Raw genomic sequence first — 115343 nt, forward strand, 5'->3', positions numbered from 1 at the left:
GATTTTTAATATGGAAATAAGACTGATTAGGTCTCGACTGCGCTCGACCTGACAAACCTCGACTGCGCTCGACCTGATAAACCTTGCCCTCTTTTGGATTATAATCGGTAACATTTGAGCCCTAAAAACCTCATGTGCCATACTGGCCTTATTTTGTAAAATTATGATGTTGTGTAGCCGTAAAGTAGTCCCGGAATATTTGGTTCAAAGGATGGTTATCCCTGCTGGCATTTACACCTAAGAAAGGAAATATCCCAATAATATGCCTTGATAACGTCTTTATTGATTCGGAAGCTATATGATGTACTTCCTGAATGATTCGGTCATCCAGGGACTTATGGGTCAAAATACCGTTTTCCACTTGTTCTGCATACCTGAAAATTTTAAGATCGCCATCTTTGATCGTATGTTCCAGATCATCCAAAAGCCCTTTATCGATACTGCGGAAAGCCTCTTCATATAAATGTTGGGCCATTCCAATATAATTTATCCAAAGCGTTAAATCGGCAAAAACGGAAAATGGGATTTTAAATATGGGATCGGGAAGATGGTGATCATTATACAAAAAACCGTTGCTTTTATGAACCAGCACATCATTCACCTCAAAGGAAAAGGTAGCCGTGGCCTTTAATCCCATGGTATTCCAATCTTCGATAATACGTACTTTTTCCTTCGAAATAACAAATGACAGTACTTTTGGTGACCCATCCCCGTTTCTTACTACATTCCCATTTTCACGTAGTTCCGCATTCAAGGTGAAATGTGTAAGATAAGGTGCCCCTGTGGCATACCGCCACTTGCCAGAGATCTTATAATGATCATCTACTAATTCGGCGGTACCCAAAACACCCCCACTTCCCCCAAAACAAACGGTTTCCCCGGAATCGATAAAAATTTCCTGAGCTTTATCTTGCTGTAGGTTTCCGATAAAATAGTTGGCCCCACTGCACAAAGTAACCGTCCACCCCAAGCTTCCATCGATCCTGGCCAATTCCTTCAATTTGGCCAAACCGCCGGTGAGGGGCAACCCCAATCCCCCATAAGTTTCAGGGACCCATAAATTCCATAGGTTTTCTTCCTGAATCCAATTTAATACCTCAGTAGGAAAGACTTCCGCCCCTGTACACTGCCTTCTAAGCTCCTGCTGTTTCCCTGTTTGTATCATGCAAAAGTATTTTTCTCCATTTAAAATATCCCGATGTCCCCATAATAAACAAGAAAACCGTCAACCCAACATATATGTACAGCCCTTTATAAAAGAGCAATGGTATAGCTATGCTATTGCTGATATTCAAGTAAATCCAATTCTCCATTTTCCTTTTGGCCATAAGCCACATGCCGGCCCAAGCAAATGCGTTTACCGCGGCGTCCCAAATGGGCACATCGGAATCGGTATGAAATTTTAGCCAATAGGCCATTATTGCGAAACAAAACAGTACAATGATTATGGCTTTTTTCCGTTCTGCCTTATTGGAATAAGAAATAGGGGATTGTTGTTTTCTGTGGCCGAATTTCCAATACAACCAACCATAGATACTCATCACTAGATAATATAGGTTAAGTAGAATATCGGCATAAAGTTGTGAACGGTAGAGTACCCAAATGCTAATTAGAATGGCAACGATCCCAAATAAATAGTTGTGAACATTGTTATTCCGTGCCAAAAGCACCTGAAATACCCCCAGCAATGTTCCCAAAGCCTGCAACCACGTAAGATGTGTAAAAATAGTCTCCATCAAATTTCCTATTGCTATTTATAAAATGGGAAGATGAAGCCAGTATCGATGGTAGAATCACCATGTCGATTTTACATCCCTACGCCGGCATTATCCGGATCAGGTCCAGAGTAAATTACTCTTGGGTATCATCTCAGCCTACCTTTATGGCAAGCACCCCTATTCAAAAACAAAACTAAAATTATTTCCCGATCTATCGATCCAATTTGCCCATTGAAAAACCCTAAATTCAAAAAAACACCTACATAAACCCATTAAAACGGAAAACTTCTTCTTTTTCAAGATCGGATTTCTTTGGGAAATCATTGGCGCATGGATCGGTTGCGAAAAAACCCCTTGTGTTTAAAAAAACACAAGGGGTTTTTAAAATTATTGATACGGTAGCACTTGTCCTGGACCATTTCAATGTCCCTAAACGGTAAGGACCCTTTTCCCGATCGGATTACATCTTCAATTTAATGAACACCTCATGTGTACCGTTGGATTGTGATGCGATCTCATTATCGAACGGTGCCTCATAAGCATAGCCCATATCGATCCAATTGGCGGCATTGAAGATGAAAAGTCCCCCGATACCTTCCCGAATCCTGTACGATGGTCCTATCTCAACCCTATCATTAAAGCTAAAGGCGGCCGTAAGGTCCACTGAAAGTGGTGTAGCCTCTACATACCTGAATATTGTGGAAGGCTTGAACTTGAGGGTACCCGAAAGTTCAAAATCATAACCACCCGCCAAGTACACATGTGCCTTACTGGCGGCATAGGTGGCCCGACCGTCTTCTTGCTCCAAACGCTCGGTATTCAAGATCCTGGGTACCGACAGGGAGGTGAAAAAATGCTCCCCTTTCACTAGTGCCCCGGCACCTATATTGGGATTGAAGCCCCCATCGATATCATTTAGACTGGGATCCGAACCGATACCGTAGGTAGTAAGTCCAGATAGGTTGGCATTGTACGAATTGGCGCCGGCCTTTATACCGAAATACAACACTGTTACCTCCGAAAGTTGTACTTTATAGGATACATCGACATTTATTGAGGTACTGTTCTCGATAAAGGTTTGGTCATTGACTATGGTGACTCCCAGTCCCAGGTTCTTGCCCATTGGGGTACCGTAAAATACACTCTGGCTTTCAGGTGCACCTTCTATATTTGCCCATTGACTCCTTAAATTCATCCCCACTTCGGAGCCCGTACGCACCCCACGGCCCTCAATGCCCATATCGGCCCCTGCATAGGCAGGGTTCACCAAGTTCATGGTATAACGGTAAAAGGCACGGTTGGGATCCTGCTGCCCCATTACACTGAAAAGTGTTAAAAATCCCAGTAAACATAGAACGGTTGTTTTGATCGATTTTTTTCTCATGGTATATTTTTTAGTTGTTCCGAGGGGCCAGGGTGCTTTCTTTTGAACAAGCCTTGCCCCGACCTCCTTCGGTACAACGGTGTTGGTTTTTTGTTTTTTCTTAGTAGTTAATGAATATCCAGCCCTCCTGTGGTGCAGTACCATTGTTCAGGTCGATGATGTAATAGTAGGATCCCGTTGGTACCTTCTCACTGTTGTTCCTGTAAATGGCACTCCAGTCGTTCTGGTAACCTTTCTCCGAGAATACCTCGTGGCCCCATCGGTTAAAGACTTTTACAATGGCATTGGAATAATTTTCAATACCCTCGATATACCAGGTATCGTTGATTCCGTCACCGTTGGGGGTGAATGCCTGGGATATTTTCACCGCATTTACTTCAACCTCATCAATATCGCCTCCAGAGGTATCACCATCCGTAGACCCATCTCCGTCAACTTCTTTTTGACTATCGGAACAACCGTTGGCATCCACGGTTTCTCCGGCAGGGGTATCGGCACATTGATCCACATCGTTCGTAACACCGTCAGCATCGTCATCTTTCTGACTGGCCGCACAGCCTTCTTCATCTACAGCTTCATCTTCTGGGGAATCCGGGCATTGGTCTTCGGCATCGTTTACTCCGTCGAAATCCGAATCTTTTTGACTCTCAGAGCAGCCTTCTGCATCTACCGTTTCCCCTGTTGGGGTAGCTGGACACATATCCATTGCATCGCTCACACCATCACCATCATCATCGGTATCGGCATTATCCCCCGTACCGTCACCATCGGTATCGGTATCCTCGTTTGCATCCAATGGGAAGGCATCTTCGGTATCCAAGGTGCCGTCATTATCGTCATCGGTGTCGGCATTGTTTCCTGTACCATCATTATCGGTGTCGGTATCTTCGTTTTCATCCAATGGGAAAGCATCTTCCGAATCCGGGGTGCCATCACCATCACTATCTTTCTGGCTATCGGAACAGCCTTCTGCATCTACCGTTTCGCCAGCTGGGGTATCTGGACACATATCCAGGGTATCGCTGATACCATCACCATCGGTATCGGCATCTTTTTGGCTATCGGAACAACCATTGGCATCTACGGTTTCCCCAGCAGGGGTATCTGCACAGTTGTCCAAATCATCTGACACACCGTCTTCATCTGAATCAACATTGTCGCAATTTAGACCGAAATCGTCAATGGTCCAACCGTAGGTATCGATAATTTTTTGGCGAGCAGTTGCTCCTTCACAATAACTGTTAGAAGCAATAAAGGTTACATCATTTTGCAGGGTCAAATCACTCCAACCAATTAAGATCTTATCGTAATTGGCGGTCGAAATACCTGAAAGTCTTAACATAGAGGTCATATCGGTCACATTACTTACATTCCATTTACTTAGATCATTATTAAAAACCAAAGCACCATCGAACATATAGTACATATTAGTAACATTGCTCACATCCCAATCGCTAATATCTTGGTTAAATGCCGATGCCCCGGCAAACATTAGAGTCATATCGGTCACACTGCTTACATTCCAATTACTTAAATCATTATTAAAAACCCTAGCCCAATAGAACATATCGTGCATACTAGTAACATTGCCCACATCCCAATCGCTAATATCTTGATTAAAAGCTGTGGCACCACTAAACATCCCCGTCATGTCAGTCACATTGCTCACATTCCACTTCCCGATATCTTGGTTAAAAGCTATGGCAAGAGCAAACATCCCCGTCATGTCAGTCACATTGTTCACATCCCAGTCCCCGATATCTTGGTTAAAATTTGAATTATAGAACATATACGACATGTCGGTTACATTGCTCACATCCCAACCACTGATATCTTGGTTAAATGCAGTTGTATTAGAAAACATGTTGCTCATATTCGTTACCTCAGAAAGATTAGGTACATCAACCGCATTGATTACCACATTATTGCAACTTTCAAAACTTTTTTCCATAGATTGCCATACTTGGTCTCCCCATTGCTCAACGGATAATAATTTAGCCCTATAAAAAGTAGTCAATTGAAAATGCGGAAAAACCCCGCTGATACGTACGGTATAGGTACCTGCTGTACTATATTGATGCCTGGCATAGTCGGTATAAACGGTATTATCAGTTGATCCGTCTCCCCAGTCTACCGTATAACTATAGGTATAATCTGAATTTGTAGGGATGGTTATTGATTCATTTGCAGCATCGGTTTTCCAAGTGGTAATAAAGGGTATGCTGGGGCAATCCTCACCAGCATCGGTAATCGTCCAACCATAGGTGTCGATTAAATCTTGCCGTGCTGTTGCTCCTTCACAATAGGTACTATTACCACCATGAAAATTAATGTTTGATGGTATTTGGATTTCCCCTGCAACTGTATCCAAAGTGTTCCAGCCAATTAAAGTATTATCATAATTCTCTTGCGATAACGCGACTCCATACAACATAGCAGACATATCGGTTACATTGCTTACATCCCAACTACCTATATCTTGGTTAAATGCAGTTGAATAAACGAACATTTCCGACATGTCGGTCACATTGCTTACATCCCAATCCCCGATATCTTGGTTAAATGCAGTTGCATTGTAAAACATATAGGACATAGTGGTTACGCTACTTACGTTCCAACTTCTGATGTCTTGATTAAAAGCTGTTGCATTATTAAACATCGATGACATATCGGTTACATTGCCTACATCCCAACTACCTATATCTTGGTTAAATGCAGTTTCATTAACGAACATTTTCGACATATTAGTCACATTGCTTACATCCCAATCACCGATATAGAAATTAAATTCTCTAGCGGAGAAGAACATCAACTCCATATTGTTCACATTACTTACATCCCAACCACTAATATCTTGGTTAAAAGACACAGCAGCATAGAACATACCTGCCATATTACTAACTGCGGCAACATTCCAATTGCTTATATCTTGGTTAAAGGAATATGCCCTTCCGAATATATAACTCATGTCCGTAACGTTACTCACATTCCAATTACCAATATCTGAGTTGAAGTCATAAACTTCGTAGAACATAAAAGACATATCGGTAACCAAAGAAAGATCTGGTACATCGGTAGCATTGATAACAAGATTCTCACATCCGTAAAATGCTCTCTCCATAGAACCCCATTGTTGGGAGCCCCATTGTTCTACGGTAAATATTTTTTTATTATCACCTGAATCTGGAAATTTTAAATGCGGAAAATCCCCGCTGATGCTTACCGTATAGGTGCCTGCTGTTGTATAGGTATGGGTGGCATGGCCTGTATAGATTGTGTTGTCTGTTATACCATCGCCCCAATCTACTGTGTAGGCAAAGGTGCCATCACCGGTGGGTATGGTAATTTGATTGTCGTTTGATGACCCTTCATTATCCGTTTTCCAAGTGGTGATAAAAGGCAAGAAGGGGCAATCCTCTCCGTCATCGGTAATAGACCACCCATAGGTGTCAATTAAATCTTGCCGTGCTGTTGCTGCTTCACAATAATTGCTTTGTCTTGCCGTAAATACGATGCCTGTTGGTATTTGTGTTTCCCCGGCAGCTGTATCCAAAGTATTCCAGCCTATTAAGGTGTTGTCATAATTTGCCATTGACATACTTGTATCGTCGAAGAAATACTCCATATCCGTTACATTACTTATATCCCAACTTCCTAAATTTTGGTCGAAATTCGATGCTGCTTCGAATATGCTGTACATGTTACTCACATTACTCACATCCCAATTACTGATGTCTTGATTAAAAGATGATGCCCGAAAAAACATTAGATTCATATCGGTCACACTGCTCACATTCCAACTGCTGATATCTTGATTAAACGATGTGGCAAAATAGAACATATGCCCCATTTTGGTCACATTGCTAACATTCCAGTTGCTTATATCACTATTAAAAGAACCGGCATAAGCAAACATTCTTCCCATATCTGTCACCAAAGATAAATCTGGGGTGTCTTCTGCATTAATGGTTAGGTTAGTACACCCGCTAAAGCTATAATACATACTCAACCATGTCTGGTCTCCCCATTGTTCTACGGTAAGTATTTTTTTATTATCCCCTGAATCTGGAAATTTTAAATGCGGAAAATCCCCGCTGATGCTTACCGTGTAGGTGCCTTCAGCTGCATAGGTATGGGTGGCATCACCCGTATATACTGCAGTATCGGTTGTCCCATCGCCCCAATCCACCGTATAGGCAAAGGTGCCATCACCGGTGGGTATGGTAATTTGATCGTCGTTTGATGACCCTTCATTATTGGTTTTCCAAGTGGTGACGAAGGCAGTTTCAGAACAATCCTTGCCCCCATCGGTAATCGTCCACCCATAGGTGTCAATTAAAGATTGTCTTGCTGATGCTCCAGCACAATAAGTGCTATTACCGCCATTGAATGTAATATTTGGTGGTATTTGTGTTTCCCCTGCAGCGGTATCCAAAGTACTCCAGCCAATTAGGGTGTTGTCGTAATTTGCCGTGGAAAGCTGGGAGTCAGAAAACATATCAAACATTTCGGTTGTGTTACTTATATCCCAACTGCCTAGGTTTTGGTCAAAATTAGTTGCTAAGGCGAACATAGCACTCATATTAGTAACATTTGCTACCTTATTTCCCCAATTTCCAATGGGTTGGTTAAATTTTCCTGCATATGCGAACATACCATACATATTAGTAACACTGCTCACATCCCAGGCACTTATGTCTTGGTTGAAATTACTTCCAAGTAAGAACATAGCACTCATATCAGTAACGTTTGCTACCTTATCTCCCCAATTTCCTATAGGTTGGTTAAAATTTTCTGCTCCTATGAACATACCATACATATTAGTAACACTGCTCACATCCCAAGAGCCAATATCCTTATTAAATGCTGTTGCGCCCAAAAACATTTCGGACATATCAGTAACATTTCCTACTTTATTGCCCCAATTTCCAATAGGTTGGTTAAAGTTTTCTGCTTCTCTAAACATAAGATTCATATTGGTAACATTACTTACATCCCAACTGCTTATGTCGCCGTTAAAAAGGGTTGCGTCAGAAAACATATTAGACATATTCGTAACACTGCTCACATCCCAAGAGTTAATATCTTGATTAAAGGACGAAGCGATAAAAAACATCCCGTACATGTTAGTAACATTTCCTACTTTATTGCCCCAATTTCCGATCGGTTGATTAAAATTAGTTGCATTTCTAAACATTTCTTGCATATTAGTAACACTACTTACATCCCAACCACTGATATCGCCATTAAAAATAGATGCACCTTGGAACATTTTTTCCATATTTGTTACATTGCCTACATCCCAACTGCTTATGTCGGCGTTAAAGGATCGTGCCGATCGAAATGCCGAAGACATATCTGTAACACCCGAAATATTGGGTGTATCTGTAGCATTAATAGTTAAATTAGTACAACCGAAAAAACTAGATTTCATACTTTCCCATTCTTGCGATCCCCACTGATTAACAGTTATTATTTTTCCAATATCATAGGAGTTGTTAAAATAAATTTGTGGAAAAGCACCGGTAATAGCTACTTCATAAGTGCCAGCTACCTCATAATTGTGAGTAATATTTCCAGAGATATTGGTGTCATCTATTATACCATCGTTTTCCCAATCTATATTGTAGCTGTAAGTATATTCACTATTTGTAGGTATCATTATTGAAGTATCGGATGAGGTTCCATAATTATCCGTTTTCCAAGTGGTGATAAAAGGTTTAGAACAATCCTTGCCCATATCGTTAAACGTCCACCTATATTGGTCCATTAATTCTTGTCTTGCCTCTTCTCCTCCGCAATACGTACTAGTGGAGGCTTCAAAACCAATATCTGTTGGTATTTTTGTTTCCCCGGCGGCGGTATCCAAAGTACTCCACCCAATTAGGGTGTCATCGTAATTGGCCGTGGAAAGTTTGGCGCCGTTAAACATACCGTACATAAGAGTAGCACTACTTATGTCCCAGCCGCCTAGATTTTGATCAAAAGCTGTTGCATGAAAAAACATAACCTGAAATTGGGATACCTTACCTACATTCCAATTACCGATATCCTGGTTAAAAGCCGCAGCCTCTTGGAACATATACCTCATATTCGTAACATTGCCCACATCCCAGGAACCAATATCCTGATTGAAATTTTCTGCACCATAAAACATTGCCGACATATTGGTTACATTAGAAACATCCCAACCACTTATGTCTCCATTAATTGCAGTTACATTATAGAACATTCCAGACATATTGGTAACCAAAGAAAGATCCGGCGCATCTGTGGCATTATATTCCAAATTATCACAGTCTTTAAAAATTTCCTCCATACTCTTCCATTGCTGGGTGCCCCATTGTTCCACAGATACCAATTCATTTTCAGACATCAACTTAATATGTGGAAAAGTACCGGAAATGGTTACGGTAAATTCCCCGTGGTTATCATAACTATGAAATGCATCACCGGTGTACTCCGTATTATCTATAGAACCATCTCCCCAATCTACCGTATAGGCATAAGTATAATCAGAAGGACTGGTACCGATTTCTATTGACATGTCATCTTCACTCGTTTCCAAATTGAAAATAAATTCATCTTGTGCCTGTGAAATTCCGAAGCTCAATAAAGCTATAAGGAAAAGTAGGGGGTGTGTAAATTTCTTTTTCATAAATGATTTAATTGGTTGTTTTGTTATTGGTGTATGGCGCCCATAATTTAAGTAGGAAAACGCTGATACTTTTTTGATGTGTAAAGAACGGAGCATAAAAGAGAATAATATATATGGGAGTTGGCCAATATGTGCCTACATCCGATTCGGACCCAAAAACCAACCTATAAAAGAAAAGTAAAGAAAGAGGTTTCTTACAATTCAAAACATTGTAAACAAGTAATTTAAATGCTATTATAACCACTTGTAAAAAGAGTTTTACTTTAATAAGGCCTAGTGTTAAATAGTAATCCGTAAATAGGTGTCCAAATCGTATTTGGACACATAAATGGGGGCATGAGCGTCAAAAACGGACAGGTTAACAGGTTTTTTACACTCAAGAGTCCGTAGGTCTTGGTGATAATTTTATTAATTGGACTATGAGGTCTCGACTGCGCTCGACCTGACATACCCCAACTGCGCTCGACCTGACATACCTCCTCGATTGCAATCGACCGGACATACCTCGACTGGGATACTTGATTAGCAGTATTCCTAAAAAATATTGATTGGTGACCCTGTACGGTCAAGAGAAATGGATATCATACCGATGAGGTCTCGACTGCGCTCGACCTGACATACCGCGACTGCGATCGACCTGACATACCTTGACTGCGCTCGACCTGACATACCGCGACTGCGATCGACCGGACAATCCTCGAGTGCGCTCGACCAGACAAACCCCAACTGGAATATTTGATTAGCAGAATTCCTGAAAAATATTGATTGGTGACCCGGCCCGGTCAGTAGAAATGAATATTATACTATTGAGGTCTCGACTGCGCTCGACCTGACATACCCCAACTGCGCTCGACCTGACAAACCTCGACTGCGCTCGACCTGAAAAACCCCGACTGGGATACTTGATTAACAGAATTCCTATAAAATATTGATTGGTGACCCTGTACGGTCAGTAGAAATGAATATCATACCGATGAGGTCTCGACTGCGCTCGACCTGACAAACCTCGACTGCGCTCGACCTGACATACCATGACTGCGCTCGACCTGAAAAACCCCGACTGGGATACTTGATTAGCAGTATTCCGGAAAAATATTGATTGGTGACCCGGCCCGGTCAAGAGAAATGAATATCATACCGATGAGGTCTCGACTGCGCTCGACCAGACAGACCCAAAGCAAGCGCACCTTGACAAACAGCAACCTCTTTTAAATTACAATCGCTATATCAGCTTTGGTTTTTATGCTTTAAAAGTCTTATTATTTCTATAAATGATTAAATTACATCCATGTCCGGTCGAGCGCAGTCGAGACCTCCTTTTGATTACCTAAAGCCAGAAACTTGGACTGCATTCATAGTCCTAAAAGTACCATTTTCACACCCCTGTCCGGTCGAGCGCAGTCGAGACCTCCTCTTTGGTTTGCCTTAACCAAAAAAACCTCGATTACCATTCGTTCACAGTCCATAATTATTGGTATATGATTAATAATCATTAACTAATAAATCTGTCCGGTCGAACGCAGTCGAGACCTTTTCACGGCCAACCTTATGAAACGCTATTACGTATACATACTTCTTTGTTCCGACGGGTTAACCTATACCGGTATCACGAATGATGTGGCAAGAAGATTCCACGAACACCAAATGGGATTGAACAAAAATTGTTTTACATTTAAAAGGAGACCAGTGGAATTGATCTTTGAACAAGAATTCAATGACGTTGTACAAGCCATTTACTTTGAAAAAAAGTTGAAAAAATGGAGTGGAAAAAAGAAATTGGCCCTTGCTAACGGCCAATTCGACCTTCTCCAAATCTTAGCGGAATGCAGGAATGCCTCACATTCCGATTATAATCCGGAGAAAGGCAATTGAGGTCTCGACTGCGCTCGACCTGACAAACATCGACTGGGATACTTGATTAACAGAATTCCTAAAAAAATATTAATTGGTGACCCTGTACGGTCAGTAGAAATGAATATCATACCGATGAGGTCTCGACTGCGCTCGACCTGACATACCTCGACTGCGCTCGACCTGACATACCCCGAATAAGATACTTGATTAGCAGTATTCCTATAAAATATTGATTGGTGACCCGGCCCGGTCAGTAGAAATGGATATTATACTATTGAGGTCTCGACTGCGCTCGACCTGACAAACATCGACTGCGCTCGACCGGACAATCCTCGAGTGCGCTCGACCTGACAAACATCGACTGGGATACTTGATTAACAGAATTCCTAAAAAAATATTAATTGGTGACCCTGTACGGTCAGTAGAAATGGATATCATACCGATGAGGTCTCGACTGCGCTCGACCTGACAAACCTCGACTGCGCTCGAACTGACAAACCCCGACTGCGCTCGACCTGACATACCTCGACTGCATTTATTACCTAAAGGAAAAGAAAGGGCTTTTACCGACTATTAGAACTAAATTCGGTAACGTTCATAGAGGTAATCTTTTTAAACGTCTTACTGAAAGAACTTCTATTGGCAAAACCACATTGCTGTGCAAGGGCCTCCATCGTATTCCTATCCAAATATCCAAGGGCAATTAGTGTCTTTCCTTTTTCGATACGCACATTGTTCCTATAGGCCGAAAAACTGAGCCCTAATTGCTGATTAAGGAAATAGGATAAATGATGTGTGGGAATTTCCAATGCCTTGGCACAACTGGTCAAATCAAAATCCTGTTCAAAAAACGAACCTCTTTCTTTTATTGTATCCAACTGGTTCATTAATCCGCCAACATCCAACCCAAACTTCAATTCTTCTTCTTCCTTCGTAGGAGTTGTTAGCGTTGTATTGCTTTTTTTGCTCCTAGGATACCCATACAAAATTGAAGGAAAATATATGGGCATAACCCCTATGGCAAATAGCACCAAATAGAAGACAAAATTAACCTTATGTAGAATTGGTGCCGTCGAACGCAAGAAATCAACTTCCAACAATTTTTCGAATGCGAAGATCGATGCCAATATCGACATTAAAACAAATAGGACATATAAAGAAACCACCCATGTAATCAACTTACGATCCTTTTCCTTGATTAGGCTTCGAAGAAAATCCAACAATAAGGGTAAAAGGCTGATCAATGCTAAAAACTGCCACAGAAAGCGCATTGCATAATGTTGGTTTATATTTAAAAACCCGTATCTCACCTTTAATCTATCCGCCGGTTTTAAGTATGCGTTTGAGACAATGGCATCATACACCTCTTGCGGTTTGGCATAAACATTCAAAACATCAACAAAACCGATTATAAAGGGCACAAATACCAGTAAATACCTCCAACGCCAAACAAATTCATCTTTGATCAAGGTTAGAAAATAAAAAAATATAGGTACGGATATTAAATTATACAAGGGCAATGGCCATACATAAAACCAACTGTATTCTACAAGTAAACCGCTTTCAATAACGTAGGTTTGAAGGGCATATATGGAAAATATGGCGTAAAAAGACCCTAAGAAAATGGTAGAATATCTGTTCGCGGATCTTCTTGCAAACAATGAAATTGCCAATACCATTCCGAAAACAGCAATAATTAAGAAAAGGTTTTGCAAAGTGTAGGATATTACATGTTCGTAGAATTATCGGTAAAATTAATTTTTTTTCAATGCAAACAAACTACCCCTAACATTTTCTTTCCGTTTTTTTAATTTTAGCGGATTCGGTTTACTAAATCCCCAATCGTATAAAATACCCTCTATATAAATACCAAGACGCGCCTATGTATGCTGTTTCTTTTCCCTTGAATTCTACAAACTGCATAATCGACAAACCATTTTACGCAATGAAGTGCTACCCGTTGAACAAACACGTTTACGCTATTGCTTAATTCGAAAGTTAGCTTCCATATGGGTACGCATATAGCCATCCGAACTGTGAATTCCCATTAATTGATTGAATATGTATTGATTACGGCGACCTGGGATTTTAAACCAACACCTTCATGATTATCTTCTTACTTTTCAATTTCAACAGCATATATTAAACCGGCCTTCATATCGGGCAATAACAATCGACCTTTATCCTCTTCCAGATAAAAATCGGCGGCGGACTGAAGTCCTTCCACCAACACCTCGGCCTCTTCCGTTTCTCCATTGATTTTCCAGACCTTACCTTGCACCCAACTACTTATATAATAGTTCCCCTTACTATCCTGTTCAACTGCATCACCTCCTCGAAAAGTTCCTTTTAACGCTCTGAATCCCCCATCTTTATGTACCAAGAAATTACCCAGAAAAAAAGCACTCACCATAATATCACCTTTGTTGTCAACCCCCACTCCATTGGGGTTCAACATTAATGGGGAGGTATTTTTTTCAATAGTAATTTTACCGTCCAAGGTGACGTGGAAGATACGTCCTCGTTGAGGAATTTTTTTGGCTTGTTCACTTTCTAAAGGCCAAAGATCACCGTTCGCATCACGCATATAATTTGAAGCCCCCATGTCCGCCACATAAATGCCTTTTTTTTCAGCATCCAACGAGACATCATTAAGATATAAGGCTTCTACGGGAAATTGATCTTTTGATATAAAAATAGTCGCCTTACCGTTTTCATCAACCTTCCAAATACGATTGATATCCGAAAAATATAAATGGCCCTCTAAATATACGATTCCCTTTGGCTCATCAAACCCTGTTGAAAACACCTTTACACCTTCTTCGGAAATCTCCACTAATTCACCATCCCCCTCCTCTTTTCCGTTCATTAACGTGACATAATAGTTATCATTGAATCCTTTGGTGATACTTTCAGGGTTTACACCGACTTCTACAGGGAAGGTAATTTGAGGTCCTTGCCCATAGGTCAATCCACAGCTGAGTAGTAAAAAAATAAGGTTTAGCTGAATTGCTTTCCTCGTACCTCGCAAATTTGAATTCTTCATCATTTATATCTATTTAATAGTAATGGACAATTGATTCCTGGGGACTTTCACCGTTTTATATCAATTTCGGCCACCCCGAATTACTTTCCTTAAAAAAACGTCCCAAGTAGTTTTTCCCAACATTCCTATAATACACCGGAAGGCTATCATCCGTACTCCCCTATGTCCTATCCTTGAATTTCAATGAATCATCCGCCATGAAGTACCCAATTACCCATAACCTAGAACAATTCAAAAGTAGGAATCATTTCATTTCAACACGAATGTCATTGTTTTTTCCACTCCTATCCGCAATAAGAATAACCTCGCGACTTACATATTTCGTCCTGAAAAAACAGGTCCGGTATATCCTATACCAAAAAAACCGTTGATGAACACGAGTTGGAAAAAAGGGTTCCGTTGTATTGTATATACAAGAAATCCAATCTTTTTAAAGATTGGATTTCTTTGGGATTACCGTTATAATAGCCATCCGTTTTAAGATCAGTCATTAACTTATACTCCTGACACCACCTTACAACTTACTGACTTTTAAAGGATTATTTATTTTTGTCGCAAAATCCTTTAGATACCCATTCCAATCTTCCTGGGTATTGAATTGTCCGCTTTTCTTCCAACCGAAACCGGCATAGTAGGTTACTTTGCCCGCTTCAAGTCCGAAATGGGCATAAAGGTTACTTTCATCGGTTTTGTTGGTCAAGTAATTTTCATACCCGATCATGGCTCCTTTAGGGGCAACGATACCCGTACCTATTTCAGAATCGCCATGGGGTTCCCAATAACTTACCCAACCTTGATCGACCTGGGTACTTATTTCCCCATCTTTTTCGTGGGAGGTTAGCCCTACTGATACCGTATCGGTTCCCGTGACCTCAACAACGAATTTGGATAGGTTGCTCCCATAATCGAGCGAAATATACTTTCTTTCGGATATCGTTTGATCACCGGCTGTCCATGGGGCATAATCCAACCAAAAACTTGTACGTATGGGGCCGGTTTCCAACGTCTTCCACTTAGTGAAATTCTTTGAGAAGCTGTAGGTAGTATCAACCTTTACCGCTATACCGCCTACCCCTCTACTGGAACCGACATGAAAATTATCCAAGCCCTCGCCAGTATCCTCATGGTAAGTACCTTCGGTTTCCAACTCCTTTTTATACCATCGGTTGATAATGGGGTAATCTACCCTTTTCAACCAGGCATCAATACCACTGGACAGGGTACCTCCCGGAACATTCTCCTCGATCATCTTTTGGGCTACGGGACCGTAGGTCCTAAAGGCTACCCGATTATTTTCCCAAGCATAATCATCGGTTCTTTCAGGAACAAAACGGGAATAACAACTTGGGATCGTATCTTTATGAAACTGGTCTTCCTTTGGCACCACTTCATACGTTTTGGTCGAATTCGCTTTTATTTCCGGCTGAAACAACAATACATCGGGGGTACCGTCCCCATCGGTATCGCTTACCTGTGAAACTTGTTCCTCCTTTGTTTCCACATCGATAATGGTGTAGGTTTTTGAAGTGTCAAGAGTTTCACCTTCAGGAGTTATATCCTTTAGTTCAATTTCCACGGTTTCGAACGAACGATCCATATTAAGATCATTCGTTACCATGAACTTTGGCAATGCCTCAGGTTTTTGGGTACAAGCAGCTGCAACCAAACAAGCCAGGGTTAAATAAAGAAAATGTTTGTTACGGGTTACTGTCATCGTATTATTCATTTGATGGTTTACCAATAGTGGCCAATATACCGCCATCTACATATAAGACGTGGCCATTAACGAAATCACTGGCCTTGGAGGCCAAGAAAATAGCAGCCCCTGCCAAGTCTTCGGGTTCCCCCCATCTTGCGGCAGGAGTTCTACTGATGATAAAATCATTGAAGGGATGCCCATCCACACGAATCGGTGCCGTCTGTGAAGTGGCAAAATATCCCGGTCCGATTCCATTGGTCTGAACATTGAATTTGGCCCATTCGGTCGCCATGTTCTTCGTCAACATTTTGAGTCCGCCCTTTGCAGCGGCATAGGCACTGACGGAATCCCGACCCAATTCGCTCATCATAGAGCAGATATTGATGATCTTTCCGCCTCCTCTTTCGATCATTCCTTTTACCACATACTTTGACATGATAAACGGACTGACCAGATCGACCTTTATGACTGCTTCAAAATCCGCAACCTCCATATCGACCATGGGGATCCTTTTGATGATGCCCGCATTATTGACCAAGATATCGATCGGTCCTACTTCCGCTTCAATTTTCTTAAGGTTTTCGATTACGGCAGCTTCATCGGTGACATCAAAAATATAACCATGGGCCTCAATCCCTTCAGAGCGATATTCCTCTACAGCACTGTTCACTTTTTCCAAGGAATTAAGATCATTGACCACGATTTTCGCGCCAGCATGGCCCAAACCTTTGGCCATTGCCATTCCCAAACCGTGTACAGCCCCGGTTACCAAGGCTACCTTCCCTGTTAAATCAAATAAATTAATCGACATTATTGTGTATTTTATATATTATCTTAATTCCGTTATTTTTGCGACATCCATATCCCCATAATCCAGGTTTTCACCGGCCATACCCCAAATAAAGGTATAGTTGGATGTTCCCGAACCACAGTGGATAGACCATGGCGGAGAAATGACCGCTTGGTTGTTTTGCATCCAAATATGTCGTGTTTCCTGGGGTTGCCCCATAAAATGGCATACGGATTGTCCTTCAGGGATATCCATATAAAAATAAATTTCCATCCTACGATCATGGACATGTGCCGGCATGGTATTCCATACACTACCGGTTTTGAGTTCCGTCATTCCCATTTGTAATTGACAGGTTTTTACGATTCCCCCGATGATCATCTGGTTGACGGTTCTGTGGTTCGCCGTTTCCAAAGACCCCAACTCCAGTTTATTTGCCTCTTCCAAGCTCACTTTCTTCGTTGGAAAACTACTATGTGCGGGTGCGGAATTCAAATAGAACATGGCAGGCTTTTTAGGGTCATCGCTCTTAAATACGACCTCCTTGGCGCCCATTCCTATGTACAAGGCATCTTTATGCCCCATCGGATAGGTTTCCCCATCAATTTCCACGCTTCCGTTATCGCCTACATTGATGATTCCCATTTCCCGACGTTCCAAGAAGTATTCGGCCTTTAATGGGTCGATGGTCTCCAACTTCAATGGTTTTTCAGGAACTGCCGATCCCGCGATATAACGATCATAATGGGAATACGTAAAGGTAATGACTCCTTTGGTCATTAGATCATCTATCAAAAACTCTTCCCTTAAAGCCGTGGTATCATATTTTTTTACCGCTTCCGGACTGGAAGCATAACGTGTTTGATATGTCGTGGACATAGTATTTAGATTATTTATTAATATTAATTTTCCTCGATTAACTTATATACTTTGAAATTGTCTATGGTCATATGGTTATTGACCGTCCTTAAACCGAAATATCCCGATAAATAAGGATTCGCATCATAAAAATCGACCATTAGAACATCATCCCTATAATATCTAATGAAGTTCTTATGTGCTATGATCTTGATATGGTAAACTTGATTGGGGGCCAATAAAAAATCAGGTCTTGTAAAGTCATATTCCGGTAGTAAAGGTCGCTCCCCGTTACCTACATACCGCCTAAAACGGGTTTTTGAATTGTCGTGACCGCCCACGCCCATATAATACAGCCTAAGGCTATCATAATTTGTGAATTTACCGCCCCGTTCCTCCGATTTTTCAAATAGGTTTTCAGGATGTTCCATATCTTTTGCCATCCAAAAACAGTTCATGTCCGAAACGCGGTCATTTGGTCCTCCGTTATCGATTATATAGGTGTCGTATTCAATTAGGACAGATCCTTCCAATTCTTTTTTAAACCAAATGGTGCAACCGGCAACATCGTTGATTTCCAATTTACCGTTCTTGATTTCAGCCTTGCCCCCCTCCATTTGTTCAACGACCCAATTGTCCATTCCCGTATCAAAGTCTTCTTCATAGAGTAATGTAGGGGTTACTTTGACCGTATCATTCAAAACAATGTACTTGCCCTGTGCACATGAAACAAGGCCGACAAATAGTGTCAACATCAACATCGGAATTGCGCGGGTACATGCTGATTTTCCTTTCATTGGAAATGAGGTTTAGTATTAAAAACATAGTCACCTATGGCATACGCAAATTGGCAAAAAGAAATAGTTGCCACTATAAATCATAGCCCTAATATGATAAACAATGATGCATTTGAAGTATATAGGGTTCATATGCAGGCTGAAAGCTTTTGCTCCCCCCCTTGAAAGCCAGATTACCAATAAAATGTTTTTTTAACTTCTCAATCCCTCAAAAACTTCTTCATGGGAACTGCCCTTTTAAACTCCTTGATCCTGATGTTGCGGTAATAAATCTCAGCAGTTTCGGATTGAAACCCTATTACCCCTTCACTTACTGAAAGATCGGTCGCCATGTTTACGATTTGACCATTTAGTTTATGAATCACATATTTATTGCCCATGACAATGATCTCGCATTCATTCCATTTAGCGTTGAGTGCATGGTAATCTAAGTTGGGCGCCCCATAAAGTTCGTTTTTCTTTTGTTCAAATTTCTTACCTCCCTCACTGGGCAACAGGAAGGTTCTACCATCTCCCGAATACCAATCCAAAGTGGTCCCAGCAGCCCAAAAATCCCCTGTATGGTTCCTGTTGGCGATGTGGTCATAGCGAATTTGGTATTCAATGCCTTTTGGCCATACCTTATCGTCATAAACATGGTAATAACATCCCGCATCGTATTGCCATTGATCAAAGTTGTTCGCTATTTTTTTACCCCATTTATACTCGAAGCGAAGTATGTATTTACTGTATTTCTTTTTGGTAAAAAACAGCCCATGAGTTCCATTTTCACCCGTATTCAGGTTTAAACTGTCCGGAAAATCCTTGAACACATGTACAACCCCATCTTCGATGGCATACACCTTTTTTGCCATTTCCGAATCGCCATTCCTCAACTTAAGATTCCACCCATCCCAGTTCTCACCATTGAATAAATCCACAAAACCATCCTCTTTAGAGGTGCTGCCCTGTGCCTGGGAAATGTTAAATGAAAAGCTGAAAAAGATCAATAGCAAACTTACGAACCGGAGTTGATTTTTCATATCCTTGTTTATCAATCGATTATTTCAAATTTTCCATTTAAGTGTATATTTTCCGAAGAACTGCCTATTAATACCTGAAAATAACCAGGTTCAACGGTCCAGTTCATATGCTTGTCTAGTAACTCCAAATCATCGGGTTTCAACGTAAAATGCACGGTTTTAGTTTCATTGGGTAGCAGATGCACCCTTTCGAATCCGCGTAATTGACTTTCATACGTCGTAACACTGCTCACCTCATCCTTTACATAAAGCTGCACTACTTCATCTCCCTCCCGCTTTCCGGTATTCTTGATTTTGAACGACACCTGGATGTCACTTTCGGAATGCTTGGTTTTTTGATCTATTGTTAGGTCACTATACTCAAAAGTGGTATAACTTAGTCCATATCCAAAGGGGTATAACGATCCCAGCACCCTGGTACGGCCAAATCCGTTGGGGCCAACCTCGGGTTGGCTTGCTTGGGAACCGGGTTTAAAAGGAAAGTTCAAGGGAATCTGGCCCACGCTCTTTGGGAAAGTGGTCGTAAGCTTCCCTCCCGGATTATAATCCCCAAACAAGGTTTCGGCAATGACCTCCCCTGCCGAGACACTGGGAAACCATGCCTCAAGAATGGCCGGTATGTATTTATTTTCCCAGTTGATCGTTAACGGTTGCCCGTTTATAAGTACGAGTACTACAGGTTTCCCCGTTGCATACAAGGCCTGGACCAATTGAAGTTGCCTGCCGGGAAGCCCTAAACCTGTGCGTGACATACTCTCCCCCACTCTTTTATCATCTTCACCGACCACTGCGATGATAATATCGGCTTTTTGGGCTTTTTCCACTGCAGCATCGATCCCTGCCTGTTCTTCTTTTGTCAAAGGAGTCGGGATGATCTCGGTTACAGGCCAATCAGGATCTACTACCTCGCAACCTTTTTCATACACAACGTTCAATCTTCCGTCACCATAATTTTTTATCCCCTCATACACCGTTACTGCCGGGTTATCCGAAGGACCGTATCGGCTATACATGAAATTCACCTCTTTGGCCAACGGACCCGTTACCAAAACATTCTTGATCTTATCGCTATCCAACGGAAGTAGATTTCCCTCATTTTTTAAAAGAACGAGCGATTCCCTATTGATTTGTTTGGCAAAAGCCCCATCGTCTTGGGTATGCACCGTTGTATCGGCTGCTTTCGTATTTTCAACAAAAGGACTATCGAACAACCCCAATTCAAATTTCACCCGTAATATTTCAGAAACCCTAAGATCAATGGTCTTCATCGATATTTTACCTTCATTGATCAACTCCCTTAAGGATTCTATAAAGGATTCGGGGGTCCTAAAAGTAGTACGTACATTCAAGCCTGCTTCGACTACCTGCCTAACGGCTTCTTTATAATCCCCTGCCACACGGTGTTTGTCGGAAACATATTCCACCGCTTCACTATCCGAAACGACATATCCCTTAAATCCGTATTTTTCCCGAAGCAACTCCGTTAAAAAATAATGACTTGCCGTAACCGGCACCCCATCATAATCATTATAACTGCTCATAACCCCCAAGGGTGATGCTTCTTCAATAACCCTTTTAAAAGGGTACAGATACATTTGGTGCATTTCCCTTGGTGCTACGTGGGGATCGGTACGGGCTGCCCCGTCACGCGCCCCTTTGGGAACACTATAGACTGCAAAATGCTTTAATGTCGAAGCAACCCCTTCCGATTGGATACCTAAGGTCATTTGCTTGCCCATTTCCGCAATATGGAATGGGTCTTCCCCATAACATTCGAGTACCCGGCCCCAACGTGGGTCTCGGGCCACATCCAAAATAGGGGCATAAACGTTGGTATACCCCAAAGCCTTGGCCTCCCGACCTACTACCTGCCCGGCTTTAAACACCAAATCCTTGTTCCAGGTACTCCCGATACCGATTGGCGCAGGGAGCGGCGTGGCTTTTTTATGGCATAGGCCATGGATCCCCTCATTGGTAAAATCGACCGGTATACCAAGACGCGTTTCTTCAACAAACCACTTTTGTACCGTATTAATGGCTTCGGCATGGGTACTGAAAGGGAAGGAATATTGCGTATGTGTTTTTTCCTGGTTCCAAATGGTATTCAAATGTTCGTCAATATTACCGATACCGTCTTTCCATACCTTATTTTTCCATTCGGGTGTGGGCAACTCATCTTCCAATACCCTGGCATAACCATATAGGGTGGCCATCTGGCAGGTTTTTTCATCGACGTTCATTAAGGAAACCAAGTTTTTTACCCGGGCTTCTATAGGTGCTTTGGAATCTTCATAAACATCTTTGGTTCCATTCTTATTAAAATCGATCCAATCTTTATGGTAAATGGATTTCTTCCCCGTTTTCATTCCTATACAGAGAAAGAAAAAAGTAAACATCGCTATAAACTTGAATGGCTTCATTATATTTCTTTTTTATCGCATCATACTATTCTCGGCATCCCATACCATAGGGATGGGCTAAAGTGAGTCTCCTTGGATGTTTAATTGACCTGCTCGATCAATACCAAACTCCAAGGGGCAATCTCATGTTCAATTACAAGTTCCCCTTTCGCATCGGCAAAAAGGAATTCCGTTTTCATGGTATTCGCATATTCTTTCATCACCTTGATCTGTTCCCTCGTAGGTGGCTCCGGTTTCCCCATGGCCTCCCAAAAATTATGGATGTTACCATGGTCTTTATCCATGATTTCGATTTTGAACAAAGTACCGGGGGCTAGGTCTGTAAATGACAATTCAAGCTTTTTGGAAGTACCCTCTTCCCTTTTATTGGTCCCGGAAGGGACTGCATTGACGTATTCTACCGGATAATTATACGCCAAGGCCACGATCTTATCATCAGAAGACTTTTTACTTACAAAAACGTGATCATCGTTGTATAACTTTTGATCCCCTAGTTGATGTAACATACGATATGCGTGATAGGAAGGCTTTACCAAGCCTTGAAAGTTTATCATCCCGAATCCGCCATGGAAAATACTGGCAGCCCCGCCTTTTTCCTCAAAAATATCGGTAAACGTCCATAAGGACAAGGAATTCGTCAATCCGATACATTCCAAGTTACTTCTAACAATATATGCCGCAGAAGGTAGTCGATCGTGCATATGATCCCTACTACTGGGGCTGGTGTTCCATTCGGTAAGATGGATCTCTACATCGGGATAGGCACTTTTGGCAATGGTATTTTTAAGCCATTGCAGATCTTCTTTTAAAGAATATACGTAACGTGTGAGTCCTTTCCCTTTTCCCGTTTCCGGATTGAATGCATAATCGGTAGGATAAGGATGGGTACTCACAAAATCTACGGGCAGTTTCTCTTTCTTACAGTATTTTAGAAAGTCCTCGATCCATACTCCATGCCATTTTAGACTATTGACATCCTCTGCATTAAAAACAGCATCCGAAACGTCATTATTGGTTATTTCCCCATCAAAGCGTGTATCGGGTACAAAATTACTCGTAGAGGGACCACCGATTTTCAACCGTTCATCGACCGACTTAACGGCCAAGGCCGATTGCTTATACAATTCGAAATATTGCGACTTGGTGCCATCCCAAAAGAACGGATAAAGGTTGGGTTCATTCCATACTTCAAAATACCAGGTCAACACTTCTTCAATGCCATAGCGGTCCACACAATGTTGGGTGAACGCCTTGACCAAATCGTGCCATTTCCCAAAAGAATCGGCTGCTGGGGTAATATTGGCCTTCCACCAAAAAACCGTCTTGGAATTCTCGGCGGCCATACTTGTGGGAAAAAAAGCCAATTCAACAAAGGGTTTCACCTTTACATCCAACATCCTATCGAACAGATCGTCTATATACTGCCAATTGTAAACGGTTTTTCCCCTTTCTTCAATTATGGGAAACATGTCATCGTGGAAAAGTCCGTGAAACCGAACATACTCAAAACCACAGTTTTCCTGCACCTGCTCCAATTGTTCGAGCCAACCGGCCCTTAAGCCCTCATTGGCACGGCCTGCCCCAACCATCTTGCTCCAATAATGATCAAACTTTTCGCCACTGTCATTGGCATTGATAACAATAGGTTGCTGTGCTACGGCAAACAGTCCGGCGAACAGGACAAATGCCATGATCAAAATATTCTCTCTAATCTTACAATTCATTTCCAATGGATTTATTCGGTTATCAAAAGTGTGCTGATCGACTTGGGGTTGACATTCACGGCAAAACGCGCTTCGTTTATTATGATATTCAACGTCTCTTGGGTATCTTTGGGATTATTGACCAATACGGCAATACGCCCATCCTTCAATTTAAACACCGCATGGTTTTTACCTTCTGAGGATTTTAGGTAATGGTCGCCGGGTTGCACAAAATGCGATACATGCTTGAATAAATAGAATTCATCGGTATAGGTGACTTTTTTCGCATTCCTATCCACAACCACCATGGAATTCTGTGGCCAGCCCCATGCACTTTTTCCCGTTTCATCCAAAACCATGTTCCAATACATATGGGACCCCGCTCCATTATTTAAAAAGTGTACAAGGGTGTTCCATGAACTTTCTAAGGAAGTCCAATCGTTTTCATGCTCTCCACACTTATTTTCGGTTTGCATCAATTTGATGCCAGGATACTCTTTATGAATAGTTGGTATGGCCTTTGACCCACCCCATTGGAAACCAATTCCTTTTATGTATTTGCTTGCATCCTTAAATTTTAAAACGGTTCTTACATAATTAGGGTCACCAGAATTAACCGTTCCCAACCATATTTCTGCATCCAGATTATCTGCCTTGAATTGTGGTCCTAAAAATTCACTTATAAAATATCCCATATCTTCTGGTCTCCATGTACAACTTGGCCAGTTAGGTTGATATGCAATTTCATTTTGGGGTTGAATGGAAAACAGTTCTATACCTTCTTTTTTATAAGCTTGTACAAATTTTGAAAAATATAGTGCGTACGCCTTTAAATAGCGCTCTTGCATTTTAAATGCCGTAGCGTTGTTCAAGATTTGGGCTTCTGGATTCATTTTATTCCCATCTAAAGCGTTTCCAAACTCGCCACTTCTCATAGCATAATGGTCATTCACTTTCATCCATGCCGGAGGTGTCCATGGTGATGCCCAAATTTTTAGTTCTGGGTTTACTTCTAATGCGGCTTCTAAATAGGGAATTAAAATGTAGCGGTCTCTATCTATATTAAAATCGCGCATTTCAAAATCTTCCGGCACATCATTGCTAGAATAATAACTCAAGGCATAGTCAGAAGCTCCCAACGGGATTCTACACATAGAGAAATTACACCCCTCATCGGAAAACAGATCCTTAAAGACCTGTTTTGAGGATGCTTTGGGCAAGGCCTCCAAAGCATCCCACCCCAATTCATTGAACGCTCCGCCTATACCATCGATCTCCTGTAGTAGACTATCGGTATACACCACAATGTCGGTCGCATTGGCAGCCGTTTCTTTGGATAAAAACTTTTTGGCCTTGACCCATCGTTCGGAAGCCGTAGTATATACCATTTCCACTTTTTGGGAAAATGCCGGATTAAACGCAAAAAACATCAATAGTATGACACCATATTTTCCAATTCGCATTGTATTTCTTCTTATTTCCATTTTTTATAATCGGTTTAGCATTTGATACATTATTCCGTGGTAAAAACGGCCGCTGGAAGCCCTTCTTTATTGTATAGATTCGCTCCCTCCGGATAAGACGACCATGCATAACGGACATGGGTAGGATCTGTAATCTCAGGATGGGATACTTCAATCTTATTTTTGGAAACTATATGGGCTTCTGCAGGTTTCCAAACACCATCCACACCCTTGACCTCAAACCATTTTAAAGGCTTATCTACAGCTACAGTAGCATTTAACAGCTGTTTCTTACCGACCATTAAACCAGAACCCACTTCCTTGAATTCTATTTGAATTTTATCCCCTATTACTTCATAAGAGTTGTAGAGTGGCCCACTTATGATAGGCACATTCATGCCGTAATCATTCTTTAAGGCCCAAAGTGCCAATCGTTTACCTGCATCCATTTTATTATGCGGGTGTACATCTTTTGCCTCCCCTAAATCATACAGCACCGCCATTCCCGTTTTCGGCAATTTGAGTGTCCTCCTTAAATGATCGTTTACCATTGCCCACCCTAAATCAGAGCGTCTATCCGGCACTTTATACGCTGCCAATTGCATCCAGTAAAAAGGAATGGTGCCCTGGCCCCATGCTTCCCTCCAACTTTTGATCAATGCGGTAAAGTAAGCTTCGTACCGTTCCTCGAAAAAATGTGAATTACTCTCTCCTTGATACCATAAAACACCTTTTACCTTATAAGGAATTATGGGATTGACCATGCCATTGTACAGCGTTGTAGGGTTTTGCATATTATTCAACGGATGCTTGCTATTGGGTTTGGACCCCGGTCTGCCTTTGGCTATCCATTTTTCATGTTTAACTTCGTACAGGGTATCCCTGAAATTATCGGCATCCGCCTTTTTAATGGCGGATTTTAATTCGGACATAGTGGCCTCGTAGTACGCTTTTAGATTTTCATCGGCCAGATACACCTTTTCTGAAATCCATGGTTGAATACGGGTGCCTCCCCAAGAACATTCCACCAATCCTATGGGCACGTCCAGTGCCTTGCGTAATTCTTTTGCGAAAAAATAACCTGTAGCCGTTATTTTACCTATTTGTTCGGGGTTTGCACTGATCCAATGTCCTTCAAAATTGGTTTGTTGTTTAAATAACGAGGTGGTCTGAAAAACTTCGATATGCCTAATATGATCATCATTGGCGGTAGCAACTTCATTTCTTATGTATTCCACCAAAGGTTGGTATCGAGGTTCCCTTGCATCGTTTACAAATTTGGAGAGTTCAAAATCCATATTCGATTGTCCCGTGCACAACCAAACCTCACCTGATAAAACATCGTTGATTTCAATGCGGTTTTTTCCTGAAATGGTAATTTTATAGGGTCCACCGGCCTTCGGGGTCTGTAGATCCACACGCCATTTACCGTCCTTGCCGGTTACAACGGTTGCCTTGTTTCCCCAACTGCCTACCACCTCTACTTGTTCCCCTGCATCTGCCCAACCCCAAATAGGGACTTCAGTTTCCCTTTGAATGACCATATGGTCAGAAAAAATGGCATTTAGGGTAACATCGGCTTTTGAAATTTGGGGCAAGAAGACCAATAATACAGTTACAATTTTATAAAATGATCGCCTCATTATTTTAATTTTATTATTATACATTACGCCCCTTGGCACAAAATATGAAGGACAAAGAAATAACTGCAATATTGTGAAAATCAATATTGAAATCGATAACTAATTGCCCATTGATCATAAATAATGGTTCATTGCCATGAATAATGGGCCCAAAGCCTCACTACCCATTATGGCCCGTTTATAGGCTACTTGAAAATCATCCCCTAGGAAATGTTGCGTTGTCCATTATCCAATTTATAAATCCATCCAAGTAACCTGCTCCCAATTCCCCTTTACATAATCTTGGGGCGTGCCTGGGGTCGACCTTCCATTTTTTATGACCTCGGTGATCTTTTGTTTTAGTCGCGCTACAATTTCGGGATGCTCAAAATATAGGTTCTTCGTTTCCGACGGATCTTTGGCTATGTTGTAAAGTTCATATACCGCTTCACCGGGTTCCACTTCTAGAAGAACCGGTTCCAATGAACCCCCGGAACCTCTGAGCAGGTTCAATTTCCAATCCCCTTCCCTGATCGAAAAATGACCGGTAAAAGAATGATGGATAACGGGTCTGCTTTCATCATAGTCGTCGGGACCTTCGTTATTCAATAAAGGGTATAAACTATAACTGTCCTCCCCGGCATTCTCAGGGATGTCGGCTCCGATAATATCGGCTATGGTAGCCAAATAATCGCTTTGGCAAACGGGATGGCCAATTTTTTGTCCCGCAGTGAATTTTTCCGGCCACCGCATTAAAAAGGGTACATGATGGCCACCTTCATAAATATCCCGTTTGCCCCCTTTGAAATTCAATGCACTGTAATGTTGAAAGGTATCCCTTTGATACACATAATTCGTTTCCGCCCCATTATCGGAAGAGAAAATGACCAGTGTATTGTCTTCAATACCATTTTCCTTTAAGGCATCGAGTACCTGACCCACCCGATAATCAGTTTCCTCCATGAAATCGCCATAGTTACCACAATTGCTTCGCCCTTGGAAATCGGGATGGGTACAATGCGGCAAATGGGGACTGGTCATAGGAAAATAAAGGAAAAAAGGCTTTCCGTTCTTGGCATCATCCGCTGATCTATTGATGTATTCCACCGCCTTATCCGCAAGGGTTTCGAGTACATATTCATCGTTGAAGGAAGGGGCTACCTCAACATATCCTCTCTGATGTTCTTCTTGGTAAGGAGGGGTCATCCGGTACGTACGGGGTGTTACATCCATTTTCTTTTTGGTATATAATACCGGTGGATCGATCACTTGGTCATTTTCCAAATAAGTAAGGATCCCATAGTTCATGGATGCCGCTATCCCGAAGAAGTAGTCGAACCCCTTTTCAATGGGTCCGTCTGTAAACGGTTTTGACCAATCCCGGTTCTTGCCGACTTTTCCTTCAAACTCCATTTGTAAATGCCATTTACCTACCATGGCCGTATTGTACCCATTTTCTTTGAGTAAGGAGGCAATGGTCATTCGGTCTTTTTCTATCAAGCAAGGGCCATCGGCTCTTAAGACCCCTTTTTTAAGACTTGTTCTCCAACTATACCTTCCCGTCAACAACGAATATCTCGAAGGCGTACATACGGCATCACTACTATGTCCGTCAGTAAAAACAACACCCTCATTGGCAATCCTATCCATGTTCGGGGTCTTGAATTTGGCATCGGGGTTGAGTGCCCCGACGTCGCCATACCCTTGGTCATCGGTATATATAATAACGATATTGGGTTTGCTATTGGTTTTTTCGGGCTTAGAAGAACAAGAACAGAGACAAAACAAAGCCCCACAGAAAACAATGGCAATTGTGATTGAACGTAATTTTAACATACGGATTGGTATTAGCATCATTATAGAAAAATATTTAATTTTTGTAAATCGATCATAAATTTTCAGCGATTATACGGGCCACTTCCTTTCCTTGCTCGGTGGATCCCAATTCATTGTAATGGACGTTCCCGGGTTCTTGGGCCCAAGCTTTACGCTGTGGCAGGGTAAACGCATAAAGGTCGTTTATCTCAATTTCCGGATATTGCTCCAATACTTCCCTAGCGGCCGTATTGAATTTTATGCTATCGCCACTATATCTCCCTTTTGCATTTTCAGGGACCGGTGTTGTAGTTGCAAAAACCAATTTTGCTTCCGGATAGTTCGATTTCAGGTACTTACAGATCTTATCAAGATTTTCTTTATAAACTCCAATGGATGACACTTGTTCACCATTTTTATCCAAGTGCTTCCCACTAAGATATTTTAGGTCATGTAGCCCTACATTGAAATGAATCAAGTCCCATTTAAAATTCCATCCTTTACGTAAGTAAGGTTGAAACATGGTGGCGTTCATTTTATCCATATTCGGTATGAATTGTTGACTGGACCCACCATTCTTGTACAAACGGAATACAGTGGCTTTTTCTTCCAAACTTTTCCTTACGGCTGGCGTATAGCCTATTGAAATTGAGTCTCCATATAATAGTACATTGGGTGTTTTCCTTACCGGATGCACATATTCAAAGGCATCTGTCTTATAGACCGTACCTATAGCGCCGCATAAGTCGCCCCAAACCGATTTACAGGTTTCATAATCACTTTTCTTGGAATTGATTCCTGCATATGCGGCAGGTGCCATTCCCATTCCCAAAGCACCATACCCTAATAAACTTATAAACCTTTTACGCTCCATTTTCTTATGTGCTTTCTGTCATCATCAGCTTTAACGATGATCCTAACAGTCCCTCGGCAATATCCAGTCCTTTTATATGGCCTAAAATCGCTCTCTATATTTGTTTTATTTTTATTTGCTTGCCCTCATTCCCGATAACCTTACCATCGGTAATGATTTCACAATTACTGGCCTTAGGACCAATTTTTATGGGCATTCCGGTTTCATTCCTTAATTGTAACCCAATGGTTTCCCCTTCGTCAAAAGGTGACATGGACTCACCATGCATAGGGTGTGTATACCCAATTAATATGGGCAGTTCTTTTTTCCTTCTTTTGCCTTGGGCAGATTTCAATACCACCTCGTTATTTGTTCCTTGAACAGTGACCAAGGCATGCACCAATCGGTCTGATTCCGCGGAATCGACAATTAATTCCACATCAACATTACTTCCTTCCACAAACAACAACGGGCCATAATTGGCATCGCCCTTGCAATTTTTCAAAACGGCGTCATCGCCCACCCAATAAGCCCTTTCGGTACCGATAGTCGTACAATTTTCAAGGCGTACCCCAGTGTTTGTCCGTAATTCGAAACCAGCCCGGGTATTTTTTGCCGTACAATTCTTAAAATGAATGTTTTTGATCGGTCCATAAGTACGGAAACCGTCCTCGCATAATGATTTCATATAGCCGGGCGTAACCACATACTTACCTTCACGGTTCTTTGTCCATGTTCGGAAGTTCACATCGTATGCAGGGCCCGATGTTTCTGCAAGAATATCGTCGGTTGAACGTACGACACCCTCTGCGTAGCAATCCTCGAAATACACATTCTCCGCATTTCGTTGCACAAAAAAACAATGTCCAAAAGAACGATTGTACAATTTGCACCTGTAGAGTTTGGTATCGCTCCCAGTGACCAAGAGACCACTGTGCTTTTTATGGCGAATGACGGTTTCCTTCGCTTTCCCTTTACCGAATAAATCGCCATAACCGTAAGGAAATGAACCTGAAACATACAAGGTAATGTCATTAAGGGTATTCCCTTTTCCTGCCACCTGAAGTACCGTTCCCCCTGGTGAAGTTCCTTCGCCCTTACATCGTAATGTGAGTCCGTTGAAGGTATTATCGCTACCGGTTATCAAGAATTCATCACTATGGATGGGAGGTTTCAAGGCGGTACGCAATTTGGTATCCACTTCAATTTCCACCCCTTCCAAATGGAACACGTTGTTGTTTCCACTAAAGGTGATATACGAAAATTCGTTTCGCTCATGACGGCCCCACATTGAATCGATGGTCAAATAATCGGTTAACCGATAAACCCCGGGCGCCATTGTTATGACATTGCCGCTTTTGGATGCATATTCGGCCAACTCCCTTACGCTATTGATCTTTATATCCGTAGCATGTAGGGCTGTAGAAATACATAACAGTCCGATAATCAAAATGGTAAGCCGTTTTTTCATTTTAAAAAAAATTGATACTAAGTATTCTTTTACTTGGGGGAGCTTCTTATTTCCCAATTCCCTTATCATTAACAAGCCTTTTATGGCCTCATCGTATTCGTTTCATAAAACCCATAGAAATAACTCCACCTGAATTCCTCCCCTGGCTCAACCTTTATCTCTAAATGCGGTTCAGGACACAAGGTTCTGGCCGTACCCCAAAGTCTTAATCTGGATAGCGGTCGGTCCCCTGAGAGTTTTACTCCTGCACCGGTATGAAGATTTTCAACTTTAATATCAAAATCTTCAACACCATTCGTTAATCCCTCCAGATATTTGCACGCGATGGACTCGTCTCCCTCTAAATCCCTTAAAAAAGTCAATTTATTCCCTTGTAGCTCAAAAGCATCCCCTAGCCCCCTTCCCGTTCCGGAAACATCAACTGGAAAAGTCATTTCAAAATCCTTACCAATAGACTGATTGTCAATTACAAAGAAATTGTGGTTGAAACCTATGGTTTTAATACGCTTGCTGCCCGTGTTTTTTAAACGATGTTCGATCACCATCTTCGGTTGGCCCGGTATCAGCTGAACGATCTTGGTATACTCATAGGAATATGTTCCACTGTTTATACGCTGCACCAAGCGGACCTCATTCTTCTTTGTAATTAATTTCCATTCGCCGGGATCAACAATGGTATACTGTTTAAACGGACTATATGCTTCATTAGTAGGTTTTTTAATTATACCTACGCCGAGCTTTACAAAATCGCTTCCTGGATCCACTTCATTATAATTGAATGGGGAATACGCTTCCACAGGTCCCATAATCGTCGCAAAGGGAGGGGGATCATCATCATCGAACCATTGTCCGAAATACGTATGTCCCTTATATTCCAAACTGGAAATTATGCCCGACCAGTCAAATCTTGTCCCTTTATAGTACCCGATTTCGGCATCCGGCAGAAAAAGTCGGGCCGTAAGGATATCATTGGTGATTTCAGCCTGAGGGTATTTTTCTAACTGACAGTTTCCACTGAACACACCAAGGAACATAACAAAAACAATGCTAACCACCTTCTTGAAAAAACTGCCCATCTTCTTGACCTCTTTATTTCTAACCCGATATAAACCTGATTAATCTATTTCTATTATTTTAATATTCTCTCCTTGGTTACTATCGATTACTCCATTTGTAGTCACAACACAATTATTGGCTTTTTCACCAATAAGAACAGGAAGAAATGTCATATTCTTGATTTTTATGTTTTCCGCAGCTTTTGGAGGAATTGGAGATGCAATTTCCCCTGAACCTGGCATACCATAACCGAGCATGATCGGGATTGCTTTCTTACGATTATCCGTATCCGAGGTTTTAATCGATACTTCATGCCCGATTCCACAAATGGTTGCGACGGCATGGACTTTCATTTCTGATTCACCTGGCATCAAGGTTAAGTCTATCTTTGAAGGTTCGTCCCCAACAAGATAAATCAACGGGCCATATTTCGCATCACCTTTACAGTCTTTGGTGACCGCATTATTCAAATAGTATCCACGTTCACATGCAATCGCTTCACAATTCATCAATGACACCTTTGCCAAGGCAAAGCCAACCCTCATGTTCTTTGCCACACAATTGACCACGGTCACACTACCCGTACTATAGGTTCGAAATCCACATTCATTCAAGGACTTCATATAGTCTGGCTGAATTTTTTTCTCCCCCGTATAGCTTGTATAAATGGATGCAAAATTGTTTTCAAAAGCTGGACCCGAAGTCTCAGCAAGCATCTCATTGGTCGATCTAATCTCTCCTTCTGCGTAGCAGTCTTCAAAATAGGTATTATCACCACCTTGGATAAAAAAGGCATGACCGAATGAACGCATATAAACCTTACAGGCATATAATTTGGTATTGTACCCCGTAACCAAAAGTCCACTGTGTTTTTTATGCTTTATAATACTTTTTCGTCCTTTACCGAGGTAATCCCCATAACCATATGGGAATGACCCCTTTACATGAAGGGTGATATTTTTGAGTATATTATTTTTTCCGCCAACAACAAGAGAAGCGGCACCCAGGGCTGTACCCTCACCTATATATTTTATGGTAAGTCCCTGAAAAGTATTATCGCTTCCGGTTATTAAAAACTCACTATTGTGAAGTGGGGCATTTAGCGCTTCACGCAATGAATTATCAACCTCTAATTTTACTCCCTCAAGATTAAAGACATTATTATCCCCACTGAATGTGATAAAAGAATACAATTTACGTTCACTACGAACGCTCATGGAATCGATTGTTAAAAAATCGGTCAAGGGATAAACCCCAGGTGCCATTGTAACCTCATTCCCACTTTTGGATGCATAGGTAACCAGCTCCTGTATACTGTTGATCTTTATCTCTGTAGCATGTACGGCAACTGAAATAAACAACATTGTAATTACAAAAATATTCCGTTTTTTCCCCATTTTAAATATGCATTGACTCATTGCTCTTTTGTTTTCCTTTTACTGGTTTGAGAGACCGTATTGTTTCTTCATCATAGCCCATCAGTCCATGAGCATGTCCCAATTGCCACCAAAGTATGCTTTGTTGATTTTCTCAACATCCAAATTTTTATTTTCGGACATGGTTTTATACATCAAATCCATATAGATGTAGAACTGTAACCAGTATCCATATTGGTATTTCTGATTTTCCGATTTTGGGTTTTTCATCAAAGCGTACCAGGAAGTATTCAATCCATACGCCTCTGCCACACGGATGGCTTTTTCTGCCTTTTTCCAGATGTCATTGGACATTGTCGTGTGTAGTTTCCTATAATCCCCATAACCCATTTTTGAGGTATTGATGATTTCACATTGGTCATCAATTCCCAGATCCTTGAGTAAAATCGTTCTTTCGAATCGTTTATCCCCATCAATATCCATTTCGATTTTATCCAAAAAACCATTGTTGTCGGTATCCTCATATTTGAATGTACCAAAAGGATGGAATTCTTTTTGCAAACGCTCCCATCTTGGGGTATACTCATTGTAAAGACCTCCCCAGCCTTGATAGGAATATGCCAATTGGTCAATACGCCAACATCCCCATTCGGCACCATATAAATGAAGCCGTCCGTCGAATTTTGAGATATACAAATTCGCATTCCCACTATTATCCAAATCCCATTCGCCCCGATCACCGATGGCATCGGCCTGCTGATTATTGTCCAAACCGCCGTTCTTCAGTCCGGTTTTAAAAGGATCAAGGGGATCGTAAAATTCCACCCTTTCCCAGCGCTCACAATCGTCGTCTTCATCGTATACAAAATAGATCTCATCCCATTCGCCCCGATCATAGGTCAAATCCAATACGTTGTTATGATCCGGATATAATAATTCCGTGATCTTTCTCCAGCGCGAATCAATAAAAAACGAATCGGCCTCTACAACCCTACTGTTTTTAAATTCATGCACCTGATCCATATAATTGAACCCTTTGCCCGTAAAACGGAAGGACATGTCAAAATCAAATTCATTACCGGGAGCATTGTCATTATCCATGTCGTAAGTAACTGCGACCAAGCCAGCGTTACCCGTTAAATGCAGCCCTTCCCCAGTGGGTTTATCACTGCCTCCTTTATATCTATCCAGAACACGTACGGCCATATCCGACAGGCCATCGTCATCTTGGTCAAAAAACAAGAAAGGGTTTTCCCAATTTAGACGTACATCATCCATGAAATATGTGGATGCATGTATTTTCAGAAAGGTACTTTGGCCATTATAGTCCTCCATGAAATTAGAACTTCCTTCATGCAACCAGGCCCGTAGTTTAAAGGTATTCCAATCGATATAATTAAAGACATTGTCGTTATCGGTATCCAAAACCCACATATAGTGCTGACCGGGTCCGGACATCTTTGATACCTCCCGTTCCGAATTTTCCACTAAAACCTGCATGTCGGCTTTTCCATCCCCATCGGTATCGATCCAATCTACGGCCAGGTCACCGTAATCCCCGTATTTACCGTCTTTATTTACATCAACCATAACGCAATCGCTATCCGTATCTCCTTCAATATCCCCAACTTTTAAATCGTCGTCGTCATCAATCCACTGAACCGGTGTGTTATGAATGGTGATGGTACGGAGGATATCGGGATCACCATCTTGATCCAAATCGATATACGTTGGCTGATAACCTATGGGTGCCGGAGGTAGACGAAAGGGAACCAAGGGCGTATCATTGTTCCAATAAGCGTTCTTCGACATTGGACCTTCTTTTTGATCATTGCGGTTTTGGGGTTGCAATGGAACATTCGTTTCCTTTAAATGGGAAAGGATAAACGTAGCAGCATGATCGTTAATTTCCTCCATGGATGGTGAGATGTCCTGTCCTTTAAAAACATGCCCGGCATTTTTAACCGTCAATAACTGTACATCCGCATTTTTTTCGGCTGCCACCTCTTTCATATAAATCGAGTTGATTATCGGAAGCGTTGTATCCTGATCACCATGAAGCAATAATATAGGTGGACTACTCTCTTTTAAAAGTTCGGTTGGACTAAGCAAGCGTGCCAATTCCGGTTTCTCATGTAACGGTGCCCCTAAAAGTCGAACAAAAAGCTTCCCGTCCTCAAATATGGATCCGGGTCGAATGTCGGGATTCACACATGAGGTAAACGGAAAATACGAGGCCACACATTTAAATTTGGGGGAAACGCCCTTTAATAGTGGATCACCTTGGAAATCAACATCGTTCCCTAAAGCGGTCACCAAGCTAAGATGCCCCCCTGCAGAGCCACCCCAAATGCCATACCGTTCCATATCCAATTTATATTTTTCAGCATTTTTCAAGAGAAACCGAGCGGCATCCTTAGCATCGACGACGGCATCATAAGCCGTTGAAGAGCCACGGGCTAAGCGGTATTCAATAGTGAAGCATATCACCCCATTATCAAGAAGGGATCGTAAAGTTCCCAAAAATGGCTTTTTCAATATATTGTATTTACTGCCACCTGCCCAACCGCCCCCATGGACATACAGCATCCAGGGATTTCTTTCCTGGATTTTGTCTGGATCTGGGTAGAAAACGGTCATGTTCAATTCCATGCCATCCACCGTTTTGTAGACCACGACCTCTTTATGGCCAAAGGTGTCAAGAATCCCTTGCTCCTTGGCAGTTTGGCCATATACCATTGATTGACTGCCTATTAAAAACACACCTAATAGAAATATGCTATGTACTAACAGGGTTATTGTAGATTGAATGCGATTTTTCATAATAATGTTCTAGGATTACCGAATAGATTTGCTGTTTAGCCTTTACCTTTCTTCTTTACAATGGTTACGAAACCTATTCCGTTTGGTTCCACAACCTATAGGGGTCATCATTTTCCTGCATTTGCTCAAGCAGCAAAGCTTCCATTTCCGCCAATTTATCGGCGTATTTGGGATTTTCAGCCAAATCGGTTTGCATTTCCCCAGTTTTGTGGTGTTCGGGTAAAAATTCATTTGGGTTTTCTGCTAAATTGAACAGTTGGGTTTCCCTAACCGCCCCATCCATGACATCATACTTTATGAGTTTCCAATCCCCTTTTTTCACCGCACGCATGCCCGGTTTGGTGCCACCTGCGTAAACCCCGTACATCACATCCCTTACCGTTTCTTTTTCGCCTTTTAAGACAGGTACAAAACTTTTACCTTCCACTGTTTTTGGAGCTTCAATTCCTGCCAAATCGCATAAAGTAGGTAAAACATCCAAAAGGTATATATTCCCTTTCGCCCTTTTTCCCGCTTCTATTCCCGGGCCTTTTATTATGAAAGGTACGCGCCAAGTATGCTCATAAAGGTTTTGCTTCCCTTGAAAACCATGCCTTCCGATGGCAATACCATGGTCGGAGGTATAAATGATATAGGTATTGTCAAGCTCGCCCATGGCCTCCAATTTCTTCAGGACTTTCCCCAATTGGATATCGATATTTTCGGAACAGGCATATTCCCTACCCAATTCGTTTCTTATGGTACGCTCATCCCTGTTTTTCCAGACCCCACTAACCCGTTCTTCATCCCGAAGATTGGGATGTCCATGAAAAAATGGTTGTTCTTCGAGGTGATTGGGTTGTAACTGCGGTTGCTTATCATTAGCTGGAGGTAGACTGTTTGGGTCTTTATGGTTTACGGCCCCATATTTGGCCAGCAATTCCGGTGTGCCGTTTCTCGTATCATGGGGATGTGAAAAACCAAAATAAATAAAGAAAGGATCTTTTTCTTTGATGGAATCCCTATCCTGAAGATAATCGAGTACTTGTTCGGCATGCCATGCACTGCCACTTTCCGCTGTACCGCCACGCTTGGTGGCATCATGTACCACCGTAAACTGTTTGTTTGCCCCCGGATAGGAATTTCCCTTTTTACAGGTGCGCATGGTCTTATACCCAGCCCTATTGAATACGGCACCGATGGTCTGATCATCCAATTCATGTGGATCGGTCTGTTTTTGAAATTCCGCACTTGGAGGCAAATGCCAAAGCGTACGCCCCGTCATGATCATATGGCGTGAAGGGGTACAAACGGCCCCATTCATGGACCCCATATGTCTTGCTTGGTCAAAGACCATCCCCTCTTCCGACAGTTTACTGATATTGGGAGTCTCTAAAATGGAATTGGGGTCATAGGTCTGTAAATCGAAGGGCGACTGATCATCTACGAGCACAAAAAGAAAATTCGGCCGTTTAGGTTCTTCAATGACCTTTTCCTTGTTTTTACAACTACTGAAAGCCAGTAAGATTATTAGCAAAATGATAAATAAGCCTTGGTTCTTTTTCAATTTAAGTGGATTTTGGTGTTAGTAATTTGAACAACTTCGATTGGTCTTTTAGCACTTTACATGTACTATTTTCTCAAGTACGCGTTAAAGATCATTTACATATTTATTCCCCAAACCTTTATTTTGTTTTCTCCAACTTTAAGGTTTTGTAGCGGTCCGACCATTGGGGTATTTGATTTTCTGATATCCCCAAAATAGTCATTGTCAATGGTAACCGGTGAACCATCCGGATTTTCGAACGGGGTTTCCGTTTGAAAAGCAGCTCCCAACAATGCCGTATTGACCATTTGGGTCTTCACTTTTCCAAAACTCCCATCAACCTTGATATTTAGGTAGTACCCATCGTCTTCTTGGGATAGGCTTATTTCGGGATCAAGTGTCCGGTTCTCAACAAAATTGGTTTCAATAACCGAAGGCAGCGCTTTATTCAAATACAGGTTAGCATCAATGAAAACTGGGAATTTCTGTTTTGTATACGCATTCATACCACCGGGGGATTTCCATTCGTAGGTTGCCGATGGAAAATCATTATAGGCATTCAGCCCATAAAATTGTTCGTTCGCCAATGCTTCGTTATTTGCGGCAAAAATATTATTGTAAAAACGGTCATCACCCTGTATGATCGTCATCATCCCCAACACTTGGGTGGAATGTGGGAAATGGTAATGTGTGAATCGATTACTGGCCGCCCGCATTTGTACATTTCCTGTTATTAGATTATTTACGAATGCGCTTCCCTGCGATGCATTGAGAATTCCTCTTTCGGACAATAATATGTTGTTGTCGACAATCATTGGACCATGGTTTACTTCTAAAAACAAATCTTGATCTTCATTGTTGAACAAAAGATTGCCGGTTACCCGTGCTCCTTGCGCCTGCCAATCGAGCCAAATTCCCCTATGGTTATCGTGTATGCAATTATTTGCAATAAGGACATCGATGGCCGCATGCAGTTTGATACCCCCTATTTCCCAACCGGTAAATTGTTTCTTTACATTAATGTTATAAATGTGATTATTGCTTATTTCACTGAACACATTTCCCAAATGGCCTATAATACCACCTTGCTCACAGTCCCTGATAGTGTTGTTCCGAACGATATGGGAACCAATATTCTCCTTGGACCAACCCAGTTGCAATGCTTTGAACACCACTTCCCTTTCCCTTTGGGTACCGTGTTTTTTACGGTCACGAGACCATAAGTTATGGCCAGAAGCCCGCTCTTTACCCAATACGATACCAGAACATTTGGAATCGGAAATCAAATTGTCTTCAATGATCCAACCTTTGCTCCAATTTGGACCGATCAAACCTATCTGTTCCGCAGTGGGCGGTGCCCACTGGGTTGCGGCATGGCACATTTTGAAACCGCGGACCGTAATGTAATTTATTCCTGTTTTCTTGGGCCAAAACACGGTAGGCCGCACATTTATTTCAACCAATTCCTTATTCGGATTCATTCCGTTGAAATTTGCATATATGGTCGTCGTCTTTTGATTGCTTTCACAATACCATTTGTATTTGGAACCTTCTACATCGACTGCCCTTTCCAATGGATTTTCAATAAACACTTTCGCCAAACTATCAATCTCATATAAGGCCTTGCCATTTACATACACCTCTCCCAAGTGGTGGTCCCGACCATAGGTCTTTGTTATCCAGTCACCATAAAGGATTTCCTGATACGGATTAAAGTCCCCAAAAAGCGCATTGTCCACAACGGCTTTCCATACCGTTCCTTTATGCTTTTTCCACGTATCGATCACTTCGGAACCCTTGATCCAAACCTCTTCATTTTCGGCGGCGCGATATATTACCCTGTTTCTATCGTTCATTCCGCCATAAGCCGGATCCACCCATTCTCTATACACCCCTTCGTGTACGGTAATGATGTCTCCAGGTTGCGCTATTTTTGCCGCTTTGGATATGGTTTTAAAGGGTGCTTCGATACTTCCGTCATTAAAATCATTACCTTTTTTTGAAACGTGGTATTCCTTTGCCTGTACTATAAAAGAGAACACAAGAAATAATACTTTGATAATTGATGATAATGTTTTCATTAATTTATATTTAATTCTAACTAAATAGGCTCCAAATTGTTCCTTAGCTGTTAAAGTGAACTGTATATAAAATTACCTAGGTCCTGCTTGGCCCAACGGAAATGGCTTAAAGCCTATTTTCAGTGCCGGACTATCATCAGGCAGGGTAAAATCCCCATTGGAAGGGTCTTTAAATCCCGGATCTGCGATAATCGAATGTTGATCATTTCCTAGTGCTTTCCAATCCTCCCAACCCATAACAGCTTCGTTAGGTTCATAAATCCGGCTTGGAAAGCGATTCTGTGCCCCCAATACCTTACCAGCGGTCGACCAAACCAAGTTGCTATCGGCAACGAAGGCATTTTTTTGCTCTACCCTATAATCATACCCCCCTGCATAAATTGGCGTGCCATCACTCAGCAAAATATTATTCTTCAAAATGTAATCTGTATGAGGTTGGATTTTTGCCATCATGACCACACTGGCATCAGCAAAAGCAAAAATGTTATTTCTAATAAGGTTGTCCTTTCCATAGTGTTGATTAAAACAGGCATGTCGACAACGATACGCAAGATTGTTTTCAATCAATATATTTGTGGTTCCTTCATCGCAATATATCGCCCAGCCTCCATATTTTCCAGCCCAGATATCATGGAATTCATTAAATCGAATGATTGTCCCTGTTTGATTTCCCAAGGTATAAATACCCCCTAAATCACTAAGAACGGACCCATCGCCATTCGTCAATTTACCGATATGATGAATCTTATTGTATTCAAAAATATTGCCCGTGGCAAGTGCCGGACCGTACCCCCATGTCCATCCCGTGGAAATTCCCGAATAATAGAAATTGTAGATTTCATTATGATGGATATGGTTATCCGGACTCTGTCCAATCCAAATACCCACTGCACAGTGAAAATAACGGCCACCGTCATAAATTCGGCAATCCGCTATTTCATTAGTATGGGTTGCATCAGTCGGTTTTTCGAGAACAGGAGGCAACGCTCCTCCTATTTCCTCTGCTGCTACCTTTCCTTTCGGGCGTATTTTAGGGCCAATCAAAAATCCGCCAGCACCCAAATCATGAATGTTACATCGCAAAACCCGGTTATTTGAGCATCCTAGGGACATTTCAAGTCCATAATTACCAATAGCGGTAATTTCACATCCCTCAAAAAGGCAATTTTTGGCACCCGTCAAGAATAACGCACCCTCCATTCTAATATCCGCTTGACCATATCCGGATTCTTCAGCATCCCTGGGTAACACCCAAGTGGTATGGCTAAATGTCAAACCCTTGAACTGAACATGTTCAACCAACTGATCCGCAGCAGCATCACCTTGCAACCGAAGGACATTAATCAGCGATGGAATGGTGGCAACAATATCGGTCTCTCCTTCCAACGGAAAATAATAAAGTTTTTCTTCGCTTCTATCTAGATACCACTCCCCTGGATTATCGAGCATAACACGGCCTCCCTCTAGATAGTAATCATCATCCGCTTCAATTGCCCTGCCACCCTTTTTTGTTGAGATGATCTTTTTGTTTTGTCGATCAATCCTGTCAATAGGCATATGATACTCCAACCATTTATTGAATACGACGGCAACTCCGTCATCAACATCCTCCAAATAATGTTCATCCGACTGATCGTATGAAAAATCATAGGTACTGCTTCGTTTCACATCTTTAGTGTCCTCTCCCTGGGTAGTGGGTACTTTCAAATAACCACTATTAGGTGTTCTTGCCAGAACGGCACGATGGTCATTTACCCATAACTGTTCAAACGGGACATACTTTTTGATCTTGGATAAATCCGAAACCAGCACAGTATGACCGTTAAGTTCGGCTTTAGCCCATTCACTAACCTTTAAACCTCCACTGATTATTGGCTTTTCATCATCATATGCACGGTAAGAAACTGGGAACTCTTCAGTACCCGAATCTTCAGGGGTCAGAACGAAAGGTTCAGAAAGTTGGTATGTACCTCCTTGAAGGTACACCGTAACTGGTTTTTCCAAAGTACTTCCCCTCTTGATTTCCCTTATCGCATTACGCGCTTTTTCCAAAGTAGCGAATGCGCTTTCAACACTTGTTCCATTTTGGGTATCATTCCCCACTGGTGACACATAAAAAGCTATTTCATTTGCAGATATAGTCTTATCGGCACAAGATTGAAAAATAACAAATAATACACTTAAACAAAAAATAAGTTGACGCATCAATAATTAAGGTTATAAATACTTGTTATTACTTTCAATCTTTAGCTATCCTTTAAGACTTCCTTGAAGGATCCATTTAATTAAGCTCTTCTTACTGTTTTTCCACATTCACATAGTACGCACCAAGCTCAACACCATCTTCAAGAACAAAATACGTTTGGAGTTTTGTTTCCCCTTTTTTCAGTTCGGCCGTAAATTCGACGTACTCAGCACTGGGGTCCACTTCTTTGGCGGACTCGTAATCCTGTATGACCAGTTTTGCTTCCCGGACCGTCAAGGATTTACTCTTCTTGCTTTCCGTTACGCTTGTTCCGGGTTTTGCAGGGCGTACAGGGGCTTCTGCATTCATTGGAAGATGTATTTCCTCTGGCCAACGACGTAGCTTAAATGTATAGGTCCCGCTTTCTTCAACTTTCACCAACCAGTAGCCATTATCGACATAACCCGTTCTGATATGCCTTTGATGCCATGGGCTCACCTTATCGGTATGCCAATCGTGACAATATAAATTTACCGGGTTTTTTGCCTCGTGCCCGATAATAATATAAGGTTGATCTTTATAACTCGGTGAAATTTCCTCCCACCAAGCATCATAGGCCTTTTTAAACCCTGCCATTTTTTCGGGATGTTGTTCTGCGATATCCACCCGTTGCTCCGGATCGGTTTTCAGATCATACAGTTCGGTTCCATTGATTACCCGCCAATTCTTTTGCATTAAGGCAGTTCTTCGCCATGGTTCCGGATTTTCTATACGCTGTGAATTGGTAATCACAATCCTGTCCTCAAATTCTTCAGTGTTGCCATTGATCAAAGGGACCAAACTTTTTCCATCGAACTTTAAATCTTCTTTTACATTTAAACCACAAAGTTCAACCAAGGTCGGAAACACATCGTAGTGGGCAGTTAACTCATTGATGTCTTTCCCTGTTGTGATTCCCCCATTTTTCCAATGAATGAACAACGGTACACGGTGTCCTCCTTCGTACATACTGGCTTTTATGCCACGCATTCCCGAATTGTATCCTTTGGCAATAAAGCCATCCAACCGATCACCTCCTTTTTCGATTTTCGCCCCTGCAGCCGTACCATTGTCGGTGGTGAAGATGATTATGGTATTATCCATCAATTTTATGGACTCCAAATAATCCACCAGCTTTCCGATATTCTCATCGACATTGGCGATCAACCCATAAAAGGCCGCATTTGGAATATTTTCGTTGTCTTTATAAGGATCCGAATATTTATCGGCAACAAAATAAGGGGAATGTGCCGCATTGGTAGACAAATAACAAAAGAAAGGCTTGTCTTTATTTTCCTGTATATAGTTTTTGGCATTTTCGAACCATACATCGGTACAAAACCCTTCGTATTTTTCCAATTTGCCATTGTGCATATAGGTATCATCAAAATAGTCATTGTCCCAATAATCCATAGTTTGTTCCTCACCGCCCCCACCGTGGACCAAAACTTCTTCAAAACCTTTGTCTTGGGGTCGGAATGGGTAATTATCCCCTAAATGCCATTTTCCAAAAATCCCGGTACTGTACCCATTTTCCTTAAAAACCTGGGCCATGGTGGTTTCCCGCTCCAAAATAAGGGAACGCCCATTTACGGTATGCCATACCCCGGTCCTATTGGAATGGTGCCCGGTCAAAATCGCTGCCCGGGTCGGAGCACAGGTCGGACTCACATGATAATCGGTAAAGCGGGCACTTTGTGCATGCAGACCATCGATATTCGGCGTTTTTATATATGGATTCCCCAGACTGGCGATATCCCCATACCCTTGGTCATCGACCATAATGAGAATGACATTGGGTTTTTCCTTTTGCTCTTTAACAGTGCTACATGACACAAAAAACAGGGCGCAAAATGGCACTATAAGGGCATATACAATGCCTGTTTTCCGATGTAAGTACTTCTTCATTTTTATAATTAAATTGGTTTTCATTCCGTTATTACTTAATGTGTTTTAAAAGTAAAGTCTTTTTGGCCATTCCTGTATAACACATTGCCCTTTCCTTATAAATTATGCACATAACCCACAGTACAAAGGAAATGCATGACCTTGAAAAGTTAAAGGAAAGGGAGTTATTCAAGATGTACATAGTTATAATACACAGCTCCCTCTAACTCTCCGGCGGCATTATAAAACCAGGTTTGGATAAATGCCGGGCCTTTGGGTAGCTCCTTAACCGTAAACCGAACGCCATCGGCATTAGGTGCTGTGTTCTTTGTTTTATCGACATAGACCTTATCACCATTCCATATTTTTATACGTGCACTTGCAATTTCCAAGGCTATACCCGACCCAGGTGAAGTCAATGTCGTTTCAGCTTCGATTTCTTTGGGCCAACGTCGAAGATCGAAGGTATAGGTACCCGGATTATCAAATTCCACAGCGATGAATCCACTTCCTGTAGCTCCTTTTTTAACGTCGTCTTGATGCCAAATTACGGTACCATGAAAGTCATGGGCATGAAGGACTGTTATAGGCTCTTCGGGGTGACCGATCCCAATGCGTGTATATTCATTGGATCGTTCATCAACAAGTTGCCACCATTTTTCATATGCTTCTTTTAAATCCGAAATAATGTCCTTGTTTTCTGGATTATGGATTACATCCAGCTGCTGTTTTTCATCGACCAATACATCATAAAGCTCCCAGTCAGCATCCGCACTATTTCTAATTAAGCGCCATTTATGGGTTATTGCATCACCTTTCCAAATATCCTTTTTTACGGAAAGTTTTTTATACTTCTCCGGAAATTCCGTCCACATGTCATTAATGGTTACCGTCCTATTCTTGTAATCTTCCGGATCGTTAGAGGGATCATCATCCAAAAAAGGTTTGAAACTTCGTCCTCGGATTTTCAGCTTTTCGGGCCGATCGGGGACATCGTTGAAACCTAGGACATCCATAAAGGTTGGAAGCCAGTCTATATGCGCTGTAAGTGGTATTATTTCCCTTCCTTTACCATCACCTCCAAGCCCTCCATCGGCCCACCGAATAAAGCAGGGTACCCTTGTACCCCCGTCATAATTGGACCCCTTACCGCCACGAAGGTAGGTGCCCCCACCATTATCCGTAGTAAAAACAAGTAGGGTATTATCCGCAATTCCACGATCATCCAGGAATTGGAGTAACCGCCCGAAGTTCTTGTCAATATTTTCGATCGTTCCCGTTTTGGCACTTACCCCGTCACGCGCATCCGGTGGCATTACGTGGGGTGCGTGTGCCGTACCCAATGGAATATAGGCAAAAAAGGGTTTTTCCCGCTTGATGTTTTCATCCATGAAATCCAGGGCACGATTCATAAAAAAATTTGTCGTAAAGGCCCCTTTGATCCCATCATCCTCATCGGTCATTTCCACCAGAGTATCATTCACCCATATATGAGCGGCATTATTGGTGTTTCCCCAATAATCGGGCTGTTGCCCGGTACCTCCTCCCTTAATCCAAGCTACATACTCAAAACCCCTGTCTTTAGGGCGAAAAGGGTAATTATCCCCTAAATGCCATTTAAAGAACAATCCGGTAGCATAGCCATTGGCTTTAAAAATATCGGCCATGGTTATTTCATCGGCACGCATCATGTTTCGGCCATTGATCGTATGCCATACCCCCACCACATCACTGGGTCGCCCTGTTAAAAGTGCAGCCCGCGTTGGGGAACAACTTGGGGAAACATGAAAATCGGTCAATCGGACCGATTCTTTCGCAAAAGTGTCGATATTCGGAGTTTGAGGTCCATTGGGATTGAAATATGAAAACGCTTTATGACTGATATCGTCGGGCATTACAAAAATCACATTCGGTCGTTCCTGGGAAAACACCCAGCCTACCATAAATGAGAACACTATACCTATTCCAAATTTTTTCATTTCATTTTCATTTTATGGTTTCCTATCATAGGCCCTGTCCAACTTCGCCTCCAATTGGTCGTTAAATTTGCTGACCAACTCTGGGTTCCCAGCGGCGATATTCTGGATTTCGGATGGGTCCTCTCGATGATCATAGAGTTCAACTTCCCCAGTACTATGTTGTATAAAACGATAGTTATCCGTTCTTAGGGTCGTTGCTTCTGAAGTATAAGCCACTGCCGAATGTCCTTTTGCTTGTGGATTTTGAATGTTCGATACAAGTGAACTGCCGTGTAAATATTCAGGTTTAGGGAGTTCAGTCAACTCGCACAACGTCGGGAAAATATCCAGGGATTCCACGATCGCATTACTTTGTTTTCCGGGATTTCCCATTTGGGGATCATAAACGATAAGCGGTGAACGAAGCGATTCTTCGAACAGACTGTGTTTGCCCCAAATAGCATGTTCGCCCAAATGCCATCCATGATCCCCCCATAAAACGACTACGGTATTTTTATCGGCACCGGTTTCTTTTAATTTCTTTAGAATATCCCCAACATGTTTGTCCGCATAACTTACACATGCGGCATAGTACTTCTTCAGTTCCAAAGCAAACTCCTTATCTTCCCTTGGATCTTTACCCCAACGATCATAAGCCATAAATTCGTTGGAACCATGCCAAGTTGTTTTCCCTTTGGGTTTTTCAGGGTGTAACGGTAAAGGAATGGTAACCCCATCATAGCGCTCCAGGTACTTTTTTGGAACCCCAAACGGCAAATGGGGTTTAATAAGGCCGATGGCCAAAAAGAAGGGTTCCCTTCCTGACGCCAATTCTTCGAGTTGTTTTAGTCCTTCCTCGGCAATAAGGCCATCTGGATAACTTGTGTCCTTATCGTCCACCGTCTCCAAGACATCCCGTTGACCGGGCTTCCTTACTTTTCCATACGATAGACCATGCATTGCACCCCGGGGTGTTTCCCATGCACCAACCGGCATTAAATGCCTATCCCAAGCGTTGGGCATTTCAGGTAGGGTATCATTGTCCCAGTCGACTCCCCCACGCCCTCCTGGATGATGGGACACCTTGCCTACCGATACCGTGGTATACCCATTTTTACGAAACCATTCGGGCATACTGGGCATGACTTGATATGGGTTCTTGGCCATATCCATTGCACGGGAAAATAAGGCCTGGTTGGAATGCTGCCTATATTGCACCCCATATTGCCCTGTAAGCATGGTATAACGGGAAGGCCCACAACTAGGTGCACTTACATAATGACGGGAAAAAGGACGTCCTATGGATGCCAAATGATCTATATTGGGGGACTTCACATAAGAAGCACCAAAGGAATTCAGTTCAGGGCGTAGATCATCGATACAGATAAGCAGTACATTCTTTCTCACCCTTTCCCCTATTTGTGTTTTATCACCTTTCCCACCGTTGCAGGCTGTGAGAATAAACATAAATACAAAGGACAGATTCTGAACCCTGATGCTTATCATTTTTATTGTTTGGCTTTATAAAAACTTCTTAGCCCTAAAATTAAACGTCATCCTTAAATTAAAATATAAACTATGGTTCAAGTTCGATAACTATAAAGTCATGTAAAGGAAGTCCTATAACAAAAAGAACCTTGATGGCTTAATAACCATCAAGGTTCAAAAAAAATCATCGGTGTGATCGACCTGATGCGATAATAGGTTGTGGTGCCGTCGACTTAATTGACCTGTTCAATCAAAACCAAACTCCACGGAGAAAGCACCCTATCTATTTTCAACATTCCTTTTTCATCGGCAGTAAGTATTTCGGTCTTTAAATTTTCAGCGTATTGCTTCATCACTTTGATCTGTTCACGTGTCGGGGGTTCAGGTTTTCCCATTTTTTCCCAGTAATCGTAAATGTTACCGTGATCTTTATCCAAGGTTTCCAACTTAAATTGGGTACCTGGTTTTAAATCGGTCAGTTGCATGGTTAACCGGCGTAATGAACCTTTCTCGAATTTATCTATCTTTTTAATACTTGAAGGTACTGCATTGTATTGGTCTTCCGGATAATTATAGGCCAAAGCCACGACTTTACCATCACCTGATTTACGGCTCACGAATACATAATCGTTCTTAAACAACTTTTCATCACCTAACTGGTGTAGCATTCGGTAAGCATGATACGATGGCTTTACCAATCCTTGGTAGTTGATCATACCAAAACCACCGTGAAAGATGCTTTCTCCGCCTCCCTTTTCCTCAAAAATATCAGTAAACGTCCAAAAGGCCAAAGAGTTTGCCAATCCAATACAGTCTAAATTCACTTTGGCAATATATGCTGCAGGTGGTAAAAAATCGTGCATGGCATCGCGACTGTTCGGACTCGTATTCCATTCGGTTAAATGAATTTCGGCATTTGGATAGGCACTATTTTCAATCACTTTGTTTAGCCATTCCATATCATCCTTTGTAGAATTCACGTAGCGTGAAAAGTCCTTTCCTTTTCCTGTGGTAGGATTGAAAGGATAATCGGTTGGATACGGATGTGTCGATACAAAATCCACCGGCAATTTCTCTTTTTCACAATACTTCAAAAAGTCTTCTATCCAAGAGCCTTTCCATTGCAAATCGTTGATATTATCCGCTGTAAACGTAATCAAATCCCCATCCCTACTTTCCACTTCACCATCGTACCTTCCATCTGCCACGAAGTTACTGCTGGAAGGACCTCCTACCTTTAAACGCTTATCTACAGCGCGTACGGCCAACACCGATTGTTTGTACAGTTCAAAATATTGCGACTTGGTGCCATCGAAAAATCCATAATGCAGATTCGGCTCGTTCCAAACCTCAAAATACCATGTAAGCACCTCATCAATACCGTATCGGTCTACACAGTGTTGTGTAAAGGCCTTTACCAAATTATGCCATTCATCGAATTTGGATTCGTCCGGGGTAATATTCGCTTTCCACCAAAACTGGGTCTTGCTGTTTTCGGCAGCCAATGGTTTTGGAAAAAATGCCAGTTCCACAAAGGGCCGTACATTTAAATCGAGCATTCTATCGAATAGATCATCGATGTATTGCCAATTGTAGGTGTACGTGCCGTTTTTTTCAAAAACCGGGAACATATCGTCATGGAAGATGCCATGAAAACGCACATATTCAAACCCACAGTTTTGTTGGACTTTTTCCAATTGCTCCAACCATCCCGCGCGTAACCCTTCGTTGGCACGCCCAGCCCCAACACTTTTGCTCCAGAAGTGCTCGAACTGTTCCCCTTTTTCTTTTGAACTCACTGAAATGCCCTGTGATACACCCACTTTTACCTGTGTCAACAGTAGTGTAAGTACTAATATTCTTTTCATATCCCGTATTTATGGTTTTAAATTGCTTGTTATATTAAACTATATTCATTGCCAATAGCAAAGACGTGTTTGAATTGCAAACACATAAAAGATCCCTGATCATTTCAATTTTTTACTATCTCGTTATCAATTCCCTTATCGGTAAACTCCCCATTCGTTTTGACCTTACATAAACTTGAAACCGAATTAAGCTCCACGGGCATCCCCGTTAAGTTTGTTAAAACCACCCCCGAAGTAGGCGTTGTTCCCAATGGTGAAAAACCATTATTCGCTGACGGACGGGTTGATCCGATTTTTATGGGATGTATTTGTCTTCTTGCCATGTTCCTATATTTCGTTAAAGTGATGTTGTGGTTATTGCCGGCAATACACGCCAAGGCATGTACCGTGGTTTTGGATTCTGTGGGCAGTAACTCCATTTCTATATCTGAAGCCAAACCTTTATTCACATGAAGTAAAGGACCATTTACCACATCCCCTCGACTATTTTCAACTTTGACACCTGTAAGGTTAAACCCCACTTCGCACCCAATGGCTTCACTGTCCTTAATCAAAACGTCGTCTGTAATCTTTCCGAAAGCAAAACCGATGCGCGTATTTTTCGCTTTACAGTTTACCGCGGTAACCGCTCCTGTTTTAATGCCCTTTACCCCGCCTTTTCCATACATACGAAAACCACATTCATTTAAAGACTTTGTATAGCCTGGAGTGATTTTTCTTTTGCCTTCATAATTTTGATATACCGCTGCAAAATGCCCTTCATAAGCAGGTCCCGAAACCTCTGCAAGCATATCATCCGTAGTTCTGGTCACCCCTTCGGCATAACAATTTTCAAAAAGCACATTTCTTCCTCCCTGTACAAAAAACAAATGTCCGAAGGCTTTGGAATAAATGGAGCAATCAACAATTGTATCGTTAAGCCCTTCTATACACATTCCACTATGTTTTTTCAATGGTACCAAAGCGCCGCCCCCTTTTCCCAACAAATCACCATAACCATATGGGGAAGAACCACTTATACTCAAGGTTACTTTTTCTATGATAGCACCATCTCCTGCAATCGTAAAAGAGTGGCCTCCTTTAAACGTCGGATGGTTCCCAATATCCGTAACCGTTAAGCCTTTGATATGAACGTTTTTTCCTGACACATAAAATTCACTCACGCGTGCTTCAAAAACACTTAAAAGTTTGGTGTTTACCTCTATGGTTACGCCTGTCAAATCAAAAACATTGTTATTCCCTGAGAACTCGATCATGGCATACCTACCTATCCCATCCGGTTTGGTATTTCGAATAACCCCAGCAGTGAGATATTCCTCCATTTGATACACTCCGGGTACCATGATAATGGTGTTACCGCTTTCCGCAGCGTATGTTGCCAGTTCCTGTAATGATCTGATTTTTATTTCCTCAGCGTTTATTGCATTGCTGATCAACAGAAATCCTAATATTAAATACCTTGCTATTGTTTTCAATTTTGTACTATTTGATTAAAATCCATTTTTGTCAGTTGTAATTAGGTCCGCTCCCATTAACTAAATTCAAACCTTAACTTCGATCCTTCATCAAAGCTTAAATCAGTAGTAAATTGAACAACATAATTATTGGATGCTTCTTTAAATGAAGAACCAACCTTATTTCCATTCAGTTCAACCTTAACGTCCTTTGCAGCTACCCCTTCTACTTTATCCAACGTAAACTCCTTTAACATTAACTTTCCATAACGCAAGTCAATTTCAGCAGTAAGCATATCCGCATCTATTTTTTGGACAAACTGCCCCCAACCCTCTGCAGTTGTAAAAGCTGCTTTAAAATCATCCTGTTGCATACGTGGCCCAAAAGCCAGTTTACCTTCTGGACCGTTGTACCGATAACCACACATCGCCATAAAGGCACTATAACTTGCCATCGCCCGAGCGTAATGATCCCCACATTCCACTTCGTTATAGGGATTACGGTGCTGTGGTTGATAACGATCGCTGATAGCTTTACCAATAGCCAATCCTTTTTCCAACATGCCTTCCCAAATCATATGCGCTGATACTTGCCATTCGAATCCTGACATGCACTCATTATAATAGCGATGAAAACTTGTTTTTTGGGCATTCTCCTTTCCAAAAGGCCATGTGCACATTACCAATCCGGCATCACCTTCGGCAGCAAACCAACGACCTTTTGGATGATCTTTTCTAAATTCTCCGACATTCGGGGAAAAGTTATAGGTCCAAAGCGACTCCAACGCTTTACGAACCTTCTCTCTGGGCAAAACAGGATCTAGTCCAAGATTATACAACCAAAATTCCCCAAGAACCTGATCTATATGGCATCCCGTTGTTGAGCCTCGTGTTTTTTCGGGTTCTAATTCCGGAATATGGATAAAGTACCCGAACTCTTCTTTCCACATTACATCTACCATGGCAGTGGCACCTTTGGTCACGAGTGTTTCATACCGCGCAGCCACCTCTGGTTCTTCCATCTGTTTCGCCATGACTGCCGATGCTTTAAGAGCCGCATGGTACATATTCGTTAACCAGTGTACTTTCCCAAACCAGTTTCCATCCAGAGTATTATGCTGAGCCCCCGTCATTACCCCATCTTCATCCTTATCCCAAGTTTCGATAACATAATCCATAGCGCGTTTGGTGCGTTCCCAGATACCTTCTAGAAAACTGTAATCCGTTGTCATTTGGCTTTCGCGAAGCACTCTAAGAATGGTGCCACATTGCCCATCAGGAGCTTCATTGAACTCCTTTGTGGAACAACGAAAATTCATGGCACCTGTATCGGCTTTAAGGTTTAAATCAAACTCTACTTGTTCCCTACATTCTCGTTCAATGACCGGGAACAAACGTGCCAATCCTTGAGCGTAATGCCATACATGGGTACAATTACCCTCACAACAGGCAACGCCTTCATCCAAGCCATATCTGTTATCCTGCATAGCCAAGCGTTTAGCCAGTTGTGTTTGCATACAATTTACAGGAATAAAGGTTCGTTCCAAAAACCAATACGGCAAGGTAGAATCGTACCATGAATCCACCCATTTTTGGGTATCGCTTCTAAGTTCTTTTTCTTTTAGTGCTACAATATTTGCAGATGCACTCGCCTTTGGCCACTGGGTAGCGTAGTAATCTATATCTCTCGTCCATGCTGTTTTTCCAAAACCCGTAACGAATCTTGCATTTGGGAAACGCCAAGACAATGTAAAGGTAACGGTTGTACGTTCTCCGGGCTTAAGTTTTACCCTACGGCCTAATGATGCGTATGCCTTGTCACTAAAAGGGCGCTCTTTTATTTTTCCAGTTTTTTTATTTGGTTTTTTGGCTTCAAATAAATTTTTCGCTCCGGATTGGGAACGCATGACATCTACAAAATCAGGTTTCCCATCTCCCAATAATCCTAATGCTACCGCGCCAAAATCATTGGCATGATGGAATGGTATTTTGTTTTCTTCATTGTCATCATCCAAAGACTCCGTCCAACACTCTACAACCGATAACCCTTCCAATTCTTGGTACTGACTTAAACGTACGCCGTTGCTATTTTCCTTTCCCGTTCTATAATTGGAAAAATTTTCAATCCAACCGGCAATAGCGATATCCTGTTCTTCAGTCGAAGTGTTTATAATGGTGTAACGCATTACTGTAACCGGATAACTGGAACCGTCCCTATTCAGCGGAATGAATGGTGTATAGGCTTCTAGTTGGACCTTTACCGGACAATCGGCATCTGAATAGCGTACATCACCCATCGGATACTTATTCGTAAATACGATATCTTGAAAGCCACTGGAATCCAACCTGAAAACACGTTTTTCTTTACCCGAGCCCACTTGCAAAGCAAATCCTTGGTCTATTGGACTGTAAGGCGTAACCGGTTTCATATATTTGTGGCCAGCCCCCATCTCTTTCCATACGTCGTCTGGTTCGCCATCCAAATTCCAGCACCAAAGTCTTCCATCCCCTCCTAAATAAATCTGGCCTGTACCGATGCCATTTATGGGCATTCCAATGTATTTCAAATCTTCGCCAGTTGCATTGAGCGCCTCTCCTCTTGCGTATAGACTCGCCATCCATTCTTTGGTGAGCTTTTTATCTTTGGGAATACCATGTTGAAAATCTTCCTGACTAAATGGTCCTGCCATAAGTTTTACTGGCCCGACAGCAAACATAGCTGCCGATAAACTTGCTTTTTTAATAAAACTTCTTCGGCCATTCGTTACAGGTTGTTTTGGTTCGCAACAACTAGAAGTTGGGCAACAGCTATTTTGAATGAGTTTTTTATCCATGGTATAGAAAAATTGCTTTGTTAATTAGAAATGACAAATGTTTCGGTATCGCCTTTTTTTAAGATCTTTTCACTTTTGAACGATAGACTTCCAAAGTCTTTAAGCTTTATTGACTTTAAAGACAGTTCGCCGCTAAGCACCATAAATGTTATGGATTTACTTTTGCCATCGTCATTAATACCTACGGTCCCATACTGATTTCCATTCGACCAAAAATAATTTCCCGGAGTTGCTGTAAACTGAATGGATTTCTCAATAGCTGAATAATGAAAACGGGAAAGTGCAATGACTGCTCCCCAACTTGCCATGGCTCTGGCATAATTGTTTCCACATTCGGCTTCGTTAAACGGGTTGCGTTTTAAACCATCGTAGCGGTCTCTGATGTTTTTAATGGTGGTAATGGCATCTTCGGTTTGTCCTTCGTAGAGCATTCCTACGGCAGCAGTGTATTCAAACCCCGTCATAGCCTCTGTGAAATAAGGAAACGGATACAATGGTCGTTCTCCTGGATAGCTTGCCATAACCAATGATTTTTCATCACCCAACACAAACGAACGCATATTGTTAAAACCTGAGCTACTATCGTCCCTCGAGTTATATTTTATAATACTTTTTAAGGTTGTTTTTACATTTTCTTCATTAGTGAGGTAACCCAATCCGGAAATGTGGGCGAGATATTGCCCTACCAATTGATCTACCAAACAACCCTTACCCAATTGATAAGCAGGATTTTCTAGATCTTTAGATTCTAAACCTTTAAGCAATGGTGCAGCAACCTCGTCGCGACTTTTTGGAGGTTGGATGATATGGATGTAGTATTCTCCATTAAAAAGATTTTCATCCATCCACTTGCTCCCCTTTTTAAAAAGGGCATTACAGGTTTTTGCGAATTTTTTATCACCTGAAAAATTCGCCATTTCTTCTGCAGCTCGAAGCGCTCCTAAATACCAAAATCCCATTTGTGGGTTTGGACCAAAATACTGCACATCCATAGTATTGTGCTGGCAACCATCCATCACGCCATCTTTATTTGCATCCCAACCACCTTCTATCCAACAGAATTCCATGGCTTTTTTTACGTTTGGCCAAAGTTTTTTCAGCAGTTCGTTATCACCACTCAACTGCCAATCTCTATATATTTTCATGATAGCTCCCAATTGACCATCGGCAGCAGGTCTATCAAAATCATTCGCACGTTCCAATGGTAAATTCACACGAAAACTCATCATGCCTTTGTCATCGGTAGCATGAGCAAATTCTATCTCTCGCATAGAACGAGCTAACTCTCCAAACAAAAATGGTGTTGCCTGTTCGTAATTCCATACATGTGTACAGTTTCCATGGCAAACGCCTTTGGTATCGCTTGTGCCTTCCCATCCGTAGAAGTTTCCATCAGCAGTCCTGAAACAGGTTTGGGTACGAAGGGTTGAAGTATTAAACAGTGCAGCCTCTTTTACTACATTTGGTAAATCGCTGTTTACAAAAGCATTTACAAAGGCTTTTGTTTTACTTTCAAGGTTTGGTAATTGTGGCATTGTTTTTTCAACCACATCCCAAGCATCTTTGTACTGGGTAGTGTAATAGTTAGTTAACATATTACTCAATCCATCATCGGCGGGTGTCCACGTTTCCCGATTAGGAAAATGCCATGTAAGATAAAAAGTTACTTCACGACTCGTATTTGCTGGCACCGATACTTCTACAGCCATAGAAGCCATAGGTCTATCTTCTCCATTATGTTCTCTATTATCTAAACGACCATCAACACTATAATCATCCCAAAAATCTAAACGTGAATTTCCCCAAACTTCTTTTCCCCAAGACGTACGGTAGGTAACATTTTCGTTACTTGAAGTTGATAAAGCCATGGTTCCCCAAGCTTCGGAATCTTTGTCTACACCCTCAGAACTCATATAAATACCTTGGGCATTTTTATCTTTTCTGAAAACATTTTTATTTTCTTTAGCTCCTACAGGAATTAAGGCATTTCCTCTTCCATTGGGTTCGCGTACAGAACCATCTTCACCAATAAAATTTGGCATATTAGCACAAACGGATGCAAACACTGCTTTATTTGTAGTATTTGTTAACTCATAGGTAATGACTGCAATGGGAATTCCACTTGCGTTGGCATCACCTGGTATTAAGGGGTTGAATGCTTTAATACGAACATCAAGCGGCACTTTTTTATCAGAAAGCAATACTTGTCCGAAAGGATAAGCTGCCTTGAAATTACAAGATTCAAAACGAGGAAAGCCATGATTTACTGCAGTACCGCCAAAGGCGCCTTCATAAAGTGAAAAATCTAAGGGTCCTTCTAATACTCGTGTATCTTTTTTACCATCGGCAGTTTGTGTAAACAAGGCAAAAAATGGCCCAATATACCTTAGTTTTTCACTGGTTGGAATATAACCTTTGGCGGCTGTATTCATGATTTCCCAATCGCGAAGATCGCCTCTTCCTCCCAGGGCAACTGTACCCGTACCAATGCCTCCAATGGGCATTGCTATTTTAGCTATGTGATTTTGATCGTAGGCTGTCAATACAGGCCATTCATTAGACTTTGATGGCTCTGTTTGTTCCACAATGTTGTGAACGGTATCTTTTGCATCTTTAACACTTTGTGCTTTTACTGATGATACTAATACTGCAATAATTAAGAGTAGACTAACTTTTAGCTTCATAACCTTTATCTTATTGTGTCTTCTTAACGCTTGGTTCTGTTACCTTCATTTACTACATTTTCAGAATTGGTAGCTTCACGTACGTTTCCAATACTTTTTACTTTTAAATGCCCCGTACCTTTAAACTTGATCACTTCTGCTGAAGTTTGATTATCCAAAGTAATATCGGTAGCATGCATTTTCGCATTTTCATTGAAATTGCCATAGCCTTCCCATACCGACAACTTGATTGCCATAGTATCCGGGATATATTCCGAATTATCGGTTTTAATTACTACCGTATGCCCTGTTCCGTTTATTTTTGCCAATAAATCATTGGCCATTCCATTTCTACTATCCAGAATGGTCATTTCTACACGAGCATTTTTAGCATTGGTATAAGGAATACAAAACGCTTCGCCATATTTAGCATCGGCACTACAATTGATCAAAACGTCTTCATTTCCAACATTATAGCCTGTTGCCACACAGTCGCGTACCACGCAGTCAATGACCTTATCCCCTGACGTGCTCAACCCCGTACAAATTCCTCTTCGCATTTGGGTAACCGTACAGCCTTTAACGGTGGTGTTTAGCGTTTTATGTCCATTATATTCTGGGTACATACGTATGCCGTCCTCGCTAAGGGAGATGATTTCGCCTGGCAAAATTTTACCGTCTTCGGCCACTATGGTGCCTTCTATATAATTGCCCTTACCTGCATAAAATTTCTTATCGAACCCATACCCAGATGTTTCGGCAAGCATGGCATCGGTAGTTCGAAGGAGTCCATCGACCTGACAGTTTTCAATCAACGTATTTTCTGCGCCTTGTAAAAAGATGGCATGCCCCATGGCTCTCATATGGACTTTACAACCTAGAAGTTTTACATTTTTTGCCGGATATCCTATGCGAATACCATTCATCTTCCGCACATCGTTGCCCCCTAGTCCGTATAAATACCCATACCCCCAAGGACTTGAACCTGTTGTTCGCACCTCAACATCCTTTAAGGTCACATTTTCCCCAACAAGGTTGAAAATTTTGTTTTTGCTCTGTCTGCCTGGGGTATCGCCATAAGTTTCAATGTATAAGCCTTCCAAGGTTACGTTTTTCCCAGATATTTCGATGGCACAATACATGCTATTACCGTCATCACTTTTAATTAAATCCGGACGACTGAACAGTTTGGTATCTACCATAAACCTAGCCCCTCTCATATCGAAATAGGAATCATTCCCGGTAATTTCGATAAACCTGATTTTTTCGGCCGAATCGATTTGATAGTTCCCTTCCTTCAGCTTTACGTTTACGTTATCTCGATCCAGATAACTTTTAAATTCGGATAGTGTATTTACCTCAATTATTGTTTTCTTATTGTCTGTCGATTGTGCTCGACATGAAAAAAACAACAACAAAACTGAAAGCACAATAAGCGTTTGTTTAATCATTTTTGTAGTTATTATTTAAATTTAACGTCTTCCACAAACTCATTTTTGGTCACTTGATCAGCGGTTACGGGTTTACCGTCCAATAGCACATTTTCAAAAACCACCCCTTCAATCGTATGGCTTTCATCAAAGCCGACCAACTCCATACTTGCATGATCGCGGATGATATAAGGTTTCCAATCCGTACCATCCTGAAAGCCGGTCAAAGTGGTATCAATAGGTGCTGAAATTGCCTGAATATCCTTGAAAACAACATTACGGACGTTTCCACGCTCCTCAGTTTCTGTCCATCTTGTTTTTCCTATCCAACACGAGATCAATCTACGCGCTTCTTCGATTCTTATATTATCAAATGTGACATCACTTATCACGGCATCATCACAATGATAGACTCTTAATGCAGTTTCACGCCCCACATCATGGATGACATCGCAATCTTCGAAAAGCACATTGCTTACATTTTCCTGGATTTCGGCCCCGATACTGAGGGAGTGCGCCAATTCATTCCACACCACACATTTGCGGGTATGTATATTCCGCACTTCGCCCTTTCCTTTAAATGATTTAATGACTACGGCATCATCCAGGGTGCGCATAAAACAATTTTCCACCAATACATCGCGACTATTGGAAATATCCACCCCATCGGAATTTCCCCGCCAGCCGATTATTTTGATATTGTCGACATGGATATTATCGGATGCCTGTAGGGGTACGGTCCAATGGCTGGGATCGAGAATGGTAACTCCCTCAATGGAAATGTTTTCAGAATGTTGGGCAAAGATGGTGTAGCGTCTCTTTCGTTTCGGAATGGCCGATTGATCGATAATTCCCCTTCCGCGAACAGTTATATTCGACCCCTCCAAAAAGAAGGTCGGGGGCGTTTTGTTATGTCCGATCAACTTTTCGATCTCTTTTTCATTTTTGTCGACCACACTTCTCAAATAAGCACCTCCGGCAATATAAACCGTGGTACTGTCTGCAACCCTAACGTGGGTAACATCATGGATCCCCGGCCCAAAATACATTACATTGGGATCGTTCGGATCGGGAACATCAACTTCCATGGGGTTGGCAAATATGTGCAGTGACTCATGCCAATCCCCATTGAACTCAAGGGTCAGATTTCCGGGTTCCACAATCGAGAAAACCACCTTATTCCCTTCTATCTTAGGCTCGATACCGAAAGAAGACGGTAAGATTTTTACCGAATCAAGGGGTTCAGGATAGGTAACCGTTAGTTGCACGACCTCCTTCCCCATATCAAAGGAAGCCAAGGAAGCATAGCCATATTCCGACCGTGAATGGTTGAGACGTGGAATAGGACTTTTGGGAGGGATCTTCGTCTTGTAAACCGGAACACCCTGCCCTTCCACTTCTACGGCATAGATTTCTGAAAGCGCTATGCCATCGGGTGCAGCATAAATCTTAACCTTGGCTGTCTCTTGTTTGCAGGATGTGATTAGCAGTACCGCCAAAAACATCATGAGACCTGGCAATGACACTTTCTTATGAACGGCATTTTGATCCTTAAATCCTGAATATTGATTTTGTTTTATTCTTGCTGACATAGCTATTTGGTTTTCTTATTGGTTTTTAGTTTCCAGTACTTAAATGATTGCTTCAAAATCGCGTAGTGGATATTGTCATGGAATTTCGTTTTCTTATAGGTTTATGCTCATGTCCGTACCGTTATAAAGGACGCTTTCTGTTTTGCCCCCAATGACTTCGATAACCAAATCCGTAGGGTTATCCTTGAAATGGATAAAATCATCCTTACCATTCGCGATTTCAAGTGTTTTATCGGCTTCGGAATAATGTAGCTTAAGTTCTGAATATTCCCCTTTTTCGTAGTCATAGGATTCGCTATCATCAAAATAAAGGGTGTATTCAGCATCTTTACCGGGATATATTTTCAATCGTAGGGGTTCATCGGTTTCTTCTGTGGCATATTGCACTTTGGGGCCAAACGGAATGATACTTCCTGCCTTTACATACAGGGGTGTTTCATCAAGTTCCGCTTTTACCGTACTGCTTTTTCCGCCCTCTATTTTTTCATTGGTCCAGAAATCATACCATTCGCCTTGTGGGAAATACATTTTCTTTTCACGTTTTTGGTATTCGGTCACAATACCGACCATAATGGATTCCCCAAAAAACAATTGGTCCTTGATCCCCCAGGTGTTCTTGTCATTGGGATATTGATAGGCTAACGGACTCATCAACAGCGCACCTTCGTTAGTCACCTGCCTAGCTTCAGAATAGATATAAGACATCAATTGATATCTTAAATCGATGAACTTCCGGGCCGTATTTTCAAACTCCTGGCCATACCTCCAAATTTCAGTTTCGGACACGTAACCGTGGATACGGAAAATAGGGCTGAAGGTTCCGAACTGGAACCAACGGGTCAATAATTCTATGAATTCCGGATTCGTATATTGGCTATCAAAGCTAGGGTTAATAGACTTTGAATCCCTGAAAAAACCTCCGATATCGTGGGTCCAATACGGTACCCCCGCCATGGTAAAATTAAGTCCGGCCGGAATCTGTTCTGAAAGTTGCTCCCAAGAAGCCTCCACATCACCAGACCATGAAGTGGCTCCATAGCGTTGTTGTCCGGAATAGGCAGAACGGGTCAGGTTAAAAACACGTTCGTTGGGAAATTCCGCCCTTCTTCCCTCGTACATCGCTTTGGTCACCAATAGTGAATAGGGGTTTTGAACTTTTGCATAAGGTCCGACAGCGGTATTGACTTTTGTATCCCGAACCCCTTCCGGTTCTGTTCCATCCAACCAAATAGCGCTTACCCCTTTGTGAAACATAGAATCACTTAACATACGGTAAAACCGTTCGCTAACCCCTTCATCATAAATATCCACATAGTTGCTACTTTTGATTTTTTTTAGGTCGTACTTCGCTTCCAAACGCTCGTTCTTTACCTCCGGCCACACAGAAACCATTAACTTCAAGTTCAACGCTTTTAACTCATCAACCATGGCATCCGGGTCTGGATATTTAGCTTTATCCCACTCAGGACCTTTGGTTTTCTTTGGCCAATAAAACCAGTCTTGTACGATATTATCAAAAGGAATTTTCCTATTCCGCATCTCATGGGCATTCGCCAATAATTCTTCTTGGTTATGGTATCGTTCACGACATTGCCAAAAACCATAAGCACTTTTGGGAAACATAGGTGCTTTTCCGGTTAAGTTTTGGTATTGTGAAATGACTTCTGCCGGGTTATCTCCCCGCACCAAATAATAATCTATGGCATTCCCTGCCGTACTACTAAAAACGGTTTTGTTGTAATCGGGCTCGTTATAGAATAATTTTCCAGGTATTTTAGCCCCTGTATTCTGGAACACCACTTTATATTCCTTTCCTGCTTCCAAATATTTTTTGCCCGAATATCTTCGCGGCATCCATATGGTGGAGTAGTTGATAATATCATCCCCATCTATGGTCACGCTGATTTCCCCTCGCATACGACCATTGTTATCGCTTAGGGCCATAAAGGTATATTCACCTGTCTTAGTGGGCGTAAAAGTTGTTTCCCGGATGTTTTTCGCGGCCTCTTCCTTTGAAATATGAGCTGCTACATCTTCCTTTTCGCCATTTACGACAATTTCCTTAGTGTTGTTTTTGGTCTGAACATTGCCCAATGAAGCGAACTGGATCTCATTTTGAGGAGTATTGAAATCCGTTAGACTGTAATTATGCCAGTAGATACCATATCCTTTGGTGGAAACCAAGAATGGAATCGCGATCTCTTGATTGTATTGTTGTAGTCGCATGGGGACGTTTCTCCAATTCATGATACCACTTTGATATTGGCCTAAGCCATATAAGGCTTCATCATCGGCTACAAAGGCTTGGGAAACGGTATGCCCATCTTCATTATTCGGTTCAATAAAGGTCAATTCATTGGTCTCTGACAGAAGGTTCGTATCCTCCTTGGAAGTATACTCGATCCTACCATCGCTATGGACCAAGACTTTTAATGCCTCTGTACGTATGGTTATGCGATCTTCGCTTTCGTATAAATCCCAAGCAACATTTTGGGGCTCCAAGATGGTAACATAATCCGGAAGGGTTGATTCCTGCGTACCTTGTATCTCTTTTCTAACATGAATAATGGCTTCATCAACTATCTCGATATTGATTATCAGGCTATCTTGATGAATCGTTACGGCATGCTCTGATTTTTCAACGTTATACTTGAATTTTGATTGACAGCCTACTGCCAAGAAAACTAGTACAACAATACTTAGGGTCGATGTATATCTTACCATAGTTAATTTATTTTTTAGTTTTAAAATGCTTTTTTTCATTGAGGGTCTGTTTATTTTTTTGAGTATGCTATACTGCTCCTATGGTTTATTTACATATATATACCGTATGCGACATGCATTTCCGTTACTTTGCTCATCTTTTTCATTGGTTGTTTTCAACTCCAATCGGTGCTTTTTCCCCGTTAACCCACTGGCTAATGTGTAATACCATGGCAGGTGATGCGACGTACTCCATGGGGTAAATAGATTCAATCTCTGCCACTTCCCCCTATCGATCCGGTATTCAATAATTCCGGCATCTGGCCCAGCCGCAATTGCAATTCCGACGGCATTACCTTCAAAAGTCAGTTGTAAAGTGCTTCCTGGCGATTCATTGATTAACATAGGCACATTCACATAATTGGGACGAACCCTTTTGCCGTCAATAGGATTCCAATTGGGATCGATCTTCCATCCCTTTTTTAGTTTGATATCGGAGACATCGATCAAAACACCATTCGCGTATGCAAAAACATCCAAAGGGTTTGGTAAGGCATGCACTTTTATCTTATCATCATTGTCAATATGTCCCGCAAACGCCTTATCAAGAAACTGAAGCATTGACCGGGCATAAACCCCTTGACCAAAAGGTGATGGATGAAGGTTTTCAAAGTCCTCTTCCCAGTTAAACTCGCCATGATCGATTCTTTCGGTGACTTCTTTTGCCAAGTTGATGGTCGGAATATTATAATGTTCTGCCACCCGATTATGGTTTTTTATCACCTCAGGCACTTTCCCGGCACGGTAGGTCTTCATTTTATCCGGATCTACAAAATGCATCATCACGATATCCATCATCGGGTTGGATTTGAGTAGATGTCTGACAATACCTTCCATTCCCCTTATTTGCTCTGTTTCGGTTCGTTTATTGGTGGCATCGTTTACAGCCGCCTCTTCAAATAACAAATCGATTTTCCCTTTTGACAACACATCCCTTTCCAATCTAAATGCAGCTGGTGTGGTTCCCATAGAAGGGATTCCGGCCGCAATGAACTCAAATTCGGTTTCAGGGAATCTGGTTTTCAAATACGCATAAATACTATCACGCCAACCGCCATTATGTGTAATCGACCCACCAAGAAAAGCAACGCGACCTTTTTTATTACGCTCAAACTGAATCCTGCTATTATGAAGGCCATTTCCCATCCGATGGAATTTTGAAGCATCCAACAATTTATTTTCAGTACTATGCCTCATGATAAAATCAACCACCATTTTCGGATCATCAATATCATAATGGTGCCCATTGGATTTTTGGACACCTGAACTACAAGGTGATACCGTTGCAGTCCCCCCTACATGGATGTAATTTTGAACGAGTAATAATGAATTCTCATCTGGGGGTACAACCCCATCTTTTAAACTAACGGTATGTAGAATCTGCACACCTGCTTTAGCCAGTGCATCCAAATTATCGATTGGGTTGTTTGTATAGGCTTTGGCTTCTGCATCTGAAACGAATCCGTATTCGGTCTTTAACACTTGCCATTCCTTTTTACTTCCTTTGCTTGCTCCAAAACCTCCGGGCCAACTTTTAAAATCGCATACTACCGCATCTCCATAAATACAAGCAACCTTTTCAGCGTTTTGTTTCGCCCAGTTGTAGATGAACAATCCTCCCCGACTATGCCCATGTAAAGCGACCTTGTCCTGCAACCCATAAGTCGTTGTTAGGTAATCGTAAAAACCATTCCAAACTTCTACCGCTTTAGGGCTACCAAATTGGTTATTGGTATTTACATAAGCGATATGAAAACCTTTAGTCAGGAGTACACTGTCTATTTCGGCATGATAATCGGGAAAACGGGCCCGCCATAACCATGGATTTCCGGGTAAAGGTTTTTCCGGACGCGTAAGATGTGCTTCCTTACCATCAAACATGAAATTTATACGTTCAAATCCTTTCCATGTGCCTACAGCCACTTCGTCAACGGTGGATTGCCCATAGCCCATTGATAAAGTGGAAAATATTGTAAAAAGAAATATATATACGTTTTTGTACTTCATGTAATTTTCATTTTTGGTGACTTAATTATTCCGTTCGAAAATACCTTTAATACTATTGTTCACCAATTCGTTTATTCTTTGATGGCATCGAAACATCGTTGACAACCCTGATCATTGTGCCACATAGCTTTCCGAGAAAAATATGTTCCTACCCGCCAGTTGCACATCATCCCCTTTTAATTGGACCATACCCTCTAATCGTATATCCACACAGGAAGCCCCTATTTTAAACTTGTATTTTCCTGCTTCCACCACCCAGTTCCCTTCTATATATTGCATCAATTGTTGGGGCGAGACTTTAAATCCAATGGTTTTCTTTTCGCCTGCTTTTAAATCTACCCGCTTAAAACCCTTCAACTGAATGGGGTCCATGGTAGAGGACCCTTCAACCGGTGATACGTATAATTGTACGATCTCAGCACCGTCCATCGCCCCAGTATTCTCAACGGTACAGGAAACTTCGAAAAAGGGATCATTACCATTGACTGTTGCCGGCATACTGAAATCGGAATACTCATAGGTAGTATAGGAAAGTCCATAACCGAACGGATATTGGGGCTGCACATCAACATAGCCCTTTTGGTAGTTTAATTCCTCCTCCGAATCATCTTTGGGATAGCTTACACAGAGTTTTGCCGAGGGATTTACATCGCCAACCAAGATATCCGCAAGGGCATTACCGGCTTCTTCTCCTGGGAACCACGCCTGGATTATCGCTGCACATTTGTCTTCAAACTTGTCGACCAACTGCTGCCTTCCTCCCGTAATGACCAAAATAACAGGCCTACCTGTTTCAATGAGCTGCTCTACAAACTGTTCTTGTTCACCTGGTAACCGAATTCCTTCGCGCTCCCGGTTTTCCCCACACAGGTAGGTATTCTCTCCCACTGCCGCAATAATCACATCACTCTTTTTGGCCATAGCCAAGGCCCTGTCCATATCGGGTTGGGCCACCCTACCCAGAATGTTCTTCTTAGCCGTACCCAGTTCACCATCTCCGTAACTATTCGGGTCTATTACCGTACCTATTGGTTCTGTCCAATCACACCCCCGTTCATTATGGATATTGACCTTATCTCCCAATTTATTTTCCAGACCTTCAACAATACTGACGATTTTTGGGGAATTGGGATCGAATGTTTGTCCCCAGAAATACGTGATCATCGATTGGTACGTATAGTCCCCTAGCAAACAAAACACATTATCCGAGTTGGGTCCAAGTAATGCGATATCCTTTATCTCATCCACTTTCAATGGCAGGATTCCATTGTTTTTCAGTAGTACGATTGCCTGGGTGGCTGCTTCATAAGCCAGTTTTCGATTGGTGGGTGGATCAAAATCCAAATCCCCATCCACACCAAAAACAGGGTTTGGATCCAAAAGGCCCAACTTTTCTTTCATGATCAAGGAACGCTTTACGGCCGTATTGATAACATCCAATGAAATCAGGGAATCCTTAAGTGCTTCCGGTAAAAACCCATAGGCATTGGGTAGGGGGAATTCAAGGTCGTTCCCCGCTTTCAAGGCCATCACCCCCGCTTCTTTTAAAGAACCTGCCTGCCCATATTTATCATAAACATGGTCTATGGAATGGTAATCACTTACCGCAATCCCATCAAAACCCAGTTTATTACGGAGGATTCCGTTGAGCAACTCCGGGTTGGCCACATCAGCGACCCCGTTATAGGCGGCATAGGAGGGCATCACACTTTTAACATTGGCAACTTTAAATGCTGCCTCATGGGGCATAAGGTAATCTTCAAAAAAATCTTTTTCATGGGTGGTATTAGCGCCATAGCCAGCAAAGTGTTTGGTTGTTGCGGCAATACCCGTCCTAAAATCATCACCTTGCAAGCCTTTTACAAAGGCCACGCCCATTGTAGCGGTTAAATAAGGGTCTTCACCATAGCTCTCTTCGATTCTGGGCCAATGGGCCGTACGTATAACATCGAGCATGGGCGATAGGGCATAATTTGCACCGGCAGCTTTCATATTTTTTCGGGTAGAAAGGGCATTCCTGGTCACCATTTCAGGATTCCATGAGCAGGCCACCCCGATTTGCTGTGGGAATGTCGTTGCCCCTTTGGTGGAAAATCCCGTAATGGCCTCTTCGTGAAAAACAGCTGGAATCTTCAATCTGGTTTCGGTCATGAGATACTGTTGGATCTCCCGTACAAAATCGCGCAATTCTTCCGGCTCCATGGTAAATGAAGAGGAGAACTGACACAAATGTCCTATACCATCGGGTATTTTTTCGCGACATTTTTCAAGTGATAATTTGCCATCTTCCAAGAGTTCGGTGGGTCTGATCCCTTCTATTTGTGCAATCCTCTCCTCAAGGGTCATGGTTGCTATGATCGAATCAATACGAACATCGGTTTCCGGTGTAGAAAAAGGTTCGGGTGTTGCTATGAATATTGATGCTTGTTTTGTCTCGCTACAAGCGAATAACAAAACGGATAAAAACGCTAGTCCTACTTTTCTCATTATTAAATGTATTAGTGCCATACTTTAAACCAACATGATCCACAATATTGAAAACAATACTTCAAAACCAACGACACATGATGCATTATTTATTCTTATAGTGCTCCTTTCAACTCAAAGACCAATGCATACGTATTCGGCCTTTGTGCCGGTATGTTAAGCATCAAATAATCACTCGTTTGGTCAAATTGGATTTTTTCATCACTTCCGATTAACTTTAAAGACTTGATTTTATTTGGATTATACCCTGAATTAAATCCTAATGTTGGTAGTTGGATCTTTCCTTCTTCCGGATTAAGGACAAAAACATACAATGCATCCCCCCTTGTTGTAAACCGAACTTCGTCGTTCCCATATGGAGGGCTGTCCTTTGTTCGGTTATTGAACTGTTTGCTTCTCTTCTTTTTGAGGGCTATAAGATCGGTATTGGCCAAATTGGAAGCATTGGAAACCTCCTCAAGGCCAGAGAAAAAATTATCGCCATATACTTTCCAGGGCTTACTGGCATAAATCGCTTCGCCATTCAACTTAAGCCAGGCACCGAATTCATCCAAAATGACTTTATGGTCGGGAGGAATGGTCCCATCGGGCAATAGTTCGACATTGAGCATAAAGTTGCCGTTTTTACTCACGACATCGATCAATAATTCTATGGTACTTCTTGCATCATGGCGGGAAGGATCGTCTTTTTTATAAAACCAATGGGTATACGAACAAATGCTCTGCCAAGGTTCGGGGTTGATCTTGAGCTCTACGCCCTGCTCTATGTCATTTACCACTCCGGGATCCCCATCTGGAATTTTTCCCGTGATAACCGCATTGATTTTTCCGTTTTTATTTAAGTTATGATTATAAAATGCCCGGAAAGCTTCCTTGCCATACTCCCCATAAGGAAAACCACAACCATCGAACCACATAAAATCCACTTCATATTGCGTAAGGAGGTCTTTCATCCTACGCAACCAGTTTTGCTTCCATGACTCCTTCCATTCAAGTGTTCTTTTCTCAGGAGGTAGTCCATACAATACGGCGGGATCAAGACCTTCCCACCATGTACCTACACCTTCCGCTTTGGTCAGGTACCCATCGTACGGAACACCTTTATAATCCCCATTGGCATCGGAACCAAAGGCTGGGAGTCCCCATTCAAAAAAACGTTCGTTATGGGTACTTACCCCAAAGGGAACGCCGTATTTTCTCGCAGAGCTACAAAACTCCCCGATAATATCGCGTTTGGGTCCAACCATCACCGAATTCCATTCATGATGCACTGAATTCCAATTGTCGAAATTATCGTGATGATGCGCCAGTGCCATAAAATATTTAGCTCCAAGATCTCTTGTGAAATAGCGTAAAAGGCTATCTGTATCGAGCTTCTCGGCCTTCCATTCATGAATCACATCCTTATATCCAACTTCCGAAGGGTGTCCAAACCTCTTCAGGTGATACGGATAGGCATTCTTTCCAAAGGTTTCCTTGCCTACATCTTGCATATACAAATGCCGGGCATACCACCCCCCTCCATATTCGGGTACGGTTTGAGCCCCCCAATGCACCCAAATGCCGAATCGAGCTTCGGGAAACCAATCGGGAACTTCATATTGACTACCAATTTCTTCCCAGGTAAGTTCTTTCTCCTGCGAATAACCACCAAATCCCATTAAGATCAGTAGACCTATGATCGTATAAATCTTCATAATCGTAATTTTCTGTCCTTAATCATCAAAAACCTGTTCCAATTTTATATAATCGATTGCCAAATCCCCCTGTGAGGGCTTCCAATTTCTTTTGAATATTCGTACCAGGTTATCACCCTCCTTTAACTCAACAATCCCAAAATCAATTTCACGGAAGACATCGGATTGTGGAAAAACAAATTCTCGATACTGGTGGCTATTGATCAATATATCGTGGTTCGATGCGCCCTTGGGGGAAGCATAGCGTACAATAAAACGATATTTTGCGTGTTTTGCCACCTGTGCGAGTATGGAAACATGATCGTAGGGGTTATCAAAATTGGTAACATATCCTTTACCACTGTACCCTTCTATCCATGTATCCACAATCACATTGTACAATTCCCCTCCTGCGGCAAAGCCATTCTCGGCTTCCAGAAGGAGGGTGGTTTTGGTACGTTTTGCATTCCCCAAGCCTTTTTTTGAAGGAACGATCGGAATGATATCCCCGTTTTTGTCATATTCAAGATAATCTGCCATCACCGACCGGGTTTCACTTAAACCACCGGAAAGCCATGCACTGTGATAGAACATGATATCCTTCCCCTTATAGGTGACCGTACCTCCGTGGTTGGTACCACTCTGCCCTTCAAAATCGTCGATGAACACGTCTTTGAATTCATAGGGTCCCAACGGTTTATCGGCTACGGCATAAAACATTTTTTCGGGCCATCTGCGGGGCGTTAAGCCGGGATAAGTCAAATAATACTTCCCTTGGTACTTATGCACCCACGGACCTTCGAAAACATGGGTCAATTGGGAGGTCAAATCTACAAAGGTCTCCGGTTTAATCGACATAAGGTCCTCATTCAATTCTGCGGCGAAACATTTACGGTCGTGTCCCCAAAACAGGTATGGGGTACCATCATCATCTATAAAAAGTGCAGGGTCTTGACCAAATTCCACCCCTTTAACATATCCGAGATCGGTAAATGGCCCTTCGGGGACATCACTTCGCGCAATACCCGTTCTAAAGAGTCCGATCCCCGCTTCTTTCATACAATAAATAAGGTAATATTTTCCCCGGTAATAGGCGGCATCCATGGCCCAAGCATGACTCTCTGCCCACTCCACATTCTCCAAATGCAAAATACGCCCGTGGTCTGTCCAGTTTACCAAATCGGTAGTGGAAAATGCATGGTACCCGGTCATTCCATAATGGTTATTGGAACCGGGTTCATCATGGGAGGTATATACCCATAGGCGATCGTCATTCGGCCAAACATGGGGAGAGGGGTCGGCCGTAAACACATGCGTGAAAATCGGATTTTGCGCATGCGTTGTGATCATGAATAACCCCATGATCAAATAGCTGATGATTTCCCTTTTCCTAATTAGTGATTCCATAATCATATCCTTTTATTTTTTTACCAAAACTATGGTTTGTCCTGCTTGGGTCGCCACATCATACAGGTACGTATCCTTTACCTCAAACCCCTTTAAATGGGCTTCTTCCGAAATGATCGGCGCTTTGATCTTTGGAACTTGATAAAATGGGTTTACATTGTTTCCTTCGGCACTTTCCAATATCTTTCCATCGTCGAAATCAAGTTCAGTGTAGGAACGGATCCTACAAATGCCTCCTAAATTCGATTTTATCACCGCTTTAACTACTTCTCCGTCTTTCCATTCCAGGGATTCCAATTCGAATCCCCCACGTGCGCGCAATCCGGTAACCTTCCCATCTTGCCATACATCGGGTAAGGCAGGGATCAAATGAATGGCCCCATCATGACTTTGCAGCAACATTTCCGTTAAACCGGAAGTAAATCCAAAATTACCATCAATTTGGAACGGAGGGTGGGCATCCAGCATGTTGGCGTAGGTACCTCCTCCTTTTGAGCCCGGCCTGCCCACCAATTTAATCTGGTCGGTCATCATTTTATAGGCATGGTTGCCATCCAACAAACGCGCCCATTGGTTGATCTTCCAGTTCATACTCCAACCCGTTGAAGGGTCGCCGCGGTAAATCAATACGTTTCTTGTGGCTTCTGCCAATTCCGGTGTACGGAAAGGCGAAAATTGATTGGAGGGGTGCATGGCGTATAAATGGGAAATATGACGGTGTTTGTCATCCGGACTGTCCCAGTCATTGATCCATTCCTGAATTTGGGCATGCCGACCAATTTGGGTAGGGGCCAATTGAGGAAGGGTGGCTTCGATTTTTCGTATGAGTTTCGCATCGGTGTCCAATACTTTTGCCGCTGCTAACGTTTTCGTCAACATATCAAAAATCAATTGATTGTCCATGGTGGTTGCATAGGCAATGTTCACCATGTTGGGCATATGGGCCGGCCGATTTTCAGGAGATGTCGATGGCGTAAAAACCAACCACCCATGATCCGGTTCCGGCGTTAAAAAGCTTAGGCAAAACTCAGCAGATCCTTTTAAGGCCGGATATACCTCTTGCAAATAGTCCATATCGCCATTATACAGGTACTTTTCCCACAAATGCTGGCTCAGCCACAACCCACCACTTGGCCACATGCCCCAAGTGGCACCGTCTACCGGACCGCAAATACGCCATAAATCGGTATTGTGATGACATACCCAACCTTCGGCCCCGTACATGACTTTTGCGGTTTCCTGACCGGCTACTGATAGTTCCTTAACCATTTCAATCAATGGCTCATGCATCTCGGTTAAATTAGTTGCCTCCGCAGGCCAATAATTCATTTCGGTATTTATATTTACGGTGTAGGCACTTTTCCAAGGTGGGAAAAGTTCGTTTGCCCATATCCCTTGCAGGTTGGCTGCCTGCCCACCGGGCCGGGAAGAACAAATCAACAGGTAACGGCCATATTGAAAATAAAGGGCGGCCAAAGCGGGGTCGTTGGCCTGGCTAAACCGTTGAATGCGCACATCGGTTGGATGGTCGATTTCATCGGTTTTGCCCAAATCGAGACTGACCCGGTTAAAATAGCTTTGAAAATAAGCCGAATGCCCTGCCTTTAACCGCTGGTAGTCTTTTCGTTCGGCATTGGCCATAAAGGCTATAGCGCGCTTATGCGCATTGCCACTGACATCCCGATAGTTGACAAAATTGGTCGCTATGGAAAGGTACATGATAACACTGTTCGCCCCTTCAACGCTTAAACTGTTTTCCGAAGCCGTCAAAGTCCCCCCCTCGGGGACGATTTTCAATCTGGATTCGAACCTCACCTTGCCTTCAATGGGGTGCGCATCCTCGGGGGTCCGTTTACTTTTCCGATCGGAGCCCTTCCCGGTCATCACCAAAACATCATCATTTTCGGTACCTACCTCAACCACTGCGGGTTCAGGGCGATCCATCGTAGCTTTGAAACTGATTTTACCTTTTCCATTGGCCGTTAATTTCATGACAATTACATCATCGGGAAAAGAAGTGAAAATTTCACGTCGATATTCTACACCATCAACTGTGTATTTTGTGGTATTGATGGCATTTTCAATATCCAACTCACGGTAATAGTTTGAGTACTTCCCATGATTTGCAAAATCCAACCGTAAATTCCCAACGGTTTCATAGGGCATCCCATGCGATGTTTTCGAGATGATCTTGGCATTGGCCAAGTCATGAGCCTCTTTGTAATTTCCGTCAAACAGCAGTTGGCGTATTTCGGTCAAAATTCCCTTGGCTTCCGGATTGTCATTTCGATGGGGGCCTCCTGCCCAAAGTGTACTTTCATTCAATTGAATATTTTCATTTACAGGATTACCGAAAACCATGGCACCCAAACGGCCGTTGCCCAAGGGTAAAGCCTCATTCCAATTGGCAGCGGGAGCATCGTACCAGAGTTTCAAATCAGAGGCCTGATTTGGTGTGGTTTGCGCATTGCCCACACGTGAAACCAATACACATAGGCATAGCGAAAGCAAGGTAAAACCGAATGGGTAAATTGTTTTGTTCATCATATCCACTACTTTTATTTTGTTGTTTCGGTTCGTACAATTTTATCATTTACAGCCTCATCCAAGTGTACGGTAACATCCCCCTCCTTTATATTACCGAGGGTTATGTGATGTTGTCTGCCATCTTTTAGATAAACCACCAATTCGTTGGCGTTTTTAGCTTCTATCTTGGAAATGGCACTTTCCCCTTTATAAGGTTCCAATACATGTAAAAACTCGGTTTCCTTTGCATTCACACGCACGCCATAAGTCCTTCTATCCGGGTTATTTCTCATTGTCCGTTGTTTTCCCCCGTTTGGATAATCGGCAATCAGCGCACTCGCTTTTTTGGGCCATAGCGTGAATACATCCAACTTGTTCCCTTCTTCATCAAATTCAACTACCGCACCTTTATTCAGGTTATACCATTGGGCATTGGCAAAGTATTTATAAGGCGAATCTTTCTTATGGCACAAGGTATCCAATAACCTTCCTTTCTTTTTTGCCCCTTTAATGGTTTGAAACCCAACAGGGTGAACCAACCAATCGTAGTTATGCTTTTTGTTCGAAGTGATGTAATCCGCTATGACTACATAATCATCCGTGACAATTGATAGTCGCCTTTGCAGAATGGGCTCAAAATCCCCATCATAATCGGTATCGTCCCAGGGTGGAAATTTTTCAGCATTCCACGTAGGGATCTTTCGCCATCGCGCCTTTGTTTCCACTACGGTAGCCTGCATCATTTTTCCTTTATAAAACAAGGTTTGCTTTGAAGGCACGGCTTCTTGTTGCAACCCATCCACGATGACCATGTTATGGGTGGCCGATGTCTGTACACATTCTTTATAGCCAGGATTACCGTACCCAAACCAAACCATTTCAGCACCAAAATATTTATGCCCATTACGGTCGAGCCCAATCATATTGGTTCTATCGAAATGCCCATGCCAACCACCATGGGTTCCGTATTTAAAATACGCTTGAATTTGTTCTTCCGGAGTATTGTTTTTTGCATGAGATCTTAAGGCGACCAATCCCACATTCGGGGCAAATGCCGAAGCTGTTCTTGGATCCCCGACTTCAGGTAACTCTGGAACCCCATACATCAAAGACACCCATGAATCCCTTTTGGTTTTGCTTAAAACCCAAGCTATATCGTTTAACTTGTAGGCCCTATAGACCAATTCATAAAACGGATCAGGGGTTTTTAAATTGGAATCATTGGTGGCGACCACATTGGCATTTTCATCCATAAACGGAATGTATGGCGTAACCATATCCTCCAATCCGATCGTATTCTTCGTTACAGGTCCCCAGTTATCGAACTTCATACCTGTAAAACCTTCCTTAACGTTTTCAAAATCCTTACTTTTGAATTTTACGGGAAAACGTCTGTGGTATAAATCCCATCCATAATTTTGGAATGCCTGGGCTACCAAACTATAACGTTGCACCACCAAATAGCAATAATTTGCAGTTCCTTCAAACCACCAACCATCATCCATAACCCCTTTTCCTATTTGGTCTGCCATTCCTCCATCGGCCTCGGTCAAATATTCCACCTCGGCTACATCTTGCAAAAACAATGCGGATAGGATCGCACCTGCATTGGCACTTGCTTGGTGATTCATAATGCCTAAAGGATCCATATGCTTTCGGTTCAATTCCAAATAATACCGAAAGGTTGCTTCTATATTCTCCCTGTCCTCAGCCGAGAATTCCGGTTCATTAAAGAGTAAATCACAGGCTGCCGCTAAGTGCAGAAAGAAATTACCTTCATGAACTTGTACCCCATAGGTGGCTGCACCTATTGAAAGGTAGCCTTCTTCCTTATCGCAAACCTCCTTGATAAACCGTATTGCTTTTTCTTTATAGCTCTGCTTTCCTGTTAATTTCCATGCCAGACACAAACGAAATACTTCTTCACTATCATTGGGCCTGTAATTAAAACTAGACCAGACTTTTACAGGTCTGGGTTTGGTGACAATTTTTCTTTCAGGGACTTTATAGGCATCCAGTTCCTTAAGCATGGCATCTAAATTGGCTTTTGCCCAAGGGTAGTTTTTCACTTTCTCCTTGGTTTCGTTGATAATATCATTGGTAACCAATAAAAAAGGATGCTCTTTTACCCTAACCGAGATAAATTCAAGCGATTCTACCCGGTTTCCCAATTCATTTTCAATGGTGATAAAACAGGATTCTTTTCCGCCTTTTGGCATTCTATCGCTAATGATAACCTGAAGTTTCCCGGAATAACTTTCCTGTGGCTTGAGGGTAACCATGCTATCCGATAGCATATATTGACATGCCAAGGTTCTTGGGTCGTTTATTTTTAAATGAAAAATTTCCACTACTTGATTCTCGTTTTTTATTTCGAAACCATAGTGAATGGTATCATTGGCCTTGGCCGATTTAGATTGGATGGTATACGTAACCTGTGCTATAGGGGACTCTTTTGCAATACCCCAAAAGGTGGTCAACCCAATAAAAATCAGTAGATATTTTTTTATTTGAATCATTTAAGTTCTATTCAGTTCTGTTATTACCATCATTACTTTTGAAAATGCTGTTGTATTAATGCGGAAAGCACGGCAGGATAATTTTGCCCTGTAACGGTACCTTTGTTTTTGGTTCCGGCCCCATGGGTAATCGAATCACCGAAACAGACCAACTTTTGACCCTTTTTCAATAGGGCGTTCATTTTCAAATAATCAAAAACCGTTTCAGCTATAAATCGATATCCTAGCGCCGTAGGATGAACCCCATCCTTGGCACCACTATTCCGCTCATTCCTAAAAAACAGATCCACGTTATGTTCGGGCAGTCCCATATCACTGAAGATTTGGAAAAAATCAATATACCCTAAACCGTCTTTTCGGGCCAGTTTCTTGATAATTTGTCGCGTGGAATCCATTTTTACATTCGGTATTTCCCGATAAGCGTTTCTGTCGTGTCTTTGAAATAAATACACCGAATCAACGGGAGGCGGGGTCATTAAAACCACCTCTACCCCCTTAACCTTTATTCTTTGAATGATTTCCTCCAAATTGTGCGCATAGTTTCTATAGGAAATCATTTTTTTGGAATTCAACATATCGTTGGTTCCTACCATGACAATAACCAGATCGGGATTATGTCGTAGCACTTCGGCATCCAATCGTTCCAATAGATTTTTGGTATTGTTTCCACCGATACCCGCATTGAATACCTGTGCATTGGTGGTTTTAGGTCCAAGCAAGGTCAGTATCAAAAGCAAGCAATTTAGGCCTTGTTTCATTTTTCGGTATTTTCCGGTGCCTTATATTCCAAAATCTGACCGTCTTTCCTAAGTTGCCTGTCCAAGGCCTCAAAAGGAACATCGTACAGGCTAATATCCGCATCAAGTGCCATTGCCGCGAGAGTCCCTGCACTTTGTCCCAATATCATGAATACGGGCTCCATTCTAATGGAACCAAAGGCAATATGTGAACTGGAAACCGCTGCCGGGACCAAGAGGTTTTTACACTCTTCCTTTTTGGGCATAATGGTGCCCAGGTGAATCTGATACGGCCCTGGTGGCTCTACCCCCAAATCACCTTCGTTCTGTACAAATCCCCCTTTGGTGATGTAGCGTTGCGTATTGTGGGAGTCCATGGTATATGACCCCATACCAATAGGCTTATCGACCTTGTTCTTTCCCAATATCTCATTCTCCGTCATGACGAATTCCCCTAGCATCCGCCTTGCTTCACGAACATAAATTTGATAAGGCCAGTGGCCGTTATCAACGAACTCATCCTTGGCAAGTCCCCACTTTTTAAAATCCTCACGCAGTTCTTTAGGCACGCTTTCATCATTACCCCAAAACCAAAGGAGACCTTTATGGTACTTGGTATGTTCCTCCAGGATTAGTTTTCTCTTTTCATAAGATGCTTCCGGGTATTCATAGTTCATCCCAATATTATCGGAACTAAACGGCCCCACATTATTGACGTCCCGCTTTTTATTGGGTATTTTTCCGCCACCGAACATGGCATGTCTTCCTCCCCTGAAAACACGTCTTAATAACTCATATTGGGCAGGGTCGTAGTTTTCGGGCTTCTCGAAAGGGACTACATTACCTTCTGCATTGGTCGTACATAATCTATAGTTATATGCCTGAACCCGATGATCGCCTTCTCCATTTTCACCAGGGTCTTCCGTTGAGATGCGGGGAAGCACCCCACTGGTAGAATCCCCGGGAATCATATATGGACTTATGTTCAATTGCTGAAAATTATGGCTGTGGTGATACTTTCCTTTCTGCACACCGTTCCACTCTTCGCCATAAACGCTATTCGCTTCCCTACCCACGTGATAGCCAACACCGGCCGCAGCCATTAAGTCGCCTTCGTAAGTGGCATCTACAAATATTTTTGCCTTATATGTGGTACCTTCCAACAGGGTAATCGAAGTGATTTTCCCATTGGAAGTCTTAACCCCATTTTCCCTATCCAACCATTTGTCGCGTAATACTTTTATATCGTGTTCTTTTACAAATTTTTCAAAGATTTGTTCCGCAACATGGGGTTCAAAAGTCCACATGGTTTTATATTCATCATCAATGGCGGTGGTACCTTGACCGACATTACCATATTCATCTTTGGGCTGCCATCTCCAAGCCTTATCATTTTGATAATGTTTGTATACCTCTTGATAGAATTCCTTTGAAATGCCGCCAATAACGCTTTTATTCCCTAAATCGGTGAATCCCAATCCACTGGCCGACAATCCTCCGATATGCTTATCAGGGCAGACGATCAAGACCGATTTGTCCATTCGCACCAACTGGACGGCCGTCGAGATGGCCGCGGAAGTCCCCCCGTAAATCACGACGTCGGCATCGATATTATCCTGCTTTTCCGATGATGCACAAGCCGTCAGCAAAACCCCTACTATCAAAGTTAAAATATAACTTCGTCGTACTTTTGATCGGATTGTTCCTCTGTTCATTTTGAAGCCTTATAAGTATAGTTAATTTACCGGTGTAAAAATGGTCGTTATACTCCCTGAACGTAAAGGTGCCACAAAATCGACTCCAATGCGGTATGCGGTCTTACCACTCCTTAAATGTTTTACAGGGACTTTTTCCGGTAAGATGCCCACAACTCCACCTTCAGCCATTATTTCAACCTTTACTTGCTGATTTTCAGTAGTAATAAGTATCGTATGGTCATCAAGGACTTCATAAGCATCCGAAACCATAACCGCCGTGCCGAAGGTCATTGATTCCGATGCTTTGAAACTGTCCGTGATAGTGATGGTTCCTTTCCCCTTTTTGTTGTTGACCATGGTTCGCTCCAACTTCTGCAACCCCTCTACTTCATAGGCCGGCTTAATGTCGATGACCACCTTATCACGATCTATACTGAATTCCGTTTCGGTAATCTTACCTGAAAATTCATTGCCATTGGATTGCAGTGACCCGGCCACTCTCGGTACCGGATGCCCCCAAGAACTACGGGCCTTATTCTCTGGCGAAAATGCCCCGGCCGTGTACGACGGAGCCCCGATATCCCCTGTTATCAAATCGTCTTTGTATACCACAATATAGGTCCCTACATCACTGTGGTTATGGTTTTCGGCATTGTGTCCGGCCTTAACGGCAATGGAAAAGGGTTCTTGTTGTTTCCCCCTCGAAATCACCATGCCAAAATCATCGAAATAGGAATGATCGGGTAATTCCGTTTTTCCTTCAATAGGATTTTCCTCAGGGGTAAAAGCAGTCGGATGTGCCCAGGCGACCAACTGTTCCGCAGCTTCTTCCATTCTAAACTCGGATGGCTTTATGGCCCCATAATACATGGCGGAAAGCGCATTGGCAAAATTGCTCCCTTTTTTTGATATCGTTGATACCCCGTCTGAAAAGGGGGCGCACCTTTCGTTCTGAATTTCGAACTTTTCCGGAAAATTCCCAACGTTCTTTAGTTTTTCCGAATTATCGGCTGCGAATAAATTGATTTTACCCCCGGTATAATCATATAAAATCTGAGCCAAATACAGGTAATGTCCAAAACCGTATCCCCAATAACCCAATCCTTCAGAGCAATACCCATCCTCCCCGAAGCCACTGAGATAATAGTTCATGCTATTCAAGGCACTACCCACGGCTGCAAGTCGTTCTTCCTCCTTATCGGAAATTGCGATTGTAGCGAATATGGTGCCACTTGTACAAACGGAATTCCAGTTACTGGTACTTTTGATCCACTTATTGTTTTCATCCAAAATGGAGCAACTTTTTAGGTAAGTATCCACAATACGCCACTGAAGCTGCCCTGCAATTTCCTTTCTAAAGGCATCACTGAGTTTATCCCTTAACAATACCTCGGCCATTGCCAGTACCATTCCGAATTTTCTGGCCCCTAGATCAATGGAGACACGCCTACCTTCAAGCACACCGTTGTCTTTATCGTCATGGTTCGGGTGCAACCATGACTTCATTTCCATGATCGCTTGGATATATACCTTGATCTGCGGTAAAAAACGGCCTTTGTTTTCCAAACACTCCCCCAAAATAAAATGTTCGAGCCTATCCATGGTACGGTAATACCTTGGTTTGTATATGCCTCGGTTTCCTTCAAGATTGGCCCTTCGATAAATTTCATCGGTAATGGGCACTTCCGGTTGTTTGTCCAACACTTCAAGAGCGGATTTCAAATACGCTTGGCCCGATGAACTGTTCGCGATTTCTTCCCAATATCCCCTATTGGAAATGGCCGGTGCAGGTTGAAAGGTTTGTTTTGGCAGTACGGCTTTTAACATTTTTATTTGCTTGGCCGAAGGGTAGATCTTATCGCCATCGACATATTTGAGATATACCCCAATATCCAAGGTATCCCCGTTTTTGCTTTGGTTACCAAAAGCGATGGTAAAACACAGCAAAAACCCGAAACCGATTAAAGACATTATCTTCTTCCCTATAGCCATTCTTGAAACTTTCCTTTTATACTGAAGCAATATATTTATTCCCAAGGGTATAGGTTTTAAATCATAGCCCATGGATTATAAATTATAACCACTATCGTCATTAATGGCCAAAACATGAACTATTTATAGGACGATTGTACCAATGCAAAAAGTCCATTGGCCAAAAATGCCCTAGCCCCACCATCGGCATTGGGCAGTGATAAAAAAACAACGGAACAGGATCTTCAGTACGGGAAAAAGGGCGTATTGCACGTATCGGCAAGGACCATCTCCGAGAGATAGTCCGTAGCTCGGAAATAAAGGCAGCTTCATTTCCCCCGCCCCCTAAATATTGCCTTCCCTGAAAAAAGGATAGATCAAAATTCCGTTTTTATAATTTTAGAATCCAGCACTGCTCTTAAAAGGGAGGGGCTACAATTTAGACCTCATTTGAAAACCACCTATTTTTCAATGGTCTACATCCGATTATAGATTAAAATTCAACATTTGTACCCCCTTTATGATAATTGTAAACTATGGTTTTAAGCTAAATTTGTAGTTAATGGGATTAAAAAATGATATCAAGAATCATTGCCTTTGCAAAATGGAAAAATCAATAACCTTATAAATATAATGAACAAATACTTTTATTTATTAATAATTGCCAGTTTGTATTTTTCAAATGGACAAGCACAAGTTAAACCTATTTATAAAGCTGACAAATGGGAAAACCCTGAATGGGAAAATCCTGAGATCTTTCAATTAAATAGGGAAAAACCTACGGCATCTTTTTACAGGTACACGAATACCATTGATGCTTTGGAAAATAATTCGTGGAACAATTCCAAGTTATATAAATCCCTCAATGGCACGTGGGATTTTTATTATGCCGATAGTGTTTCCGCCCGCCCAACGGAATTTTATAAAAATGATTTCAGCTTAAGGGGATGGAGTACGATCAATGTACCTTCCAACTGGGAAATGCAAGGATTTGGCATTCCTGTTTATACCAACAGACATTATATGTTCCCTGCAAATCCTCCATTTATTCCACATAACATGAATAATATAGGTAGCTATAAAAGGGAATTTGAGCTTCCCAAGAATTGGGATGGCAAAGATATTTATCTTCATTTTGCAGGCGTTAGCGGAGCTATGTATGTATGGGTAAATGGAGAAAAAATCGGATATAACGAAGGAAGTAAAACACCAGCGGAATTTAAAATCACCAATGTTGCAAAATCGGGAAAAAACACCGTATCCGTTCAAGTATTACGCTGGTCTGATGCCAGTTATATGGAAGATCAAGATTTTTGGAGGTTAAGCGGAATTGAACGTGATGTGTACGTATATGCAACTGATAAGGTTACCGTAAGGGATTTCAGAGTCATTGCAGATTTGCAAAACAATTATTCAGATGGTGTTTTCAAAGCAGATTTACAGCTAAATAACAATACAAATAGAACCGCTGAAAGAATAGTTGAGCTAAAATTGTTGGACGGTGCTAAAAAAGAAGTATATACGGCCTCAAAGACGGTTTATTTAAAAAAAGGAGAACATAAAGTTGGTTTCTCCGAGGTGATCAATGATGTAAAAACCTGGAATGCGGAACATCCTAATTTGTACACCTTGTTAATTGATTTTAAAGACAAAAAAGGAAATACCATCGAGGCCACATCAATAAAAGTAGGTTTTAGGAATATTAAAATAGAGAACAACCAGTTTTTGGTAAATGGCAAACCTGTATTGTTAAAAGGGGCAAATTTGCATGACCACAGTGATACGGAAGGCCATACTGTTTCCGAAACCCTTACCATGAAAGACTTAGAGGTCATGAAGCAAAACAACTTAAATGCCATTCGTTGTAGCCATTACCCAAAAGACCCCCATTTTTATAGATTGTGTGATAAATATGGTTTTTATGTCGTGGATGAGGCCAATATAGAAACACATGGTATGGGAACCACCAATCAAGGGTTGGACAAAGACTTAAAAGCACAAGCGGTACACCCTGCATACCTACCGGAGTGGAAAGAGATGCACATGGATAGAACGATTAGAATGTTTGAGCGCGATAAAAACTTTCCGTGTATTGTTACTTGGTCTTTGGGTAATGAAGCAGGAAACGGCGAAAACTTTTTTGCAACTTACAAATGGTTGAAAGAACAGGATACCACCAGACCTACCCAATATGAAGGCGCGACCAATTATGCCAATACCGATATTCAAGCGCCAATGTATTGGCCAATAGAGCGCATGATCCAGTATGCCGAAAACAACCCTAAAAGACCATTGATCCAGTGCGAGTACGCACATGCGATGGGTAATAGTGTTGGAAACTTACAAAAATATTGGGATGTCATTGAACAGTACGATATTATGCAAGGCGGATTCATTTGGGATTGGGTCGATCAAGGTATTTTGACCGAATCCGAAAAAGGTGAAGCCTATTGGGCTTATGGAGGTGATTTAGGTGGCCATGATTTACAAAATGATAAAAACTTTTGTTTAAATGGTATCGTAAACCCCGATAGAACACCACATCCCGCTTTATATGAAGTGAAAAAAGTATACCAATATATTAAATTCAAAGTGTCCGATTCAGCCAAAGGAGAAATTGAAATAACCAATAAGTATGATTTTACCAACTTAAAGGGTTATCAATTTACTTGGGTTCTATTGGAAAACGGCAAAGAAATTTCAAACGGAAAATTACCAACTTTAGATGTTGCTCCCTATCAGTCCGAAATAGCAAAAGTCGATCTCCCAACATTACCAAACCCAAATGCCGAGTATCACTTAAATATTTACGCCTTAAATAAAACAAAAACCGATTTGATGCCCGTAAATCATGTGGTGGCTTTTGAGCAATTTCAACTTACACCATCTGTTTTCAATACCGAATTGCCCTCCTTAAAAGAAAAAATGGAAGTTTCTTCCACTAATGGCATTACAACGATTTCAAATGACGACTTTGAGTTGAAATTGAACGTTTCCACAGGTCAATTGACATCATTGGATTATGGCAACGGAAATATTTTTATGGAAAGCATTTCGCCCAATTTCTGGCGACCGGTAACCGACAACGATTTTGGGGCAAATTCCCCTGAAAAATTAGGGGTTTGGAAACAAGCTACCGATAATCATGCCTTGGCTGAAGTTAAGGTTCTTAAAGGAACGAAAAACATAACACAATCAAAAAAATCAAAAGTAAAAGGAAATGTTCGCATCCAAACCATTTTTGATTTACCATCGGTAAACGGACAAATTGCCATATCTTATGATATTCAACCCACTGGAGAAATTACCGTGACCAATACCTTGAGTGGAATTAACAGCGATTTACCTCATCTACCAAGATTCGGGGATAATTTCATCATCAAAAACGAATATCAAAATGTTGAGTGGTTTGGTAGAGGGCCACATGAAAATTATAATGACAGAAATTCTGCCGCCATGGTCGGAAACTATCAAGCTACGGTAGATGACTTGTATTTCCCATACATCCGCCCGCAAGAAAATGGCTATAAAACGGATGTACGCTGGGTAAGTTTCACAAATAACAAAGGTGTCGGCATCAAAATAGAAGGTTTACAACTATTGGGTTTTAGCGCCCATCATCAATACAATTCCGATTTTGACGCAGGTAAAGAAAAACAACAGCGCCATACTACGGACATTCAGAAAAGGGATTTTGTCAATATTAATGTAGATTACAAACAAACCGGAATAGGTGGCGATAACAGTTGGAGTGTAAAGGCTTTAGCCCATAAAGAATTTAGGGTTCTCCCACAAGACACAACGTATTCCTATAAAATCACCCCTTTAAAACACTAAATTCCATAAACCCACCAAGACTTTGAATCATGAATAGAAAAGATTTTATAAGAGTATCATTGCTGGCCGGAGCAGGAGCTATGATTTTCCCAGGTTGTAGTGGCAATAGGCAAAGTATCCCTAACTATTTAAAAGACTATGGGGATGCCTATAAAATCAACCCGAGAGAAGCTGCGCTCCAATGGTTTAAAGAGGCCAAATACGGTATGTTCATTCATTATGGGTTGTATTCCTTATTAGGAAGGCATGAGTGGGTCATGTATAACGAAAAAATTCATGTAGCCGAATATGCCCAACTTAAAGAGCGATTTACCGCAGATAAATTCGATGCAGATTTCATTACCGATTTAGCGCTTGAAGCTGGGATGAAATACATTAACATAACGACACGCCATCACGATAGTTTTTGCCTGTGGGACACCAAATACACCGATTTCAAAAGTACTAACTCACCAGCCGGAAGGGATTTAATCGCTGAACTTTCGGACCAGTGCAACAAAAAGGGAATTGCCTTATTTTTATACTACTCACATGGACGGGATTGGAGGCATCCCGATGCGCCCAACAATGATCAATGGGGCGGAGCGGCAAGACCAAATTACGAAACCCAAGAACCTTTTTACAATTATGGCGATGACCACGATCTGAATAGGTATTTAGGGTTTATGACCAATCAGGTAGATGAATTGTTAACCAACTTCAAAGATGTTGCGGGAATTTGGTTAGATGGGTTTTCTACCCCGGCTTCCGGAAATCGTTCGCTGTTTAAATGTCAAGAATTGTACGACTTGATCCACTCCAAACAACCTCAGGTATTGGTATCTTACAAACAAGGTATGTTAGGAACCGAAGATTTTTTAGCTCCTGAAAGAAAGTACGAAAAAGGGGAAGTTATGGAAAAGCCATTGGAAATTTGCGACCATTTGCAGAGAAAGGGATGGGGCTATACAAAAACTCAAGATGGAAAGCACAAAACCAAAGACGAAGTCATAAAAATGCTAAAAAAAGCCAATGACTATCCCGCTAATTTACTTTTAAACACAGGGCCCTTACCCTCTGGGGAAATGCATCCGGAAGACGTCAAGGTCTTACGGGAAGTAGGCCAAGAAATCAGGACCAAAGGCTGGGAAGGGGTCTTAAATTCATAAAATGAAAATGACAAATAAAAGTTTATTGATAATTTGCTTACTTGTTATTGGTGCTGTTTCTTTTAAAGTAACCGCCCAAAACAGTAAACCTAATGTATTATTCATTTTTGCTGATGATCAAAGGGCCGATGCCATGGGCTGTTCCGGGAATACCTATATACAAACCCCTAATATTGATAAATTGGCCCAAAACGGGGTAAGGTTTACCAATAGTTATGTCATGGGCGGTCATCATGGTGCCATTTGTGCTCCAAGCAGGGCGATGTTAATGAGTGGTAAAAGTTTGTTTCATGTATATGATAAATTGGATGGCGTTAAAACCATGCCCATGCATTTTGCCGAAAATGGTTATGAAACTTTCGGAACGGGAAAATGGCATAACAAAGCCCCTAGTTTCGAGGCTGGTTTTCAGTATGGCTCCAATGTGTTTATTGGTGGAATGGCCGACCATTTCAATACCCCTATGAGGGATCTGGGAAAAGATGGCAAATTAAGTGAACCCGTTAAAAAAGGCTACTCCACCGATTTGTTTGCGGATGCGGCAATAGATTACATCAACGGTTATGCCCAAGAAAAAAAAGACCGACCGTTTTTCTGTTATATAGCTTTTACTGCCCCACACGATCCCCGTTCTCCCAGAGAAGATTACATAGGTATGTATCCTGATGAATCCATGCCTTTACCTGGGAATTTTAAAGCATTGCACCCGTTTAAGTTCGATAATCTAAATATCAGGGATGAAACTTTGGGGCCATGGCCTAGAACCCCCGAATTGATCAAGTCTTCGTTGGCCGATTATTATGCGCTAATCAGCCATATGGACAATCGTATAGGCGATGTTATAAACACCTTGAAAGAACAAGGATTGTACGATAATACGATTATTGTTTATGCTGCCGATAACGGCTTGGCTATAGGTAGCCACGGTCTGTTGGGCAAGCAAGATCTGTATGAGCACAGTACTAAAGTGCCATTGATAATCAGCGGTCCCGGTGTACCTAAAAGTGAAACTAGGGATGCATTTCTATATTTATTTGATATTTATCCGACTTTAGCCGAATTATGTAACTTACCAGAACCAACAGAAATTGATGGGAAAAATTTCACATCGGTATTGGCAGGAAAAGAAACAAAAATCAGAGAATCACTTTATACCGCATATAGACATACGGCCAGAGCGGTAAGGACCGAAGACTGGAAATTGATAAGATATCCCGAAAGGGATTATACGCAGTTGTATAATTTAAAAAAAGACCCCTTGGAGATCCGTAATCTTGCGGAATTGGACGCATATGAATCCGTAGTAGAAAACATGTTGCTTTTGTTAGCGGATTGGCATGCATCAACCGATGATACGGCAAACCTCAATCCATCAACCATTTTACCCTTAGAATATGACTATAAGAAGTTGATGCAAATACCGGATGACAAACAACCAAAATATATTTTAGACAAATATTTTCAAGGAGTTGATTTAAAAACCGTAAAAAAAACGGGACATTAATCCAAAAATAAAAGGAATGTAAAACTCCTAAAACTTCATCTATGAAGTGTAATTCATTGGTTCCATTTATTTTTTTTATCCTACTATGTCCAAATTATGGTTTCTCCCAAAGAGAAACCATTGAATTGAATACGAACTGGAAATTCGTTGAAAAGGATAACCCAAACTTCTCAAATCCCAAAACAAACACATCAAATTGGAATGATGTACAAATTCCACACGATTGGGCTTTTGAAAAAGGGATATCCAAAGATGGTGCCCAAGGTGCAAGTGGCGGATATTTTGATGGCGGTATCGGTTGGTATCAAAGAACATTCAAAGCCTCTAAAAAATGGTCGGATAAACGTGTCATAATTGATTTTGACGGTGTTTATATGAATAGTGAAGTTTGGGTAAATGGCCATTATCTGGGTAAACGCCCTTACGGCTATATATCATTTCGTTATGACCTTTCCAAATATTTACTACCTGGGAACAACACCATTGCCGTAAGAGTTGATAATTCGAAAGAGCCTTCTGCTCGGTGGTATCATCCTTGTGGCATTTATGCTCCGGTGCGTTTAATAATTACCGATAAAAAGTTTATACCCCCTCATGGTGTATATGTAACCACGCCGACAATTACGGCTGATTTCGCCACTGTTAATATAGAAACATCCCTCCAGAATTCGAGTACATCAAAATCGAAAGGTATTTTGGAAACATCGATTCTAGATGCCAATGGAAACCTTATTTCAAAGAACAGTCGAAAGTTCGTCAGCAAGGGGTCCAATCTTCAACTAACTACGCGATTGAACATTGAAAATCCTAAATTATGGAGCCCAGACAATCCGTACTTGTATATGGTTATCAGCAGGTTAAAAGAAAAAGGCAAATTGATTGACGAGGTAAAGACCCGCATAGGAGTGCGTTCCATTGCTTGGAAAACCGATACGGGGTTTTGGTTAAATGGAAAAGCCACAAAATTACTTGGAGTTAGTGAACATTATGAAGGTGGGCCTTTAGGAGGTGCATGGACCAAGCCCATGTTACGTTGGAAATTAGGTTTGTTAAAAGATATGGGCGTGAATGCCATACGTACCGCACATAACCCCGCACCACCGATATTTTATGAATTATGCGATGAAATGGGGATTTTAGTGATGGATGAAATATTTGATGGATGGTCAAAAAAAGCAAAAGAAGATTATGGAAAACAAGCTTTTGATGGTTGGTGGAAAAAAGATATGACGGAATGGTTGTTAAGAAACAGAAACCATCCATCCATTGTTATTTACAGCGTGGGTAACGAAACAAAGGGAGATATAGCCAAAGAATTGGTGGCCTTATGTCATGATCTAGATCCTGAAAAACCGGTCACTTCCGGACATAGTTCATCAGAATACATGGATGTATATGGAGTAAACGGTGGAAGTGAGAAGCAGGGATTTTTCAATAAACCCCTACCCAATAAACCTTTTGTGTCTACGGAAGCACCACATACCTGGCAAACCAGGGGGTATTACCGCACTAAAACCTGGTTTAGGGATGGTTATCCCAATAAAGGGCAACAACCCTTTGAGTTACCTGATTTAGCTGCAAAGGAAGTATTTCATTATGAATGGGCCCCTGTGAGTAAATGGAAAAACGGGAAACAACATTTCAACTCTTCATACGACAATGCCATGGTCCGGATCTCTGCGCGTAAAAACTGGGAGTTGATGAGGGATTTACCCTGGTTTAGTGGCCATTTCCGTTGGACAGGATTTGATTATTACGGTGAAGCGGGTTATGTACATGGCGGTTGGCCATTCCGTTTGTTTATGGGAGGTGCGTTGGATGTGGCGGGGTTTAAAAAAGACTTGTTCTATTTTTATCAAAGCCAATGGACCGAAGAACCAATGGCACATATTTTACCTCATTGGACCCATCCAACGTTGGAAAAAGGAGTGGAAATTCCGGTTTGGGTATATTCCAATGGTGATGAGGTAGAATTGTTCTTAAACGGACGTTCCCTGGGAAAAGACAAACCAGGAACACAATGGAACGACATGCAATGTGAATGGATGGTGCCTTGGGAGCCCGGAAAATTGATAGCCAAAGCGTATAAAAATGGAGAGGTAGTGGCCGTATCAAAACAGGTAACAGCTGCAAAACCTTCAGGCATCCAATTAAAGCCAGAAAATGACCATATTGATATTCCTCATGATAAAGTAGCCATTGTTACCGCCTATTTGGTTGATGATAAAGGTGTTTACTACCCTTATGGGGAAAATAAAATTCATTATCACCTTAAAGGGAATGCCGTGTTACTCTCTTTAGAAAACGGCGATCCCGTGGACACCACCAAAAATGTCGGGGTCAGCTCAAAAAAGGCTTTTATGGGAGCTACCAGGGCTTTCTTAAAATGGTCTGGATCCGATAAAAACATTGCCTTGACCGCAGGTGCGATTGTAGGGGAAAAGCAACTGTTAACCTCTAAAAAAGTAAGTATCGATGTAAAAACCCTATATGTAACGGGAACAAAAAAAGAAGCATCCTTTACGGTATATTACACCATTGACGGAACCATACCCACAACAAAAAGTCGCATATATAAAACTCCTTTTGAAATTGATTCAGGAACAACCGTAAAGGCCATTGTTGTCGATAATGGACAAGTAATATTGAATATGGAAGAAAAGTTTGACGAAGAATTGGGCTTATCTTTTAATGACGTCAAAACACAAAAAACAGCAAAAATAAACACGAATGGCATGTTAGCAGCCGATGCCGATATAGAAGGAGCTAAAGTGGTTTCCATTGACGGTAAGCACTTTCTGGATTTCAAAAGTGGTGAAGGAAGTGTAGTTTGGTATCAGGAAAATGATGGAAGTGCAGGAACATTCAGTTTAAGGTTCACTTATGCTTCAAATGATTTAACGGCTAGACCGATGGAGCTTGTGATCAATAATGAGCGTGTTGGTATCATAGATTTCAAATCATCAGGGGCTTGGAACGTTCAATGGAAAGAAGTCAAGGTCAAAGCCCTGTTACAAGCAGGGGCCAATTATATTGAATTGAAAACAATTGGAAAAAGCGGACCCCATCTCTTCATGTTGAACGTGGAGTAATCCGTTAGGTGATTTTCACTTGGTTACAGTGTGCTTTACTTGAGTGACTCCAATTCAAGTAAATTCATGCAAAAGCGGGTCGATCGACTATAAATCCAGACCATACCAATAGGCCAAGTATCGTTAATATTTTTGGTTGACGGTTTGTCGGAAAGTGTAGGGGATAAAAACAATGAAATCGCTAAATCTAAACTCCTCTTTAGATATGGAACTGCTTGATTATCCCAAACTTTATTAAGGTTATCGTCCTTTATTCCATTGGGATGCCTTCCTCCTTTTAATCGGTCGGGTTTAAAGGAAGGAGGGCACCTCAATTACACCCCTAATTCTTTGCTATAAACAATGCCTCTTCCGGAATGGCATTTTTCACTATTCCAGGCCCGCTCCATTCCAATTTAAGGGATGGTTTCCCCTTTCTGGGGCTTTTATGGAAAACCCTAAAAGGATGCAGGCCAGCCTTTAGTTTAATGCTTCCGCTTTTGGGTGATCTTTGAAAATACCCATAATCCGCATCAACGACCACCGCATCATGGATTCTCAGAAGTGCCCCCGAGTTGGCCGATAGGTAAAAAGTATATTCTCCATCAACGGGGACCCGTATATACCCCTCGAAGAACATAGCTCCAGAATCATCACCGCCATTTATGGTACCGTTCAACCGGTCAACGACACCTGCTTCATATTGGTCAAGGGTTGCCACTTTGGGCACCCATGGAAAATCGCCCTTAAAGGACTTCCATGAAACACCATTTTGAACATCCTCCTTGTCCGAGGCAGGAATGAGGGCATTATCATAAGGCCTTATTGCCGTACTATTTGGGATTCGAGACCCTAGGACCTTGTCCTTCATCTTTTGCTGCAACGGGGCCAGCTTTGGGTCATTCGCCAAATTGCGGGTCTGTTGGGGATCCTTGACTACATCATAAATTTCAAAATCATCGTTATGGGATTTGATATCGTAACGCAGCCCAACATAATCGTCTATACGCACCAGCTGCATTTGATTGCGACGACGTCCTTGGTGCTTCGGAATAAAATCTGAATATTCCGGTGTTTTACCCGGCTGATAATATTCTATATAGATAGTACTCTCGGGCTGTTCACCTTTTCCCAATAATGAAGGCAATAGGGATACCCCATCAGATACGGCCGGAGCGGGAAGTTTGGCCATCTGTGCAAAAGTAGGCATCCAATCATAGGATATACTGGGGGTGTCAATTTTATTGCCTGCCAGAATATTCCCTGGCCATAGTGCCAATGTGGGCATACGCACGCCCCCTTCCAGACAATCGCGCTTAATTCCATCAAAAGGCCCAAAACTCTTGAAAAATGTAGGTTCTATGGGTTCATTAGCCAAATAGGATTCCCTTGAGGGGCCATTGTCGGAAGTAAATACAACCATGGTATTTTTATCAATTTTCAAATCCTTGAGCAGTTGCAGGATATCGCCCACAGCATCGTCTATACGTCTCGTGTCCGTTGCATAACGTTTATAGACCTCTGGCCAAGCTACATGTGGGGTTTCCGGTTTCCCATCATCATCATAGGTCGCATCGGCATAATCGGGATGCATCCAGGAATCCACCTTTCCTGAAGCCGTATTGATCATATGCCCCGGCTCCCCCAACCATTGAAGGCCTCCTTTTAAACCACCTCCTTCCGGATAGGCCTGGGTAGGGAGTTCGAGAACGGCATGTGGGGTATCATAGGCCAGGAACATAAAAAAGGGGGTATTGGCCTCCTCGCTATTTTTAAAATCCACTATCCACCTTTTAGCGGCTGCCGTAAACAAGTCAGTCGTATAACATTTATCCAGATCTTCGGCTATATTGACCCTGTTTTCATACACTTCCTTCTTGCCCCTATAAATACCTTCTTTGGGATAGTGCTCATGGCCATCACCATGCCGTATATAGCCAAGGTAATAATCGAAGCCGCGGTTAAGGGGGTGGGCCGTCCAGTTAGGAGCCTTCCCGCCCTTACCTTGTAAACCCCATTTGCCTATGGCCGCTGTGGTATAGCCCGCAGTTTGCAATACGGACCCTAAAGTATGGTTGTTGTCCAAGGCCTTGTCGAACTGATTGTCCCTCATATTGGCATGACCCTGACTCCGTCCTAACAACAGGGAGGCTCTGGAAGGTGCGCAAACAGGGGCTGCGGAATAATGCTGTGATAGCAAGGCTCCTTCTGCTGCCATTCGATCCAGATTGGGCGTATACTCCCTCGGATGGTCTTCCCCCTTTTCCTTGTCCCTCATATTCTGAAACAATACCCCTAGGTCTCCATACCCCAGATCATCGGTAAGGATGAAAATGATATTGGGCTTTTTGCTCTCCCCAACATCCACCGGTTTCACATTACTTTGGGCAGTTAATGTTTTTGTGCCCACCATCAGTATTAGGGCGAACATAATTTTTGAAATCGTTGTTTTATAAGGCATAAAGCGTTTTTTCTTTTTTGATTAAAAATGGTTCGGGCAAATAAGCATTAATCCACCTCCCTTAAAACAAGTGTGGTCAGTGATTTTCCCAAGACCTGTATTTTATTTTTACCTAATTGAGCGTTGGGCATTTTACTAAGGTCATTAGATTCATTGGTAACATAACTCTCGATTTTGGTTTTTGACGGTAAGGCTACATTCAATTTTACATCCATAGCGGTATCCCGTTGGTTTACGATAACCAACACCAAACTTTTGTCCACATTCATATAGCCCGATATCAATACCCCATCCTTCAGGTTTTCCTCTTTGTTGAAATTGTCATAGGTAACCGAGACCCTTTTCGCCCCGGGCCTTATAAACCGTGAATAATTCCCCAAGGCCCAAAGCAATTTGGAGTCATGGAAATTCCCATCCCCATTGTCCTTATCAACATAAATAAGTCCGTCCTTAAAGTCATAAGGACTCATAGCCAACCACCAGTGCCAGGCACTGGCATTGGCAATGGTAAGATCGGCATGGATGAGGCGGGCTACATACAGCGCTGTGGACATCCCAAAATCCCGACCTTTCCCCTTGATTTCCTCATTGTTCTCCAAAATACAGTATTCGCTCATCCAATATTCCAAGGAAGGGAATTCCACTAGTTTTTCGGCAATTCGTTCCCTTTCCTTTTTCAGTTTTGAAATATCCCAAGTAGTAAAATAACTATGTGCCGCGATCTTTGGGGCTAAGGATTTTAGATTCCCCAAATAATTAGGGCTTTCAGGGCCAAAAAAAGATGCTATTTGATTGCTTCTATTATGGTACTTTTCTTTTTCCCCTGTCAAATAGTCTATTTGACCGGCTTCTGTAATTTCAAGTTTGGTATCTATTTTATGCCGTGTAAAAACCGAATCGATCACCCTAGTTGCATTGGCCAATTCGTCATTGTTCCAAGGCGATCCTTCCTGCCCCCCTTTCCACTCCCATTGTGGTTCATTGAACGGACTTATATAATCAAAATCAATAGCTAGACGACCCCTAAAATGTTTTAGTACCCTTGTAAGAAAGTTGGCATAATCGACATAATTGTCCTGGGATAAATTGGACGAGAAGCCATCATCGGAATGCGCCTTATTGTTTCTTGTTAACTGTATAGGCGGACTATTGACAAACGCAATGAATTGATTTACCCCTCGTTTCTTCGCCGCTTGTAAGAACCATTGTTGCCCAGCCTGCTTTTGCCAATCATAACTCCCATCATCCTGTAAAAAACCTTCAGCCCTTCTCCATAAATCCTTTATACCACTTTCTTCACCTTGGGTCCTACTCCCCGCCCCAATATTAAAACGCCATGCCGACAGGCCAATTCCCATGGGAGAACCATTGGCATCGCTTTCCATGCTAAACAACCAGTCGGCCATTCGTTCTTTTTTTTCGCTGGGCCATAGACCCGTATACTGGGCGGACCAAGCATCCGAGGCCGCGAAATTGTGAATGGACTGGAAAAGGATATTTCTATTTATATGGACTTCAATAGTAGCATTTTGCTGTGCATGCGTCCCATAAAAAGAGCACAAAAGAAAGTATATTTTCAACCAGTTTTTCATCTCGGCTATTTTCTGGATTACATTAAGGTAAAATAGTTTTTTCAACCTAACCTAGGGGGTAGGGCAAATGGGTGACATATATCGTTGAAAAGAACCCTATGTATACTGATAGGGTTCTTAATAACTAAACTAATCCAACAACTAACAATTCTTATTCTTCACTCAAATAGGTGCCTTGATCAAAGGTAAACACCTCTGAGGGCGTCCTGGCTTCTTCAAAAATATTTTTCATTTCTTCTACCACCTTTGGATAATCCTTGGCAAGATTATTCTCTTCACCCAGATCGGAGTCCAGGTCATAAAGCTCTATAGAAGCATCGGGCGAACTAAACACATTGTATTTAACGGCTTTCCAATTGCCTTTTCTAATGGCTTGTCGACCGCCTTTTTCATGAAATTCCCAATAGAGATATTCATGTTCATTTTGATCTTTTTCCTGACCTAAGAGGGTCGGCAAAAAGGAAATCCCATCCAAAGAAGGAGGAACTTCCAAATCAACGATATTGGAAAACGTGGGAAATACGTCCCAAAAGGCTGAAACATGATCGGTTCTGGTATTTGGTTGAACGTGCCCGGGCCATTTTACGATTAAGGGAACACGAATCCCCCCTTCATAAAGATCTCTCTTGGTCCCCTTAAAGGGACCGTTACTGTTAAAATAATCCGGGTCGGCACCACCTTCAGTATGGGGGCCGTTATCCGAGGTAAAAATCAAAATGGTATTGTCCGCAATACCCAACTGTTCCAATTTGGCCATAATCTCCCCAACTTGATTGTCCAATATATGAATCATGGACACAAAGGCGGCATGGGGTTCTTTCTGTGATTCATAGGGCCCTTTTCTGTATTCAGGTCCGTCATCCACACCCACATAGGCTTTTTCTGGCGGGAATTTTCCTCTGTATTTTTGCATGATTTCCTCGGGAGCTGCAAGTTCTGCATGGGGTATGATCGATGCCACATAAAGAAAAAATGGATTATCCCTGTTGATTTCAATAAAATCGAGCGTTTTCTCATGTATGAGTTGGGGTGCATAAACCCCTTTTTGCTGCCCTGAATTTTCCTCCAACACCAAAGAGTCCGAATTGGCCCATAGGTGGCGCGGATAATAATTATGTCCCATGCGTTGGCAATTGTACCCAAAAAAAGTATCAAACCCTTGGTTCATAGGGTCGCCTTCGGAATTTGGAAAACCAAGTCCCCATTTGCCAAAAGCTCCGGTGACATATCCGGCCTTTTTCATGGCTTCCGCCAAGGTATAGGTATTGTCCGGTATGGGGTACTGCCCTTCGGGTTGTATTTCCTTGTTACCCCTAACAAAGGTATGGCCGGTATGCATTCCCGTCAACAAAGCAGATCTAGACGGGGCACATACCGTACTACCGGAATAATGTTCGGTAAAAAGCATTCCCTCCCTTGCCAACTTATCTATGTTGGGTGTCGTAAACTTCCGCTGTCCGTAGGCACTTAGATCCCCGTAACCCAAATCATCGGCCAAAATGTAAATAATATTGGGTTTGGCAGCCTTTTCCTGTGTACTTTCGGTTGTGGCTCCCTCAGTGAGCTGTCCCTTGTTTTTACAAGAGGACAATCCCATTATCAAGGATATTAATATAACTAAAAAGATAGGTGGTCTGATCATTATAATGGTATTATAAAATACCATGGGGCAGGTTAAATTGCCCCATGGAAGTAACTTAATTTTGAAATTATCTGTACCCATTATTGGTGGGATCCGACTCCAATAGATTCGGATTTAACTCCAACTGATTCTGTGGAATGGGCAATAGTACATGGTACGGCTGAATATTTGCTGCAGGATTGTTCCAAGCCCGATGTTCTACCGTTTTCACAACGTCTAACAAGATGCCCCAACGAATAAGATCCATTCGGCGATGCCCTTCGGCACTCAACTCAAACTTCCGTTCATCATACATGGCTTCCCTGAACTGGGATTGTGACATTCCTGACCAAGGTTGATCTGGCTCAAAAGCGCGTTCCCTGACCTTGTTTACATAGGCGTAGGCGTTATCTGGGCCATTAGCTTCATTTTCGGCTTCTGCTGCCATCAGATAGACGTCCGCCAATCGAAATACGATAAAGTTTTCAGGGTGGTCTTCACGCAATGAAGTTTCTTGATCTAAATTCCAATTTTTACGGAAGTACGGGAAAGATAATTTCCATCCCAAATATTCGGTAACAATGGTCGCATCATATCGCAAATCACCATCTTGCCAATTTTCCCTTAGTGCAAATTCAGGCAAGGGAACCGACCAGCCATAACCGGTCATATCTTCGCTACGGGAGCGCAATAGGTCCTGGAAAATTTGAACTTTGGTACCCGATACCCCGTCTACAATGGTATCGTTATTTCGGCCTGCCGGTTCATCCCTAATACGCGGATTGTAATCATCTGTCCTCGTCGTATTCAAGGGCGAACCAAGATCCGCTTCAAAATCAACAACAAAAATATATTCATCGTTATATTGGGCATCTGGATCTGATTGATCGAAGACATCGGCATAGTTATCCAGAAGTGAATGTGGACTTTGATCGATCACTATATCACATTCTGCCTTTGCCAATTCCCATTCTTGATCAAAAAGATGATATTTCGCCTTAAGTGTTGCAGCGGCCCATTTGGTGGCCCTTCCCAAACTACTTCCCGAATAGGAGCTGGGCAACAGATCGAATGCCCGCGCCAAATCCGATTTCATGGCACTTCTGATTTCGGCTTTTGGCGTTCTACCTAAAACCGATCTTTCCAAAACAGGCAGTTGCTCTGTGTAAAAAGGCACATCGCCCCATAGATTGGTCAAGTGAAAATAGGCCAATGCCCTAAGAAAAAGCAGTTCTCCCAGCCTTTGGTCCCTGGCATCTTCCGACAAATTTTCATTTCCCTCAATATTCGTAATAAATTCCGTAGTGTTGTTCACCACCCGATATAACTGGATCCACGTCCCATTACCGTCGGCAGTGCCTTCTTGGACCAGGTAATTGTGAATAGATCCATTGACATCCCTACTCGCAGCCTGAATATCTGCCATACTGGTGTAGTAATTGTCCAACCCACGCTGGCGGTAAAGATTGTTATTATGGTATAGGTTGTAGACACCATTAACGGCCAATTCAGCCTCCTTATCATTCGTGAAAAAATTATCCGGGGTAATTTCGTCCCGTAAATCCTCTTCCAGGAAATCGTCACATGAGCCTAGCACAAAAAGGCCCATAAGCAATATTAAAAATCTGTTCTTTATAATAGCTTTCATATCGGTTTTTTTTTAAAATTGTACTTTTACACCTAGGGTTATGGTTTTCGCATACGGATATTGCCCAGCTGCAAAACCTTGAGAGACAGAACCGAACCCACTAGAGGCTGTAAAATTGTTCACTTCGGGATCTCCTAAAGTAAAGTCTGACCAAAGGAAAAGATTCGTTCCGGTAACATACACGCTCAAGTCACTGAACACATCACCAAGACTACCTGATTCCAAAGGAAAATTATAGTTTAAAGTCAACGTTTTCAACCGTAAGTAAGAGCCATCCTCAATATTCAAACTACTATTTGGGTTAAAGAGACTGTTCGATGGTCCTGCCCTTGGAATATCGGAGGTTTCATTGACACCCTCAATCCAACGATTCAAAACAATGGGATCCAAATTTTGTTCGCCCCTTCCAAAATAGGCCGTTTGACTACGGATATTGAAAATTTCGGCCCCATAACTCCCATGGAAAAACAAATCGAGGGACAGGTTTTTATAGGTAAACGTATTTCTGAACCCTCCATAAAATTCAGGGACAGGGCTACCCAACACCACAAAATCCTCATCGTTGATATTTGAGTCCCCATTTACATCTTCATAGCGGGGACCTCCGATAAATGACCTTCCTTCCCTTCCATCGGCAATAATCTCATCGGCCGTCTTATAGGTGCCCAAATATCTTGCCCCAACGAAAGTAGGCAAAGCCTCACCCACGATCAACCTTGCGGAATTACCCCCTTGATTCCCTGTGGACTGTAAGGAAATATACTCTTGCCCATCCAATTCCAATATTTCACTTTTGTTGGAAGATATACTTAGGTTGGACTCCCAAGTAAAGTTTTCGTTCTGTACATTGATGGTATTAACACTGAATTCAAATCCACTGTTCTCCACTGAACCTAAATTCTGTAATTGGGAAGTTGAATTGGCTCCTACCTGCCCGGACAATGCAACCGACAGTAATAGGTCTTCCGTTGTCTTTTTATAATAATCGGCCTCAAAAGTAAGCCTATGGTCGAATAAGGCCAATTCCAACCCTAAATCCAACTGTTTAGTGGTTTCCCAAGTTAAACCACTACTGGGTACTTCCCCAACGAGAACTCCGTTTACCAAAGAACCGTTAAAGACCGTCGTAGTATTGGCATAGGTCGCAATAGAGTTATAAGCATCTACCCCTTGTTCCCCGACAATACCGTAACTACCCCTTACCTTAAATCGGTTTATGACCTTGGAATCGGCTATGAAATTTTCCTCATCCACATTCCAAGCGACACCTACTGAAGGGAAAAAAGCATATTTATTTCCTGTTTCAAATACGGATGACCCATCGTACCTACCCACCAAAGTAAGCAAGTACTTACTTTTATAACCATAGTTCACACGACCAAGAAAAGATGATAAGGTCCGTTGCCCATAGCCAGAACCCACAGTTGCGGTTTCTGCATCACCCAAGGCCAGATTATTGAACGACACCACGTCGTTCGGAAAATTATCGGCTTCCGAATAGGTACTTTCGTTATTATCCTTTTGCCAAGTAAAACCTCCCAGCACCTTTATCGAATGATCTTCTAAACCTAAATCGTAATTTATGGTATTCTCGTTCAATAAACTTTTGGTGAAATTGGTATTGATCCTGCCATATCCACCACTACCTGCATTTGAGCGTTCGGGCAAAATCCCCGGCAAATAATTGTTTTGCTTAACATAGTTCAACTGAGCTCCAAAAGTAGATTTAAAGGATAGGTTTTTGGTCAACTTATATTCAACATAGGCATTGGTGATGATCTGAGTGACCAAATCATGATCCACGCGCAATTGTATATCCGCTTCCGGGTTACGTTCCAACCCGGCACTTATGGGATTTTCAAAAGAGAAACTCCCGTCTTCCAGATATACAGGGCGTATGGGCAAGACGCTGGAAACAATATTACTGTAATTCACTTTATTGTTCTCAATTTTATAGTGCGTTATATTGGAACGTATACCCGTCTTAAACCTATCTGAAAGCTTAACATCCAAATTGGTCCTAAAATTAACCCTCTCAAGACCAGACCCCCTAAGCAATCCTTTTTGGTTGAAGTAGTTTCCTGAAATAAAGTAGTTGGTATTTTCAGAATTTCCGGTGATAGACACATCCGTATTGGAGATAGTTCCCGTTTGTTCCACCAGATCCAACCAATCTGTGGTGGTCGTATTTTCCGGATCCAAAACCAACGGCAAGCTGGTGTCGGTATACCCAAAACCATCCGGGCCGGGCACGAACTGATACGATTCATTTTTGTAATCGATAAAATCCTTTCCTCCTAGAATATTGATCCGATTAGCGGTTTCTTGTATACTCTGGTAATGGTTAATGGCAATTACCGGTTTACCGGGAGCCATACCTTTACCGTTTTTGGTCGTGATCAAAACAACACCTGAGGCCCCTCGCGTACCATAAATGGACAGAGCGGTCGCATCTTTCAATATTTGGATGGATTCAATATCGTTAACATTGATGGTATTGAGGTTAAATCCGGTACCGGCAATAAAGCCATCAACAACGAACAATGGGTCGTTGTTACCATTTATAGAACTATTTCCCCTAATACGTATTGTTGCACCGGAACCCGGCGTTCCATTGTTAGAGGTAACCTCGACCCCTGTGGCCCGCCCCTGTAAGGCCTGATCTACCCTTGCCACCGGTTGATTCTCCAAAACATCCGATTTTACCGAGGAAACAGAGGAAACCAAATCCTTTTTGGTTGAGGTACCATATCCTATGACCACCACCTCATCCAAAAGGGAGACATCTTCCTGCAAAACGATATCAATCGTTGTCGCCACCCCTACCTGAACACTTTGAGCAATATAGCCCAAATACCTAAATTCCAGAACGGACCCTTCAGAAGCGGAAATAGTGTAATTCCCATCAAAATCCGCCACCGTTCCCGTATTAGTCCCCTTGACTAACACACTCACCCCCGGAAGGGGTTGGCCAGTTTCATCAGTAACCGTTCCGCTTATAATTTGCTGTGCTTGAAGCGACACAATACTGAAAAACAGCAGTAACAATAAAATTCTCTTTAATTCCATATTGGTATATGTTGGTTAATATTTAATACGATTATGCCTATACAATCGAGATAGCGTAAATATAAAATGAGACACGGAACAATAAATCCCTATTTGGTGTAATTATGTTGCACCCCCTTGTTTTAAAGGCTTAATTAGCCTAATTTGCAACATTATTGCCCTAAATCCTATACATTAGGAACCTTTCTACGCACGCATTGCTACTTATATTTAGTAAACCTTAAAATAATACCAGTGTAAAACCAATAAACCCATAAGGGACAAACGGATCCAACCTTAAAATGCTTAACGGTAGCAACCCAATTCCCTTAATGTCAAACCTTATGAAATACCCAACCAGCCATTTTATTATCATCTTACTATTCCACATCGCCGGTTTGGCCCAGATGAATAGTACATACCTTCATAAATTGAACATAGAGGGTATACCCTTTAATAAAAAGACCAATGTTGTTTTTGAGGACCATTTGGGATTTTTATGGCTGGGCACGGACAGTGGACTCTACCGATATGATGGCCATTCCATTGTAGAGCATCAATACGACGTTTTTAATAAACACTCCATTCCCAACAACAGCATTAACTCAATCGTTGAGGATGATCTCGGAAATCTATGGATAGGCAGTGAAAGTTACTTGATATGCTACACTAGAAAATCCAATAAATTCATAGGGTATTACAAAAACAATACTTCCAAGGTCTTGGGCAAATCATCAGATGGAATAATCTGGGCCAATTTATGGAATACAGGAGTTGTAAAAATAATCCCCGATGAAAATCCGGAGCATATTGAATTCCAAACGGATTTCAATTACAAACAGGACAATAACATATGGGCCAATGACAGACAGATCAATCAGGTGTCCGAAGATCATTATGGCCGAATTTGGTTGGCCACGCCCAATGGTATACTTCATTTTGGCGACAACGGAACATTGATCGAAACGGGATTTAATGAAAACACCCAAATCCTGACCAGGATAAAAAACAACACTTTTATCGCATGTACCGATGAAGGCCTATATATTTTAGGATATGGCAAGGACCATAACCGATTGGAAATATTGGAAACATATACCGATTTTCCATGTAAAAGCTTCCTGCTTAACGAATTTACCGCCATTGTGCAGGAAGATGGGGCCGCTACCCTTTGGATCGGAACCCAGTTTGGCCTAATTAAGGGGGTACGCAAAAACAATAAATATGCTTTTGTAAATATCAATAACCCAAATATTCAGAACGTACCTTCCGAACGTAGAATCAATTCACTCGAACTAGATCGGTACAATAACCTTTGGATTGCAACAAATAAGGGGGTAATTAAATATATAGGAAGGACTCCCATTTTCGAATATACGGGTATCGGTGATGATCTAACCAATTTCTTTCCACAAACATTAATCAAGGAGAATAGCCGGGAAATGCTCTTGACCATTAATCAAAAAGGACTTTACCGATATCACAAAAAACGAAGGACCAACACCTTACTACTAGCTACCGATGAAAATTCCTCCTATATAAAAAAAGATTACCAAAATGAAGAACTTTTGATCGGGTTTGGCAGGTTTCTATTAAAAACAAAAAACTACAACCAGAAAAAAGGTCTTTTGGAGGTTGATACGATACAAAAGTTCACCAAAGACATAAAAGATATTATTCCCCTGAATAAGAACGAAATATGGGTAGGCCTATGGGGTGGCGGGATAAAAATCGTGAATACAGAGACGGATATTTCCGATTTCAAATCAAAAACCATGTTACACTTCTTGGGAATGAATGTTTCGGTAATGCATCTGGACAAACTGCAAAACATATGGATAGGAACAAGGGGGGACGGACTTTTCAAAGTTGATTTGAATAATGAGGAAATAAAAACCTTTAACCCATCTGTCAATGACGGTCTTTCATCCAATGCCATTCTTAGTCTGTTGGAAACAGGCCAAGGAAATATGTGGATCGGCACAAGAGGTGGCGGTTTAAATTATTATGACAGTCAATACCAGACCATAAAATCTTTTGGTAAAAAGGAAGGATTGCTCTCTACCACCATTTCCAGTATTGAAATGGACAAATCGGGCAATTTATGGTTGAGCACACATGGGGGTATTTCCCGCTTTAACATCGCAAATGAAAAATTCGTGAATTTTGGAATCGAAGATGGTTTGGCCGAAAGTCATTTCATTTTTAATTCACATACCGCTGACGAAGATGGAACGCTATATTTTGGATGCCCTGGTGGTTTCTATACCGTAAACGCTAAAAATTTTAAAAAATCATACCAACTCCCCAATACCATAATCACCAACTTTACGATTCTAGGGGATAAGAACAAAAAAATCGATACCGGACAATTTCCTTCAGAAGTACTCCCAACAAATACCATCAATAAAATAGAATTACCGTATAATTACAATAACATCGCCATTGAATTCTCTTCCTTGGATTTTACCGCTCCCAACAAAAATGAATACGCCTATATGTTGGAAGGAATAAATGATACATGGCACTATACCAAAGCATCCAATAGAAATGCAAACTACAACGACCTTTCCCCTGGGGCCTATACCTTTAAGGTAATAAGCTCCAATAGTGATGGTGTATGGAACGAGACCCCAACTATAGTACAATTTGAAATCACACCTCCTTTTTGGAGACAAACAACAGCGCATATTATCTATGGAATCCTTTTAATGATCACGGTCTTTATCTGTACCTATTTAATTAAACGATGGTATAAATTAAAAAAGAACTTAGTGGCCGAAACGATCAGTAGGGAAAAAGACAATGAACACAATAGGATGAAAATGATTTTTTTCACCGATATTTCCCACGAACTACGGACTCCATTATCACTGATTTCCGGAACTATTGAAAAAGTAGTCAAGGAAAAGAACTTCGCTTTAAGTCCACTTACGGCCCAACGCATCTATAACAATACACTAAGAATGCAACGCTTGATAAATCAAATCATGGACATTCGTAAATTCGACGTAGGTAAATTCAACCTAAGTATTTCAAAAAATGATATTGTAAAAGACATAAGTATCATAAAGGATAGTTTCAATGACTTTGCGAGAATTTATGAAATTCAATATGATTTTATTTGTAATGAACCAATAATCAAAGGTTGGTATGATGTAGACATTTTGGAAAAAATGCTCTTTAACCTGCTTTCAAACGCCTTTAAATTCACCAAGGAAAAAGGAGTTATTCGGGTATCATTGGAGATCGCAACAAAGGAAGACCCTAAAGCAAACTCACTTGATTTAGATAAAAATACCTATATAAAATGTGCTGTCAGGGATAATGGTATGGGAATCCCTAAAAAGGATTTACCCTATATTTTTGATCGATATTACCAAGCTACCAAATCCTATAGTAACCAAATCCCGGGTACTGGGGTCGGAATGGAACTCGTACACAAATTAATTGTCAGGCATCAAGGACTGATAATGGTCGATAGTGAAGAAAATGTATTTACGGAATTTACATTTTATCTTCCTATCAATAAAAGTAAATACCCTAAAAGCGAGCGTTTAAAACAAGGTATGCCTTTAAAAAGGAAATTCATACAAAACTCTGAATATCAAGTAATCCAAGAAGTATCAAGTGAGTTTGAGTCTAAACAGAATACAAAAAAATCCACTAAACAAACCATATTGTTGGTTGAAGACAATGAGGATTTAAGAACCATGATCAAGGAGGAATTGACTACTGATTTTAACGTAATGGAAGCCTCGAACGGTAAAGTTGGGTATGAAATGGTTTTAAAAGAAATGCCTTCACTTATCATCAGTGATATTTTAATGCCCATAGAAGATGGCATCACTATGCTAGAACGTATTAAAAAGAAGGATGAAACCAATAACATTCCAATTTTCATGTTAACTGCAAAACACGCTGAAGAAACCAAGATAAAATGTCTTAGTCTAGGCGCAGATGATTATATAGAAAAACCTTTTAGCTTGGAGTTTGTAAAATGGAAAGTAAAAAATGCACTGGGAACCAGAAAAGAACTCAAAGAAAAATACAGTAAAATAATCACTCCGGAACCTTCAGAAATCGAAATTGATTCCAACGATGAAAAATTCATTAAGAAACTCATTATGATCATAGAGGAATCGATGACGGATAATTTATTGAGCGTTGAATATTTAGCTTCGGAGATAGGTATGAGTAGGGCTAATTTATACAGGAAAATCAAGGCCATTGCAAATGATACTCCTGTAAATTTCATTAAAAAAATCAAATTGAAAAGAGCCGCTCAGTTACTAAAAACCAATAACATGTACATTTCAGAAGTAGCTTATATGACCGGGTTTAACAATCAGAAATATTTTGGGAAGTGCTTTCAAAAGGAGTACCAAATGAGTCCTACCGAGTATATCAAAAAACACACAAGTCGGAAAGAGGAAGTTTTAATCGACTAAAAAAACGAATAAAGGCAGTACCACAGTATGGATAAAAGGGATACGAATAAAAAAACCCAATTTAATAAGCGGGGCTTTAGTTAGTATGACTAAGGTTCCAAAATGTCGGCATTGTGCCCACGACGAATAAAAAGGGCATGTGTCAACCATAAAATGGGACCTTGACATTCTCACCGATGGTACTGATGAACTTATTCTATAGATCGATAAGGCCCCACACCAAACTGCTTTTCTTCCTTATCACTTTTAAGCGTAACCGGAACTTCGTTGTGTAGGTATAATCCCCCCTCTTTCTGTTCTAAAACCACATTCCCTTTTTCAGAAGCCATAAGGGTAAGTCCGTTTGCTTCCAAGGTAGTTCCATTGCCCATAAAAAGGATGAAATCCCCATTTTTTTGTTTGCCGATCAAGGCATAGGTTGCATCGGTCAACGTTCCTTTATATTTAGCCGTTTGGTTTTTCGTTGATGAGAAAACCAAATCTTCCCTTCCGGATTTATGCTTTATGTGCAATCCCACGAAATCACTACTGCCATTTTCATCATCAAAGGACTTGATACTCGCGATACTTTTCCCTTCACTGGCCGTAAACGGCTCGTATACCGATGCAAAAGGATGCTCCCAAGCTTCCCCATGCTGCCTTGCCGCCAAGGTCAAATACGGCGCCTTATCCACTTCGTAAGGCAAGCCATGATCCCCTTTAAAAGCTTTGTTCGGTGGCGATTTTATGGAGAACACCTCCCGTCCCTCGGTGCCTTTCATCCATAGGTTCATAAATACGTCATCTTTTCCGTCGGGCATATCGATCTTCCATTCTGCCTGATAATCGCTCTGGGTACGCACCGATTTTTTATCCCACATATAATCAAAGGCATATAAATGTCCGCCTGCAAAGCCCATTTCCTCACTGGGCGTAAGTTTTAGCGGGTTTCCATTCGTATCACTTATTTGCATACTTTGACCTAGATTATGATAAAAATAATCGTGGAATTTATCGCCTTTTCGTTGTTTTTTGGAACGGAATATATCAACATAATACCCGGTGGTCTCCCCCGTTTTCACGATACTGACCAGTCTGCTTTGATCACTTTGGGTCTCGGGTTCCAAAAAGTAAACATCGGAATACGTAATGGCTTTATAAAAGCCTTGTTTTTGCTCTGATTTCGGGTATTGTCCCATTAGATCGAAGGCATGGTAGCTCAACATCTCGGTGTAGGAAGAAACCCCATCGACCATGACGGTATTATGTGCAGGAAACTGGGAGTAATACTCTAGATAAATGGGTTGAAGATAGCCCGCTCCCTTACCCGGATCGGCACCTTGTATAAAACCTTTTCCATACAGTTCCATATTGATACCATTGGCATGCATATGGTTTCCGAGTGAAGCGTTCAGGGACACCATCATCCCATCCTTGCCCGTACCCATGCGCTGTACATGCCAACTTACATTCGGTGCATAAAAAGTTTGGGTGATATAATCCTGTAGGTCACCCTTTTTATATTTGGGATCCAATTCCAAAGGTTTGCTGGCAAAAAATGAAGCAATAGTTGCCCTTACCTTTCTTCCTTTTCCCGAACCTTCCGCATTTTGGGCAAATAACCGATACATGCCGGTAAATTCTTCTTCGAGCTCCTTGTCATTGTTTTTTTGTGCAATACGGATCATATCACTCATCGCTTCGACATAAAGTGGCCCATAATTGGAATCCCCAAATGCAACGGTCTGTCCGTTGGGAAATAAATATTGTGGAAGCATTTTAACCGCTTTGGGCATTACCGGGGTATAGGGTAAAAGATTATGATCGAACGTGTTGTCGAAATCCCTGATAAAATTGGTCAGGTCTTTGGTAACCCCTTGTGAGTAGCCCGGACATTCTGCCCATACCCCATTGGTTTCATCGTAACCATAATCGATGAACTTGGTCAAGGACCATTGTCTTGCCGAAGTAACGTTCAAAATATAATCGATATAGTACTCCCGACCTTTTCCGTCCTCATACTCATCGTTATCACGCAGTACCATGGCTGCTTTTAAAATGATCTTTGCTTGATGCAGGTTCCAATTGTTTTGGGGCACACCGTTTTTAATGATCTGATCGGTCCATCTTTTGATCGTGGTATCATACATATCGATTTTATCGGGATGGTTTGCTTCAATGTATGGATGCAAAAAATCATAAAGTTCAGCAATTTCCCGAAGGACGTTCTCATGTATTACCTGGAAATTCGTAAACCCAACCAGGGTTTGGATATGTCCGTTCAGTAGATCGATCGGTTCACTGCGGTACGACATCCCTTCCATATACGTATGGAAGATATCATATGAAAATTCAGCGAAACGCCTATCGCCCTCCACCCAATGGACAAATGCCGCATCTCTGGCCAATCCTATGATTTCCTCATTTATCGAATAGATAATACGCCCTGTTTTGGAAATTTCGACCCATTCAAAAGGGTTGCCTTCCTTACTCCTATTCGGCAGATATAATCCACGGGGATCATCCATATAAGGCAACACCTCTTCAAGTTTGGGTTTGCCATAAGGGGTCGTATAATCCCTGGAACCCACGAAGCGCACCGTAGGCACGGGTGCTTCCCCATCTGCATGGGAATAGTTTATTCCATTGACATAAATGTTGGTCGCCTTGGTCTTCCAATACATCTGTAAACGGGATACCATCCATTCCGGGTCATCTACATGACGCCCCACGTGTGCATCGATACGATTGTGGATACCGGTCAAGACCTCTTGGGCCCAGTCTTCTTTCTTAATGGTCTTTTGAAGCCCCTTTTTACCCTCTTGGGTAATGTACAATCGAGGATACCCTTCCTCCTGATTTTCAGGAAGCGGAATAAGGTTATCCGATTGTGCTTTGGTATAAAAACCCATGAAACAAAACAGTACCACAACTAATCCATTTATATACTTGATATTCCCTTGCATTCCGTTACTATTTATGTCTTAATACTTCTTTTATCGCCTCTTGCACCAAAGGTTCCATAACCGCATAACCCGTTAAATTAGGATGCACCGTATCCCTACCATAGTCCTCTTTCAATCCTTTTTCTTCATTGACCATATGGGAATAATAATCTAAATACACCATATCGTTCTTCTTGGCATAGGATTCAATCAGTGCATTCAGCCTACTGATCTTTTCCTTGGGTTCTATGGATGGACTCCAAGAATAACTACTCGCGGGAAGCACTGAAGCCAAAACCACTTTTATATTATTCGCTTTGGCCAATTCCGCCATTGAAAAAATATTGTCTGCAATCTCGGGAACGGTAATAGGACCTCTATTACCTGCAATATCATTGGTACCTGCGTGAATAACGACAACTTCCGGATTCAAATTGACCACATCGGGTTTAAACCTCACTAACATTTGTGACGAAGTTTGCCCACTGATTCCACGACCGATATAATTGTTTTCAGTAAAAAATTCGCCATGGAACATCACCCATTTTTCGGTGATGGAGTTTCCCATAAAAACCACACGTTTTTCTTTTTCACCAAGTGCTTTCAGTTCTTCATTGGCTTTTTTATACCGTTTTAAATTTGCCCAATCCTCATTGGGCATTAATTGGATTTTCACTACTGAAACCCCGGTTTCCGAGGCTTTCTTAGGTAATAAAACGGTTAATTTCCCATCAATCAATTTTATGTTTATTTTTTGGTCCGGTTCAGAAAGTAACCTCGCCTCCCTGGGCTTGATAGCGCTATCGATAACCAATTTACCATCTTCGGGCCAATTGGAAACATGTGCCAATAAAAAACCATCTTCCCCCTCAGTATACATACCCCATTCTGGTTTTTCATAAGGACTTCCTTGAGAAAACCCGACACCGATATTTGAGACAATGGCAATTGCAATAATGATCAGTTTCTTGTAAACATGCATCCTTTCGATATTGAATGTTAGTATGTATTAAACAGGCAAACGATCCAAGGACCGTTTGCCCGTTCATTCCTTTTTTTACTTTGCCAATTCGATTTTAACAACGGAAACCGTAGCATCTGGTGCCAACACGGGCACGTCAACCAATACTTCCCTTGATGTTGCCAAGGTTTCCAATTCGGTATTGGGATCTGTTAACAAAGTCGCTTTTTTGATCTTTATATCTTTATGCAGTTTTAAAGTCCCTGTTTCAGGCCAATCGAAAACATGGGCATAAATAACATTTCCTTTTTTGGTATATCGTCCCCATTTGGGTTTTTCGAATGGACTTGCGGAAGCGCCATAGATAGCCTCCCCATTTTTTTTCGTCCATTCCCCCATAGCCTTTAAACGACGAATACTTTCCGATGGGAACCTTCCAAAACCATCAGGACCGATGTTCAAAAGGAAATTACCCCCTTTAGATACGATATCCACTAATTTTTGAATTAGATCCTCACTGCTTTTCCAATTATTATCAGACGGCTTGTATCCCCAAGAACCATTCATGGTCATACACGCCTCCCAGTCAGAATCGATGCCCGTATCAGGTATTTCCTGTTCAGGGGTGCCAAAATCCCCAGCGAACTCTCCTTCCATATCCATACCTTCCATTCCTTTTCTTCCCTTATCAACTCGGTTGTTTACAATAGTATTGGGTTGAATATCACGGATGTATTTATAAAGGTCTTTCCCCATTTCCGTAGTATAATCGGAAATCCAATCGCCATCAAACCAAACGACACCTACATCCCCATAATTTTTCAATAATTCACCTACCTGAGGTTTCATATAGTTTTCATAATATTCAGGGAATTCGGGGTTTACGACCGATGGATCATCATGCTGTGAAATATTGTAGTTAGGATACAGATTCCCTTGCGCCTGTGGGTGATGCCAATCTACGATCGAGTAGTAAAAACAAAATTTAATGCCCTGTTTTTTACAAGCTTCCGATAATTCCTTAATGATATCGCGCTTAAAAGGGGAAGTATCCATCACATCATAATCGGACACTTTGGAATCCCACAATCCAAAACCTTCATGGTGTTTGGATGTAATTACGATATACTTCATTCCTGCATCCTTGGCCATAGCTACCCATGCATCCGCATCGAACAATACGGGATTGAACATTTTCGGGAATTTCTCGTATTCCTCTATCGTATAATCCAGCTTATCCATGGCCCACTCAGCACCTCCACCGGCGATTTTCGTACCACGTTCCCCTCCAACAATAGAGTATGCGCCCCAATGGATGAACATGCCGAATTTGGAGTCTCGCCACCATTCCATGCGCTGATCGTCAGTTAATTTCATATCCTTTTTCCTTTGGGAAAAAACGTTGCCAAAAGTCAGCAGTGCTACAATTGCAAACACTATAGGTCTCATTGTTATTTTCATTGTTTCTTGTTTTAATTTATTCGGTTTTTACAGCTAATTTATGTTCAACTTGATTTCTCATTACGACAAGGTCCAACTTGTCTTTTCCTTTGTTCTTTAGGGCTATCTTAAAAAAGTCCTTGATTTCCCGGACCATTTCACCGTCGGCCATTAGGATTACATCCCCTTTTTTCAATCCATTGTCCTTCACGGCCGGACTATGGTTCCAAACCGTAAGGACAATAACCCCTTGAGGACTGGTCAACCCATAGGCAGACTGTTCTTCCTGTGAAGAAACACTTTTGAGTTTATTGCGTAGCCAAGCTACAATCGGTTCCGATGCCTTACTGTTCTTTTTCGGCATATTGATCTTGGGTACTTCGGGAATTTTTGCAATGGCCTTTAATTCATGTTTTTGAACCCCGAACCTGTCCATTGGAAAATTCTCAAAACCGATTTTTAAGGCAGGGGAATCCTCAGCTACCTTAAAATCAAAAATCGAGGGGTCCTTGAACATAGGGTTCCCAAAGACACTGTGCATGTCCCTATCGTAAATCTGTGATTTCATCATCGTTTCCTCATTGGGGAATAAATTATAATCCAGTTGTTTTCCCCAACCTTTAAGACCCACATCCTGATACGCCATGCCCACGATATTATATCTGAAAACATCTGCACTGTTCTGAAACCAAACATGGGGATGTAAGGAGTTATTGACCATGATATTGTTTTCTGCAGTCCTATTGAACCCTTCCCGTAATTTGAGTCCATTGTTCAACAATAGGTTATTGTAGATAGCATAGTTGGAAGACCCATCATCCAGGTCGATATCCCACCCATGGTCACAACGAAAACGATTGTTACGGATAATGGTCGTATGCACCGCATCCCACTGCCACATTTTCGGATTCACCGTGGTAAGGCTATCCATAATTTTGCGGTTCGGATGCCAAAAACGATCCCTTCCCCATGAATTGAACGATCCATGGTCACTGGTTTCCAATACGGTATTGAATACGTCATTGTATTCAAGAACGTGACCTCCCCAGGTACCGTCCCCGATGTTTATACCTGCCCTGGGTACATCATAAATACTGTTATGGCGTACCGTAATATCCATGGCCATGGAGATTTGCACTCCGGCCGTTTGTTTTTCCAATCGACCTATTCTGTGGATCAAATTATTATCGACCAAACATTCCCTGGGATACAATTCATTTTTGGGTCCGGTTACCGTATCCATTTCCGTCATTGGCACGAACTCCCTATAATTAAAAGAAGGGGACCGTACTGCTGAAGGATCTCCGATAAACGAAATGGCACTGGCCCCGCAGTCGTGAATATGGTTTCCCTTGATTTGTAGGCCTTTATTGTATTTACTGACCATAATTACGTTACCCCCTAAATTTGTGAATTCACTATCGGAAACGCTACAGTTTTCAGTACCTTCAAAGAAAAGGGCCCCACCCCGGTAAATGGTCCAATCACTTCTTAAAAGAGGCTCGTAATCGTCCATAAACGTGCGTTTTGAGCTTTCGAACCGTATTCCACTAATGGAAATGTTCTTAACCGGATTTTCCAAAGTACCGACCACCTGGACTAAATTTTTCAGGGCCGCCACCTCAACTTTAGAGGTATTGGGGGTTCCTTCTTGGGTAGGCCAATAATATAGTTTGTTTCCTTTCTTATCGAGATACCACTCTCCAGGGCTATCGAGCTCTTCAAAGACATTCTCTACCATTCGGAATTCTTCGTGGGGTTTAGACGGCCTATTGTTTTGATGCCCTCCTTTTAGTATCGGGGTTCCGTCATCCTCCACGCCTGTTACCTCAAAGTGAAAACCTCCCCATCTACCCTTGTGCAAGGCATGAAAATAGGTCCCCTCCGGTTGTTTCCAGGAAGCTATGCGTTCTTTTGACAAAGCATCCGCGGCATACCCCTGCCAATAATGGGCATTTTCATCATAGTTGGGATAACGTGCCAAAACTTGGGGTACTCCATCGACCACCAACTGATCGAAATCGGAATTTTCAGGAACGTCTGCTACATAAATATCCTGACTGTATTTTTCCCATTGCAACGATAAGGGTTTCGAACCTTTTATAATGACGTCCGATGCCTTGCTCCCTATTATGGCCAGGCCACTTAATTGGGGGGAAAGCAGGATCGGTTCCGATAAATAATATTCCCCTGGAAGCAGTTGGATCACCACCTCGGTATTAAAATCCTTTTGTTTTAATTGACTTGCTTTTTGTATAGCCTCCGATACCGTTGCCAATGGTTCTTCTTCGGTTCCTACACCCCCTGTCTGCACACTTTGGGAGACAAAAAGCGTTACCCGTTGTTCTTTTGGGGAACAGGATAACATAAGTACCATACTGAGTAGTAAAACAACCCTTATTTTCATTTTAAAGCATATTACATGGTGGGTTTCCCTTTTAAATAACCTATAGACCGTAAAAAGGCATCCGCTTCCAACGTTGTTTCCACATAACATTTATCGCCTTTTTGTTTCCCTCTATTAAAAAATCCGTGTTCCTGGTTTTCATAAATAAAAACATCACACCTACTCCCTACGGCTTCCATCTTTGCTTTGTAATCATAAGCCGTTGAAACCGGTATATATTTGTCTTTGTCCCCCAGGAAAAAAATAGTGGGTGGAGCTCCTTTCTTTATGTTGTGCAAGGGCGAAAACCCTAAATAACGGTCTCCGATCCTTTGGTAACCATAACCTTTTTCACTGTTGTCTATTACCGGATTATATAACACCAGGGCACTGGCTTTTGGACTTATGGACAAATCATCGGTTTCTTCATTGATTCCGGGAAGCAAGGATGTTGCGGCAGCCAAATGCCCCCCTGCCGAACCGCCAGAAGCAACGATTTTATCGGTATCGATACCATATTCATCAGCTTTGGCCTTTAAGAAGCGCATCGCGGATTTGGCATCTTTTACAGCTTCAAAGGGGGTGGTGCCATGTTTATTCTTTACCCTGTAATCCACCAAAACGGAAATCATGCCTCTAGACGCAAAATATAAGGCTTGGTCCTTAAATTGGTAAATGGACCCTCCATTCCAACCGCCCCCAAAAAAGAACACTATGGTCGGGTATTTTTTGTTGGCCCTAAAATCAGTTGGATTGTAAATTTGAAGCTTTAAAGTATCCTCGTTGACTACTTTATAAACAAGTTCATGCGCATATTCATCAATAACCTCCTTTTTCTTTTGGCCATTGACCATACCCACGACGAGCAATAAAAGTATTAAATGGATTTTCGTTTTCATAATTCTACTGTGCTATTATGACTTTATTATAGTTTTTTTCCAGCTTAAAATATTGCAGATTCGAATTGTTCCTATTCAATACCGCATTCTTCGTAGCGACTATCTTTCCGTCTTCGTATATCGAAATCGTAGCGCGCTTATCCCCTTGCTTATAAGGTAAATTAATGGTAACGGGTTTATTGTTCTGCACCTCATATCCTTCGCCCACCTTTTCAATGGATAAGGTAACGGGGTCACCGGAAGCTATGATGGTCCAGTCTTTGTAATCCATTTTGCTTACTCCGGACAAAAACATGAATTCCAAAGTTCCATTGTTTTTTGAAGTTCTAATGATCGATAATGATCCTTTTTGATACATCCCGTCAGTTTTGGCTATATCAAGTTCCGATGCATTTACAACTATTCTATCTGAAGTTATTTTATCCGATAATGAAACATCTATGATCTGTGTATGTGGATAATCCTTCAAAGCCGAAAACGATACGTTGTCAACCGTATTTGCTTCCCCTTCGATATAGGGGTTAAAAACCACGGAAAATGGGTTGGTCCAAGCGGCTTCATCCCTTTTTACGATTAAGGTTTGCAACGAATCCTGTAAGATGGACTTTGGTGCAGTCCCTTCGCTTAATGCGTTGGAGTTAGGTGATTTTACCTTGTAAATGGTTTGGTTTTCACTTCCCTTAATCCATAACTTCATCACATTATTCGGTTTATCGTCCTCTTTTAACGTAAATACCGCGTTCACATCTTTTGAAGTACTTGCTTTCCTTTTATCCGAAAAGAAATCATAACCCTTTAAATCCCCATGTTCTGAGCTTAAGTCATTTGTTTTTTGAAATTCCAAACCATTGGAACCAACATCTTGAACATCCAATGTTTGCCCTATATTTCGATAGATATATTCATGCTTTTGCTTTCCACCATTTTGTTTCCGAGACCTGAAAACATCCACCACATAAGCTTTATCGGCATTCGTTTTTATTATGGCGGAAAAACGCTGCTGATCGGATACCGTTTCGGGTTCCACAAACGATACTTTTGAAAAGGTCACCTTATCAAAAACAGTGGACTCACCCGATTTTGGAAAACTATCATCCAACGAAAATGGATGATAGGTACGCATGTTGTTATAATCGGATTTACCATCCACGATTACCGTATTATGGGCCGGCATCCTCGCATAGTAATTTTTGAACGTCGGGTGCCAGTAACTTGGGCCTTTACCTGAATCTGGACCCAACACATAATTGTTGGCGAATAGTTCTATTGAAATACCATTGGCGTGTGCATGATTCCCATATGAACCTATAGTGGATAGCATGACCGCATTATCCCCTTGGCCCATTCTTTGGTTGAACATACTGATGTTCGGCGCAAAAAATGTTGGCGTTGTTAGGGCCTCCAAATCGGCCTTACTGTCGACTATAGTATCTACATAGAAGAATAAATTGAAAAAATCCTTGGCTTTTCTTTCATATAATCCAGCAGACATAAACTCGGATAAGAACCCGGAGATCAACGTTTCTTTTGCTTTCTGGTGGTACTTTCTATAATTGGCTATTAAAAGTTCGAAATTTTCCGGAGGCAAAATCTTATGTCCACCATCACCTGCCCCTATCATATAACCCGAAGGGAACAAGTATTGGAATGATGATAATACCGCTTTTTCCAAAATAGGGTATTTCGATATTTCATTCCGGTTGGTCCCATGATCCAATAAGGTGAATATTTTCAATAGCGTTGTGATAACATGCACTGAATACGTGGGGCATTCGGGCCAAATACCGGTTTCCTGATCGTAGACGTTCAAAGATTCACTTACCGCTATTTGCCTATCGGTTGAAATCGTAAAAGTATAATCCAAATAATACTCACGCCCTTTTCCGTTTTCGTAAGTAGCACTACTTTCCAAAACCAATGCAATATAGGTTAAAAATCGGGCTTGAAACAAATTCCAGTTATTATCGGGAATACCATTTTTAATGATTTGATCGCCCCACTTTTGGAAAACCGCCGCTGCAGTTGATAAGTCCCTGTTTTCAGCTTTAAAATACGCATACAGAAAATCGTAAGTGGTTACCAGCGGAATAACGACCCCTTCATGGATGACCTCAAAAGTGGCCAACCCTGAAATTTTTTGTTGGGTGGAATTTTCTAAATCGATGGGCGCATCCCTGTGATACATGCCATCGATGTACTTAAAAAATACGGGGGCCGCGAATTCCGCATATTTCCGCTCCCCTGTAAACCAATATAAGAAAGCAGCATCGGCTACCAAGCCCATAATCTCGTCATTGATTTTTTCAATGGCGAACCCTGCTTTGGATGGATGGATCCACTCCTTTTTCCCCGTGTCCTTATGTTCTAAGTAAAGGCCTCGGGGGTCATCAAAATAAGGTTCAACATCTTCCAGTTTTGGCCTTTTATAATCGGTTGCCCAATCCCTAGTCCCGGAATATCTAACGGTAGGCACCGGTGCCGAACCTTCGGAATGTGAAAAATCACCCCCCTTTAAATACACCTTATCATGCTTGGTCTTCCAGTTCATTTGCAGTCTGGATACCATCCATTCCGGATCTTTCTCCCAATATTGGATATATTTTTCCAACCTTTTTTTCTTATTATCTATCAGCTCTTTTTTCCATTCAACGGTCTTTACGGCCTTTACAAAAGCTTCTTTTTCCTCATTGGTAACATAGACCCTTGGATGCCCCAGCTCCTGCCCCAATAATGATTTTGAGCCCATTAAAAGACAAACCGTCAGTAGTATTGTTTTTATTATCCCTCTCATTTTGTCTATTTGATTTCCAAGTTATATCCTGCCGGATATTCTTTAGCCCCTTTTTTGTTGATTTGAATGATCACCGGCTTGTCCGATGAATAATAGTACTTACCGTCTTCGAATCGCAATGCTGCTGAAACCGCTTCATTGACCGCCTCGATCTTATACTTGCCGTTTTGAAGCAATTTTCCCTTGCCTAAGTATAAATAGTCAAACTTTCCGTTTTTTTTCGAAGTCACCCCTAAAGTCCCTTTGAACTTTAAATTTTTTGCTGGTTTATACACCTTGTTGCCATCAATCGAATTACAGATGACCTGAGTGCTGTGTGTCGACGTGACCTTTAAACTT

The 115343-nt window shown here is 41.8% G+C and carries 61 protein-coding genes (1 of these 61 running past the window's edge); 6 read left to right on the forward strand and 55 right to left on the reverse strand.

Features of this window, described 5'->3' with window-relative positions:
- Positions 1 to 148 precede the first annotated feature (148 nt).
- From PHU20_RS03695 to PHU20_RS03710, 4 genes are all read right to left on the reverse strand, one after another.
- Complete coding sequence (locus PHU20_RS03695; RefSeq protein WP_274823990.1) at positions 149 to 1165, reverse strand: acyl-CoA dehydrogenase family protein; 1017 nt, start codon at positions 1163 to 1165, stop codon at positions 149 to 151.
- Complete coding sequence (pnuC, locus tag PHU20_RS03700; RefSeq protein WP_420828661.1) at positions 1134 to 1739, reverse strand: nicotinamide riboside transporter PnuC; 606 nt, start codon at positions 1737 to 1739, stop codon at positions 1134 to 1136. The genes PHU20_RS03695 and pnuC overlap by 32 nt, the downstream gene beginning before the upstream one ends.
- A gap of 439 nt (positions 1740 to 2178) precedes the next feature.
- Positions 2179 to 3102 (reverse strand): PorP/SprF family type IX secretion system membrane protein, encoded by a 924-nt coding sequence (locus PHU20_RS03705; protein ID WP_274823992.1) that lies wholly within the window; start codon positions 3100 to 3102, stop codon positions 2179 to 2181.
- 100 nt (positions 3103 to 3202) lie between these two features.
- Positions 3203 to 9760, reverse strand: a complete 6558-nt coding sequence (locus PHU20_RS03710) for a BspA family leucine-rich repeat surface protein (RefSeq protein ID WP_274823993.1) — start codon at positions 9758 to 9760, stop codon at positions 3203 to 3205.
- Positions 9761 to 11308: 1548 nt separating this feature from the next.
- Between PHU20_RS03710 and PHU20_RS03715 the strand changes: the two genes are divergently transcribed.
- Positions 11309 to 11632, forward strand: a complete 324-nt coding sequence (locus PHU20_RS03715; protein WP_274823994.1) for a GIY-YIG nuclease family protein — start codon at positions 11309 to 11311, stop codon at positions 11630 to 11632.
- A 545-nt stretch (positions 11633 to 12177) separates the two neighbouring features.
- Here the strand turns inward: PHU20_RS03715 and PHU20_RS03720 are convergent.
- The 39 genes from PHU20_RS03720 to PHU20_RS03910 all read right to left on the reverse strand — a co-directional run bounded on the left by PHU20_RS03720 (position 12178) and on the right by PHU20_RS03910 (position 79288).
- Complete coding sequence (locus PHU20_RS03720; RefSeq protein ID WP_274823995.1) at positions 12178 to 13329, reverse strand: helix-turn-helix domain-containing protein; 1152 nt, start codon at positions 13327 to 13329, stop codon at positions 12178 to 12180.
- A gap of 401 nt (positions 13330 to 13730) precedes the next feature.
- Complete coding sequence (locus PHU20_RS03725) at positions 13731 to 14663, reverse strand: SMP-30/gluconolactonase/LRE family protein (RefSeq protein WP_274823996.1); 933 nt, start codon at positions 14661 to 14663, stop codon at positions 13731 to 13733.
- Between the two features lie 511 nt (positions 14664 to 15174).
- Entirely contained in the window at positions 15175 to 16374 is a 1200-nt protein-coding gene (locus PHU20_RS03730) for a DUF4861 domain-containing protein (RefSeq protein ID WP_274823997.1), read from the reverse strand.
- A gap of 4 nt (positions 16375 to 16378) precedes the next feature.
- Positions 16379 to 17170, reverse strand: coding sequence for a gluconate 5-dehydrogenase (locus tag PHU20_RS03735; protein WP_274823998.1), 792 nt, complete (start codon positions 17168 to 17170; stop codon positions 16379 to 16381).
- A gap of 18 nt (positions 17171 to 17188) precedes the next feature.
- Complete coding sequence (kduI, locus tag PHU20_RS03740; protein ID WP_274823999.1) at positions 17189 to 18028, reverse strand: 5-dehydro-4-deoxy-D-glucuronate isomerase; 840 nt, start codon at positions 18026 to 18028, stop codon at positions 17189 to 17191.
- Between the two features lie 23 nt (positions 18029 to 18051).
- Positions 18052 to 18804 carry a DUF6250 domain-containing protein gene (locus PHU20_RS03745; protein ID WP_274824000.1) on the reverse strand — a complete coding sequence of 251 codons (753 nt, stop codon included), beginning with the start codon at positions 18802 to 18804 and terminating at the stop codon, positions 18052 to 18054.
- Between the two features lie 200 nt (positions 18805 to 19004).
- The gene (locus PHU20_RS03750) at positions 19005 to 19826 is read right to left on the reverse strand and encodes a 3-keto-disaccharide hydrolase (protein ID WP_274824001.1); all 822 of its coding nucleotides are present in this window, start codon (positions 19824 to 19826) and stop codon (positions 19005 to 19007) included.
- An 11-nt stretch (positions 19827 to 19837) separates the two neighbouring features.
- The gene (locus tag PHU20_RS03755) at positions 19838 to 22246 is read right to left on the reverse strand and encodes a glycoside hydrolase family 3 N-terminal domain-containing protein (RefSeq protein WP_274824002.1); all 2409 of its coding nucleotides are present in this window, start codon (positions 22244 to 22246) and stop codon (positions 19838 to 19840) included.
- Between the two features lie 80 nt (positions 22247 to 22326).
- Positions 22327 to 23970, reverse strand: coding sequence for a GH39 family glycosyl hydrolase (locus PHU20_RS03760; protein WP_274824003.1), 1644 nt, complete (start codon positions 23968 to 23970; stop codon positions 22327 to 22329).
- A gap of 11 nt (positions 23971 to 23981) precedes the next feature.
- On the reverse strand, positions 23982 to 25433 hold the full coding sequence (locus tag PHU20_RS03765; protein ID WP_274824004.1) for a glycoside hydrolase family 30 protein: 1452 nt from the start codon (positions 25431 to 25433) through the stop codon (positions 23982 to 23984).
- A 29-nt stretch (positions 25434 to 25462) separates the two neighbouring features.
- Positions 25463 to 27055 carry a sialate O-acetylesterase gene (locus PHU20_RS03770; RefSeq protein WP_274824005.1) on the reverse strand — a complete coding sequence of 531 codons (1593 nt, stop codon included), beginning with the start codon at positions 27053 to 27055 and terminating at the stop codon, positions 25463 to 25465.
- A gap of 234 nt (positions 27056 to 27289) precedes the next feature.
- Complete coding sequence (locus tag PHU20_RS03775; protein WP_274824006.1) at positions 27290 to 28891, reverse strand: sulfatase family protein; 1602 nt, start codon at positions 28889 to 28891, stop codon at positions 27290 to 27292.
- 31 nt (positions 28892 to 28922) lie between these two features.
- Entirely contained in the window at positions 28923 to 29723 is an 801-nt protein-coding gene (locus PHU20_RS03780; RefSeq protein WP_274824007.1) for an SGNH/GDSL hydrolase family protein, read from the reverse strand.
- Between the two features lie 94 nt (positions 29724 to 29817).
- Positions 29818 to 31173 (reverse strand): glycoside hydrolase family protein, encoded by a 1356-nt coding sequence (locus PHU20_RS03785; RefSeq protein WP_274824008.1) that lies wholly within the window; start codon positions 31171 to 31173, stop codon positions 29818 to 29820.
- Between the two features lie 80 nt (positions 31174 to 31253).
- Positions 31254 to 32249 carry a hypothetical protein gene (locus PHU20_RS03790; RefSeq protein WP_274824009.1) on the reverse strand — a complete coding sequence of 332 codons (996 nt, stop codon included), beginning with the start codon at positions 32247 to 32249 and terminating at the stop codon, positions 31254 to 31256.
- Between the two features lie 39 nt (positions 32250 to 32288).
- The gene (locus PHU20_RS03795) at positions 32289 to 33647 is read right to left on the reverse strand and encodes a right-handed parallel beta-helix repeat-containing protein (protein WP_274824010.1); all 1359 of its coding nucleotides are present in this window, start codon (positions 33645 to 33647) and stop codon (positions 32289 to 32291) included.
- Positions 33648 to 33707: 60 nt separating this feature from the next.
- Entirely contained in the window at positions 33708 to 36428 is a 2721-nt protein-coding gene (locus tag PHU20_RS03800; RefSeq protein WP_274824011.1) for an alpha/beta hydrolase, read from the reverse strand.
- Between the two features lie 73 nt (positions 36429 to 36501).
- Positions 36502 to 37974 (reverse strand): sulfatase family protein, encoded by a 1473-nt coding sequence (locus PHU20_RS03805; protein ID WP_274824012.1) that lies wholly within the window; start codon positions 37972 to 37974, stop codon positions 36502 to 36504.
- A gap of 95 nt (positions 37975 to 38069) precedes the next feature.
- Complete coding sequence (locus tag PHU20_RS03810) at positions 38070 to 40034, reverse strand: NosD domain-containing protein (RefSeq protein WP_274824013.1); 1965 nt, start codon at positions 40032 to 40034, stop codon at positions 38070 to 38072.
- Positions 40035 to 40106: 72 nt separating this feature from the next.
- The gene (locus PHU20_RS03815; RefSeq protein ID WP_274824014.1) at positions 40107 to 42146 is read right to left on the reverse strand and encodes a right-handed parallel beta-helix repeat-containing protein; all 2040 of its coding nucleotides are present in this window, start codon (positions 42144 to 42146) and stop codon (positions 40107 to 40109) included.
- Between the two features lie 184 nt (positions 42147 to 42330).
- On the reverse strand, positions 42331 to 44166 hold the full coding sequence (locus PHU20_RS03820; protein WP_274824015.1) for an arylsulfatase: 1836 nt from the start codon (positions 44164 to 44166) through the stop codon (positions 42331 to 42333).
- Positions 44167 to 44330: 164 nt separating this feature from the next.
- Entirely contained in the window at positions 44331 to 46124 is a 1794-nt protein-coding gene (locus tag PHU20_RS03825; protein WP_274824016.1) for a sulfatase-like hydrolase/transferase, read from the reverse strand.
- Between the two features lie 12 nt (positions 46125 to 46136).
- Positions 46137 to 47510: a sulfatase gene (locus tag PHU20_RS03830; protein ID WP_274824017.1), complete on the reverse strand. Its 1374-nt coding sequence runs from the start codon at positions 47508 to 47510 to the stop codon at positions 46137 to 46139.
- Between the two features lie 314 nt (positions 47511 to 47824).
- Positions 47825 to 49459, reverse strand: coding sequence for a GH39 family glycosyl hydrolase (locus tag PHU20_RS03835; RefSeq protein ID WP_274824018.1), 1635 nt, complete (start codon positions 49457 to 49459; stop codon positions 47825 to 47827).
- Between the two features lie 104 nt (positions 49460 to 49563).
- On the reverse strand, positions 49564 to 50934 hold the full coding sequence (locus PHU20_RS03840; protein ID WP_274824019.1) for a hypothetical protein: 1371 nt from the start codon (positions 50932 to 50934) through the stop codon (positions 49564 to 49566).
- 56 nt (positions 50935 to 50990) lie between these two features.
- Positions 50991 to 53747, reverse strand: coding sequence for a GH116 family glycosyl-hydrolase (locus PHU20_RS03845; RefSeq protein ID WP_274824020.1), 2757 nt, complete (start codon positions 53745 to 53747; stop codon positions 50991 to 50993).
- Between the two features lie 20 nt (positions 53748 to 53767).
- A complete protein-coding gene (locus PHU20_RS03850) occupies positions 53768 to 56431 on the reverse strand; it encodes a GH116 family glycosyl-hydrolase (protein WP_274824021.1) in 2664 nt (887 codons plus the stop codon).
- 23 nt (positions 56432 to 56454) lie between these two features.
- Positions 56455 to 57861, reverse strand: coding sequence for a hypothetical protein (locus tag PHU20_RS03855; RefSeq protein WP_274824022.1), 1407 nt, complete (start codon positions 57859 to 57861; stop codon positions 56455 to 56457).
- Between the two features lie 11 nt (positions 57862 to 57872).
- Positions 57873 to 59432, reverse strand: a complete 1560-nt coding sequence (locus tag PHU20_RS03860; protein ID WP_274824023.1) for a glycosyl hydrolase family 28 protein — start codon at positions 59430 to 59432, stop codon at positions 57873 to 57875.
- A gap of 93 nt (positions 59433 to 59525) precedes the next feature.
- Positions 59526 to 62156, reverse strand: coding sequence for a glycoside hydrolase family 31 protein (locus PHU20_RS03865; RefSeq protein WP_274824024.1), 2631 nt, complete (start codon positions 62154 to 62156; stop codon positions 59526 to 59528).
- Positions 62157 to 62234: 78 nt separating this feature from the next.
- Entirely contained in the window at positions 62235 to 64202 is a 1968-nt protein-coding gene (locus PHU20_RS03870; RefSeq protein ID WP_274824025.1) for an SGNH/GDSL hydrolase family protein, read from the reverse strand.
- 111 nt (positions 64203 to 64313) lie between these two features.
- Positions 64314 to 66689: a glycoside hydrolase family 3 N-terminal domain-containing protein gene (locus tag PHU20_RS03875; protein ID WP_274824026.1), complete on the reverse strand. Its 2376-nt coding sequence runs from the start codon at positions 66687 to 66689 to the stop codon at positions 64314 to 64316.
- 95 nt (positions 66690 to 66784) lie between these two features.
- On the reverse strand, positions 66785 to 68386 hold the full coding sequence (locus PHU20_RS03880) for an alpha-L-fucosidase (protein WP_274824027.1): 1602 nt from the start codon (positions 68384 to 68386) through the stop codon (positions 66785 to 66787).
- A gap of 18 nt (positions 68387 to 68404) precedes the next feature.
- Complete coding sequence (locus PHU20_RS03885) at positions 68405 to 69772, reverse strand: family 43 glycosylhydrolase (protein ID WP_274824028.1); 1368 nt, start codon at positions 69770 to 69772, stop codon at positions 68405 to 68407.
- A gap of 12 nt (positions 69773 to 69784) precedes the next feature.
- Complete coding sequence (locus PHU20_RS03890) at positions 69785 to 72319, reverse strand: glycoside hydrolase family 95 protein (RefSeq protein ID WP_274824029.1); 2535 nt, start codon at positions 72317 to 72319, stop codon at positions 69785 to 69787.
- A gap of 11 nt (positions 72320 to 72330) precedes the next feature.
- On the reverse strand, positions 72331 to 74817 hold the full coding sequence (locus PHU20_RS03895) for a heparinase II/III domain-containing protein (protein ID WP_274824030.1): 2487 nt from the start codon (positions 74815 to 74817) through the stop codon (positions 72331 to 72333).
- 32 nt (positions 74818 to 74849) lie between these two features.
- A complete protein-coding gene (locus tag PHU20_RS03900; protein ID WP_274824031.1) occupies positions 74850 to 75575 on the reverse strand; it encodes an SGNH/GDSL hydrolase family protein in 726 nt (241 codons plus the stop codon).
- Positions 75572 to 77269, reverse strand: coding sequence for an FAD-dependent oxidoreductase (locus PHU20_RS03905; protein WP_274824032.1), 1698 nt, complete (start codon positions 77267 to 77269; stop codon positions 75572 to 75574). The genes PHU20_RS03900 and PHU20_RS03905 overlap by 4 nt, the downstream gene beginning before the upstream one ends.
- A 21-nt stretch (positions 77270 to 77290) precedes the next feature.
- A complete protein-coding gene (locus tag PHU20_RS03910) occupies positions 77291 to 79288 on the reverse strand; it encodes a heparinase II/III family protein (RefSeq protein WP_274824033.1) in 1998 nt (665 codons plus the stop codon).
- 567 nt (positions 79289 to 79855) lie between these two features.
- Here PHU20_RS03910 and lacZ point away from each other — a divergent pair.
- Genes lacZ through PHU20_RS03930 form a run of 4 tightly spaced genes read left to right on the forward strand, consistent with a single transcriptional unit; the run spans position 79856 to position 88803 of the window.
- Positions 79856 to 83059, forward strand: a complete 3204-nt coding sequence (gene lacZ / locus PHU20_RS03915; protein WP_274824034.1) for a beta-galactosidase, LacZ type — start codon at positions 79856 to 79858, stop codon at positions 83057 to 83059.
- Positions 83060 to 83088: 29 nt separating this feature from the next.
- Complete coding sequence (locus PHU20_RS03920; protein ID WP_274824035.1) at positions 83089 to 84207, forward strand: alpha-L-fucosidase; 1119 nt, start codon at positions 83089 to 83091, stop codon at positions 84205 to 84207.
- Position 84208: 1 nt separating this feature from the next.
- Entirely contained in the window at positions 84209 to 85711 is a 1503-nt protein-coding gene (locus tag PHU20_RS03925) for a sulfatase family protein (protein ID WP_274824036.1), read from the forward strand.
- A 41-nt stretch (positions 85712 to 85752) separates the two neighbouring features.
- Positions 85753 to 88803: a glycoside hydrolase family 2 TIM barrel-domain containing protein gene (locus PHU20_RS03930; protein WP_274824037.1), complete on the forward strand. Its 3051-nt coding sequence runs from the start codon at positions 85753 to 85755 to the stop codon at positions 88801 to 88803.
- Between the two features lie 322 nt (positions 88804 to 89125).
- Here PHU20_RS03930 and PHU20_RS03935 read toward each other — a convergent pair whose 3' ends face one another.
- The 5 genes from PHU20_RS03935 to PHU20_RS03955 form a co-directional block, all read right to left on the reverse strand.
- A complete protein-coding gene (locus tag PHU20_RS03935; protein WP_274824038.1) occupies positions 89126 to 91243 on the reverse strand; it encodes a sulfatase-like hydrolase/transferase in 2118 nt (705 codons plus the stop codon).
- Positions 91244 to 91290: 47 nt separating this feature from the next.
- Entirely contained in the window at positions 91291 to 92835 is a 1545-nt protein-coding gene (locus PHU20_RS03940) for a glycoside hydrolase (protein WP_274824039.1), read from the reverse strand.
- Between the two features lie 151 nt (positions 92836 to 92986).
- Complete coding sequence (locus PHU20_RS03945) at positions 92987 to 94432, reverse strand: arylsulfatase (RefSeq protein WP_274824040.1); 1446 nt, start codon at positions 94430 to 94432, stop codon at positions 92987 to 92989.
- A 112-nt stretch (positions 94433 to 94544) separates the two neighbouring features.
- Complete coding sequence (locus PHU20_RS03950; RefSeq protein ID WP_274824041.1) at positions 94545 to 96104, reverse strand: RagB/SusD family nutrient uptake outer membrane protein; 1560 nt, start codon at positions 96102 to 96104, stop codon at positions 94545 to 94547.
- A 12-nt stretch (positions 96105 to 96116) separates the two neighbouring features.
- Complete coding sequence (locus PHU20_RS03955) at positions 96117 to 99173, reverse strand: SusC/RagA family TonB-linked outer membrane protein (protein WP_274824042.1); 3057 nt, start codon at positions 99171 to 99173, stop codon at positions 96117 to 96119.
- A 323-nt stretch (positions 99174 to 99496) separates the two neighbouring features.
- On the opposite strand from PHU20_RS03955, the gene PHU20_RS03960 reads away from it, so the two are divergent.
- Positions 99497 to 103603, forward strand: coding sequence for a hybrid sensor histidine kinase/response regulator transcription factor (locus PHU20_RS03960; RefSeq protein ID WP_274824043.1), 4107 nt, complete (start codon positions 99497 to 99499; stop codon positions 103601 to 103603).
- Positions 103604 to 103794: 191 nt separating this feature from the next.
- Here PHU20_RS03960 and PHU20_RS03965 read toward each other — a convergent pair whose 3' ends face one another.
- The 7 genes from PHU20_RS03965 to PHU20_RS03995 form a co-directional block, all read right to left on the reverse strand.
- Positions 103795 to 106548, reverse strand: a complete 2754-nt coding sequence (locus PHU20_RS03965; RefSeq protein ID WP_274824044.1) for an endo-acting ulvan lysase-like protein — start codon at positions 106546 to 106548, stop codon at positions 103795 to 103797.
- A 7-nt stretch (positions 106549 to 106555) separates the two neighbouring features.
- The gene (locus PHU20_RS03970; protein WP_274824045.1) at positions 106556 to 107509 is read right to left on the reverse strand and encodes an SGNH/GDSL hydrolase family protein; all 954 of its coding nucleotides are present in this window, start codon (positions 107507 to 107509) and stop codon (positions 106556 to 106558) included.
- Positions 107510 to 107584: 75 nt separating this feature from the next.
- Entirely contained in the window at positions 107585 to 108949 is a 1365-nt protein-coding gene (locus tag PHU20_RS03975; protein ID WP_274824046.1) for an alpha-L-fucosidase, read from the reverse strand.
- Between the two features lie 16 nt (positions 108950 to 108965).
- On the reverse strand, positions 108966 to 111335 hold the full coding sequence (locus tag PHU20_RS03980; protein WP_274824047.1) for a PDZ domain-containing protein: 2370 nt from the start codon (positions 111333 to 111335) through the stop codon (positions 108966 to 108968).
- An 11-nt stretch (positions 111336 to 111346) separates the two neighbouring features.
- Positions 111347 to 112213 (reverse strand): alpha/beta hydrolase, encoded by an 867-nt coding sequence (locus PHU20_RS03985; RefSeq protein WP_274824048.1) that lies wholly within the window; start codon positions 112211 to 112213, stop codon positions 111347 to 111349.
- A 4-nt stretch (positions 112214 to 112217) separates the two neighbouring features.
- Positions 112218 to 115004 (reverse strand): heparinase II/III domain-containing protein, encoded by a 2787-nt coding sequence (locus PHU20_RS03990; protein WP_274824049.1) that lies wholly within the window; start codon positions 115002 to 115004, stop codon positions 112218 to 112220.
- A 5-nt stretch (positions 115005 to 115009) separates the two neighbouring features.
- A protein-coding gene (locus PHU20_RS03995) for an endo-acting ulvan lysase-like protein (protein ID WP_274824050.1) crosses the window boundary here: on the reverse strand, positions 115010 to 115343 show its end. The gene runs 2336 nt beyond the window's last position; 334 of the gene's 2670 nt are visible here — the last part of the coding sequence; its start codon lies beyond the right edge, outside the window; its stop codon occupies positions 115010 to 115012.

It is taken from the genome of Maribacter polysaccharolyticus, assembly GCF_028882255.1.
GTDB lineage: Bacteria > Bacteroidota > Bacteroidia > Flavobacteriales > Flavobacteriaceae > Maribacter_A > Maribacter_A polysaccharolyticus.

Coding starts and splice junctions, on each gene's coding strand:
- PHU20_RS03695 (WP_274823990.1), bottom strand. CDS start 1,165: ATGATACAAACAGGGAAACAGCAGGAGCTTAGAAGGCAGTGTACAGGG.
- PHU20_RS03705 (WP_274823992.1), bottom strand. CDS start 3,102: ATGAGAAAAAAATCGATCAAAACAACCGTTCTATGTTTACTGGGATTT.
- PHU20_RS03710 (WP_274823993.1), bottom strand. CDS start 9,760: ATGAAAAAGAAATTTACACACCCCCTACTTTTCCTTATAGCTTTATTG.
- PHU20_RS03715 (WP_274823994.1), top strand. CDS start 11,309: ATGAAACGCTATTACGTATACATACTTCTTTGTTCCGACGGGTTAACC.
- PHU20_RS03725 (WP_274823996.1), bottom strand. CDS start 14,663: ATGATGAAGAATTCAAATTTGCGAGGTACGAGGAAAGCAATTCAGCTA.
- PHU20_RS03730 (WP_274823997.1), bottom strand. CDS start 16,374: ATGACAGTAACCCGTAACAAACATTTTCTTTATTTAACCCTGGCTTGT.
- PHU20_RS03735 (WP_274823998.1), bottom strand. CDS start 17,170: ATGTCGATTAATTTATTTGATTTAACAGGGAAGGTAGCCTTGGTAACC.
- kduI (WP_274823999.1), bottom strand. CDS start 18,028: ATGTCCACGACATATCAAACACGTTATGCTTCCAGTCCGGAAGCGGTA.
- PHU20_RS03745 (WP_274824000.1), bottom strand. CDS start 18,804: ATGAAAGGAAAATCAGCATGTACCCGCGCAATTCCGATGTTGATGTTG.
- PHU20_RS03750 (WP_274824001.1), bottom strand. CDS start 19,826: ATGAAAAATCAACTCCGGTTCGTAAGTTTGCTATTGATCTTTTTCAGC.
- PHU20_RS03755 (WP_274824002.1), bottom strand. CDS start 22,246: ATGAAGCCATTCAAGTTTATAGCGATGTTTACTTTTTTCTTTCTCTGT.
- PHU20_RS03760 (WP_274824003.1), bottom strand. CDS start 23,970: ATGAATTGTAAGATTAGAGAGAATATTTTGATCATGGCATTTGTCCTG.
- PHU20_RS03765 (WP_274824004.1), bottom strand. CDS start 25,433: ATGGAAATAAGAAGAAATACAATGCGAATTGGAAAATATGGTGTCATA.
- PHU20_RS03770 (WP_274824005.1), bottom strand. CDS start 27,055: ATGAGGCGATCATTTTATAAAATTGTAACTGTATTATTGGTCTTCTTG.
- PHU20_RS03775 (WP_274824006.1), bottom strand. CDS start 28,891: ATGATGCTAATACCAATCCGTATGTTAAAATTACGTTCAATCACAATT.
- PHU20_RS03780 (WP_274824007.1), bottom strand. CDS start 29,723: ATGGAGCGTAAAAGGTTTATAAGTTTATTAGGGTATGGTGCTTTGGGA.
- PHU20_RS03785 (WP_274824008.1), bottom strand. CDS start 31,173: ATGAAAAAACGGCTTACCATTTTGATTATCGGACTGTTATGTATTTCT.
- PHU20_RS03790 (WP_274824009.1), bottom strand. CDS start 32,249: ATGGGCAGTTTTTTCAAGAAGGTGGTTAGCATTGTTTTTGTTATGTTC.
- PHU20_RS03795 (WP_274824010.1), bottom strand. CDS start 33,647: ATGAGTCAATGCATATTTAAAATGGGGAAAAAACGGAATATTTTTGTA.
- PHU20_RS03800 (WP_274824011.1), bottom strand. CDS start 36,428: ATGAAAAATCGCATTCAATCTACAATAACCCTGTTAGTACATAGCATA.
- PHU20_RS03810 (WP_274824013.1), bottom strand. CDS start 40,034: ATGAAAACATTATCATCAATTATCAAAGTATTATTTCTTGTGTTCTCT.
- PHU20_RS03820 (WP_274824015.1), bottom strand. CDS start 44,166: ATGAAGAAGTACTTACATCGGAAAACAGGCATTGTATATGCCCTTATA.
- PHU20_RS03825 (WP_274824016.1), bottom strand. CDS start 46,124: ATGAAAAAATTTGGAATAGGTATAGTGTTCTCATTTATGGTAGGCTGG.
- PHU20_RS03835 (WP_274824018.1), bottom strand. CDS start 49,459: ATGAAAAGAATATTAGTACTTACACTACTGTTGACACAGGTAAAAGTG.
- PHU20_RS03845 (WP_274824020.1), bottom strand. CDS start 53,747: ATGGATAAAAAACTCATTCAAAATAGCTGTTGCCCAACTTCTAGTTGT.
- PHU20_RS03850 (WP_274824021.1), bottom strand. CDS start 56,431: ATGAAGCTAAAAGTTAGTCTACTCTTAATTATTGCAGTATTAGTATCA.
- PHU20_RS03855 (WP_274824022.1), bottom strand. CDS start 57,861: ATGATTAAACAAACGCTTATTGTGCTTTCAGTTTTGTTGTTGTTTTTT.
- PHU20_RS03860 (WP_274824023.1), bottom strand. CDS start 59,432: ATGTCAGCAAGAATAAAACAAAATCAATATTCAGGATTTAAGGATCAA.
- PHU20_RS03865 (WP_274824024.1), bottom strand. CDS start 62,156: ATGGTAAGATATACATCGACCCTAAGTATTGTTGTACTAGTTTTCTTG.
- PHU20_RS03870 (WP_274824025.1), bottom strand. CDS start 64,202: ATGAAGTACAAAAACGTATATATATTTCTTTTTACAATATTTTCCACT.
- PHU20_RS03875 (WP_274824026.1), bottom strand. CDS start 66,689: ATGAGAAAAGTAGGACTAGCGTTTTTATCCGTTTTGTTATTCGCTTGT.
- PHU20_RS03880 (WP_274824027.1), bottom strand. CDS start 68,386: ATGAAGATTTATACGATCATAGGTCTACTGATCTTAATGGGATTTGGT.
- PHU20_RS03885 (WP_274824028.1), bottom strand. CDS start 69,772: ATGGAATCACTAATTAGGAAAAGGGAAATCATCAGCTATTTGATCATG.
- PHU20_RS03890 (WP_274824029.1), bottom strand. CDS start 72,319: ATGATGAACAAAACAATTTACCCATTCGGTTTTACCTTGCTTTCGCTA.
- PHU20_RS03895 (WP_274824030.1), bottom strand. CDS start 74,817: ATGATTCAAATAAAAAAATATCTACTGATTTTTATTGGGTTGACCACC.
- PHU20_RS03900 (WP_274824031.1), bottom strand. CDS start 75,575: ATGAAACAAGGCCTAAATTGCTTGCTTTTGATACTGACCTTGCTTGGA.
- PHU20_RS03905 (WP_274824032.1), bottom strand. CDS start 77,269: ATGAACAGAGGAACAATCCGATCAAAAGTACGACGAAGTTATATTTTA.
- lacZ (WP_274824034.1), top strand. CDS start 79,856: ATGAACAAATACTTTTATTTATTAATAATTGCCAGTTTGTATTTTTCA.
- PHU20_RS03920 (WP_274824035.1), top strand. CDS start 83,089: ATGAATAGAAAAGATTTTATAAGAGTATCATTGCTGGCCGGAGCAGGA.
- PHU20_RS03925 (WP_274824036.1), top strand. CDS start 84,209: ATGAAAATGACAAATAAAAGTTTATTGATAATTTGCTTACTTGTTATT.
- PHU20_RS03930 (WP_274824037.1), top strand. CDS start 85,753: ATGAAGTGTAATTCATTGGTTCCATTTATTTTTTTTATCCTACTATGT.
- PHU20_RS03935 (WP_274824038.1), bottom strand. CDS start 91,243: ATGCCTTATAAAACAACGATTTCAAAAATTATGTTCGCCCTAATACTG.
- PHU20_RS03940 (WP_274824039.1), bottom strand. CDS start 92,835: ATGAAAAACTGGTTGAAAATATACTTTCTTTTGTGCTCTTTTTATGGG.
- PHU20_RS03945 (WP_274824040.1), bottom strand. CDS start 94,432: ATGGGATTGTCCTCTTGTAAAAACAAGGGACAGCTCACTGAGGGAGCC.
- PHU20_RS03950 (WP_274824041.1), bottom strand. CDS start 96,104: ATGAAAGCTATTATAAAGAACAGATTTTTAATATTGCTTATGGGCCTT.
- PHU20_RS03955 (WP_274824042.1), bottom strand. CDS start 99,173: ATGGAATTAAAGAGAATTTTATTGTTACTGCTGTTTTTCAGTATTGTG.
- PHU20_RS03960 (WP_274824043.1), top strand. CDS start 99,497: ATGAAATACCCAACCAGCCATTTTATTATCATCTTACTATTCCACATC.
- PHU20_RS03965 (WP_274824044.1), bottom strand. CDS start 106,548: ATGCAAGGGAATATCAAGTATATAAATGGATTAGTTGTGGTACTGTTT.
- PHU20_RS03970 (WP_274824045.1), bottom strand. CDS start 107,509: ATGCATGTTTACAAGAAACTGATCATTATTGCAATTGCCATTGTCTCA.
- PHU20_RS03975 (WP_274824046.1), bottom strand. CDS start 108,949: ATGAAAATAACAATGAGACCTATAGTGTTTGCAATTGTAGCACTGCTG.
- PHU20_RS03980 (WP_274824047.1), bottom strand. CDS start 111,335: ATGAAAATAAGGGTTGTTTTACTACTCAGTATGGTACTTATGTTATCC.
- PHU20_RS03985 (WP_274824048.1), bottom strand. CDS start 112,213: ATGAAAACGAAAATCCATTTAATACTTTTATTGCTCGTCGTGGGTATG.
- PHU20_RS03990 (WP_274824049.1), bottom strand. CDS start 115,004: ATGAGAGGGATAATAAAAACAATACTACTGACGGTTTGTCTTTTAATG.